At 56.2% G+C, this 115,343-nt stretch carries 106 protein-coding genes, 2 tRNA genes and 1 pseudogene (1 of these 109 running past the window's edge); 65 read left to right on the plus strand and 44 right to left on the minus strand.

Annotated features, from left to right (window positions below):
- Positions 1 to 564: 564 nt before the first annotated feature.
- The 4 genes from HZB34_13150 to HZB34_13165 form a co-directional block, all read right to left on the minus strand.
- The gene (locus HZB34_13150) at positions 565 to 792 is read right to left on the minus strand and encodes a type II toxin-antitoxin system HicA family toxin (GenBank protein ID MBI5316907.1); all 228 of its coding nucleotides are present in this window, start codon (positions 790 to 792) and stop codon (positions 565 to 567) included.
- Positions 785 to 1,009, minus strand: a complete 225-nt coding sequence (locus HZB34_13155; protein ID MBI5316908.1) for a type II toxin-antitoxin system HicB family antitoxin — start codon at positions 1,007 to 1,009, stop codon at positions 785 to 787. The genes HZB34_13150 and HZB34_13155 overlap by 8 nt, the downstream gene beginning before the upstream one ends.
- Positions 1,010 to 1,550: 541 nt before the next feature.
- The gene (locus tag HZB34_13160) at positions 1,551 to 2,090 is read right to left on the minus strand and encodes a hypothetical protein (GenBank protein ID MBI5316909.1); all 540 of its coding nucleotides are present in this window, start codon (positions 2,088 to 2,090) and stop codon (positions 1,551 to 1,553) included.
- Positions 2,091 to 3,023: 933 nt separating this feature from the next.
- The gene (locus HZB34_13165) at positions 3,024 to 3,527 is read right to left on the minus strand and encodes a hypothetical protein (protein ID MBI5316910.1); all 504 of its coding nucleotides are present in this window, start codon (positions 3,525 to 3,527) and stop codon (positions 3,024 to 3,026) included.
- Positions 3,528 to 3,932: 405 nt separating this feature from the next.
- Between HZB34_13165 and HZB34_13170 the strand changes: the two genes are divergently transcribed.
- Positions 3,933 to 5,207: an integrase gene (locus HZB34_13170; GenBank protein ID MBI5316911.1), complete on the plus strand. Its 1,275-nt coding sequence runs from the start codon at positions 3,933 to 3,935 to the stop codon at positions 5,205 to 5,207.
- Positions 5,208 to 5,533: 326 nt separating this feature from the next.
- On the opposite strand, the gene HZB34_13175 is transcribed toward HZB34_13170, so the two are convergent.
- Positions 5,534 to 6,514: a hypothetical protein gene (locus HZB34_13175; protein MBI5316912.1), complete on the minus strand. Its 981-nt coding sequence runs from the start codon at positions 6,512 to 6,514 to the stop codon at positions 5,534 to 5,536.
- Between the two features lie 28 nt (positions 6,515 to 6,542).
- Positions 6,543 to 6,752 (minus strand): excisionase family DNA-binding protein, encoded by a 210-nt coding sequence (locus HZB34_13180; protein ID MBI5316913.1) that lies wholly within the window; start codon positions 6,750 to 6,752, stop codon positions 6,543 to 6,545.
- 103 nt (positions 6,753 to 6,855) lie between these two features.
- Between HZB34_13180 and HZB34_13185 the strand changes: the two genes are divergently transcribed.
- Together HZB34_13185 and HZB34_13190 are read left to right on the plus strand one after the other, a co-directional pair.
- Positions 6,856 to 7,737: a CGNR zinc finger domain-containing protein gene (locus HZB34_13185; GenBank protein MBI5316914.1), complete on the plus strand. Its 882-nt coding sequence runs from the start codon at positions 6,856 to 6,858 to the stop codon at positions 7,735 to 7,737.
- A 32-nt stretch (positions 7,738 to 7,769) separates the two neighbouring features.
- A pseudogene (locus HZB34_13190) lies at positions 7,770 to 8,801 on the plus strand (site-specific integrase).
- Between the two features lie 112 nt (positions 8,802 to 8,913).
- Here the strand turns inward: HZB34_13190 and HZB34_13195 are convergent.
- From HZB34_13195 to HZB34_13215, 5 genes are all read right to left on the minus strand, one after another.
- A tRNA-Arg gene (locus HZB34_13195) sits at positions 8,914 to 8,990 on the minus strand.
- A gap of 96 nt (positions 8,991 to 9,086) precedes the next feature.
- Positions 9,087 to 9,587: a shikimate kinase gene (locus HZB34_13200; GenBank protein MBI5316915.1), complete on the minus strand. Its 501-nt coding sequence runs from the start codon at positions 9,585 to 9,587 to the stop codon at positions 9,087 to 9,089.
- Positions 9,584 to 10,438 (minus strand): shikimate dehydrogenase, encoded by an 855-nt coding sequence (locus tag HZB34_13205; protein MBI5316916.1) that lies wholly within the window; start codon positions 10,436 to 10,438, stop codon positions 9,584 to 9,586. Before HZB34_13205 ends, HZB34_13200 begins: the two co-directional genes overlap by 4 nt.
- A gap of 98 nt (positions 10,439 to 10,536) precedes the next feature.
- Positions 10,537 to 11,292: a 3-oxoacyl-ACP reductase FabG gene (locus tag HZB34_13210; protein MBI5316917.1), complete on the minus strand. Its 756-nt coding sequence runs from the start codon at positions 11,290 to 11,292 to the stop codon at positions 10,537 to 10,539.
- The gene (locus HZB34_13215; protein ID MBI5316918.1) at positions 11,289 to 12,158 is read right to left on the minus strand and encodes a tRNA (adenine-N1)-methyltransferase; all 870 of its coding nucleotides are present in this window, start codon (positions 12,156 to 12,158) and stop codon (positions 11,289 to 11,291) included. Before HZB34_13215 ends, HZB34_13210 begins: the two co-directional genes overlap by 4 nt.
- A 487-nt stretch (positions 12,159 to 12,645) precedes the next feature.
- On the opposite strand from HZB34_13215, the gene HZB34_13220 reads away from it, so the two are divergent.
- The 20 genes from HZB34_13220 (at position 12,646) to HZB34_13315 (ending at position 31,627) form a co-directional block, all read left to right on the plus strand.
- Positions 12,646 to 13,902, plus strand: a complete 1,257-nt coding sequence (locus HZB34_13220; GenBank protein MBI5316919.1) for a sigma-70 family RNA polymerase sigma factor — start codon at positions 12,646 to 12,648, stop codon at positions 13,900 to 13,902.
- 131 nt (positions 13,903 to 14,033) lie between these two features.
- Positions 14,034 to 14,837, plus strand: coding sequence for a lipoyl(octanoyl) transferase LipB (gene lipB, locus HZB34_13225; GenBank protein ID MBI5316920.1), 804 nt, complete (start codon positions 14,034 to 14,036; stop codon positions 14,835 to 14,837).
- Positions 14,838 to 14,852: 15 nt separating this feature from the next.
- Complete coding sequence (locus HZB34_13230) at positions 14,853 to 16,109, plus strand: Glu/Leu/Phe/Val dehydrogenase (GenBank protein MBI5316921.1); 1,257 nt, start codon at positions 14,853 to 14,855, stop codon at positions 16,107 to 16,109.
- A 127-nt stretch (positions 16,110 to 16,236) separates the two neighbouring features.
- On the plus strand, positions 16,237 to 16,530 hold the full coding sequence (locus HZB34_13235) for a hypothetical protein (GenBank protein MBI5316922.1): 294 nt from the start codon (positions 16,237 to 16,239) through the stop codon (positions 16,528 to 16,530).
- A gap of 8 nt (positions 16,531 to 16,538) precedes the next feature.
- Complete coding sequence (locus HZB34_13240) at positions 16,539 to 17,312, plus strand: hypothetical protein (protein MBI5316923.1); 774 nt, start codon at positions 16,539 to 16,541, stop codon at positions 17,310 to 17,312.
- Positions 17,313 to 17,454: 142 nt separating this feature from the next.
- On the plus strand, positions 17,455 to 18,207 hold the full coding sequence (locus HZB34_13245; GenBank protein ID MBI5316924.1) for a YebC/PmpR family DNA-binding transcriptional regulator: 753 nt from the start codon (positions 17,455 to 17,457) through the stop codon (positions 18,205 to 18,207).
- A gap of 100 nt (positions 18,208 to 18,307) precedes the next feature.
- Positions 18,308 to 18,916 carry a Holliday junction branch migration protein RuvA gene (gene ruvA, locus HZB34_13250; GenBank protein MBI5316925.1) on the plus strand — a complete coding sequence of 203 codons (609 nt, stop codon included), beginning with the start codon at positions 18,308 to 18,310 and terminating at the stop codon, positions 18,914 to 18,916.
- 12 nt (positions 18,917 to 18,928) lie between these two features.
- On the plus strand, positions 18,929 to 19,417 hold the full coding sequence (locus HZB34_13255; protein MBI5316926.1) for a hypothetical protein: 489 nt from the start codon (positions 18,929 to 18,931) through the stop codon (positions 19,415 to 19,417).
- 25 nt (positions 19,418 to 19,442) lie between these two features.
- Positions 19,443 to 20,450, plus strand: coding sequence for a Holliday junction branch migration DNA helicase RuvB (gene ruvB, locus HZB34_13260; GenBank protein ID MBI5316927.1), 1,008 nt, complete (start codon positions 19,443 to 19,445; stop codon positions 20,448 to 20,450).
- Between the two features lie 190 nt (positions 20,451 to 20,640).
- Entirely contained in the window at positions 20,641 to 21,717 is a 1,077-nt protein-coding gene (gene pheA, locus HZB34_13265) for a prephenate dehydratase (GenBank protein MBI5316928.1), read from the plus strand.
- Between the two features lie 4 nt (positions 21,718 to 21,721).
- Positions 21,722 to 22,804: a histidinol-phosphate transaminase gene (locus HZB34_13270; protein ID MBI5316929.1), complete on the plus strand. Its 1,083-nt coding sequence runs from the start codon at positions 21,722 to 21,724 to the stop codon at positions 22,802 to 22,804.
- 152 nt (positions 22,805 to 22,956) lie between these two features.
- On the plus strand, positions 22,957 to 23,970 hold the full coding sequence (gene aroF / locus HZB34_13275) for a 3-deoxy-7-phosphoheptulonate synthase (GenBank protein MBI5316930.1): 1,014 nt from the start codon (positions 22,957 to 22,959) through the stop codon (positions 23,968 to 23,970).
- The gene (locus HZB34_13280; protein ID MBI5316931.1) at positions 23,970 to 24,863 is read left to right on the plus strand and encodes a prephenate dehydrogenase; all 894 of its coding nucleotides are present in this window, start codon (positions 23,970 to 23,972) and stop codon (positions 24,861 to 24,863) included. Before aroF ends, HZB34_13280 begins: the two co-directional genes overlap by 1 nt.
- A gap of 11 nt (positions 24,864 to 24,874) precedes the next feature.
- Positions 24,875 to 26,197 (plus strand): 3-phosphoshikimate 1-carboxyvinyltransferase, encoded by a 1,323-nt coding sequence (gene aroA, locus HZB34_13285; protein MBI5316932.1) that lies wholly within the window; start codon positions 24,875 to 24,877, stop codon positions 26,195 to 26,197.
- A 23-nt stretch (positions 26,198 to 26,220) separates the two neighbouring features.
- Positions 26,221 to 26,916 (plus strand): (d)CMP kinase, encoded by a 696-nt coding sequence (locus HZB34_13290; protein MBI5316933.1) that lies wholly within the window; start codon positions 26,221 to 26,223, stop codon positions 26,914 to 26,916.
- Positions 26,913 to 27,569, plus strand: coding sequence for a 1-acyl-sn-glycerol-3-phosphate acyltransferase (locus HZB34_13295; protein ID MBI5316934.1), 657 nt, complete (start codon positions 26,913 to 26,915; stop codon positions 27,567 to 27,569). The genes HZB34_13290 and HZB34_13295 overlap by 4 nt, the downstream gene beginning before the upstream one ends.
- Positions 27,570 to 27,625: 56 nt before the next feature.
- Positions 27,626 to 29,350 carry a 30S ribosomal protein S1 gene (locus tag HZB34_13300; GenBank protein MBI5316935.1) on the plus strand — a complete coding sequence of 575 codons (1,725 nt, stop codon included), beginning with the start codon at positions 27,626 to 27,628 and terminating at the stop codon, positions 29,348 to 29,350.
- A 32-nt stretch (positions 29,351 to 29,382) separates the two neighbouring features.
- A complete protein-coding gene (gene sppA, locus HZB34_13305; protein ID MBI5316936.1) occupies positions 29,383 to 30,279 on the plus strand; it encodes a signal peptide peptidase SppA in 897 nt (298 codons plus the stop codon).
- A 52-nt stretch (positions 30,280 to 30,331) separates the two neighbouring features.
- Complete coding sequence (locus HZB34_13310) at positions 30,332 to 30,613, plus strand: integration host factor subunit beta (GenBank protein ID MBI5316937.1); 282 nt, start codon at positions 30,332 to 30,334, stop codon at positions 30,611 to 30,613.
- A gap of 12 nt (positions 30,614 to 30,625) precedes the next feature.
- Positions 30,626 to 31,627 (plus strand): PCP reductase family protein, encoded by a 1,002-nt coding sequence (locus HZB34_13315; GenBank protein MBI5316938.1) that lies wholly within the window; start codon positions 30,626 to 30,628, stop codon positions 31,625 to 31,627.
- Between the two features lie 164 nt (positions 31,628 to 31,791).
- Here the strand turns inward: HZB34_13315 and HZB34_13320 are convergent, their stop codons facing one another.
- Positions 31,792 to 32,112: a hypothetical protein gene (locus HZB34_13320; protein ID MBI5316939.1), complete on the minus strand. Its 321-nt coding sequence runs from the start codon at positions 32,110 to 32,112 to the stop codon at positions 31,792 to 31,794.
- 200 nt (positions 32,113 to 32,312) lie between these two features.
- Here HZB34_13320 and HZB34_13325 point away from each other — a divergent pair, with 200 nt between their 5' ends.
- The 3 genes from HZB34_13325 (at position 32,313) to HZB34_13335 (ending at position 35,024) form a co-directional block, all read left to right on the plus strand.
- Positions 32,313 to 33,557: a VCBS repeat-containing protein gene (locus HZB34_13325; GenBank protein ID MBI5316940.1), complete on the plus strand. Its 1,245-nt coding sequence runs from the start codon at positions 32,313 to 32,315 to the stop codon at positions 33,555 to 33,557.
- 156 nt (positions 33,558 to 33,713) lie between these two features.
- The gene (locus HZB34_13330; protein ID MBI5316941.1) at positions 33,714 to 33,887 is read left to right on the plus strand and encodes a hypothetical protein; all 174 of its coding nucleotides are present in this window, start codon (positions 33,714 to 33,716) and stop codon (positions 33,885 to 33,887) included.
- Positions 33,888 to 34,100: 213 nt separating this feature from the next.
- Positions 34,101 to 35,024, plus strand: a complete 924-nt coding sequence (locus tag HZB34_13335) for a D-alanyl-D-alanine carboxypeptidase (GenBank protein ID MBI5316942.1) — start codon at positions 34,101 to 34,103, stop codon at positions 35,022 to 35,024.
- A 173-nt stretch (positions 35,025 to 35,197) separates the two neighbouring features.
- Here HZB34_13335 and HZB34_13340 read toward each other — a convergent pair whose 3' ends face one another.
- Positions 35,198 to 35,731: a hypothetical protein gene (locus HZB34_13340; protein ID MBI5316943.1), complete on the minus strand. Its 534-nt coding sequence runs from the start codon at positions 35,729 to 35,731 to the stop codon at positions 35,198 to 35,200.
- A 308-nt stretch (positions 35,732 to 36,039) separates the two neighbouring features.
- Here HZB34_13340 and HZB34_13345 point away from each other — a divergent pair, with 308 nt between their 5' ends.
- From HZB34_13345 to HZB34_13360, 4 genes are all read left to right on the plus strand, one after another.
- Positions 36,040 to 36,189 (plus strand): hypothetical protein, encoded by a 150-nt coding sequence (locus HZB34_13345; GenBank protein ID MBI5316944.1) that lies wholly within the window; start codon positions 36,040 to 36,042, stop codon positions 36,187 to 36,189.
- Between the two features lie 63 nt (positions 36,190 to 36,252).
- Positions 36,253 to 38,502, plus strand: coding sequence for a 4-alpha-glucanotransferase (gene malQ, locus HZB34_13350; GenBank protein ID MBI5316945.1), 2,250 nt, complete (start codon positions 36,253 to 36,255; stop codon positions 38,500 to 38,502).
- A 225-nt stretch (positions 38,503 to 38,727) separates the two neighbouring features.
- The gene (locus HZB34_13355; protein MBI5316946.1) at positions 38,728 to 39,870 is read left to right on the plus strand and encodes a hypothetical protein; all 1,143 of its coding nucleotides are present in this window, start codon (positions 38,728 to 38,730) and stop codon (positions 39,868 to 39,870) included.
- Positions 39,870 to 41,273 carry a sigma-54-dependent Fis family transcriptional regulator gene (locus HZB34_13360; GenBank protein MBI5316947.1) on the plus strand — a complete coding sequence of 468 codons (1,404 nt, stop codon included), beginning with the start codon at positions 39,870 to 39,872 and terminating at the stop codon, positions 41,271 to 41,273. Before HZB34_13355 ends, HZB34_13360 begins: the two co-directional genes overlap by 1 nt.
- 66 nt (positions 41,274 to 41,339) lie before the next feature.
- On the opposite strand, the gene HZB34_13365 is transcribed toward HZB34_13360, so the two are convergent.
- From HZB34_13365 to HZB34_13410, 10 genes are all read right to left on the minus strand, one after another.
- On the minus strand, positions 41,340 to 41,594 hold the full coding sequence (locus HZB34_13365; GenBank protein ID MBI5316948.1) for an Lrp/AsnC ligand binding domain-containing protein: 255 nt from the start codon (positions 41,592 to 41,594) through the stop codon (positions 41,340 to 41,342).
- A 164-nt stretch (positions 41,595 to 41,758) separates the two neighbouring features.
- Entirely contained in the window at positions 41,759 to 43,153 is a 1,395-nt protein-coding gene (locus tag HZB34_13370) for a hypothetical protein (GenBank protein MBI5316949.1), read from the minus strand.
- 133 nt (positions 43,154 to 43,286) lie between these two features.
- Positions 43,287 to 43,532: a hypothetical protein gene (locus tag HZB34_13375; protein ID MBI5316950.1), complete on the minus strand. Its 246-nt coding sequence runs from the start codon at positions 43,530 to 43,532 to the stop codon at positions 43,287 to 43,289.
- A gap of 257 nt (positions 43,533 to 43,789) precedes the next feature.
- Positions 43,790 to 43,866: transfer RNA gene (locus HZB34_13380), tRNA-Arg, on the minus strand.
- 116 nt (positions 43,867 to 43,982) lie between these two features.
- A complete protein-coding gene (locus HZB34_13385; GenBank protein ID MBI5316951.1) occupies positions 43,983 to 44,381 on the minus strand; it encodes a hypothetical protein in 399 nt (132 codons plus the stop codon).
- Positions 44,382 to 44,582: 201 nt separating this feature from the next.
- On the minus strand, positions 44,583 to 44,936 hold the full coding sequence (locus HZB34_13390; protein MBI5316952.1) for a hypothetical protein: 354 nt from the start codon (positions 44,934 to 44,936) through the stop codon (positions 44,583 to 44,585).
- Positions 44,937 to 44,963: 27 nt separating this feature from the next.
- Positions 44,964 to 46,331: a DUF4340 domain-containing protein gene (locus HZB34_13395; protein ID MBI5316953.1), complete on the minus strand. Its 1,368-nt coding sequence runs from the start codon at positions 46,329 to 46,331 to the stop codon at positions 44,964 to 44,966.
- Between the two features lie 4 nt (positions 46,332 to 46,335).
- On the minus strand, positions 46,336 to 47,865 hold the full coding sequence (locus tag HZB34_13400) for a GldG family protein (GenBank protein ID MBI5316954.1): 1,530 nt from the start codon (positions 47,863 to 47,865) through the stop codon (positions 46,336 to 46,338).
- A complete protein-coding gene (locus HZB34_13405) occupies positions 47,856 to 48,623 on the minus strand; it encodes an ABC transporter permease subunit (GenBank protein ID MBI5316955.1) in 768 nt (255 codons plus the stop codon). The genes HZB34_13400 and HZB34_13405 overlap by 10 nt, the downstream gene beginning before the upstream one ends.
- Positions 48,620 to 49,600: an ATP-binding cassette domain-containing protein gene (locus HZB34_13410; protein MBI5316956.1), complete on the minus strand. Its 981-nt coding sequence runs from the start codon at positions 49,598 to 49,600 to the stop codon at positions 48,620 to 48,622. The genes HZB34_13405 and HZB34_13410 overlap by 4 nt, the downstream gene beginning before the upstream one ends.
- 796 nt (positions 49,601 to 50,396) lie before the next feature.
- On the opposite strand from HZB34_13410, the gene HZB34_13415 reads away from it, so the two are divergent.
- On the plus strand, positions 50,397 to 51,239 hold the full coding sequence (locus HZB34_13415) for a septal ring lytic transglycosylase RlpA family protein (protein MBI5316957.1): 843 nt from the start codon (positions 50,397 to 50,399) through the stop codon (positions 51,237 to 51,239).
- Positions 51,240 to 51,365: 126 nt separating this feature from the next.
- Here the strand turns inward: HZB34_13415 and HZB34_13420 are convergent, their stop codons facing one another.
- From HZB34_13420 to HZB34_13435, 4 genes are all read right to left on the minus strand, one after another.
- Positions 51,366 to 51,833, minus strand: coding sequence for a hypothetical protein (locus HZB34_13420; GenBank protein MBI5316958.1), 468 nt, complete (start codon positions 51,831 to 51,833; stop codon positions 51,366 to 51,368).
- 17 nt (positions 51,834 to 51,850) lie between these two features.
- On the minus strand, positions 51,851 to 52,720 hold the full coding sequence (locus tag HZB34_13425; GenBank protein ID MBI5316959.1) for a DMT family transporter: 870 nt from the start codon (positions 52,718 to 52,720) through the stop codon (positions 51,851 to 51,853).
- Positions 52,721 to 52,829: 109 nt separating this feature from the next.
- The gene (locus HZB34_13430; GenBank protein ID MBI5316960.1) at positions 52,830 to 53,066 is read right to left on the minus strand and encodes a hypothetical protein; all 237 of its coding nucleotides are present in this window, start codon (positions 53,064 to 53,066) and stop codon (positions 52,830 to 52,832) included.
- A 32-nt stretch (positions 53,067 to 53,098) separates the two neighbouring features.
- Positions 53,099 to 53,275, minus strand: a complete 177-nt coding sequence (locus HZB34_13435) for a hypothetical protein (GenBank protein ID MBI5316961.1) — start codon at positions 53,273 to 53,275, stop codon at positions 53,099 to 53,101.
- Between the two features lie 123 nt (positions 53,276 to 53,398).
- Here HZB34_13435 and HZB34_13440 point away from each other — a divergent pair, with 123 nt between their 5' ends.
- The 15 genes from HZB34_13440 (at position 53,399) to HZB34_13510 (ending at position 69,754) form a co-directional block, all read left to right on the plus strand.
- On the plus strand, positions 53,399 to 53,707 hold the full coding sequence (locus tag HZB34_13440) for a zinc ribbon domain-containing protein (GenBank protein ID MBI5316962.1): 309 nt from the start codon (positions 53,399 to 53,401) through the stop codon (positions 53,705 to 53,707).
- Between the two features lie 64 nt (positions 53,708 to 53,771).
- Positions 53,772 to 54,593 carry a substrate-binding domain-containing protein gene (locus HZB34_13445; GenBank protein MBI5316963.1) on the plus strand — a complete coding sequence of 274 codons (822 nt, stop codon included), beginning with the start codon at positions 53,772 to 53,774 and terminating at the stop codon, positions 54,591 to 54,593.
- Between the two features lie 31 nt (positions 54,594 to 54,624).
- The gene (locus HZB34_13450; GenBank protein MBI5316964.1) at positions 54,625 to 55,089 is read left to right on the plus strand and encodes an IPT/TIG domain-containing protein; all 465 of its coding nucleotides are present in this window, start codon (positions 54,625 to 54,627) and stop codon (positions 55,087 to 55,089) included.
- Positions 55,090 to 55,263: 174 nt separating this feature from the next.
- Entirely contained in the window at positions 55,264 to 56,682 is a 1,419-nt protein-coding gene (gene accC / locus HZB34_13455; GenBank protein MBI5316965.1) for an acetyl-CoA carboxylase biotin carboxylase subunit, read from the plus strand.
- Positions 56,683 to 56,774: 92 nt separating this feature from the next.
- A complete protein-coding gene (oadA, locus tag HZB34_13460; protein ID MBI5316966.1) occupies positions 56,775 to 58,673 on the plus strand; it encodes a sodium-extruding oxaloacetate decarboxylase subunit alpha in 1,899 nt (632 codons plus the stop codon).
- A gap of 139 nt (positions 58,674 to 58,812) precedes the next feature.
- Positions 58,813 to 59,655, plus strand: a complete 843-nt coding sequence (locus tag HZB34_13465) for an alpha/beta hydrolase (GenBank protein MBI5316967.1) — start codon at positions 58,813 to 58,815, stop codon at positions 59,653 to 59,655.
- A gap of 150 nt (positions 59,656 to 59,805) precedes the next feature.
- Complete coding sequence (gene tpx / locus HZB34_13470; protein ID MBI5316968.1) at positions 59,806 to 60,462, plus strand: thiol peroxidase; 657 nt, start codon at positions 59,806 to 59,808, stop codon at positions 60,460 to 60,462.
- A 96-nt stretch (positions 60,463 to 60,558) separates the two neighbouring features.
- The gene (sthA, locus tag HZB34_13475) at positions 60,559 to 61,962 is read left to right on the plus strand and encodes a Si-specific NAD(P)(+) transhydrogenase (GenBank protein ID MBI5316969.1); all 1,404 of its coding nucleotides are present in this window, start codon (positions 60,559 to 60,561) and stop codon (positions 61,960 to 61,962) included.
- A 174-nt stretch (positions 61,963 to 62,136) separates the two neighbouring features.
- Positions 62,137 to 62,805 carry a thiaminase II gene (tenA, locus tag HZB34_13480; protein MBI5316970.1) on the plus strand — a complete coding sequence of 223 codons (669 nt, stop codon included), beginning with the start codon at positions 62,137 to 62,139 and terminating at the stop codon, positions 62,803 to 62,805.
- 524 nt (positions 62,806 to 63,329) lie between these two features.
- On the plus strand, positions 63,330 to 64,307 hold the full coding sequence (locus HZB34_13485; protein MBI5316971.1) for a hypothetical protein: 978 nt from the start codon (positions 63,330 to 63,332) through the stop codon (positions 64,305 to 64,307).
- A gap of 22 nt (positions 64,308 to 64,329) precedes the next feature.
- Positions 64,330 to 65,118, plus strand: coding sequence for a bifunctional hydroxymethylpyrimidine kinase/phosphomethylpyrimidine kinase (thiD, locus tag HZB34_13490; GenBank protein MBI5316972.1), 789 nt, complete (start codon positions 64,330 to 64,332; stop codon positions 65,116 to 65,118).
- A gap of 215 nt (positions 65,119 to 65,333) precedes the next feature.
- Positions 65,334 to 66,692, plus strand: coding sequence for a hypothetical protein (locus HZB34_13495; GenBank protein ID MBI5316973.1), 1,359 nt, complete (start codon positions 65,334 to 65,336; stop codon positions 66,690 to 66,692).
- Between the two features lie 221 nt (positions 66,693 to 66,913).
- On the plus strand, positions 66,914 to 68,155 hold the full coding sequence (locus HZB34_13500) for a hypothetical protein (protein MBI5316974.1): 1,242 nt from the start codon (positions 66,914 to 66,916) through the stop codon (positions 68,153 to 68,155).
- Complete coding sequence (locus HZB34_13505) at positions 68,152 to 68,934, plus strand: hypothetical protein (protein MBI5316975.1); 783 nt, start codon at positions 68,152 to 68,154, stop codon at positions 68,932 to 68,934. Before HZB34_13500 ends, HZB34_13505 begins: the two co-directional genes overlap by 4 nt.
- Positions 68,935 to 68,980: 46 nt before the next feature.
- Positions 68,981 to 69,754: an alpha/beta fold hydrolase gene (locus tag HZB34_13510; protein MBI5316976.1), complete on the plus strand. Its 774-nt coding sequence runs from the start codon at positions 68,981 to 68,983 to the stop codon at positions 69,752 to 69,754.
- Positions 69,755 to 69,952: 198 nt separating this feature from the next.
- On the opposite strand, the gene HZB34_13515 is transcribed toward HZB34_13510, so the two are convergent.
- The 4 genes from HZB34_13515 to HZB34_13530 form a co-directional block, all read right to left on the minus strand.
- A complete protein-coding gene (locus HZB34_13515) occupies positions 69,953 to 70,798 on the minus strand; it encodes a formylglycine-generating enzyme family protein (GenBank protein MBI5316977.1) in 846 nt (281 codons plus the stop codon).
- Positions 70,799 to 70,991: 193 nt separating this feature from the next.
- Positions 70,992 to 71,651, minus strand: coding sequence for a class I SAM-dependent methyltransferase (locus tag HZB34_13520; GenBank protein MBI5316978.1), 660 nt, complete (start codon positions 71,649 to 71,651; stop codon positions 70,992 to 70,994).
- Positions 71,652 to 71,713: 62 nt separating this feature from the next.
- Positions 71,714 to 72,199, minus strand: a complete 486-nt coding sequence (locus HZB34_13525; protein ID MBI5316979.1) for an MOSC domain-containing protein — start codon at positions 72,197 to 72,199, stop codon at positions 71,714 to 71,716.
- Positions 72,196 to 73,083 carry a 50S ribosomal protein L11 methyltransferase gene (locus tag HZB34_13530; GenBank protein MBI5316980.1) on the minus strand — a complete coding sequence of 296 codons (888 nt, stop codon included), beginning with the start codon at positions 73,081 to 73,083 and terminating at the stop codon, positions 72,196 to 72,198. The genes HZB34_13525 and HZB34_13530 overlap by 4 nt, the downstream gene beginning before the upstream one ends.
- A gap of 256 nt (positions 73,084 to 73,339) precedes the next feature.
- On the opposite strand from HZB34_13530, the gene HZB34_13535 reads away from it, so the two are divergent.
- The gene (locus HZB34_13535) at positions 73,340 to 75,220 is read left to right on the plus strand and encodes a hypothetical protein (GenBank protein ID MBI5316981.1); all 1,881 of its coding nucleotides are present in this window, start codon (positions 73,340 to 73,342) and stop codon (positions 75,218 to 75,220) included.
- Here HZB34_13535 and HZB34_13540 read toward each other — a convergent pair.
- The 3 genes from HZB34_13540 to HZB34_13550 form a co-directional block, all read right to left on the minus strand.
- On the minus strand, positions 75,207 to 75,815 hold the full coding sequence (locus HZB34_13540; protein ID MBI5316982.1) for a hypothetical protein: 609 nt from the start codon (positions 75,813 to 75,815) through the stop codon (positions 75,207 to 75,209). The two genes, HZB34_13535 and HZB34_13540, sit on opposite strands and share 14 nt — an antisense overlap.
- 28 nt (positions 75,816 to 75,843) lie before the next feature.
- Positions 75,844 to 76,296, minus strand: coding sequence for a hypothetical protein (locus HZB34_13545; protein MBI5316983.1), 453 nt, complete (start codon positions 76,294 to 76,296; stop codon positions 75,844 to 75,846).
- A 197-nt stretch (positions 76,297 to 76,493) separates the two neighbouring features.
- Complete coding sequence (locus tag HZB34_13550; GenBank protein MBI5316984.1) at positions 76,494 to 77,981, minus strand: FAD-binding protein; 1,488 nt, start codon at positions 77,979 to 77,981, stop codon at positions 76,494 to 76,496.
- A gap of 239 nt (positions 77,982 to 78,220) precedes the next feature.
- Here HZB34_13550 and HZB34_13555 point away from each other — a divergent pair, with 239 nt between their 5' ends.
- The 12 genes from HZB34_13555 to HZB34_13610 all read left to right on the plus strand — a co-directional run bounded on the left by HZB34_13555 (position 78,221) and on the right by HZB34_13610 (position 95,489).
- The gene (locus tag HZB34_13555; GenBank protein ID MBI5316985.1) at positions 78,221 to 80,422 is read left to right on the plus strand and encodes a sigma 54-interacting transcriptional regulator; all 2,202 of its coding nucleotides are present in this window, start codon (positions 78,221 to 78,223) and stop codon (positions 80,420 to 80,422) included.
- 446 nt (positions 80,423 to 80,868) lie between these two features.
- A complete protein-coding gene (locus HZB34_13560) occupies positions 80,869 to 81,273 on the plus strand; it encodes a hypothetical protein (GenBank protein ID MBI5316986.1) in 405 nt (134 codons plus the stop codon).
- A gap of 105 nt (positions 81,274 to 81,378) precedes the next feature.
- A complete protein-coding gene (locus HZB34_13565; protein ID MBI5316987.1) occupies positions 81,379 to 82,749 on the plus strand; it encodes a hypothetical protein in 1,371 nt (456 codons plus the stop codon).
- 709 nt (positions 82,750 to 83,458) lie between these two features.
- Positions 83,459 to 83,821 carry a hypothetical protein gene (locus HZB34_13570; protein MBI5316988.1) on the plus strand — a complete coding sequence of 121 codons (363 nt, stop codon included), beginning with the start codon at positions 83,459 to 83,461 and terminating at the stop codon, positions 83,819 to 83,821.
- A 344-nt stretch (positions 83,822 to 84,165) separates the two neighbouring features.
- Positions 84,166 to 84,666 carry a hypothetical protein gene (locus HZB34_13575; protein ID MBI5316989.1) on the plus strand — a complete coding sequence of 167 codons (501 nt, stop codon included), beginning with the start codon at positions 84,166 to 84,168 and terminating at the stop codon, positions 84,664 to 84,666.
- Positions 84,667 to 84,683: 17 nt separating this feature from the next.
- On the plus strand, positions 84,684 to 85,322 hold the full coding sequence (locus HZB34_13580) for a hypothetical protein (GenBank protein MBI5316990.1): 639 nt from the start codon (positions 84,684 to 84,686) through the stop codon (positions 85,320 to 85,322).
- A gap of 39 nt (positions 85,323 to 85,361) precedes the next feature.
- Complete coding sequence (locus tag HZB34_13585) at positions 85,362 to 85,517, plus strand: hypothetical protein (protein ID MBI5316991.1); 156 nt, start codon at positions 85,362 to 85,364, stop codon at positions 85,515 to 85,517.
- Between the two features lie 377 nt (positions 85,518 to 85,894).
- Positions 85,895 to 88,939: a hypothetical protein gene (locus HZB34_13590; GenBank protein ID MBI5316992.1), complete on the plus strand. Its 3,045-nt coding sequence runs from the start codon at positions 85,895 to 85,897 to the stop codon at positions 88,937 to 88,939.
- Positions 88,940 to 89,032: 93 nt separating this feature from the next.
- Positions 89,033 to 92,491: an MFS transporter gene (locus HZB34_13595; protein MBI5316993.1), complete on the plus strand. Its 3,459-nt coding sequence runs from the start codon at positions 89,033 to 89,035 to the stop codon at positions 92,489 to 92,491.
- Entirely contained in the window at positions 92,481 to 93,545 is a 1,065-nt protein-coding gene (locus tag HZB34_13600) for an amidohydrolase family protein (GenBank protein MBI5316994.1), read from the plus strand. Before HZB34_13595 ends, HZB34_13600 begins: the two co-directional genes overlap by 11 nt.
- 15 nt (positions 93,546 to 93,560) lie before the next feature.
- Entirely contained in the window at positions 93,561 to 94,058 is a 498-nt protein-coding gene (locus HZB34_13605) for a sigma-70 family RNA polymerase sigma factor (GenBank protein ID MBI5316995.1), read from the plus strand.
- Positions 94,059 to 94,121: 63 nt separating this feature from the next.
- Positions 94,122 to 95,489, plus strand: a complete 1,368-nt coding sequence (locus HZB34_13610) for an anti-sigma factor (GenBank protein ID MBI5316996.1) — start codon at positions 94,122 to 94,124, stop codon at positions 95,487 to 95,489.
- 51 nt (positions 95,490 to 95,540) lie between these two features.
- Here the strand turns inward: HZB34_13610 and HZB34_13615 are convergent, their stop codons facing one another.
- Positions 95,541 to 95,777: a hypothetical protein gene (locus tag HZB34_13615; protein ID MBI5316997.1), complete on the minus strand. Its 237-nt coding sequence runs from the start codon at positions 95,775 to 95,777 to the stop codon at positions 95,541 to 95,543.
- Between the two features lie 277 nt (positions 95,778 to 96,054).
- Here HZB34_13615 and HZB34_13620 point away from each other — a divergent pair, with 277 nt between their 5' ends.
- Complete coding sequence (locus tag HZB34_13620; protein ID MBI5316998.1) at positions 96,055 to 97,230, plus strand: NnrS family protein; 1,176 nt, start codon at positions 96,055 to 96,057, stop codon at positions 97,228 to 97,230.
- A 39-nt stretch (positions 97,231 to 97,269) separates the two neighbouring features.
- Here HZB34_13620 and HZB34_13625 read toward each other — a convergent pair whose 3' ends face one another.
- Together HZB34_13625 and HZB34_13630 are read right to left on the minus strand one after the other, a co-directional pair.
- Positions 97,270 to 98,538 (minus strand): SEL1-like repeat protein, encoded by a 1,269-nt coding sequence (locus tag HZB34_13625; GenBank protein MBI5316999.1) that lies wholly within the window; start codon positions 98,536 to 98,538, stop codon positions 97,270 to 97,272.
- Positions 98,539 to 98,795: 257 nt separating this feature from the next.
- A complete protein-coding gene (locus tag HZB34_13630) occupies positions 98,796 to 99,788 on the minus strand; it encodes a hypothetical protein (protein ID MBI5317000.1) in 993 nt (330 codons plus the stop codon).
- A gap of 144 nt (positions 99,789 to 99,932) precedes the next feature.
- Here HZB34_13630 and HZB34_13635 point away from each other — a divergent pair, with 144 nt between their 5' ends.
- Positions 99,933 to 100,313, plus strand: a complete 381-nt coding sequence (locus HZB34_13635; GenBank protein ID MBI5317001.1) for a DUF3015 family protein — start codon at positions 99,933 to 99,935, stop codon at positions 100,311 to 100,313.
- Between the two features lie 42 nt (positions 100,314 to 100,355).
- Here HZB34_13635 and HZB34_13640 read toward each other — a convergent pair whose 3' ends face one another.
- Positions 100,356 to 104,729 (minus strand): DEAD/DEAH box helicase, encoded by a 4,374-nt coding sequence (locus tag HZB34_13640; GenBank protein ID MBI5317002.1) that lies wholly within the window; start codon positions 104,727 to 104,729, stop codon positions 100,356 to 100,358.
- A gap of 41 nt (positions 104,730 to 104,770) precedes the next feature.
- Positions 104,771 to 106,027 (minus strand): PD40 domain-containing protein, encoded by a 1,257-nt coding sequence (locus HZB34_13645; protein MBI5317003.1) that lies wholly within the window; start codon positions 106,025 to 106,027, stop codon positions 104,771 to 104,773.
- A 143-nt stretch (positions 106,028 to 106,170) separates the two neighbouring features.
- Between HZB34_13645 and HZB34_13650 the strand changes: the two genes are divergently transcribed.
- Positions 106,171 to 107,043: a hypothetical protein gene (locus tag HZB34_13650; protein MBI5317004.1), complete on the plus strand. Its 873-nt coding sequence runs from the start codon at positions 106,171 to 106,173 to the stop codon at positions 107,041 to 107,043.
- A gap of 49 nt (positions 107,044 to 107,092) precedes the next feature.
- Here the strand turns inward: HZB34_13650 and HZB34_13655 are convergent, their stop codons facing one another.
- On the minus strand, positions 107,093 to 108,625 hold the full coding sequence (locus HZB34_13655; protein MBI5317005.1) for a CPBP family intramembrane metalloprotease: 1,533 nt from the start codon (positions 108,623 to 108,625) through the stop codon (positions 107,093 to 107,095).
- Between the two features lie 207 nt (positions 108,626 to 108,832).
- On the opposite strand from HZB34_13655, the gene HZB34_13660 reads away from it, so the two are divergent.
- The gene (locus HZB34_13660; protein ID MBI5317006.1) at positions 108,833 to 110,017 is read left to right on the plus strand and encodes an alanine--glyoxylate aminotransferase family protein; all 1,185 of its coding nucleotides are present in this window, start codon (positions 108,833 to 108,835) and stop codon (positions 110,015 to 110,017) included.
- The gene (locus tag HZB34_13665) at positions 110,014 to 111,228 is read left to right on the plus strand and encodes an amidohydrolase family protein (protein MBI5317007.1); all 1,215 of its coding nucleotides are present in this window, start codon (positions 110,014 to 110,016) and stop codon (positions 111,226 to 111,228) included. The genes HZB34_13660 and HZB34_13665 overlap by 4 nt, the downstream gene beginning before the upstream one ends.
- A gap of 412 nt (positions 111,229 to 111,640) precedes the next feature.
- On the opposite strand, the gene HZB34_13670 is transcribed toward HZB34_13665, so the two are convergent.
- Together HZB34_13670 and HZB34_13675 are read right to left on the minus strand one after the other, a co-directional pair.
- Positions 111,641 to 112,849 carry an MFS transporter gene (locus HZB34_13670; GenBank protein ID MBI5317008.1) on the minus strand — a complete coding sequence of 403 codons (1,209 nt, stop codon included), beginning with the start codon at positions 112,847 to 112,849 and terminating at the stop codon, positions 111,641 to 111,643.
- A gap of 326 nt (positions 112,850 to 113,175) precedes the next feature.
- Positions 113,176 to 113,778, minus strand: a complete 603-nt coding sequence (locus tag HZB34_13675; GenBank protein MBI5317009.1) for a plasmid pRiA4b ORF-3 family protein — start codon at positions 113,776 to 113,778, stop codon at positions 113,176 to 113,178.
- A gap of 61 nt (positions 113,779 to 113,839) precedes the next feature.
- Here HZB34_13675 and HZB34_13680 point away from each other — a divergent pair, with 61 nt between their 5' ends.
- Positions 113,840 to 114,007 carry a hypothetical protein gene (locus HZB34_13680; GenBank protein MBI5317010.1) on the plus strand — a complete coding sequence of 56 codons (168 nt, stop codon included), beginning with the start codon at positions 113,840 to 113,842 and terminating at the stop codon, positions 114,005 to 114,007.
- A gap of 87 nt (positions 114,008 to 114,094) precedes the next feature.
- Here the strand turns inward: HZB34_13680 and HZB34_13685 are convergent, their stop codons facing one another.
- Together HZB34_13685 and HZB34_13690 are read right to left on the minus strand one after the other, a co-directional pair.
- Positions 114,095 to 114,592 (minus strand): hypothetical protein, encoded by a 498-nt coding sequence (locus tag HZB34_13685; GenBank protein MBI5317011.1) that lies wholly within the window; start codon positions 114,590 to 114,592, stop codon positions 114,095 to 114,097.
- Between the two features lie 320 nt (positions 114,593 to 114,912).
- A protein-coding gene (locus HZB34_13690; protein MBI5317012.1) for a hypothetical protein crosses the window boundary here: on the minus strand, positions 114,913 to 115,343 show its 3' portion. 205 nt of this gene lie beyond the right edge of the window; the window shows 431 of its 636 coding nt (coding positions 206–636); its start codon lies off the right edge, out of view; the stop codon is at positions 114,913 to 114,915.

Genomic DNA, 115,343 nt, shown 5'->3' on the forward strand with positions numbered 1-115,343 from the left:
AACCGTTCCCGGCGAGTGGGCTTGCGATACTGTTCAAACGTAACCTCGGCAAATGTCGATTGCTGCATGGGCGCGCCTCCCGTTCAGTGCTGCGCTACCCTTAGCACATCATGAACGGAGAATAAATCAGACCTTCCTTAGCATCGCCGTTACCCCTAGAGGCCATCGTCTCCGCGAAGTACTGCGCCCCTCCTTCCAACGAGGAAAAAGCTTTCCTTCAATACGATCGTGATGGGTTCGGTGAGGCAGGGGAGCTGTGCGCGCGTCAGATACGAATCACTTCTCATCATTGGTGCGCCCGGAGGGACTTGAACCCCCAACCCTCGGATCCGAAGACCCTCCTAGTACTTCTGATACTAAGAGTGAGCAGGAATGACAGACAGTGACGCTACCCCTATGGATAAAGGCGATTAAGTCATTGAGCTTGCGATCAGTGGCGATGGCGGCACATTGGCAATCGTGACCAAAACCGTGACCGAACCGTGACCGAACCGTGACCAAAAGTCGAGGCTCAAAACGTGGATGAGCGTGTCATCTGAACGACAGGATACCCCTTGGGATAGATCAGACCTGCGATTCAAATTCACTGCGTGCAATGCCACTTTGACGGATAATGGATTGGAGGGTACCTAGTCGAATTTCGTGGTGATCAGGGACAGGGACGGTCACGGTTCCAGTAGCGGTCCGGCGCTGCATGACGATGTGGCTGCCGCGACGCCGTACTTCTGCAAACCCATGCTGCGATAAAATCTGGCAGACCTCGCGTCCGGAGAGAACCCGAAGTTTAGCCATGCGTGGCTTCGAAGCGTGTCACAAAGACTTCGGTATGCAGCCGTCGCTGTACTTCTCCGGGGTCCGCGCATTCCAGAAATAATTCGACGGCTTCTTTCAGATGAGCCATCGCTTCTTCCACCGTGGCCCCCTGGCTGGCCACGTCCAATTCCGGGCAGAGAGAAACATACCCGTCGCCTTCTTTCTCCACAACCGCCGTATAGCTATTGGCCGCCATAAGTAAGTCCCCTCCAACCCGTCTATGCCATGGAGAATTATAGCTGAGCTCGCCTCAGAAACATAGCGAGACAAGTCAAACCCCCTCACTCGCCTGAGATCCTCGAACGGGAAGTCTTTCGACACCCCTTGCCCCCAATACGTCCACCTATCTGCCGGCATGGGGCACTAACAAGAAGTTCGCAGTGCACAATGGCCCCCAAACTGTATCATTTGCGAACCATCCGGATTGAGATGCCAAGACCAGGAAGACAAGCGGTTTAGGAAAGCGTTGCCACACCCTACTCCAGCCTACTCTGGCTCATTCAGGCCAATTCCAGCCAAGAGTTACGAAAAAAGCGACTTTGGCTGGAGTGGGTTGGAATGAGCTGGAGTGAGGTGGAGTTGAGCACAAGATGAGCACACTTCTGTTGGTTGGGCCTTCTTCTTCATACTGCTCGCTCCCTCCAGTCTCGAGTTCTCCGCTGGCTGAAACCACTGCATCGTCGCCACTTTGGCCACAATGATGATGTGGTGACTAGGAGGCTGATCTTCTCTCTCACTTAGGGTGGAGACGTTGTAGTAACCATTGGAGGATAATAGCGTGGAGGCGTTGTAGCAACCATTGAAGGAAATGGCTCAGATCTATCACCCTCGCGCCTCGATATCACCGAGGCATTGCTCCACCGAAGGATGTCCACAATCTGATCACTCATGGTTGATTTGAGAAGCGCACCATACCCACCTGGTTCGGCATGGAGGTAAATGGGTATAAACAGATTTCCGAGCGCGATCGACTGGAAATAGTACTGAATATGCAAAACAGACTCAGACACGGCATAGAAGAGATTTGCGTGAGACGCGCTATAGCCAAGGGAAAAGAAACTATGGATCGGCCAAGTATCGCTCAGATGCAAGGTGTTCGCATCCACTCGTTCGACCGACCAGTTTTCCTGAGCCTGCTGTGCCACTCGATCGAGAGGATTGTCTGCCACCGTTGCCCGAATGTAGGTAGCCGAGGAGCAACCGAATGTGCCGAGCAATAGAAGCAAGAGCAGCGATTTCGGGAATGCATATAGGACGGAGAATCTGCTCAGCATCATCACCCTCCGTGGTTGGATCTACAGCACCGTGAGTTGCGGCCGAAAAGTGGTACAAACAACATTTAGTAGGCGTCGAATGGAAACGGGATGAGCTGTTCGCATCATTGCCCGCTCACTGCCCAAGTTGATGGGCCGATTGTTTGGGTCCCTCAAACTTGATCGCGATCCCTTGTACTTTGGTACAAGTGTACGAGTAGACATTGTATATGGGAATAAAGCCGTAGAGGCTGGTCTCTACCGTCACATTCAGAATGGCATCACCACCTCTTTCTAGCAAGGCCTTATCGACCACAGTACCAAAATCAGATCTACCCCAAGGAATGATCGCTAAAGCAAAATGTCGGCAAGATTCTGCCTGTACCGGGCCTAGTTCAGTGAAGCCTCGGCTCTCTCTTAGCAAGGAACCCGGGTCCGCAGTACTTCTTGTTACGAGACCAAGTGTTCCGGAGGAACTACATCCAGCCAGAAACATGACAAAAAGGGCAACAATCCACAGTGGTCGCTGCATAAATTCCCCCCTTCTCAATCTTAGGTAATTATTATTCCTCAGCATTCTTGGTGGCGCATTGTAGAAGGGACACGAACGACCGCACAATAGACCCAAATGGGGGGATAATTTGGATGCATGGCGCAGCAGGATGAAGGGCTGATTTATACAGAAAGACAGGGAGTCAAAAATGGTTCCGCCATTTGCATTGTAACCCATTGACATTATGGAACAATTACTAGTCAAGTAGGCGGGGTCAAAAACAACTCTTTGTTGACCCGAGACTTCAGAGTTTTCCCCTAGACTGATTGAACCTTCGGCAACTGGGCGACGAATGCCGCTCGCAGTGACGGTGGAAGACCGGAATCACCAATCAACGGCTACTATTACAGGCAAAGACCATCCTCTTAATTTGTTTCACGCGAACTCTTAGGCCAACCAGAAGTTCACCTTGGCGATGTAAGCTGTTGGAATTTTGTCCACAACTCAGCCGTACAGATTTCTGTTGCCTCCTTGACCATCGTCTTTAGGATCTCTCCGTCCTTTGCTTTAAGGTCCTCTAACGTCGGATCTCGTTCCCCCCCATCAATCTTTTCAGATACACAAGTGTCGTACCATATCTCTTTAGCATCCTGAAGTGATATCAGCCGTGCGCTCGATTTCAAAATGACATGAAATTTCGACCACGAAGTGGATCGAAGTCCCCATTGAGCAGTGCGAACCTCAAGAAGCAACCCTTGTGAAAAACGACGCCTCAGATCCTCTGGTTCGCTCCATGATCCATCAAACTCATTCGGGCGAACGTCCTTCAGATCATATTCTTTGAACACGCGTCGAGTAAGATCTTGTGCAATCGTTCGATTGGGATTCTCCAGATGATAGAGCCCAGCCAAGTCATCATGGAAACCTTGCTTCACTGAACTAAGGAGACCCATACTGAGACCCGCCATTACCTCCTCTCCTCTTGTGACATAGTAAAAATAGGGAGGGGCGTCATGCACAGAATAGAATGGGACACTCTTCAGCAACGAACGGTTTTCAGCCGTTAGCTGTATCGAATCTTTCGCGCAACCGGCAAGCCCTCCACTCACACAAATGAGAACCAGTAGCATCCTTGACCACATCCGAACCCCCCTATAGTAATTACTGTTGATGGATTTGGCATGATTGATTAGGTGCTCAATCATTTGTTTTTGGACCCTCAGGAAAGGATACCTTGAGCCACCCAAAATATCGAGGGTGCGAATTGAGTCATCTAAAATCTTACCCAGCTGGCCCTCGTTGCGACATCTATGTTTCTTACCCTCCGGCCCGCATCCTGCGGCGCCAGGGAGGGCACCATGGAGCGGAGTGGGATGGGACAGCACTCGAAGCGCGAGTACCTGGAGTCGATTTATGTGCGGTATCGGCAGAGTCGCCGAACTGAGAAGCAGCGGATTCTCGACGAATTCATGCGGGTCTGTGGCTACCACCGCAAGTACGCGATTGGGCTGCTCAACCGACCCTTGCCTGTTCCGAGGCCGCGGCGGCGGGGGCGGCGCGCGCCGCACTACTCGGAGGCCGTCATTGATGTGCTGGCGCAGCTCTGGGCCGCGTCCGGCTATTTGTGTGCGGTGCGCCTGAAGGCGGCGCTGCCGCAGTGGCTGCCCTGGCTGCGCCAGCGCATCCCGCTGACCTCGGCACAGGAGCGGCAGCTGCTGGCCATTAGCCCACGGCAGGTGGAACGCCGCCTCCACACACGGAAGCAGCGGCTGAAGCGGACCCTCTATGGAACGACACGGCCGGGCGCGTTGCTCAAGCACATGATCCCGATCAAGACGGACCATTGGGATGTGACCCGCCCCGGCTATCTCGAAATTGATCTGGTCTCGCATTCCGGGGCGACTGCGGCCGGGGAATTTCTTTATACCCTGGACTGTGTCGATATTCAGACCGGGTGGGTGGAGCGCCAGGCGGTCAGGGGCAAAGGCCAACAGGGCATTGTGCAGGCGTTGACCATCATCGAACGCCACCTGCCCTTTGCGCTGCGGGGGATGGATTCCGACAACGGTAGTGAGTTCATCAATGATCAGGTATGGGCCTTTTGTCAGCGCCGGAGCCGGCCCGTGCAGTTTACGCGCTCCCGGCCCTATAAGAAGGACGACAACGCCCACATTGAGCAGAAGAACTGGACCCATGTGCGGAAACTCGTTGGCTGGGAGCGGTACGACAGCCCCGCGGCCCTCGCGGCGCTCAATGCCCTGTATCGTGATCTCCGGCTGTTTCAGAATCTGTTTCAACCGTCGATGAAACTGCTGCGGAAGGTGCGGCTCGGCTCACGACTCATTCGCCGCTATGCGGCGCCGCAGACGCCGTGGGCACGGGTCCTCGCCAGCCCGGAGGCCGATGCCGCGAAGGTGACGGACCTGCAGCGCCTCCTGGCTCGGACCGATCCCTTCGTCTTGTCGGCCCGGATCGATGTGCAGCTGGAGCAGCTGTGGGCCTTGGCGAGGCGAGCCCGCCAGCCGCGGGCCTCCGTGCCGACGAAGCCTCGGCCACGGACCGTGACCCCGTGGCGGGGCTGGACGTTCAGCGCCAAGGTCAAGCAGGACCGACAGGAGCAGCGACAGCAGGTCGCCGTGCGCCGGTAAGATTTGGTCATGACGCAACGACTCCCCAGTGGGTAAGATTTTTAGATGGCTCGACAGGGGGTGGCCTTAGAGAGATCTCGGCAGGATTGTGGACACCCCTTTCCTGCTGCTTTGACCAGCTGAATCAAGTGAAATTCTGCATGCTATGTGCTTCTCCTCAAGAAACCTAACAGGGGGAGCCTCACGACACCCCCTTACCCCCAAGATGCGCCCGCGTATCCGCCGGCGAACGGAGATTCAATCCCGCTGCGGTGGCTTCCTCCGGGCTGGCAATCGCGCCAGCATCACTGAAGAGGCTGGCACGGTTGCAGGCCCTTCGCGCGCGACTAGGATTTGGCCTCCTGCCCCGGAGTGGGTGGGGGCAGGGGTCTTGAGCTGTATCTGATCCAGTGAGAAGAGGGATCTGCGAAGCCTGACATCCATCCGAATGTACCTCCGCCTCCCATCCATTGATTGAGGGTGCTGTACTCCCCAACCCGACGGAGCATTTCCTGGAACAGGAGCCCGAACATCCGTGCCTCCACGTCTGGAGCCTGTGGTCTCACCACAAGCTGGAACCGTTCAGTCGGGACCGTGATCCCTAGGGAACTGAAATAGCGATGCTCTCCAAACTCGCGGGGGAGGTTATCCAGATCCTTGGAGACATATTTGGAGAGATACCGAGCAAGTTTGACCGGCGAACTCCCTGACCGTGGGCCTCTCACGTTGACCTGGCCTTGTCCATTGCCCACGATCTTGTACCAGCAGCGACGAAGAAGGCGCACATCCTGGAAACCTCGCACGGCGAGGTGTGGATGAATGGCCCCACGCTGTTGACACTCCAGCACCGCCACGAAGGGCATCGGGTACCCGGCGCGCGTGAGCATCCGGCGGAGTCGGTCCAAGTCTCGAAGGACTCGATCACGGTTCGCCACATTGTCACGGTAGGTGAGCGTGACAAGATGATCCGCGCTGATCGTAATGCACTTTCTTCTGATCTCTCCCGTGGCTCTCGCTCGCGCCCGTTGCTCATTGTGTGCTCGATTGCGTGATCTCCCCTTGCACCCTTTCTTCCCAGGTCGGGGATCAGACAGGCCCCACGAAGCCTCGACCCACTGTGTTCCAAAGTCATGAATCTTAATCGTCCACGCGGACCCGATCGCCCGGAGTGCGGAGCAGTGAGACTGAGAGTGATCGTCGAGAAATGTCCTCTTGTCAAGTTTAGGGGCTGCCGGGGGCCCGGCAGCCGTGCGCGGCTGGCTGGCGCCAGCCAGCGCATCGGCACAGCACGGGTGGCCCTTTCCCTGCAAGTGTTGAACGTGGTCCATCGTGGCGTCTTCTCTCGGAACCGTTCGCTTACGGCACTACGTCTCCGGGGTCGACGGCATCCCGCCATCCATCACGAATAAGGCGGTCGACCACCTCAATGGGAATCCGCACCGATCGCCCGATCTTCACATACGGGATGCGTCGTAACAGGATATCGCGCCGCCATGTCGAGACCTTGCGACCAGTGCGTGCAGCAGCCTCAAATACGGTGAGTAACTGGTGACTGTTCTTCTGCATCGCTCTCCCTCGCTGTTGATGATTGACATTCAAAGCCCGCTTACCTCATGATGACACTCTAGTAACTAGCAATAGGCAATTCAAGGTTACATATCGGTTACCCATGATGTCTCACTTCCCCACACAAGCTTCCCTCTGGTGGCGCAGTAGCATCCGCATTGAGGGGACTCGTCTTGTCCCCGTACCACCCTTTGTTCCGTACAATCCCTTTGACTCGTACTTTCCCATTGAAACCTCGACCCGCGAGCAACGGTCGCTGCCCTATCTCTTGCTCGACGTGGATTATGAGGACATCCAGGCGGTCGCACGCTTCTGTGAGCGGTTCGGGGTTCTCGGGAATTTTCAGAATGTCGGCTGGGCACAGTGGGCGGCGGAATCCGGGCTCGTCTATCCATTACTGGCCACAGGACCGTCGTCCCAGCATGCAAAGGAGGTCGTCAAGCAGACAAATCTCTATCGGGCAAGTGCAGGAGCACGACCGAATCAGACGCTCTGTACGCCGATGACACTGGATGATTTCCGCCACGCCCGCTGGGACCTGGCCGAGGCAATCGAGTTGGCACAACAAGCGAGCGGTCAGCCGCCCGTGCGCCCGCTGAACCCTGAAGACGACGCGGGCGTCAGGCACCTGTCGCTGAAGGAGATCCGCCGGCGCGCGTCGTTCGCCATGGCTGCAAGGCTGTCGATGATCCGGCCTCGCCCGATATGGGACGTGTTAAAGGATCAGTGGGTCACTACTTGGGACGTCGGGACGCTGGAAGCGGCGATGTATCTCATGCTGCTGTTCGATATCCAGGGACGTGGGCAGATCCTTACGTGCCCCCGCTGTCGCAAAGTCTTCGTGGCGGACCGTGCTCGCACGCAGTTTTGTTCCAACCCCTGTCAGAATGCGGCAAAGGTGCAACGGTTCCGGGCCCGTCAGGCGCAGCGCGAGCGAGCCAGTAACACCACGCACAACCCGGTGAAAAAACACCGCAAGGACTGAACGATTGTTTCATCGAGAGAGGAGACGAGTAGATGGCACGCAAAGGAGGTACTGATCGAGGCATCACCCAACGAAAGGGTCGCAAGGGCTGGTGGGTCCGTATCTATGTCCACGGGAGAGAGCGATGGTACCGCTGTGATGCCAAATCACAGGCCAAAGCCCTCTATGGCCGATTGAAAGCTGACATTCGGGAAGGGACGTTCTTCCCAGAGAAATTTGCGCCACGGAAGGACATCACGCTTCGGGCGTGGATTCTCCGTTGTCTCGAAGGGTCCACAAATCTGAACATTGAGGGTGAACGGCGGTATGGTCGTCGGTGGTCGCTGCTGCTAGGGAAGCGAATGCTGGCCGATGTCTCACGGGAAGACATCCGGCAGGTTCAGGCTAAAATGCGGGCCAAACTCAAACCGCGTCCCAAGAATGCTTCTAAAGATTTTCAACCCAAGCGGCGGTGGAGCGATGCGACGATCAACCGACATTTTGCGTTTCTCCGTCATGTGCTGATGCTGGCAGTTAAAGACGGGAAGCTGACTCAGAATCCGGTCTCTGGGTTGAAGTTCTTCCCCGAAGTGAAGCGAACGAGGTTTTTGTCCGGCGAGGAGCTTGCCCAGCTCCGAGGGGTGATGCAACAGAGCGACTGGAAGTTAGTCGCCTTTGCGATTGAGACGGGTCTGAGGCGAGGAGAACAATTTAGTTTGCGATGGGATCAGGTTGACCTAGAAAACGGTGTCCTCACTCTTCCATTGCCCAAGGGAGGAAAAACCCGGCATGTGCCCTTGAGCAAGGAAGCCCAGGTGATATTGAGGTCATTTGACTCGTTTCTGCGGTCGGCGTGGGTCTTCCCAGGGTTAAAGAACGTCTCTCAGCCAATGGACAGCCGTGCGTTCCTTCGCCGGTCGTTTGAGCCTGGCTTACGGAAGGCGGGAATTGTTGGGGCTTGCTGGCATTCGCTACGCCATACCGCCGCGAGCCGAAGAGTCATGGCCGGAGTGGATTTAGTCTCCGTGAAAGAGATTCTTGGTCATCGTGATATCCAAACAACCCTTCGGTATAGCCATCTCGCGCCAGGGCACCTTCGGGACGCTGTGAACCGAGGAAGTCTCTCTGGAACCGTGACCAAAACCGTGACCAATCTGGTGGGGAAACGGGAAGAGAAGAGGCAACCTGTTGATTATATGGTGCGCCCGGAGGGACTTGAACCCCCAACCCTCGGATCCGAAGTCCGATGCTCTATCCAATTGAGCTACGGGCGCACGTGGCTATTTCAAACACTTCGAATGAGATCCTGTCAAGGAGGAGGCGAGGGCACAGCCTCGTGTTGACATGGCAGAGACCATGATCGAGCCTGCTCACACCAGCGTGAGTAACGTTTCAATCAGCTGATTGATTGATTGATCGTCGGTCTCGATCCTATGGTCGGCCGCCGCTTGATATTTCGGCGTCCGTTCCCGCAACACCTCCTGAATTTCATCGACGAACGACTTGGTCCCGGTCAACGACGGACGCTGATTGTTACCGCCGATTCGTTTCGCGATCGTCTCGACGGAGGCTGTCAGCCAAAACACGGTGCCATTCTTCTTCAAGGCCTCGACATTCTGCGTGCGAAGTATGGCTCCACCGCCGGTGTCGATCACAAGCCGGTCACGGCTGGCGAGTTCTCTGCAGATATCGGACTCCAGATCGCGAAAATACTCCCATCCCTCTTGAGTCACGATCTCCGGAATCGTGCGCTTTGCACGTTTAACAATCTCTGTATCGGTGGACACAAGCTCTCGTCCCAATCGCGCAGCAAGCAGTCTGCCCACCGTACTCTTGCCGGTCCCCCGATAGCCAATCAGCACGATATTCATGAGAAACGGGATTCCAGGACAGAGCGCATGACATCGGCTGGAGCAGCCTGATTAGTCCAGAGTTCGAACTGGGCCGCAGCTTGATGAAAGAACATCTCGAGCCCTGGAATGGTCCGGCAGCCTGCTGCCTTGGCATCTTTCAGCAACTGGGTGTCCCGAGGGTTGTAGACAATATCCATGACCGTTAGTCCTGCATGAAGTAATGTCGCCGGCACAGAGGTATCATGCACTTTGGGCCACATACCCATCGGCGTACAATGGATCAGCACGTGAGTATCCGGCAGAACCTTTCGCAATGTCCTCTCATCAAGAGGCAATTCCTGCACGATCATCCCTGTGTTCGACTGGAGGTCTCGTGCCAAGGCTGTGCGTTCCTGGGCATCGATTCCAAGGATGGTCAAACGATCGATCCCAGCCTCTGCTCCAAGCGCGAATGCAATCGCTCGGGCAGCGCCTCCTGACCCCAGCATGGTAACTTGACGCTCTTTCAAGGCAACCGCGCCTTCACGAAGCGCCCGCAACGCGCCGGTCGCATCGGTGTTATACCCTGTGAGGGTTCCTTCCGTAGCAACAATGGTATTGATCGCGCCGATATGACGCGCGGTCGGCTCGACTATGTCAAGAAACGGAACGGCTGCCATCTTATGGGGGATGGTCACGCTGGCGCCGCGAAAGTTGCCTAAGGCGCGAAGACCCTTGACCGCATCCTCGATCGCTTCCACCCGGAACGCGAGATACACAAAGTTCAGCCCGAGCTTCTGGAACGCGGCATTGTGAATGGCGGGTGAGAGCGAATGCTCGACTGGATTGCCGATTACACCACAAAGCTGAGTGTGCGCGTTGATTTCCATGGGTTAAAAGATTGTGACTGCTGTTTCGTCTTTAGCTCAACTCACAATGTACCCATCGCCGCGAGTGGGGCCTTCACTATTTCCCAAGAGGCATCTACTCACGAGATGGTCATCCCTCCATCGATAGAAAAGGTTCCGCCTGTGACCCAGGCTGCCTCGTCGGAGGCCAGATAGAGGACCATACTGGCCACCTCTTCTGGTTTCCCGGCTCGGCGGATAGGATAGTGAGAGAGAATGGGATCCAGTTGTTCAGGGTTGCTCATCAGCGGAGCGGCCATCGGCGTATCGATGAGCCCTGGATTCACCACATTACAGCGAATGCCCTCCTTAGCGTAGTCGACCGCAAGGGCTCTGGTCATAGCATCGAGCGCCCCCTTAGAGGCTGCATAGACCGGCAATGTGGGAAGCCCAATCAGACTCGCGACAGAGGAGATATTGACGATGGCTCCCTTCCCCTGCTTCAACATCTGTGGTAGGACAGCCCTCGTCATGCGGAATACTCCGCTCAAGTTGACGTCGAGGACATGCGCCCAGGTCGCATCATCGATCTCGTGGAGTCGCCTCCCAAAGTCCCCTACCCCGGCATTGTTGACGAGGATGTCGAGCCGTCCAAACTGCTGCACCGCCTGACGTACCGTTTCCTGGACATGGGATTCATCTGTCACCGAACCGACAACGGCGAACACCTTGCCCTGCTCCTTCAGAATGTCGCTCACGACCCGGTACAGCTCATCTTGCCGTCTCCCTGTGATCACGACCGATGCCCCCTCACGTGCAAAAGCTTTCGCAATCGCCTCACCGATACCGGCGTTGCCGCCTGTGACGACCGCAACCTTTCCACTTAACCGATTCATCCTACGTGATCCTCTCGTTCTTCGTATGCATCAGTGGCCCCACCGACAGACTCAACAGTTTGAGCCGCGGGCCACAGGCCAGATTCGATTTTCCTAGCCACTGTGATAAATCCTGAATGCGCGACCATGCGATGATCAGGCCGTATACTGCGCCCCCGAATCGACCAGGTCCTCAGCAACGTTTCAAATGTTTCAACCATACCGAAGACCGTCGCTCGCTCAAGGGCCTCCACCGTCTGCACCACTTGAGGAACAGTAGGAACAAAACTCAAATACATGCCGCCGGAACGAAGGACCTGTGCAGCATGCGGTACCACCTGCCAGGGTTCGGGAAGATCTAGGACGAGACGATCGAAGGGCAGACCATCATCGAGCAAGCTGATCCCCTCGTACGCGTTCCGGCGAAGCGGGAGGAGATTCGGCACCGGGCCCATGTATCGTTCAATATTCATCATCGCCGTTCTCGCGAAATCCTCACGGGCTTCATAAGTCACCACCAGGCCCCTTGGCCCAACGGCACGCAAGAGGGCCATCGTCAACGCGCCGGAGCCTGTCCCCGCCTCGAATACGCGCGCACCAGGATAGACATCCGCCCACATAGGAATGAGCGCAAGATCCTTCGGATACAACACCTGCGCGCCACGCGGCATCTTCAGTACATAGTCGCCGAACGTAGGCCTAAGCGCTAACATCGTCTTGTTGCCGGAGAGTGTGACTAAAGAACCATCGGGCTTTCCGATGAGGTCGTCGTGAGAAATTTTGTGACCGCTCAGCTGGTAAAGATCTCCAGCCTTCAGGGTCAGGGCATACTGCCGCCCTTTCTTGTCGACTAAGTGGATACGTTCGCCTGACTGGAAATGCGACATCGGGAATCTATTCTAGAAGTGCTGTGCCAGGTTTTCAACAAGGCAAGTCACCAGGTGGCAGACTAGGATCGCCCGATAATTCGAATGAAAGGCTACCTGTATGCCACTTCCCTCGTATCTTAGACGACACTACGTCGCGTGCCGGGACAGAAGAGTTGAGCCAAAAGTAGATGTGGCGATTGGGCCAGTCGCCTTATGGCCACCCTACACACCTGTAGCAAGATCGCCTCACTGCCTCTCACATATCCTCATTAGAGAGCTTTAATAGTGTCGCCTTTTCCTCGTGATTGCGATCTGTCGTTCTCATGAGCGATCCAGCATAGGACTTGCTACGTAGAGAGATAGCAGAGGAACCATGGAGAAGGGAGTCTACAATGAATCGTTTGGCGAATCGCTGTCTCTCATAGACTAGAGCAGGAGCACGCAAGCCCCTTGAAATCGCAACCACGTGAAGTCAAACATCGGTTGCCAGAGGAGGGATGACGATATGAAAAAGAATCTGTTCTCAAACACTGATCCGGAAGAGTCGCTTACGCTGGCGAAGGACGTTGATGCGGACGACCCCGAAGCGAGCGATCTGTTGGAAGCGATCAGCCGAGGTTCATCCGAAGAAGACCAGCCCGAGGAGACGTCAAAAACAGAGACTCGCACCGTTGCGAGCGGCGGCCCGTTCTTGCTGGAGTCACTCTATTTTCGTTCCTTCGGCGAACGCGCCCTCTTGACCAGAGAAGAAGAAGTCGCGCTAGCGAAGAAGATCGATGACGGAACGAGTACCATTCGAAAAACGTTACGCCAAGTCATACAAGTCTTCTCAAAGCTCAAGCATTCGGACTCCGTGCGCGAGGCCCGGCGCACACTCCAGATGGTCAGAGGCTTGAGCGGATTTTCAGCTACCGCGATCGACAAGGCCGAGAAGAGTCTCACCGACATGATCGAGCAGGGAACCGGGCAGCAGAAGCTTCCGGCTTCCATCGCCAAGCAGCTCAAGGAAGGATTGGTCGCCCTCCATTCTGCTCGCATCATACTCGAACGGGCAAAGGATGAATTGGTGCGCTGCAACCTCCGCCTCGTCGTGGACGTCGCAAAGCATTACACGGGCCGCGGGCTGACGTTGCTCGATCTCGTGCAAGAAGGAAATATCGGACTCATGAAAGCGGCAGAGCGCTATCAATACCGCAAAGGATTCAAATTCAGCACCTATGCGACCTGGTGGATCCGCCAAGGCATCACGCGCGCTCTGGCGGATCAATCCCGGACCATCCGCATTCCAGTCCACCAGACAGAAGCCTCACATCGCATCCTCCGCGTGACCAGACGACTGGGGCAACAGCTGGGCCGGCCGGCTCGACTCGAAGAGATCGCGCGGGTACTACGGATGAGACCGGAGCGGCTCCGCGAAACCATGCAGGCCTTCCAGGAGCCAGTCGCCCTTGAGAAGCCGGTGGGTGACGGAAATACGGAATTTGGGGAACTGCTCCCCGATCTGCAAGCAGTCCAACCCGATGCCCATGTGCATCGGACGGAACTGTCGAACCAGCTTGAACGTATACTCGGCATGCTTACGCCCCGAGAGCAAACTGTCATCCGGCTGCGCTTCGGTGTCGGCCACGATCAGCCCCGCACACTGGAGCAAGTAGGGCAGAGCCTCTCGGTGACGCGGGAACGAATTCGCCAGATCGAAGCAAAAGCGTTGAAGAAACTGAAGACCCCCCAGGTGAAGGAAATGTTTGCCGCCATCCGGTAAACCACTCGCTTGTAAAGCAGAAAGAGGCGGGGACGATCCTCGTCTCTTGTCCGTTCTACGACTTTCACCCAGAGACGACTTGTGCGACAATGCGGGCGATTCGACCAGACGAGGCCCCATTTGGTATTTGCATGAGCCTCCTTGATGGACCAACCCCAAGTCCTGACTTCCCGGGACAGGGGACCGACCCTATTCCGCTACCACCTCGAACAGGCACGCTCGTCCGCTTTTCACAACCGATCCCCTATGACGAAGCATGGGCCATTCAGAAAAAACTGCAGGAAGAACGGATTGCGGAAAGGCAAGGGGATGTGTTGTTGCTGCTTGAGCACTCACCGGTCTTTACCCTGGGCCGTATGACACAACCGGCACATTGGAGCCTCGGGGGTGAAGTCCTGCGCCGGACAGGCGCCACCGTCCAGTCCGTCGATCGGGGCGGCTCGATTACCTACCATGGACCCGGGCAGGTCCTGGGCTATCCGATCCTGAAGCTGTCACACTATTGCTCAGGGCCGAAGCAGTATGTGTGGAAGTTGGAGGAGGTGTTGATCCATACCCTCTTGCGATGGGGGATTGAGGGCTATCGTCTGGAGAAGAAACCTGGCGTCTGGGTTCGCCGGAATCACACTGATGCGAAAATTGCGGCGATCGGAGTCCGGATCGATCACGGGGTCACGATTCATGGATTTGCCCTGAATGTCGATCTGGATCTATCCCCTTTTTCCTATATCATGCCCTGCGGACTGTCACAATGCCCTGTCACGTCCATGGCTGAGGTCCGGCAATCCATGCTGCCGCCCTCAGTCGTTGCACAACAGATTGCTGAGGAATTCGCCCGAATATTCGACATTCGATGGGAAAGTCTCTTGCCCGACATCATGGGACAGGGGCATGACGGCCATGGTCATACATCGGCAGTCCCGCTAGACACCTGACCAAAGGAACACAGGATGCACGAACTTGATACAGCAACCTTCCGTCTGGCGGTTGCACAATTCGATCAAGCGGCCGAGGCCATGGAGCTTGATCATAATTTGCGAGAACGGCTGAAACTTCCGCAACGGTCGCTGATGGTCAGTGTCCCGGTCCGGATGGATGACGGCCGGGTGGAGGTCTATACAGGCTATCGCGTCCAGCACGATTCTTCCCGGGGCCCCTCAAAAGGCGGCATTCGTTACCATCCGGATGTCAATCTTGGAGAGGTCGCGGCTCTTGCCATGTGGATGACCTGGAAATGCGCACTCGCCGACCTGCCCTACGGCGGAGCCAAAGGGGGTATTGCAATTGACCCCAAAAAATTGTCACGAGCGGAACTACAACGATTGACCAGACGCTATGCAGCAGAGATCTTCCCGTTGATTGGACCAGACAAGGACGTCCCCGCCCCGGATGTCGGGACAGACGCCCAGGTCATGGCCTGGATCATGGATACATACAGCCAGCAAGTGGGATTTGCTGTGCCGGGCGTCGTCACGGGTAAGCCCCTATCGATTGGAGGAAGCCTCGGGCGTGAGGAGGCCACCGGCCGTGGAGTCGTCTATGTCACCATAGAAGCACTTCAACACCTCAAGCTCGACATTCGAAACAGCACTGTGGCAATTCAGGGATTCGGCAACGTCGGGTTCCATACAGCCCGTATCATGCAGGAATATGGGGCCCGTGTGATCGCAGTGAGCGACGTGAACGGAGGCATCCACAATTCGAACGGGTTGAACATCTCGGAGCTCTTCACACGCTACAAAACCGGGGGCCAGTCCCTCCATGACACCAGGCTGGGGGAGTGGCTTTCCAACGACGAATTGCTCCAACTCGACTGCACCGTCCTGGTCCCTGCCGCCCTCTCCGAGCAGATCACCGAACGCAATGCCGCGAAACTGCGCTGCAGAATCCTCGCTGAAGGAGCGAACGGCCCCACGACACTGGAGGCGGATCGCATTCTACAGGACCACGGAGTCTTTATTATTCCGGACATCCTGGCCAACTCAGGCGGCGTGATCGTGTCGTACTTCGAATGGGTGCAGGATCTGCAGCGTTTTTTCTGGAAAGCGACAGATATTCAAGCTCGCCTGCAGGATATTCTCACCTCCGCCTTCCATCGGACATTGCAATTCTCTGTCTCCAAGAACACCTCTATGCGCATGGCTGCCTTGATGAGTGGGATTGACAAAGTCGCTCAAGCTCACCTCCATCGTGGACTCTATCCGTGAGTTCCCCATACGCATGATTGAAGGAGAATGCAGGGGCTTGGCCCCCTCACTCTTGCAGTCCTCTTACTGGATGCGCTAGGGTGGCCCGGCTATAGCCGAGTCGGAAGGGATGAAAGAGGCCTTCGGGATGGATCGAGACGTCGTGTTGTCCCTTTGGGAAGCCCACAAGAAGGAGCGATGGCCGCAAGTGGGAAACCTGCACGAGGGACCGCTGATGACCCTCGATACAGTGATCAGCGGGTGCGTGGTGTATTTCCTCGATAGCCCTGAAGGCCTTGACGCCCAGCGGATCGGGATCCTCGAAGATTGTGTCGCCGATCTGGATAATCTGACCGACGAACTTGAAGAAGGCTGTCGGCCATACTTTCAACGGCTCCGGCACCTCGGAGCCCTCCTCATCCCCACCCAACACACCAGCTAGAGTTTCCCTTGAAACGGCGGCCACTTGCATCGTGGGTGGAACTTCAAGTCCCGCGTGGGTGGCTATCGATCGTCCTGGTTGGTCTCTGCATGATGCTTCTCATCAACACAGCTCCACTCTATGCCCAGCCAGGCGAAGGCTCACCCGCTCACGGGCACGATCATCATGGGACAAGCGTGAGTGGATGGGAAGGTTCAACCCAGGGCGTGGCCTATTCGGAGTTTAACCATCATCTCGTTGGAATATTGGTTCTGATCATCGGCCTGAGCGAGCTGCGCCAGGCGCTGGCAACGCCGTTCTGGGCTTGGACTAGGTTTCTTCTGCCGGGAGCTCTGCTCACCACAAGCTTGTACCTCTTCATCTGGAGTGACCATGAAGCTTGGCCCATCGGCTCGCTCAGTTTCATGGAAACGTTCTTCGGCAGTGACTCGGAGATTTTTCAGCATAAGAGTTACGCGATCTTGTCGTTGATGGTGGGAGTGATCGAGCTGTTCCGTCGACTTGGAACCATTGGTCATACGGTGTGGGTCACACCCCTGCCGTTGTTTGCCGTCATCGGAGGATTGATGTTGTTCGGCCACTCACACGGTCTCCATCCCTCGGCTGCTCGAATCGCCTTGGACCATACGATTATGGGCACGATGTCGGTGACGGCGGGGTCGTGTAAATTACTGTCCGATTGGTTCCGCGCCTCGACTCACAAGGGTTCTTCTCGATGGGAGTTACTCTGGGCCCTGTTGATTCTGTTCATCGGAGTACAGCTGTTGCAGTATTCAGAGTAATTTACCCTGCCGCGGTACGGCTTCCGGCATAATTGACAGCCTTCCAAACCCTGTGCTACGAGTACGAACTCTCAGCGAATGAAATAATGAAATGGTGTTTGAGAGTAGTCGGATTCCCTGAGTCCCGCTACATGGAGTAGGTATGGGTGGACATAGCCATTGGGCAACGGTCAAACGGCACAAGGGGGCCCAAGACGCCAAGCGCGGAAAGATCTTCACACGAATTATCCGCGAGGTGGCAATTGCGGCTCGCTCGGGCGCCGATCCAGATGGTAATCCGCGGCTCCGGTTGGCTATCTCGAAGGCAAAAGAAGCCAACATGCCCGGCGATACGCTGAAAAAAGCCATTCAGCGAGGCACGGGAGAATTGCCCGGCTTGGTGTATGAAGAATTCACTCTGGAAGCTTATGGGCCCGGAGGAACCGGTATATTGATGGAAATTACCAGTGACAACCGCAATCGCACCGTTGCCGAGCTACGAAACCTCCTCACGAAAAATCACGGCAATATGGCAGAAGCGGGCGCCGTCTCCTGGCAGTTTCATAAAAAGGGGCTGCTCACGGTTGAGAAGCACAGCGTCGACGAAGATACCCTCTTGTCTCTTGTCCTTGATGCAGGAGCGGAGGACGTGAAGGTGGGAGAGAAGAGCTTTGAAATCCTCACAGATCCGCACTACTTTGAGCAGGTCAAGAAAGCCCTCGGGGATGCCAAGATCAATACTACGCTTGCGGATGTAACATTTGTTCCTCAGAACACCATCAGACTAGAGGAAAAGTCAGCCGAACAAATGCTCAAGTTGATGGAGGTCTTGGACGAACATGATGATGTACAGAAAGTTCATGCGAACTTCGATATTTCCGATGAGGTGATGGAGAAAGTAGCCGCCGCTGGATGAACGACAGCGGTAGCTGCTCAGGCGTTGAGGCTGAAGGTCGGAGTTCAGAATGCTTCAGCCTTCAACCTGAACACCTTCAGCCTATGTTGCCTCTTAGAGTATGATCGCTTTATTGACAGGCCGATTGGCCTTCAAGGCACCGACTCATCTGGTCCTCGACGTTCAGGGGGTCGGCTACGAAGTGTTTATTCCTCTCAGTTCCTACTATGGGTTACCGAATCTTAGCGAGAATACCTCGCTGAGCGTCCACACCCATGTCCGGGAAGACGCCATTCAACTCTTCGGATTTCTCACGTCGCAAGAGAAAGAGGCTTTTGTGCTGCTGACCAGCGTGTCCGGGGTCGGACCCAAATTGGCGCTCAGCGTACTGTCGGCTCTTCCAGTGTCCGATCTGGTGTCGGCGATTCAGTCAGAAAATGTCGAAAAGCTGACGACGGTTCCAGGGATCGGGAACAAGTCGGCAAGCCGACTCGTGTTGGAGCTCAAGGACAAAGTGGGAAAGCTCCATCCCAGCCTCTTGTCTGCAAATGATTCACCCGGGCAGGGACAAGACGTGACCTTCGACGACGCGTTGTCGGCGCTCGTGAATTTGGGTTATCGCCCACAAGATGCCAAAGATGCGCTCAAACAGGTGAAGAAGTTCAATCCCGCATCCATTGTGCTTAAAGATATGATTCGTGAGTCTCTGAAAGAGTTGGCAAAGAGATAAGAAGAGAGCGACATGATGACCAGAGTGATTCAGCTGACAGCTCGGATGTTCTTGCCCATCGGGCTGGTGGTGTTCTTCTTGGGGCTATGGAACTTACCCGGGCAAGCCGAAGAGCCGAATGAGCCCAAAAGCATTCGCAAGACGTGTGGTACATGTCCTGAAGGCTACGCTACCACCGGCGTGACAGAGGCTAAAGAGATCTGCAAGGACGGCGACCCCACCCTTGTTCAGTGTGTCCCGCTAGGAGCGAATCTTCTGTCCGTCTGCGGATCATGCCCCGACGGTTATCGTGAAATCGGCAATTCAAATGTGCCGGCTCGCTGTGGAAATCGGGAGGGAGGGCGTCTCACCCAATGTCAGTTGGAGAAGCTGGAACTGAACCTTCCGGATCCGACCCAAGGAGGAAAGATATGCCCGCCGGACTGCGGGGGTACAGCAACACCCGGGCAAGGCGCCTTGCCGCCTCCCCCCAAGTACCTTCCAACACCGGAGAAGAAATAAGACCACCGAGAGAGAGTCCGCTACGATGGTTGAGCGAGTCGTCGGTACGCAGATCACGGACGAAGAGAGAAGTGTCGAGGCTGTGCTGCGTCCGCAGACCCTGGAAGAGTATGTTGGCCAGGAGCGGATGAAAGAATCCCTTCGGATCTGTATCGAGGCGGCTAAGCAGCGGGAGGAAGCGCTCGATCACACAATTTTTTACGGCCCCCCTGGGTTGGGGAAGACGACCATCGCCCACATCATTGCTCGCGAGATGGGGACCGCACTCCGCTCAACCTCTGGGCTCGTGTTGGCCCATGCGGGCGACTTAGCCGCCATCCTGACGAACCTCCAAGAGCACGATGTTCTGTTCATCGACGAGATTCACCGTCTCCCTGCCGCTGTTGAGGAAGCGCTTTATCCGGCGATGGAGGACTACCAGCTTGATCTCGTGATCGGCCAGGGGCCTGCTGCCAGGACGGTGAAATTAGATCTCCCCCGATTTACGCTCGTCGGGGCCACCACGAGGGCCGGTGCCCTGACCTCTCCCCTTCGTGACCGATTTGGGCTTGTTCACCGCCTGGACTTTTATTCTCCGATGGAGTTGCAGACGATTGTGACACGCTCGGCTGGAGTCCTCGGGATCCCGATCGATTCCGAGGGAGCGAGCGAGATTGCCGGTCGCGCTCGCGGAACCCCACGCATCGTGAACCGGCTGATCAAACGGGTACGCGACTATGCCCAGATCAAGGCGGCGGGACGAATTACCCAGACTGTGGCCCAGGACGCATTGACATGGCTGGGCGTTGATACGGGGGGGTTCGATGAGATGGATCGTCAGATTCTTCTCACCATCATTGACAAGTTTGCTGGAGGACCGGTCGGGGTGGAATCCCTGGCTGCTGCGGTCCAGGAGGATAAGGGCACGCTCGAAGATGTCCATGAGCCCTATCTGATTCAGGCCGGCTTTCTCGAACGAACCGGCCGTGGCCGCCAAGCCACGAAGCGCGCCTACGACCATTTTAAGAAGCCGATCTCCCCTCTTTTCTCGTGATAAGCCTGGCCGCTGTTACGTCCTCCTAATCGAGACGTGAACAGCCGGGACCATTCTGCAAGCCCATGAAACGTTGAAGGTCTCCTTGCATTGCCAGGAATGGTTCCTGTATCATTTATGACTTGGCCTGCTCCCTTCCAGCGTAAGGAGGGAAGCCCATATCCATGGGTGGGAAGAGGGGGAATTAGTTGTGTCCGGGGACTTCTCCAACTACCGGAAAGAAATCGATCGCATCGATGATGAGATCTTGCGCCTGTTGAATGAGCGGTCCAAGAGTGTCATCGAAATCGGCAAGATCAAGAAACAGAAAGATTCGGGTGCCAATCTCCATACCCCGGCGCGGGAGGCGGCGATCATCGAGCGCCTCGTGCGACAGAACTCCGGACCATTTCCATCCGAGGCCATTCGGCCAGTCTATCGAGAAATCATGTCCGCCTCCCTCTCGCTCGAAGGCCCTCAGAAGGTTGCCTATCTGGGCCCTAGGGCTACGTTTACGCACATGGCCTGTGTGCAAAAATTCGGGTCGTCCGCTCAATATATTCCGGCCAATAGCATCAGAGAGGTATTCAGTGAAGTCGAACGAGGGCGCGTCAATTTTGGAGTAGTCCCGATCGAGAATACGACAGAAGGTGTGGTGACCCACACGCTTGATATGTTCATTGATTCCGAGCTTCTGATCTATGGCGAGGTACTCCAAGAAGTCTCCCATCACTTGATGTCGAAATCCGGCGTGATGGGAGATGTGAAAACCATCCACTCTCATCCCCAAGCCATTGCCCAATGTCGCAACTGGCTGGAAACCAACCTGCCCGATGTGCCCTGGTCGGAAGTGGCGAGCACCGCACGTGCCGCAGAGCTGTGCGTGGAAAATCCCGCTGTTGCCGCTATTGCCTCAGAGTTGGCGGCCCAGTTGTACGGCTTGAAGGTCATTAAGTCCCGCATCGAAGATAATTTGAACAACATGACCCGCTTCCTGGTCCTGTCTCAGAAACCGCCCGAGCGTACGGGAAAGGATAAGACCTCCTTGATGCTCTCAGTGAAAGATAAAGTCGGCGCCCTGTATGATCTACTCAGGCCTTTTGCCTCTCATGGCCTGAGCCTGACCAAGATCGAATCGCGCCCTTCCAGACGAAAAGCCTGGGAGTACATCTTCTTCGTTGATGTCGAAGGACACATCCAGGAAGACCGGGTCAAGAAAGCCGTCGATGAAATCGTTGGCCGCTGCCTGTTTATGAAAGTCCTCGGATCCTATCCAGCCCACAGTTGATGTCATGGCACTGAACGTCCATCCAGATATTGCCTCACTGAGTCCCTACGTTCCCGGGAAACCGATTGAGGAGCTGCAACGGGAACTGGGCCTCACACGCGTCATTAAACTGGCCTCTAACGAGAACCCCTTGGGCTCATCTCCGAAGGCCCTCACGGCGTTACGTGAGGGGAGCTCGGCCCTGCATCGCTACCCAGACGGCGGTGCATTCCGCCTGCGTGAAGCCCTGGCAAATCATTGGAAGGTGACACTGGATCACGTCATTCTCGGGAATGGATCGGATGAAATCTTGGGCCTGCTCGCCCGCACGTTTTTGGCCCCGGGAGACGAAGCGGTCATGGCCGATCAGACCTTCGTCATCTATAAGATGGAAGTCACGGCAGCCCACGGAAAGCCTGTCGTCGTCCCATTGAAGCAGTGGAGACACGACCTTCAGGCAATGGCGGCCGCTGTCACCGACCGAACAAGGCTCTTGTTCCTCTGTAACCCCAATAATCCAACCGGCACGATGGTGACAGCCGATGAAGTCGAACTGCTGCTCTCGCGCGTGCCTGCCCATGTGGTCGTGGTGTTCGACGAAGCCTATTTTGAATATGTCAGGAGCCAGCAGTTTCCGGACTCCATGGCGTATGTGAGACTGGGACGGAATGTGATTGTGCTGCGGACTTTTTCGAAGATCTACGGCCTCGCTGGATTGCGAATCGGGTACGGTGTCGCGACAGCGGAGATCATTAGTTTCTTGAATCGAGTGCGCCCTCCCTTCAACGCCAATAGCCTCGCGCAGCGCGCCGCGCGCGCCGCCCTCGGTGACGAGGAACATGTGGCCCGGAGCCGGGCGGTGAATGAAGCAGGGATGAGGCAGATGGTCAATGGATTGTCCTCGCTTGGGTTTACCCCAATCCCAAGCGAAGCGAATTTTGTCTATGTTGACGTCGGACGTGACGGCCGGGCGGTATTTGAGGCCCTGCTGAGGGAAGGCATCATCATTCGTCACATTGATGGGCCTATGGTTCGAGTGACCATTGGCCTCGAGGAAGAAAACAGGGAATTCTTGGCTGCACTCAAGCGGGTGATCCACTCGCATTGAGTGCCTAGTAATCACGCAGGATGCTCAAAAAGGCTGTTCAGCAAGGCCGCAGCGAGCGAAGAGGCGAGGCGTACGCTTCGGTACGTTGAGCCTCTGAGCGAAGCGAGAACGATGCTGGCGGACTTTTTCAGCATCCTGCTAGTGAGGGCAACATGATTATCGTACTAAAACCAGAGGCAAGCGAACGGGAAGTCGACCATATTATCGATCGACTGCGTGAACTGGGGCTGAAGTCGCAACTGTCGACTGGTCAGGAGCGGACGATCATCGGGGTTGTCGGCGACGATCGGATACTGCACAACCAACCCCTCACGGCCATGCCGGGTGTTGAAAGCGTGTTGCCGATTCTCGCGCCCTGGAAACTTGTCAGCCGAGAGTTTAAGCGTGAAGGCACGGTTATCGATGTCAGCGGCAGGAAGGTGGGGGGCAGCAAACTGATCATCATGGCGGGACCCTGCGCGGTAGAACGGCTCGAAGTCACGGTCGGCATCGCTCACGAAGTCAAGGCGGCCGGAGCGAGTATTTTGCGCGGCGGCGCCTACAAGCCTCGGACCTCGCCCTATTCCTTTCAGGGGTTGGGACGTGAAGGATTGGATTATCTGGTTGAGGCCAGAAAACAAACCGGGTTGCCGGTGGTCAGCGAGATTCTAGATACCCGTGATATCGAGCTGTTTCTCGAAAAAGCCGACATAATCCAGATTGGCGCCCGCAACATGCAGAATTTTGAGCTCCTCAAGGAGGTTGGGGCCTACGACAAGCCGGTGCTCTTGAAGCGGGGGCTTTCGGCGACGATCAAAGAATTTCTCCTGTCGGCAGAATACATCATGTCCCGAGGGAATCCGAACGTCATACTGTGTGAACGGGGGATCAGGACCTTCGAAACGCAATATCGCAATACACTCGATCTCGCTGCTGTTCCTACCTTGAAAGAACTCTCGCATTTGCCCGTCATCGTCGACCCCAGCCATGCCACAGGGAAATGGAATCTGGTGGCGCCGATGTCGAAAGCTGCAGTGGCCGCGGGAGCAGATGGCATCCTGATCGAAGTCCATTCGAACCCGGAATGTGCGCTGTGCGACGGTGAAGAATCCATAAAGCCGAGTCAGTTCAAGGAACTGATGCGGGACATGGGAAAGATTGCCGTCGCAGTCGGTCGTGAACTGTAATGGCGCTGCATTTCACCCAAGTCGCAATCATCGGAGTGGGGCTGATCGGTGGATCGCTCGGCATGATACTTCGTCGAAAGGGGTTGGCGGCAAATGTCATCGGGGTCGGGAGGAGTGTCGGGAACTTGAAAACAGCGGTCGAACTTGGCGCGATCGATCGTTTCGTGCGCGCTGCCAAAGATGGAGTGGAGAATGCCGACCTAGTCGTGTTGGCCACACCGGTTGACACCTATGATCGCCACCTGACTGAGTGGGCATCATGCCTAAAAAAAGGCGCCATTGTGACCGACGTCGGAAGCGTAAAGGGTCGGCTGGTCGAACAGGCTGAACGGGCCATGCCGGAGGGGGTCCATTTTGTCGGAGCCCATCCCATTGCCGGCAAGGAAAAGACCGGCGTGGCGGCCGGATCTGATCAGCTCTTTGTCGGTGCACGCTGCATCATCACTCCGACGGACCGGACGGACCCCCAGGCGCTTGAACGGGTCCGCACGATGTGGGAGGAAACCGGCTCCGTGGTGCTCACAATGGATGCCCATCTGCATGACAAAATTCTCGGAGCGGTGAGCCATTTGCCTCATGTGGTGGCCTTTGCCTTGATCAATGCCCTCGCTGAAATTCGCGACCGACAAATTCCCGCACTCGATCTGGCGGGCCACTCGGGCGGCGGGTTGCGGGACACGACCAGGATTGCCGCGAGCTCCCCAGAAATGTGGCGCGATATTTTCCTCTGGAACCGAGACAATTTGGTCACGTTCATTGAGGCCTATGAACGTTCGTTGAGCCAATTGAAACAGTTCATTCGAGTCGGTGATGTCACAGGTATCGAGAAAGAACTTGAGCGGGCCAAGCAGGAAAGAGAAAAATTCTCTGTGCGACCTGCTCCGTCTGCATAGCACCTATCTATATGGCAACTTTGACTGTCACGCCAGGCCGACCATTACGGGGAACGATTTCTGTCCCGGGCGATAAGTCGATCACCCATCGTGCCATCATCATGACAGCCTTGGCGAACGGGGTCAGTTCGGTTGCGGGTTATTGTCGAGGCGAAGACTGTCTCAATACGATGCGCGCATTCCAGACTCTCGGAGTACGTATCGATGAATCGGCCGAGGAGCTACGTGTCTACGGCAAGGGACTCTGGGGCTTGACCGAGCCGAGTGGGCCGATTGATTGCGGAAACTCGGGAACGGGCATTCGACTCTTGACCGGCCTGCTCGCAGGACAGGATTTTTTTACGGTACTGACCGGCGACGAATCGATTCGTCGCCGACCAATGGGGCGGATCGTCAAGCCCTTGCGGGAAATGGGAGCTACCATCGCCGGACGCAAGGGCGGTGAACTCGCCCCCTTAGCGGTAACGGGAAGTCGTCTCCGCGCAATCAACTACACCTCGCCGGTGGCGAGCGCGCAGATCAAGTCAGCATTGTTACTCGCAGCCTTGTTCGCCGAAGGAACGACCCGTGTGACGGAGCCGCGTCTCTCGCGTGACCATACGGAACGGTTGTTCCAGTCTTTTGGTATTGCCCTTCGACGGGAAGGGCCGACCCTGCTGATTGACGGACAGCCGTCGGTTGGGTGGAGTGCGGCACCACGATTGGTTGTACCGGGTGACTTCTCTGCCGCCGCATTCTTTATCGTCGGCGCGACGATCATTCCCGGCTCGGACGTGACGATTCAACAGGTGGGAGTCAACCCGACCAGAACCGGCCTATTGGACGTGCTGACGAGGATGGGCGCAGACATTCAATTGCTCAATCAACGGGAAGAGGCAGGAGAGCCGGTTGCCGACATCCGAGTGAGGTCTGCGAGGCTGCGCGGAGTGGCAGTCAGGCCGGACTCGATTCCACAGACGATCGATGAATTTCCCATCCTCTGTGTCGCGGCCGCAGTCGCAGAGGGCCAAACGGTCGTCTCAGGGGCCGAAGAATTGCGGGTCAAAGAGAGCGATAGGATAGCGACAATGTCGGCAGAACTGCGCGCAATGGGGGCGCAGATCACGGAGAATCCCGACGGGATGGTTGTGCGAGGACTTGGCACGACAGAAGATAACGGTCGGCTGCAGGGTGCCCATGGCCGTAGCCATGGGGACCACCGGGTGGCGATGTCATTGGCCATCGCGGGTTTGACCGCGCCCACGCCAACCCTGATTGACGAGACGGACTGTATCGAAACATCATTTCCGACATTTCATCACACACTCCTGGAATTATTGACTGAACGCCGCTGAGGGCTATAATACGAGGCCATGACGTGGGTTATGTTGCTGAGGACAAGCAAGCGAGCCGCCTGATTATCGCGATCGATGGTCCAGCCGGTGTCGGCAAGAGTACGGTGGCCCGGTTATTGGCTTCTCGGTTGGGCTATCTGTATCTCGACACCGGCGCCCTCTACCGGGCGGTGGCGTGGGCTGTTCTTGAATCTGGCCGGGACCCTACGGATGCCGAGGCGGTCGCCGCTCTGTTACCCACCCTCTCGCTCCAGGTGCAGTTCCATCACGGAACCGCAACGGTATTGGTCAACGGCAAGGACGTGAGTGGTGGCCTACGAACGCCTGCGGTGTCGGCCACTGCGTCGGTAGTCTCGGCCATTCCAGCGGTTCGGGCCTGGCTGCTGCCCATCCAGCAACAAATCGGACAAGACGGGGCGGTAGTGGCTGAGGGACGGGACATGGGAACGAACGTGTTCCCCGCGGCAGACGTGAAGTTTTTCCTTGAAGCGGATCCGACTGTCAGGGCTCAACGCAGACATCGGGAACTCGTTGCAGCGGGACATTCCAAGGCTCTTGAAGAGACGACAGCCGACTTGGCGGGACGGGATACCAGAGATCGTTCCCGCTCAACCGCCCCGTTAGTTCCCGCTGAAGATGCCCGGTTCATCGACACCTCGATATTGTCCGTCGCGGAGGTCGTGGACCAGATGATGGCTGTGATTGCGGCCAGGTTGTGAGTTCGGTCCTCTATGGGATCCTGTGGATCCTTTCCAGGACCATCGGCTGGCTCTGTTTTCACTATCGAGTCGTTGGTTCAGTGCCCCGCACCGGTGGGTTCATCGTTGCGGCGAACCACGCCAGCTACCTGGATATTCCGCTCCTAGGTTGTGGGATGCGGCGGCGGGCCTGGTATTTGGGGCGCAGTGATCTTTTTCCGATACCGGGCATGAACCAGATTCTGCAGTGGCTGGGGTGGATTCCACTGCGGACCGGTCGATTGGACCGTGATGCATTTGGTAAAGCAGTGACGCTGATCAAGGAAGGAAAGGTCGTGGTGATCTTTCCGGAGGGCACACGCAGCCAGGACGGTCGATTACAACGTCCCAAACCCGGGATCGGTGTGATTGTTGCCCAAACCGGTTGCCCCGTGGTGCCGGCCTATTTGAAGGGCACATATGATGCTTTACCAACGGGAGCCAAGTGGCCGCGCTTCCGTCCTGTGACCGTTCTCTACGGAGATCCCCTGACGTTTCCCCGGAGTGGGGAATCAGGAGAGTCTAGGCAGTTTTATCAGGAGGTGAGCCGCACCGTGATGGATCGTATCGCCTCCTTAGGTGCCGTGGAATCACCGACCCAGCAGTCCAGTGCCGACATTCGCAACGCTGAGTGAATGCCGGTGTATAACTATCAGCACCCGACTCCGGTCGGAAGAGTAGGATTCATATCATGAGTACGGCTTCGCCATCGAGTGATCAGCAATTAGATCGAGCAGCCTTAGCAGCCCTGTACGAGGAGACCTTCAAAAACCTCGAAGAGGGCACCATTACTGAAGGCCGCGTTGTCGCCGTGACCAAAGACAAAGTGGTCGTCGACATCGGCTACAAGTCCGAAGGCATGATTCCGAACGATCAGTTCTCCGCCGAGGAGCTTCAGAACATCAAGGTGGACGATCGGTTTCAAGTCTATATCGAGGAGTGTGAAGACGCGGACGGCAACTTGGTTCTGTCCAAGGAAAAAGCCGACAAGATGAAGATTTGGGAAGAGCTGGAAAAGCTCTTCAATGACGGGAAAAGCATCGACGGCAAGATCGTCGCGCGAATCAAAGGCGGCATGATGGTGGACATCGGCGTCAAGGCGTTTCTACCTGGCTCACAGATCGACCTTCATCCGGTGCGAGATCTTGACGGGCTGGTCGGGCGCACGTTTCCGCTCAAGATCATCAAGATCAATCATCGGCGCGGCAACGTCGTGGTATCCAGACGCGTGCTCTTGGAAGAGACGAGGGATTCGAAACGCAAGACGACCCTCTCCACGTTGAAGGAAGGGCAATTGATTCAAGGCGTGGTGAAGAACATTACGGATTACGGGGCCTTCATCGACCTCGGCGGTATCGACGGACTCCTCCACATCACGGACATGTCCTGGGGCCGTGTCGGCCATCCGTCAGAAATGTTCAACATAGGCGACAAGGTGGAAGTGAGCGTGCTCAAATACGATCGAGAGACTGGACGCATTTCGCTCGGCTTGAAACAAAAGAGCGCCGACCCCTGGACCGGCGTAGCCACTAAGTATGCGATTGGCACCCGTGTCCGAGGTCGTGTCGTGAGCCTGACCGACTACGGGGCATTCATCGAGCTCGAGCCCGGTGTCGAAGGACTCGTGCATGTCTCCGTCATGTCATGGACGCACGAGGTGCGCCACCCGTCACGCGTCGTATCTATCGGGGATCAGGTCGAAGCGGCAGTACTGAATGTGGATACAGCCAGCAGGAAGATTTCGCTCGGCATGAAACAGACTGCGCCAAACCCTTGGGATATGGTTGAAGGGAAGTACGCCATCGGCACGCGCATCGAAGGAAAAGTGAAGAGTCTTACTGACTTTGGCGCGTTCGTTGGACTCGAAGAGGGCATCGACGGATTGATCCACATTTCCGACATGTCTTGGACCAAGCACATCAAGCATCCCTCCGAACTCTTCAAGAAGGGGCAGAAGGTAGAAGCTGTAGTCTTACGGATCGATAAGGAAAAGGAACGGCTCTCGCTCGGCTATAAGCAACTCAAGAGCGATCCATGGGACGACGAGATTCCGAGCCGGTTTACTGTTGGGGATGTGGCAGTGGGGAAGGTGAGCAAGGTCGCCGACTTCGGCATTTTCGTCGAGTTGGAAGGGGGAGTCGAAGGGTTGATTCACATCAGCGAGGCCGGTCTCGACCAACAGGCTAAGCTCGAAGAGAAATTCAAGCTGATGGATGAGGTGACGGCCAAGATCATCAAGGTCGATCGTGAAGAACGGAAGATCGCACTCAGCCTACGCGACCATGAACTGGATACCGATCGCCGTAAGGTGGATGAATTTCATGCCACGCAAGGTGCGTTGGACCAAAGCTTGGGTCGTGCCGCGAAGCAGAACCGGAAGCCACGTCAAGGCGAGGACGATAACGAGGTGCGATGATGCACCATATCTCGGTGTAGGCAAGCAGAACCATGAGTGATGAAACGATCGAAAGACCGGCCAAGCGAGGGATCCTGCGCAGAGTATTCTGGGCACTCGGCATCGGGCTGGGTTTACTGTTTCTGATGAACCTATTTTTCCCCGACCTCGACATGTCGATGGAGGACCGGGTTGGATTGATTCGTATCGAAGGTGTGATTGTGGATGCGCAATCCACCATCGGCGAATTAAAGCGTTTTGCCGACAATCCCTCCATTAAAGCCATTGTATTGCGAATCGACAGTCCGGGAGGTGGGGTCGTCCCGTCCCAAGAAATACATGATGCAGTCCGGCGGGTTCGGAACAAGAGCAACAAGACAGTGATCGCATCGATGGGTACGGTGGCGGCCTCAGGAGGATACTATATTGCCGTCGCGACCGATCGGATCATGGCCAATTCAGGGACATTGACGGGGAGCATCGGCGTGATCATGGAAATGGCGAACGTTGAAGGACTGCTCCAGAAGATCGGGGTCGAAGGTGTGGTGATTAAAAGTGGGCGCTTCAAGGATGTGGGGTCGCCACTCCGGAAGATGGGCGATGAAGAGCGTGAGCTGCTCCAATCCGTCATGGATGATGTCCATAGACAGTTCATCGAGGCAGTGGCGGAAGGACGGGGACTCGACGTGGCGGCTGTGCAGGCTTTGGCGGACGGTCGAATCTTCACGGGCCGTCAAGCCAAAGCCTCTAAGCTGGTGGACGAACTCGGCGATCTCCAAGCGGCAATCCAGCTTGCGGCAGATGTCGCCGGCATCGAAGGTGAGCCGAAAGTCATTGAGCCACGCCGGCGATTTTCAATAAGAGAGTTGATCGAATCACGATTGTCCGGGCTCTTTCCGAAGCTGGACTTTTACTCCGGGGTCAGCCTTAAATATCTTCTGGCATTCTAGCGCGATCAGATCGACGGATAGGCCGATTCATCATCACGAAGGGGGATCCAACATGACGAAGGCCCAAATCATCGAGCGCGTATCGGAACAGGTCACAACTTTGACGAAACGGCAGGCGGAAGTTGTCGTCAATACGATATTCGACTGTGTGCGAGATTCATTGAAGAACGGCGATAAGACAGAAATTCGAGGGTTCGGAAGTTTCCGGTTAAGGGCTCGCCGCATGAAAGAAGGACGGAATCCTAAGACCGGAGCCACGGTGGCGGTCCCTGCCAAGAAAGTTCCTTTTTTCAAGGCCGGCAAGGAATTGAAAGAACTCCTGAACCAGTCATAACAGGACGCTCGCATGAACGCACCAGAACCCCATGACGCGGTCGGGATCGATATCCGCTGGACGGATGAGGCCTCCACCCGTCTAGAACGGGCACCGCTGTTCTTGCGGGGAATGGTTCGTCGTCTAGCCGAGAAAAAGGCCCGCGAACTTGGCTGCCCAGAGATTACGGGAGAGCTACTCGATCAGTTCAAAAACCAAATGATGGGAGGGATGGGTGGAGAGTCCGGCATCGCGGAAGCAGCGGCTGTGATGGCGGAAGGCCGGTTGCCTTGGACCGCTGCCGCGAAAGAACGGTTGAGCGGCGTTCCTGAGTTCATGCGAGGTATGATCAAGCAGATTGCTGAAGAAGTCGCCAAGAAAGATGGCCACCTGGAAGTCAATATCGACCTTTTTACAAAGGTCGAGGCCATGGGGGATATCCGTGAAGCGGCGGCGGCTTCTCTTCCATGGACGGAGGGGGCCTTGGCAAGATTGCAGGACAAATTGAAGCAATCGCCTCCGATCGCAGCCGAGTTTGTGACCGATATGCTCAAGCGGGATACCGAAGACTTGGCGCGAGAAAAAGGGATCGCCCAAATTGACGAGCAGGTTCTGGTACAGCTATGGGATGAACCTCAAGAACGTGTGACGTGGGCGGATGAAGCATGGAAACGGTTGCAGACATCGCCGGATTTCGTGCGGAGTGGCATCCGGAAAGCCGCTGAGCGGCGAGCCCGAAAACTGGGGCTCAAGGAAATCGACTCCGACCATCTGACCACATTTCGCAATCAGGCGATGATGAAGGCCGTGAAACGGATCCGTTCGTTCGGATACAACGAACTGACGTTTGAGGCCTTCGATACAGCGCTAGAGCAAACCAAGCGCCTACAAGGGAATGAGCAGGCGGAAAAACGGCTCCAGGAAATTCGTGGGCATTTTGCCGATCCTGATACGAAGAAGCCGGAGGGTGGCACACTCGGCGCCGATCTGATGGACCGCTTCCGCAGGTACCTGAAAGGAGAAGGAACTCTCTAGAACGAATCCCGCGACTCGCCATAGCTGTGCTCCCAGCAGGTCTTCCCGTCCACGATCTCAATCTGAACACATCGGGTCTTTCAGACGCCTCACGGCTGATCCTTATCGATTAGCTGACGAATCGTGATGAGGGTGAGGCCGTTTGTAGGCGGCCTCTGTTACGATCAGTGGACAGCCGTCTCTTGCGGCCAGAATTTGTGTCGGATTTGAGGAAGTGGCTCGTTATCCAAATTCGGGATGTCGTAGAGACAGCGATCAATCGTCGCTACCTCCTCTTCTGTCAGGTCCAAGGTGATCCTCTTCTTCCAAAACTGATCGAGCGTAAAATAATCACCCGACTGGGGCTTTTCAGCCAAGAGTGCTTTCATCTTCTCGAAGCCTGCCGTGTCTACCCCAGGGACCCGACCGTTATTGCGGTCGTGACACCAATGCAGTATCTCGGCAATTCCATACATCGATAGCTCAATCTTCACTGTCTTGCTCATAGATTCCTCCTTCTCCAGGTGCTTATTGTACCCCAACCATTGCCCCATTTACAAAGGGGTTGCTGGGCGGGCCAGGACCTGGCACACCACGGTTTGGTGGACAACGTTGCGCAGCCCGATTGATTGCCAGGAGAAAGCGCCGATCTGTATACTGGGGACTTTCGTTTTGGCGAGAACGCCCGAGTTAGAGGCATGCGCCCATGTGGACGAATCACCACGCCGTTGGTTTCCTTCTTGAAAAGTGGTGGGCGATCAAGGAACCTGCTTGCTCTACCAGGTCTCGCGCGTGGGATCTTGCGGCCGCGGCGGCAAGCTTCTTACTGCTGTTGGCAAGTGGTTGCACCAAACAAGATCCCTACGTTCCACCAGATCTTTTCTACTACTTTGCCAGTTACAAAGTCGGTAAGAATCCAACGACCGTCACTCCCACTGACGTGAATCAGGACGGTTTCACCGATCTGGTGACCACCAACATGGGCAGCAATACCCTTTCGATTCTCTTAGGCAATGGGGACGGCACCTTTGGCGAGCAGGTCGAATTGAGTGTGTGTAGGGAGCCTCGCTCGCTGGCGCTAGGGCTGTTCAATTCCGATCCTTTTCCCGATGTAGTCTTGGCCTGTTCAGGAGCTGACGAAGTTGCCATACTGTTCGGCCGAGCAGATGGAAAGTTTCAAGAGGGGACGCGCTATCCCGTTCATAGGACCCCCATCGCAATTGCGATCGACGACCTGAACGGCGACCAGGCGCTGGATTTCGTTGTTGCGTTGCGCAACGACAAGATCAAAGTCTTCTTGGGGACCGGTACCGGTGAATTCACCCATGGGGCGCAGTACGAATATGGCGATACACCCACATCGGTAGCGATGGCTGACTTGGATGGCGATGGGAAGGTCGATTTAGCCGTCACAAACGGGGGCCCGATGTCGAATGCGGTCTCAATCTGGATGGGGAATGGCAACGGCACCTTTCGCCCTCCCACAGACTACCGGACAGGGAAGCGTCCCCTCGGAGTCAGTTTCGCCGACTTCAATCATGACCGGATCCGCGATCTCCTTGTGATCAACGGCGTGAAGGACAGTTTTACAACTTTCCTGGGAATAGGGAATGGAACCTTCCAGCCAGGGCACGATTCCGGCGCCGACGTGGGGCCGAATTTTGGACTTGCCCGCGACTTCAATGGCGACCGGCGCACCGATGTGGCTATCGTCAACCTTCAGTCGAGCGATCTCTCCATTCTCTTCGGCCGTGACGATGGGACATTCGAATACCCACCGAGAAACTATAAGACAAAACCAGGCCCCTTCGCCCTTGCGTCGTTTCGCGTCACAACGAAGGATACTGAAGAACCTGGACTCGTGACGGCGGACAACGGCAATGAAAGCGTTTCCATCTTTCTCCATCGGGGGTTGAAAGCGTCATCTGCCTCCATCGCGCCTGCTCCATGATTGTGATCCGACCTCTGACGCGAGACGGATCTGAACCAATGGGCAGTCTTCTTGACAGCCTATCAACCCTCGGCTAGAGTGGCCGAGAATTGGGTTTCCGAGCCTTTTGGCGCTCTGTTTGGAGACATTGTGAGATCCTTTCGATGGTGGTTTGCTATGGGCGCTCTGCTCACCCTCTCTGTGCTTATGGTACAAGGGGGCGTACGAGACCTGCTCGACGGGCCCCCACTCGGCAGTGGGGCCAGTGCGTATCTCTCGTTCGGCACCACAATTTTTGGCGGAGGGTTGTTGGCAGGCTGCTTGGCATTGGTGATGAATCGACTTAGGTAGGCACCTCAATGCACTGTTTGAAATGTAAGGGCTTTATGATGGTGGAGCGTCACTATACGCTGGTAAACCGGAGACTGTATGCCCGTTGTTTGAATTGCGGGTTCTGGATCGACCTTGCCGATTTGCTCCGCTTCTTCCATAAGGTGATCGACAGCGGGTTTCGGGGCGGGAAGGTGAGGGAATCTTATACCCTATGAGTCGGAGAAAGGCTTCATGATGACAACAGCCCACGTCAAAGCCCATCGGCCACCACTGCTTGCCTACGTTGTTGGAGTGTTCGTCGGTTTCCTGTTGATCGGTGCCGAGACCGTCATTCCTTCCATCGCTACTGCAAAGAGCGTAGGAGCTCAGCCTGCGCAGGTCCGAACGGCATTCGCTCCAAACCAGTTTCCTCCATGGCGAGTTGCGCCAGCCCATGGCATTCTTCTCAAAGAACTCAATAGTGGGCGTGTGCTGTATGAACACGATGCGGGAAAGCGAATGTCCCCGGCCAGTCTCACGAAAATCATGTCAGCGCTGGTCATTCTGGAAAGGGGACAGCTCGATGATCTCGTCACGATTAGTCCCAGTGCCGCACGGGCTCACAAGACGCATTTACGCATGAAGGCAGGGCAGGTCTTTAGGCTGGACGATCTGCTGAAGGCCATGTTGATCATGTCAGCGAATGATGCTTGCCTGGCAGCCGTAGAGCATGTCGGCGGCGACGAAGCACAGTTCGTAGCGCTCATGAACGACAAGGCAGAGGCCCTAGGCTTGGCTGATACACATTTCAGCAATGGCTGCGGGTTCGATAACCCGGACCACTACTCGACGGCTGAAGACCTTGCCGCGTTGAGTGTTATTGCCCTCGATCAGCCGATCTTCCGGCAGTTGGTCCGTGAAGAACGCGCGATCATCACACCGATCAGCGGCCACCGGGCCTACGTGCTGCACAACACCAACCGGTTATTAGGCCGCATCCCCGGCGTGGAAGGCGTCAAGACCGGATTTACATCGAAAGCGGGGCGGTGTCTTATCGCCAAGGTCTCTCAAAACGGCAACGATCTTCTGCTGGTCATTCTTAACTCCAAGCGTCGCTGGAACACCGCGACAAATCTCATTACCTATGGGCTGCAAGCAGCCGGCTTGCCGCACTGAACTGAACTCTTCTGTTTGATAAGTCGACAGCCTAGTAGCCAAAGGCGCGAATGTCCTCTGATGCGATCGGCAAAGATAGCCAGGCGTGTATCGGCTTGTAGGAGAGAAAAGAAAGCTGAAAAGTGATCGAAATTGACAGACATGTGTTCGGGTAGGATACCCAGCCCACATCGCTATCGGAGCAGAGAAAACTCGATGTTGATGTCTTTCCCCAAATAGTTGATGACGAACCCCTGCTTATCGTAAGCCAGTATTGCACCCATCACGTTTTCGTCTCCGTACTCTTCTTTGCCCAGCAGCTTCCGGATGTCATCAGGGCTTTCGCTGTTCAACACGTTGCGAAAGATGCCGCGAGTCTTATAGGAAAATCGATTGTTGATAAAGATCAGGTCGACCTTGCCGTCCTGGATGCGCACGCCAGCCATAGGACCGGTCGGTTTGCGTTGGTCGAGCAAAAAAATAAACAAGGCTTCCTGTTCCACTTTGACTCCGGGAATCTTTTCATTCACCAGCGTATCCAGGGCTTTGGCTTCGGAGTCTCCCAGTTTCACTCCAAACAGTGAAATCTCAGGACTCTTCAAAGCCTTGGGATCCATCACATCGTTTTTGCTCAATTCATAGGGTTCGCCATACCCCGGAGACACCCCTACGCCGACTCCCGTCGTCACGATGCAGACTAACGTAACGACTCGCAGTACATCCTTCATCGACTCATCCTTATCCGTAGATGCCGAGAGATTTTATGGTACGCGAAGTTTATCGGCGAAATTGGTAGGGCCAACGCAGCTTCGGGCATTTTATCGAACAGCCTGAGAACTTGCAAGGAACGGCTGAACCCATCATCGAGATCCATCCTCCCGCTGTTACTCAGGGTTCAACGAGTTGCGACGCGTCATTTTCCGCTCACATCTATGGAGCGGTCACGGGAAATTCTTCCATCTCCCCCATATTCCGAATGCGACTTTCGCAAGCGAAATTTGAACCGGGATATCACATTCATCGCAGCGACTGTATCATGTCCTTTCGAAACGTGGCGCCATCGGGCAACGCCCTTCGTGTTGTGGAGACGGGTGGCAGTATTCCGTACCATGAGGGTCTCGATCGGCAATGCAAGAACGGAACGGACACAGTGGTGAATCCGTTGAATAAGAAAACGGCATGCTGAATTCATCTTTAAGAACAATGGGATAGCTTGACATGCCCGTAGTCTTCACGCAGACTGCGGTTCATGCAGGACCAGACGGAGCAGACACTCCTTGCCACACTCGCTGAACGTGCCGGCATTGCACATGACTATCACGATATAGCCGGAACTCTTCACGTTACGTCCGATGACACCCGCCGCGCCATTCTGACTGCCATGGGATTTACCGTTGATTCAGCCGCATCCCTGACACAGGCATTGCAGGAATGGGATGAAGCACCCTGGCAACGTCCCTGCGAGCCGGTGCGGATCCTCCATGACGATGAGACGGAACCTTCTCTGTTCTGTTATCTCGCACTTGAGGAAGGAAAAGAACAGTCTGTTGCGGTGGAGTGGCAAGTCCACGACGAAACGAATGTCTTGGTGCAGGAAGGGAGCACAGGACCCGGTCTTTCTGCTGTCGAGGTCCGTCTTCTCAACGGTCGACGGCATGTGCGTGTTGAAATACCTGCCCCCCGTGGTCTCTCGCTTGGGTATTATAATTTGACCCTGCGGGCCGAGGGCTTGGTCGGAGGGCCCGTGGGAACGATGCGTGTCATCGTGGCGCCACGCCACTGCTATGTCCCCCCATGGCTCGAAGCAAACCAACGGTTGTGGGGACTGGCCTTGCAGCTCTATTCGTTGTCCTCAGATCGAGATTGGGGATGCGGCGACTTCAGCGATCTCGGGCGGATTGTGGAATGGGCCGGAAAGGAACTCGGCGCCGGAGTCATCGGGCTCAATCCTCTTCATGCGCTCCGGAACACCAAACCCTATCATATCAGCCCCTATGCGCCCAACAGCCGACTGTATCTCAATGAACTCTATATCGATCTCGAGCAGCTGCCGGAATTCTATGGGTCTGAGGAGGTGCGGCACGAGCTGCTTGCTCCCGAGTTTCAAGCCAACCTGCAGGCGCTACGAGAAAGCCGTCTGGTGGACTACGACACCATTGCGACCACGAAACGTACGATGCTTGAGTTGGCCTACCGCTCATTCCTTACAGAGGCCTATGGCGGTGAAGAGCCGAATCTCCGACCAAAAACTTCGCGAGCCTTGCTTCTAGAGAAGTTCATCCAGTCGGAAGGCCTACCGCTTGAGCTCTATGCCGCCTTCCAGACGTTGGAGGAAGAACGCCGACTGATTCAATCCAAGTCAGCCACCTGGTATGAATGGCCTGAACCTTTTCTGACGCCTGGCCAGCCGGTTCGTGAATATGCGGAGCGGCACCGGAAACGCATTCGCTTTTTTCAATACATTCAATGGGTGGCGAGCGAGCAGTTGAATGAGATTCGACAGACAGCCGAGAAGCTGGGGATGCCGATCGGGCTGTATCACGATCTGGCGCTTGGCGCTGATCGCAATGGGGCCGAGGCCTGGATCTATCAAGCCGTCCTGGCGCTCGGAGCCGACTGCGGCGCCCCTCCAGACCCCTTTGCGCCAGAGGGGCAGAATTGGGGCTTACCTCCGATGAATCCTCGCGCCCTCCGCGCCAGCGGCTATGAACTGCTCATTCAACTGCTGCGCAACAATTTCCGATCGGGGGGAGCCATCCGGTTGGATCATGTGATGTCGTTCTGCCGCCTCTTCTGGATTCCGCGTGGGAAGCCCGCATCCGAAGGTACGTATGTGCATTATCCCTTTGAAGACATGTTGGCCATCCTCTCACTGGAGAGTGTTCGATCCAGGACCCTCGTTATCGGAGAAGACCTCGGCACAGTTCCTGATTGGATTAGAGCGCAGCTGGCACAAGCACGAGTGCTGTCCTACCGTGTATTCTACTTCGAGCGCGCCGCGGATGGCGCAATGAAATCACCCAGTGACTATCCCGCACAATCGCTCGCTGTCGCCACGACGCACGACCTGCCGACGCTCACTGGGTTTTGGTCCGGCGAGGATTTGCAAATACGGGCGAGGTTGAGCGATTTTGCAGATGGCGCGGCACACCACCATGCATGGGAAGAGCGCCAGCGAGACAAGAGAGCCATCCTCAGTGCGCTTCAGCGGGAAAGTCTCCTGCCAAACGGCGTGACTCAGGACTTAGCCACCGCGCCTGCCATGACGAACGATCTTTGCCGAGCCATTCATACCTACCTGGCTCGCACGCCATCTTGTATCGTGTTGGCAAGTCTCGAAGACGGCTTGGGCGAATTATCACAAACCAATCTTCCTGGGACGGTCGACAGTCACCCAAACTGGACCCGCAAGTATTCAATTCCCGTGGATGAGATTATGTGTGATGAACGCCTCCGGCGGCTTGGGTCTGTCTTGTGTTCAGCCCGCCAGCTCAGGTAAGACCGTCTAGCGGCTGGTGGAAAGCACGTGATGGAGGAAGGGTTTCACGCCGGGAAGTCGAGGTCTTCTGAACTTCGAACCGGAACGTCACATGTCAACCCCGAGCTTCGGATCACACCCGTTACGCACATGTCCGGTTTCATGCGTCATGGACCAGGGCGTTGACGGAATGGTTCGGCAGTCTACCGGCCTTCTCTTCATCTTATGTTAAAGCAAAATCGCATTGTGCTGGCGATTGCAGGGGCTGTGTTTCTGGCGATCGTCGTTCTCGAAATGGTCGCCCCGGCGAACATCGTCGCCGCGTACGGCCTTGTATTACCAATTCTTCTGGTGGCAACGGTACGTAGCCGCAGCCTGATGCTGCTGACGGTCGTAGCCTGTATCGTGGCGACCTACATCGGGCTGGTGCAACCAACTAAGCCAGGACGTTTTCAAGCAGCCGTCATAAACCGCAGTGTGGTTGCAGGAGTGCTCTTGGTCGTAGCCTATATCGGCATGACTTGGGAAGAGCGCAAGGCGAGAGAGGAGGCCGCGCGTGTGGCGCTCGCCCGAGAAAGGGAAAATCTCCTGAAGGCTAATACACAGCTGGTCAATGCGAAGGACCAGTTGAATCGGTCGGAACGCTTAGCCGCAGTGGGACAATTGGTGGCATCGGTGGCGCACGAGGTCGGCACACCGCTGCACTCAATAGCCTGGCACCTCCAGGCGCTGGCTGAAGAACCGGGCATCACGCCTGAGATGAAGAAGCGGGTGACAGTGATCGATGAACAGCTCACCCGCGTGGTTCGGATCATTCAGGATTTACTATCCTCAACCAGGCAGCGCCAGCCTAAACCGACCTGGTTACCAGCGGAACAGATGATCAGCCCGGCAACTGTGCTCATGGAGCCAGCCTTCCATGCAAAAGAGATTACCTTGACACTTGAGATTCCTAATGACCTCCCGCTCGTCTGGGCTGATGCGGAAAAGATGCATCAAGTATTCGTGAACATTTTGGCCAATTCCTTAGCCGCCACCCAGCCTCACGGGATGGTGAGCATCATTGTTGGAGCCCGTGCCGCCTCTCCTGACGAACTCGACCGCGGCCTCCGGGTAACTGAGACGATGTCATCCCTGGTCGTCACAATCGAGGTGCGAGATACAGGATGCGGCATGCCGGAAGCTGATGTGCAGAAAGCGTTCGAACCATTCTTTACGACGAAGGCTATTGGCACCGGCACCGGGTTAGGACTATTCTTAAGCCGCGAAACAGTCGTGGCCCATGGGGGCAGTCTACTCCTTGAAAGCCAAACTGGCCGCGGCACAACCGTTACCGTAACCTTGCCTGGCTTGATGGCCGAGTCGACGCGCGTGACAGAAAGGGTTTGATGCAACCAGCGAATATCCTCGTAGCCGATGACGATGCAGTAGCGAGGGATCTCTTGGTTGAGGCTCTAAAGAAGGAAGGCTATGCCGTTGAAGCCTTTGCCAGCGGAGAGGAGATCATCGCTCGTGGACGCCAGGGGCAAGTGGATCTTGTTCTGACTGATATTCGAATGGGTGCAGTCGATGGGCTTACGGTCCTGCGCGAGTTTAAACGGATGAGCCCTGACACGGCCGTCGTGGTCCTGACATCGTTCGGCTCTCTTGAAGGCGCGATCCAAGCGATCAAGCAAGGAGCCTATGACTATCTCGCCAAGCCGTTTAAGAAAGAGGATATTACACTCGTGGTGAAGCGGAGCCTCGATCACTGCCGCCTCGTTCGAGAAAATATCCGGATTCGTGAAGAGTTAAAAACCAAAGACGAATGGTCGCCGCTGGTGGGAAGCAGTCCCGCTATGCTCGAAGTTTACACGCTGGTCGCCCGAGTAACCGAGAGCAAGAGCACAGTCCTCCTGCAAGGGGAAAGCGGGACCGGCAAGGAGCTCATCGCCAGGGCGATCCATGCGAACGGGCCTCGTCGGGACAAGCCGTTCATTCCGGTGAATTGTGGGGCATTGCCAGATACTCTGTTGGAATCGGAAATGTTCGGGTATGAGAAGGGCGCCTTTACCGGCGCGGTGGGAAGCAAAGTCGGCCTCTTTGAATCTGCGAACGGGGGCACGTTGTTTCTCGATGAAATCGGTGAGTTGGGGCAAGCCGTGCAAGTCAAGCTGCTGAGGGTCATGCAAGATCACGAAATCCGCCGCGTCGGCGGCACAACATCGACGAAGATTGATGTCCGGATTATTGCCGCGACAAATCGGGATCTCGAGCAACTCGTCAAGGAAGGGAAGTATCGGGACGACTTGTTCTATCGCCTCAATGTCGTACGCATCACCTTGCCGCCGCTTGTAGAACGGCGGGAAGACATTCCCATGTTGGTCCATCACTTCTTGGAGAAGTACGCGACGGGAACGGCGCATGCGGTGCGCGGAGTGCTGCCGGAAACGATGAAGTTGTTGACGCAATACCGATGGCCCGGCAATGTGCGCGAATTGGAAAATGCCATTGAACGGGCCGTCTCGTTAGGTCACGGCCCCTTCCTCACGCCGGACGACCTGCCGGCACAGCTGCGTCGGCCTGAGTACCTGTCGAAAGAGACAGCAGAGGCGATTGGCCCAGGCGACGAGGGATGTTTGTCGCTTGAGGAGGTTGAGAAACGTCACCTCGTCCGCGTTTTGAAGGAAACCAAGGGAAACAAAGTCAGAGCCGCGAAGATTCTCGGTATTGACCGGCGCACACTCTATCGGATGGCTGAGCGGTTTGGATTGGATCTTGGGGATGATGCCGACAGTGGAGAGATAGAGTAAGAGCTTGTGAACCTTCCGACCGGACTTATAGACCGCCTTTTCTGTCATAGAGCGCATTCACACGGATCACTTACCGGTACCGGCCTTCAATCGATAGACAAGATGGGTGTCCGTCTGCGAGACACCGTCAATCTCATGAATCCGGCTCAGAACCAGCCGGGTGAGTGCATCCTGGTCCGATACTTCGGCGATCACAATAATATCAGGCTTGCCCCAGCAGGGGTCGATGGTCGTAAGCTGTTTGATTCCGGACAGGGCTCGAACGACATCACTTGTACGTCCCGGCAGTACATTGATGAGCACGTAGGCCCGATCTGATATGACTCTCCCTCCGTCAACTGGGGTGTGAATCGTACTAGGCACGGCAGAAACGCCTGGATCAGGGCCAGCGTGGCGGATGCCTGTTACGTGCGGCAATGCGGAGGAACGTACAGGTGGGGCAGGAAGCGTGCCGACAGCGGGCTTAGATTTCTTCATAGATCACCTCATTTCGGAGCGACAAGTACATCGATGACAAATGATTTGCTCACGCTCGCGAGACTCGCTTCGAGACCTCGGGGGTTTCCGATACGCCCATCGGGGTCATACACAAAGCACAGGAGCGTGGTGCAGCGACCGTGAGACCGATAGCGTTCTGCGTCAATCTGAAGTTGGTCGCTAAGGTCTTTGGCATTGAGGCCCGGACGCGTTTTCTTGACGATCACCGCAAGTCGGCCGTCGTTCAACAAGAGTGCCGTGCGCGGGGTTCCGCTTGAGTAGCTCGGAGTCCATTCATCCGTGTCAATGTTGTCAAATTGAATTCGTAGGAGTGCGTGCAGCAGATCTTGCGCATCACACTCATCTTCTACACTTAACGTGGCTCGATATTCTCCGCGCAGGCGCAACTGCCGTGCGACGGAATGGAACCGAGAACAAAACATTTTCACAAGTTCCGCTGGATCCGATCCGGCCTTTGGAAACTGGAGAACAGGCTCCTGGTATGAGGAAGGGTCCATAGGCAACGAGGATCGCGGCTGCATATGCGGTGGAATGGAAACCGGTTCCTGCGTCTGGTGTTCTGTCCTGGCGGAGGGAAATGAATGCATGACGGACTCCTGTTCTTGTCGTAGCAACTGTGGTGGATGTATCGTTTGTGATGAAATGGCCTGCTCGGCCTGGGGAGCTTGTGGAGGCCTGTCCGTGGATACAGGAACGAGCCGAGCCACCGGGTGCGCTGGGGTATCGGAGGCCGGCGGCGCCGGCGAAGCCGCTACGGTTGGCATTGGTTCAGGCGGAGGGCTGGACAGGCTCGGAGGCTCGGGCTCTCTTGAAGGGACTGTTCTTGTCTGATTGGGCTGCGGTTGATTTGGTATTGCCACAGCTGATGCCAGATCGAGATTCGTGGTCATGGCGACGGACATGACCACGGGCGGCGGCGTGATCGGTGCAGTTTGCATCATGGTCATCTGGACCGTCGGAATCGCCGGCGGCACTAAAGTCAACAGAGGGCTGGCGGGTATCGGTGAGGTCGGGACTGTTGATGAGGCTTGGGCAAGCGGCGGCTCCCCGTGAAGATCACGCTTCTTCTGCTCAAGCCTAGCAATGAGATTCTTGATGAGTGCAATGCTCTGCTGTGTTTCCTCAGGGCTATCCATGAGGAGTTTGTGGTGCCGATGTTCTTGGAATTCAGAAGATTTCTCACCAAACGTTCGACGGATACACTCACGGAACTGTAACTCTGTTCTGGCTCTGGCCGCGTCTAGGTAGGGAAAACCTTCTCGGCTAAGGTCTTCCACCTGTGCGAGAAATTCCTGAAGGTTTGCGACACCACGGGCGAGTTCTTCTATCGTGGCGGATTTGGCCCGCAAACGGGACTGTTCTGATGTTTTCGCTCGTGCCATGAAGTCTGGGAAAAGTCTAGCCCAGGCTCCACAACGTGGCAAGAAAACATGGGAAAGTGAACAGAGGCTCCGGACGCCTGTGAAACTAGATCACTGGATTGCCGGCTATCCAAGGAACTGGCAGTGATGCAGACTAGGCTGCGAGACCTGGGATGACATCGCCCTCTTCTTGGATCCCAATACGGTCTTGGCCAGACGCCCGCCCGGTTGAGACAACTGCAGCCCTCCCCTGTCTGAGCCGATTTCGCTCCATGACGGGATCAAAGACATGTCCGCAGTTCAGACAGCGCCAGCCGGTCAGCCACATATCTTCGGAACTCTCCAGCAGATCCATGAAGTGATCTTTCGCCATACAGCCCTGACAACGCATGCAGGTCATAATGCCCTCCTTCTGTGTTCCACTAGCCAGAAGAATAAACGATTACTCCCGCGTTGGTTAGACCCCAAAAGAGTTACCTCAAATGAAGGGGGCGTCGCGCGGCCCTGATTATTTACAACGGCTTGTTGCGCAATGGCTGAGCCATCCACAGCCAGACAGGCGTGCAGAGCCCTGAAGATACGACGTTACCAGGGGATCTGTTTGGTTGAGTATGGCGTGGAATGGATGTGGAATCGTCCGTATGAGGGAAGTTGGTTTGGTGCCCCCGATACGAATTGAACGTACGACAAACGGTTTAGGAAACCGCTGCTCTATCCAACTGAGCTACGGGGGCATGGTGTGAATCTATCGCACTTACCGGAGGATTGGAAGGAGAGATTGGGGTGACCACCCTGTCAGCTTCGTTGTTCGCATGGAGTACTCTGGCCCCTATCTGTTCAGCCAACCTTCCTAGGGCGAGGTCTTATGCCCGGGCGCTGATACTCCTCCATCAACATCAGACCATTTCTTCCCGTTCACCTCTGCCCATACTTCATGGACGATTCGTTGCTCGAAGCCATACCATGCGGGCTTGCCGAGTAGTTCCTTAAGGAATTTGATGTCCGCATCCGTCAGAGTCTTCGGACGTGGTCTCATCGCGAGCACTTCGCTGGCTGCAGCAAGTTCTCTTGGCGAAGGGCGGACACGTTGCGAGCCCTGAGGCGGTTCCCCTTGCCGTGACGATTGACTCGACTGCGTTTTGTATATCTGGGTCAGTGCCACCCCTTCAGTACTCGAAGTTGCTTGCGTCGGTATCACATGAATCATGGTGACCAAGAGCACAAACCCCAACGATACGGGCAGCATCATCTGCTCCACCTCACTTCCAGTAATGATACTCGGGAAGATCGAGCGACTGGGTGACAACTCCATGTTGATCAGGAGATAGAATATAGCAAGGTGCGCCGAGACGGGCAACGGGACGAGGTGTCATGATAGTTCGCAACGACAAAGGCGGAGTATTCACAAGCAGGTTGGGATGTCGGAATGTGTGTAACGTGCCGGGTGAGATTAGCCGTACCAACGAACGGCTTGTGTGGCGCTCGACTTGCCGGCGGAGTCATCGTAAGCAAGGAGAGTCGCTGCGAGCACGGCATGGACCAGTTGGATCAAGGTTTCAACGGAGAATGGCTTCTGGAGAAACGGTGCTTGATCCGTGCCGATTCGATAGGCTTTGCGGTCCTGTGCCGACAGGCTCGACATCAGGGTCACGCGGAACGTTCTCTTCATAGCCAGGGTCCGTTGGATGACTTCATGACCATGGACTCGTGGATACGGATTTCCGGTTGAGGTCCTGTGAAAGCCAGGAGGACGCAGCATCAGATCGGTCAACAGCAGGTCGATCGGCTTCTGGCTGGTAGCCATGATCTTTAAGAATTCAGCTGTCTTTGCTTAGAGGGCCTTCTCCGTTTTCGCACTCAGAAGTTCGCTCTTTTTGGGAATCTGTGTGAGCAGATCCGCGCGAATCTGAAATATCCCCGAGATCCGCTGCCCCATGGCATAGGCCAATCCGTCGGCATGGCTCCCAATCGAAAGTCTCCCTCTGCTCTTCCCATCCCTCCCTGTAGCGATAAACTCCGCAGTCGGGGTCACGAGCCCGTAGGGGGCCAATGGCCCAGCCTGCTTGCTCACCCGATCCTCAGCCGGGACATTCGCGACACGGCTGACAAACAAGTCGGTCGCCTGTTGGTCCAATTTTTCAGCAGGCCGATCTTCGAGGACCCACTCGTTTTGTTGATTGATCAGCACATATTGTTCGGTCGGGGTCTTCACGGAAAGGATGGCGATGTCCGTGTAATCGATGCCGAGCAGCCGTTTGTCCTGGAAAACAAATAATTCCTTGGTCAGGTCCTTGATCACAGCGGCATTGACACGATAGAGGGGGCCATCGGGTCTCGTTTCCGCGATGGCCATGCCGCTATCTTCATCCGGCTTGTACAGCCTGACCGTCTGATCGCCATCGGCCGTATGAATCGCGACTTTCACCTTCGGCATGGCCAGTCTTTTGGCTAAGGCATCGCGTTCAGGTCCTGGGTCGATGATACCGAGAGCCTTGAGGTCTTCGAGCCTGAAAAGCAGGGTCCGTACCTCTGTTTGATCGGCTTCGGCTTCGATGGGGTAGCGAAGCTTCCATTTGCTCTTGGGTTTTTCCTGTCCCTTATAGAGCACAATTTCTGTGGTCGGATAGGTCAGACGGATCCGTTCGACCTCCCCCTGTAACATATGCAAGATGTCCTTACGCCGGAAGGTCATCAACGTCTTGTTCACGAAGTCTTTCGGGGCCAAAGTGGTAAGCAAAACCTTGTGATCCGTTTCACGAAGGACATAGAGTGTGGAAGAGAGAGGGCCACTATCCCCAATCAAGAAGGTCTCCCGTGCGGCGCCGGCTATGACGGTGACTTTCGTCACCGGGTTGTCGAGTCCAAAGGGAGTCAGATTGGCCGGGTGGTCCTCGACGACGCGGGTCACGGTACCTGTGGCCAAAGCCCGAATCAGATTCTGTACCTCCCGCTGATCAGCTTCTGTGGTGAGAGGCGCGGTCAATACCCAGCCCTGCTGTGGCATTCGAACGAAGACGAGTTCGTACTGATCCGTCTTGATGGTGAGTCCGGAGAGGGTCTCCTGGTCAAAGAGCAGCACCTTCTTGTCGGCTGTGTCTTGTCGCTCTTGCGATTCTTTCTCTGGAAATTCAACGATATAGAGGTACAGGCCGAGCCCGGCCAGTACAAGCACCATGATGAGTGTAGGCCAATAACGCATGGAGTTATAGACGCCGGCGTCGGCGCCAAACCATGACGCCGGAGAACAACATAGTGGCCGGCAGGAGGATCACTTGGAGATAGAGCAGTGCTCGTTCCTGTAAGGGATTAGGGGTAAATGGTTGGAGCGCAGAATCCCTTGGGACGATCGCCATGATGTTTCGTTCTTCAGCCAACCAAGCAGCAGTGTGGAGAAAAAAGTCGCTGTTCCCTGGAAAGTTCACGAAGGCATTGGTCGCAAATATGGAATTGCCAATGGCCACGATCGCAGGCCGGGACTTGCCTTCCTCCTGTGCGGCTTTCGGTGTAAGGGCCGCGGCCATTGGCAGGGGACCTTTTATATCCTCCTGTTCATTGAGGGTCACGACACGGCCTTTCAAGTCAGTTTCTGCCCAGCTATTCGGCGACGTTCTGGCGAGCGGCACGAAATCCCATGCGTTGCCGGCCTGTTCATCGAAAGTAATATGTCGGGCGAGGGGAAACAGCACAGCGGCGGAGAGGTCCTGCGTAATTTCATGCTCTGTGAACGTACGGACCAGCAGAGATGTCAGATCTCCCTGGGCTAATCGATCTTGGAGGTCGACGAGTGCCCCGGGGCCGAGTCCGAGGCCCCATCGTTTCAGCAGGGGATTCAGGTCGGCCTGCGTATCCGGGTCGATGAGCAGGAGGAGATGGCCGCCCTTTTCCACATAGCCGTGAATCCGTTCCTGTTCCTCGGGAGTCACGGGGCGACGGGGCCCAGCCACGACGAGGATCGCTGTCTGATCCGGCACAGCTTCCTCTTTGAGCAAGCTGACCGTGCCGACGTCGTAGCCCTGTCTAATCAGGATCTCTCTGGCTGCTGACAGTCCGGTCCTCTCGCGATCGTCTAGACTCGGTTCCCCATGCCCTTCGAGAAACAACACCCGTTTCTTGCTGTCTTGAGACACACGGATCAACGCCCCTGTGAGTTCTGTCTCCGATGGAGATGTGACGCGAACGGTGCGACCGGCGCTTTCAAAAATAGCCGTGTCTGTCCGCGAAATGCCGTAGTTTTGAGCGACTTTTGGCTGGCGCTCCGGATCGACAAACGACACGGAGATCTTCGGGCTCGCTTGCCGATAGCTATCGAGTCTCTCCTTATACGATTGGTATCCGGGATCTTTTTCTCTGGTAAAGACGGTGATGTTCACCTCGCGCGCGAGACTTCTCAACACGCGATGCGTTTGCGGCGCGAGGGAAAAGTTCTGGTTCTCCGACAGATCCCAACGAATGGAATGTCGGGCTGCGAGAAAATTCACGATTGCAAGAATGCCGATGAAGAGGAGGATCATCAGCAGACTGTTTGCGCCCATACGTGTAGAACGACGGGAGGAAAAAGCTTTCAGGCTCATGAAATGGACGAAAAAAAAGACGATCAGACACAGAAGCGCCGATCCTTCCAGGAGGCTGACCAACCAGAGTTTCTCCGGAAGGAGGCTATAACTGACCGCCCCAGCCACCGCCAGAACCACTCCGATCACACCAAGGGGAATCGTTTTGAGGTTCATTTCCACCGTGCCGAGTCCACAACCCGGTGGGATAAAAAGAGCATCAATATCAATGCGCTAAAAAAATACACGAGGTCTTTTGTGTCAATCAGCCCGCGCACCAAGTGGTCATAATGGTCCATGAATGACAGGTACGAGACGGCTTGCCCGATGGTTGTATCCCCAAGCAGTGAGCCAAGGCCGGCAAGGAGCCAGAGAACGAGCAATAGCCCGATACTGACAAAGGCCGCGACGATCTGGTTTTCTGTCAGTGCCGAGGCCAGCACGCCGACGGAGAGAAAGAGGGCCCCGAGCAGGATCAATCCAAGATAGCCGGTCAGCACGGGATACCAATCGAAATCGCTGAACAGGGCCAGCGTAAGCGGCATGAGGCCGGTCAACCCGAGTAAGCCCAGAAACACGAGGAATACACCCATAAACTTGCCGACCACGATCTCGTTGATACGGATCGGAGAGGTCAGCAAGAATTCAAAGGTGCGGAGTTTGCGTTCTTCGGCGAACAACCTCATCGTCAAGATCGGCAGGATAATCAGAAGGATAAATCTGGTGCTGGCAAAGAGATTCCTGAACACCAGATCGTTCAGATTGAGTTGGGCGCTTCCCTGCATCTGCACCAACTGAATCGCCTGGGATCCGGCAAAAACGACGTAGAGATAGGCCAGCAGTCCTACGGTCAGGAGAAACACGGACCCGACGGCATACACCACGGGCGAGACAAAATACGAACGCAGCTCTTTTGCGATAATCGCTTGGACTGGTGTCATACTGACCGGCTTGCCGGTTCTGCTGAAGCAACGACTGTGTCCGGTGCGAAGCCTTCCTCATGTCTGGTCAATTGGAGGAACACGTCTTCCAACGTCATGGAAATCGCTTTCAGTTCAAGCAGACCCCATCCGCTGGCGACAGCCAGACGGGCCACTTCTTCCCGCACGTCCCGGCCAAGTTCGCATTCCAACAGATAGGTGCCGGGGGCGTCACTCGCGAAGACATTCTGGACCCCCTGCACCGCCTTCAAGCTGCCAATCGTGTCAGCTGCCGGAGATTTGACTGTGAGCGAAATCTTCTCAGACTGTCGCAGACGCGCCGAGAGCTGCTCAGGGGTGTCTTCGGCCACGATGCGCCCACCGCTGATAATCACGACGCGCTGGCACACGGCGGTCGCTTCCGGAAGAATGTGGGTGCTCAGGATGACGGAATGGGATCCAGCCAGGTTCTTGATCAACTCCCGGATCTCAATAATCTGTTTCGGGTCGAGGCCGACCGTCGGTTCATCCAGGATCAAAATCGGAGGATCGTGCAGCAGAGCCTGAGCGAGGCCGACACGTTGGCGGTATCCGCGCGACAGATTCCCGATGAGCCGCTGTTGCACCGTGCCGAGACCGAGCCGCTCGATTTCACGCTGCATGGACGAGGTGAGGATTTTTCCGCTTAAACCGCGAAGGCGGCCGACAAACTGAAGATACTCCGTGACCGTCAATTCCAGGTAGACCGGCGGAGTCTCCGGCAGGTAGCCAATCCGGCGTTTCACCTCCATTGGGTGGTCCGCACAGTCGAAGCCCGCTACCCGCGCAATGCCCTCGGTGGCCGGCATAAAGCAGGTCAGGATACGCATAGTGGTAGTCTTACCAGCCCCGTTCGGGCCCAGGAATGCCAACACCTCGCCCTTGGCAACGGAGAAACTCACACGATCGAGGGCGGTATGTTGTCCATACCGCTTCGTGATCTTTTGAACTTCAATCATCTGTGGTGATTGGATCGATTCTGTTGGGGAGTACTGCCTGGTAGGCTTGCGGTCGCACCCTACCAGGCAACTGAGCGGCATCTTACTCAGTCGTATCGAGGCAGTCAATATCGCGCTCGCCTGGAGCTTTACAGGTTTTTTCAGCCCCGATAGAGTCCGCTCGCGCGTGGACAGGCCGATCGGAGAGGGATCGAATGACCAGGAGACATCGGGCCTGGATGGCGCTATTCGCTCTGTCTACATTGATGGTATTGCCCGCGTTCTCGTCTGACTGCGAGGCAACCGACAGACGGACCTATGCCTAAGTAAGATGATATGATTGCGAGATTGCTCCTGAGTCCGCAGTAGGCTGTTGAGAGACTCGGGTTATAGGACTGTTTCAGACACGGTGCCTCAAATCGTCCTCATCGAACGAATCCCGGGGTTGACTGCTACTAGTACTTTCTTCTATAAAGGCTCCCAAGCAAGATACTGAAAATGTCCGTGAGCAGTAGTGGGGAGGTACGGCTGGTGTGTTTCAGCGCCCTGCGGCCCACGTTCATTCTAAGCAGGACGTGCATAGGATCACGACGTACGAGCAGAACATTTTTCACCGGCACGCCTAGGGTGCCAACGACAAAATTTGTCCGTTCATTTTCGTGCAGTTTTTATCAATATATTTTTTTCTCCTTCATCCCAACGTAGGGACTAGGGATACGCTCTCGGTATTGTTGGACTAACAGTTGAGCCGTACTCTGGGGGAACACAGGACAGTGACCTGTGTACTGTTAGTTCAACCAGAAATAAGAGGTGCTTGATGCTCAGTCATTCTCTCGGAGGCAGCCGGCAGCTGCTATGGGTACTGAGTCTCGGTCTGGGATTGCTCCTGAGCGCCTGTTCATGGGTTCCTAAGGGGGCGTCTCAATTGGATGTGGGGATTGAGGATCGCGGGGTTGCATCCTGGTATGGCGAGTCATTTCATGGCAAGCAGGCGGCCAACGGCGAACTGTTCGACATGAAGGCATTGACCGCGGCCCATAGGACCCTCCCCCTCGGCAGCGTAGTGCGGGTTGTCAATCTGAAGAACGGAAAGCACGCCCATGTGAAAATCACTGACCGAGGTCCCTATGTCAAAAACAGGATCCTCGATCTTTCTCGTGGCGCAGCGGCTCAGTTAGGGATGATGGAAGGGGGCCTTTCCGTCGTACGGGTTCAGCTGGTTGGGGAGCGGCGGCCAGCTGCGCTACTCTCTTCTAAGGCCATGGAAACGGCATCCCTCGCCGTTATTCTCGGAAATCGAGCCCCATCTTGGGGTACAGAGACATCCCTCTCAGATTGGGAAAAACCTGCTTCCCAGCTGGTCAATCCCCTTCGGCCACCTCCCGGCGATATCTGGATCCAGCAACGGGCCAGACGTTTGATTAGCCTGCAGGCGCCAGATAACGCAGACCATGCAGAAATAACGACCGCCGTTGTTACAGGGCTGCCTCAACCAATCAGCCTAGTCGCCGTATGTTCATTTTTTGAACGGTCGTGCCTATTCCGTGAGCGGCTGACCGCCTCACCGTCTTGCGATCTAGTATCTGGCCTGACGCGCTATGCACCACGCCGCGATGTGACTCAACCTTTCCAAGGCAAGCGTCATTCCTATCTCGTGTGAGGGCTGAAGCCTAACCAGATACAAGGCGCAACTCACCAGAAACAAAAGACAATCTCGAACGGCCCCGCGAAGCGTCGGCTCAAGCAGACCACCAACTGGTGGACACCGGCGTTATCCTGCTAGTTGCTACACCCAATCAGTGGGTGCCTTAGTCGGCTGTTCAGTCACCTGCCCGGCAAGCGAGTCACGAATCGTCCGACTCACCTCATCGATCGCTCCCGCCTCCGAAACCGGAACGATCCAGGCATCTGCCGGCTCCAGTTCAATACGATAGTGTCTCTTCCCAGTGGAGAACCATTCGATGTACGGATGAGGCACAAGGTTCGGGTGAGGGTCGAACGAAATCAAGTTCACATCCCCAATCTGCGGATTTTCCATATCACCAAGCAGCTGTCCGGCCAAATCCTCGTCCTCAAACCGGCGATTCCGAAACTGAATGACCTGCCCCGCGATATCGGCCTTGAAATTTCCCCGCAAATACATATCAACAGGACCGATCACCGCAAACACGATCCGCCCCACGATCGTACCGTCAACACGATTATCCAGAAACCCCTCCTGCACCCAGCGTCCATTGCCAAATTTTTGTGCCATCTGACTCCTATAACGAGTTACGCCGGCTGGATCGTGCCAACCGACGGGGAGGACGACTGGGAGCCGCTTCCGAAAGCCCCCACCAATACCGCCAATAAAATAAGGCCGCTCCCAATCCATCCTTGAAGGTCCAATGTTTCTCCCAGAAAATACCAAGAAAGGCCAGCTGCATAGGCCGGTTCTGACGCAAAGATCAACGCGACCTGTTGCGCTGGAACAATCCGCTGCACCCACATCTGAACGGCAAAAGCCCCCGTTGCAAGTCCTCCGGTCACCCCGAGCCCGACAAGCAACAGCGATGTCGGCGCAAAGGCTTGAGCCGGTGCCTGTTCGACCAGGAGAGCGGGACACAATAGGACGACCATCGCCATCATTTGCCAGGCAAACAAGGATGGTGCGTCGACCGCGCGTGTAAACCGTTCGAGACAGGCAATATGAGCGGCAAATGCGATCGCGCAGACGAGCGTCAAGAGGTCCCCTAGATTCGCTGATGCGCTGGGCTTCACCAGCAGCCAGAGTCCCACAGTTGCGATGCCAATGGCGACCCAGACACGACGGTCGAATCGTCGCAGAATCAACGGCACGATGACAACATAGAGCGCCGTAATGAAGGCGGAGTTCGATGCCGTGGTGTAGTTGAGGCCGATCGTTTGGAAGACATAGCCAAGAATCAGCCAACCGGTGGCGATCGCGCTCGCCCGCAACAGAGCCGGGTCGCGGTGCAAGTGAAATCTCAAGAGCAGATACCCTCCCCCGACCAGCAATGCTCCTAAGAGAAATCTGAGAAACAGAAACGAGAATGGCGGGATTTGCTCCAACACCGCCTTGGTAGCGGGGAATGTCGCGCCCCAGATGAATGTTGTCAGTAAGAGTGCGAGTCGTGGCATGGAATCGAAGCAGTGCTGAGTTTTGAGTTATGAGTTCTGAGTATTCAGGTGAACCCGAAGCAACCGAACTGACTGCAACTCAGCACTCAGAACCCAGAACTTTGCCTGTTTAGGCTTTGCACAAGGCACATCGGCGTTGTTCGGTCGTCCCAGCTTGTTCCATTGCTGCGAGCGCTCGCTCCTTATCCGGGTAATCGAACCACCCGCCTTCCCAGAAATCGGTTGAGGAACCGATCGACGTAGAGGGCACCTCGGAACAACGCTCGTTATGGAGCGTGACTCGATCGATCGAACGCGCGATGTGAATCCAATAGGTCATGAGGGACCAGCCAGGGGTGAACCGCAAGGGGTGCTCCTTACCCTTTACCCCTTACCGGCTTAAGGCAGGAGCTGCCACTCATCCTTTTCAATGAAGACCTTTACGCCCGTCTCAAGCTTTTTGATATCGTCCTTGTCAAAGAGCCGCATATACCGCTCAATCCGGTCCGGATCGTCGATCCGCTCTTCCTGCATCATTCCACCGACACTCTTATACTTCCGAATCAACAGAGACATCGAAATCCTCCTCTTAAACCACTAGAAGTCCTACCAGCAAGGTAGGTACAATAAGGCAAATCTCAACAGCCGGTCAAGAGCGCCTTCTTGTGCTGTGCTTGGCCTCGCATAAGGAGAGAAGCCATGCCGATCTATGAATACAGTTGCAACCAATGCGGGAAGCATTTCGACGCCACCCAATCCGTGCATGCCAGGGCTGAAGATACCCTGTGCCCACACTGTCACGCCCAGAGCGCCACACGGTTACTGTCGGCATGCACAACGCAAGTGAAAGGGACTCACAAGACCGGCTTCGCTGAAATGAAAGCCTACAGCATGTTAGACGAACGGATGGACAAATTCGCCAAACTCCCGCCGCTGATGGGCAAACGTGCGGCACCACCTGCCGCGCCCCCTGCTGACCCTACGACTGGCGGCCCAACGGACAAGTGAACCAGCTGTAGCCTGTAATTACGAGTCCTTCGTTCCCTGCCCACCAGAACCCCATGGAGATTACATGGTGGCGAGACTCTTATTCTCCTTAAGCCTGAGCCTCCTGTGTACCTTCGGGATGGGGTTGGTCACCCGAGCGGAAATCGCCGGGAACCTCACCATCGCTGGCAATGGGCCGGAGCTGTCAACGATCGAATCCCTCGCCCACGCGTTTGAAAAGGCCAACCCCCGGGCCTACCTTGATATCGTCTGGGACGGCAATTCGAGGCCAGTTCAGATGGTAAAATCTGGCCAGGCCCACATCGCCGTCACCGGAACTGAGGAGCCAGGCTTCTCCGCAATACCTATCGCGTGGGATGGCATCGGAGTCCTCGTACATCTCTCCAATTTTACGAAAGAAGTCACGAAGCAACAGGTGGCCGACATTTTCTCTGGAAAAACCAAGCTGTGGTCAGAACTTGGAGGCCCTGAGACGAAAATCTTGGTCATCGATCGGCCTCGAAACCAAAATCTCCGAGATGCCTTTGAGTCCCAGCTCGGTATATCCGGCAGGATCACAGGGGCTGCCAAGACTGTCGGTTCCGATGAACAGGTCGTCAAGACTGTCGTGGGAACACTACCGCCTCTCTCTGCGGTCGCCTACCTTTCCTTGAGCCAGGGATTGTCTGTCGTCTCAAGCGGAGTCGCCGTCAGACTTTTACCCATCGACAAGGTCGAGCCGGAGGTCCCTACCGTCAAAGACGGTCGTTATCCGCTCCGACGTCCCGTCCTTTTCCTATCCAAAAAAGGGCCGAATCCCCTGGCAGAAGCATTCATCCAGTTCGTTCTATCCCCTGCCGGTCAACAGCTCATTACCGAGACGTATGTTTCGATCAATGAGAAATAATCCTACGTCATTGTTCTTGAAGGAGGTGCCTATGCAAAAGAGGAAAGCGTTGTGGTTGATGTCACTGGGATTCTTTATAGTGTCGGCGTCGGCGTCGCCCATCGCCGTCTCTTACGCAGAGGAGCCAGGCGCCATGGTTGACGGCGCAGGATTCACTCTCTACGGTACAGAATCGATCAAGGGGTTCGATGCCGGAAAAGTCGAACGAGACCCTGTCTGCGATCAGAGTAAGCGCCCGCGAATCTCCAAAGTCGAACCGGATGAAGCCAGGCCTGGGGATAAAGTTGTCATCACGGGCGAGAATTTTGGCACAAAGGAGTGTTTTCATGCAGTGACCTTCAGTTCGGCCTCAAATAAGTCTGTGGAATTCAAGTTTATGAGCGACTCGGCGATTGAAGCAACGGTACCGGATGCAAAAGCGGGGATGTCGTTCGTGATTATCGTCGCAGGCGGCGGAAGCGCCCAGTCAAAACCGGTCTTGATCAAGTCCAAGTAGGCTCGATCAAGCAAGGCCCTGAGCCAGCGGCAACCGTGCCAATAGCCCCCGAAAATTGGCCTGTTTTCTCCCGACGTCCCTCGACAGGACTCCTGATCCTATGCTAGGTTACGCCCTCATTTTTGCCTGATATTTCATAAGAGTCTCACAGGATCTGAAGAGACAGGGACCGGTATGTTTAAGAAAATTCTGGTCGCCAATCGCGGCGAAATCGCCATGCGGATTATCCGCGCCTGCCGCGAACTCAACATCGCTACCGCAGCCATCTACTCCGAAGCCGACTCGACCGGGATCTACGTCAAAAAAGCGGACGAGGCCTACATGGTTGGCCCGGGACCGGTCAAAGGTTTCCTGGATAGCCAACAGATCGTCGACCTGGCACAACGGATTGGCGCCGATGCCATCCATCCAGGCTATGGTTTTCTTTCAGAAAATTCACAATTTGCACAACTGTGCCACACCTCCGGTGTGACCTTCATTGGCCCATCACCCCAGGCCATCGACTTGATGGGAAGTAAGATCAAGGCCCGCGAGCTGGCCAGGCGGATCGGGGTTCCAATCGTCCCTGGGACCGAAGGCGGCATCACTGACATAACGGACGCTCTATCCTTCGCAAGGGACACCGGCTATCCCATCATGATTAAAGCCAGCGCAGGCGGCGGAGGACGCGGCCTCCGAGTCGTACGGTCTGATACGGAGCTTCGTGAGAACATGGCGGTTGCCTCACGGGAGGCCCAAGCTGCCTTCGGCAATGGAACAGTCTTTCTTGAAAAGTATATCGAGCGACCGCATCACATCGAATTTCAGATCCTGGCCGACCGGCACGGGAACATCATCCATTTGGGTGAGCGCGATTGCTCGATTCAGCGCCGGCATCAGAAACTCATCGAAATTGCTCCATCCTTGATTCTCACCCCGCGTCTGCGTGCCGAAATGGGTGAGTCGGCCATCGCCGTCGCCGAGGCTATCGAGTATGACAATGCCGGCACCGTCGAGTTTCTCCTCGATCAGGACAGCCGCTATTACTTCATGGAGATGAACCCTCGCCTGCAGGTGGAACATACCGTGACCGAGCAGATCACGGCGATCGATATCGTGCGCCATCAGATTACCATCGCAGCCGGCATCCCTCTGGAGATCTCGCAACAGGAGGTCACGCTCCAAGGCCATGCGATCCAGTGCCGCATCAACGCAGAAGACCCCAAAAACAACTTTCGTCCCTGCACCGGTACGGTCACAGCCTATCTCTCGCCTGGCGGGATCGGCGTACGTATCGATGGAGCAGTCTACAAGGACTACACGGTGCCACCGTACTATGACGGCCTCTTGGCTAAACTCACCGTGCGCGGCAGGACGTGGGAAGAAACTGTCAGCCGCATGAGACGATCGCTCGAAGAATATGTCTTGCGTGGGGTGAAGACCACGATCCCTTTTATGATGGAGATCATGCAGGACCATGACTTCATGGCAGGACATTTCGACACGTCCTATCTGGAGACGCACCCTGACCTGTTCAACTACCACGACTTTGAGCAGCCGGAGGATCTGGTGCTGGCGCTCTCTGCGGCCATTGCCGCCTACGAAGGGCTGTAAATAACACCAATGATCAATTGTGAATGTTCAATGATGAATTCTCCGGATTGATTGAACATTGAGCATTCAACATTCCAAATTATCGTAATCGAATGACTGCAAAACCGAAGAAAAAGGCCAGTAAAAAACAGCCGTCACTGCAGATTGAGCCGGCGCCTGGCAAACCCATCCTGATCACCGACGTCGCCTTGCGCGACGGCCATCAGTCGCTCTTGGCTACACGCATGCGCACGGAGGACATGCTGCCCATCGCCCAAAAACTCGACGCTGTCGGCTATTGGTCGCTCGAAGTTTGGGGTGGCGCCACTTTCGACACCTGCCTCCGTTTCCTCAAAGAAGATCCCTGGGAACGGCTCCGTGCGCTACGGGCCGCCATGCCCAATACCAAGCTCCAAATGCTGCTCCGCGGTCAGAACCTGGTCGGATATCGGCACTATGCCGACGATGTGCTGGAACGATTCATCGAACGGTCCGCGGCGAATGGCATTGATGTCTTTCGTATCTTCGATGCATTGAACGATGTCCGCAATGTCGAACGGGCTATGCGAGAGGTAAAGGCCTGTGGCAAACATGTCGAAGCCGCCATCAGCTATACCGTCAGCCCCGTCCACAGTGTCGACCGTTTTGTCGACATGGCGAAACAGCTTGAAGATTTGGGAACCGACACGCTCTGTATTAAAGACATGGCCGGGCTCTTGTCGCCGCTCGACGCCTATCACCTTATCCGCCGAATCAAAGCAGCGGTCACGGTCCCGCTCCATTTGCATTCACACTACACCTCGGGAATGGCCTCGATGACCTCCCTCATGGCAATTTTGGGCGGTCTGGACATGCTGGATACATCCATCTCGCCCTTGGCCGGCGGCACCTCGCACCCCTCAACAGAAACACTGGTGGCCTCGCTGCGCAACAGCCCATACGATACGGGGCTTGATCTCGCGTCGTTCCTCCCGATCACCGAATACTTCCGCACTGTCAGACGCAAGTATCGGCAGTTCGAAAGCGAGTTTACCGGGGTCGATGCAGAGATCCTTACCTCGCAGATTCCCGGCGGTATGCTCTCGAATCTCGCCGCGCAATTGACTGAACAGAATGCGCTCGACCGGATGAAAGAAGTCCTGGACGAAGTGCCGCGCGTCAGAAAGGAGATGGGTTATCCCCCTCTCGTCACTCCTACCAGTCAGATCGTCGGAACCCAAGCCACGCTCAACGTCCTGACGGGCGAACGATACAAAGTCATCACCACGGAGACCAAAAACTACTTCCTCGGACTCTACGGACGGGCGCCGGGGCCCCTCGATCACGACATCATGGCCCGCGCAATCGGGGACGACCAGCCGATCAAGACGCGGCCCGCCGACCGCTTGGAGCCGGAGCTCGAGGCCACGAGAAAAGATCTCCCCGCCTCAGCCGCCACGGTGGAGGATCAGCTATCGTTCACCCTCTTCCCCACGATCGCGCGCGACTTCTTTGAGGCGCGCGAGAAGGGAGACCTGACGCTGGAGCCTCTCGAGAGCTTCTCCTCCAGTGGATCGGCTGCGGCCACCGAACTTCATCTTGCCCCGGCCGAATTCAACGTCACAGTCCATGGAGAAACCTACCATGTCCAGGTGTCAGGTTCCGGACGAAAGGTCGACGGACGCAAACCCTATTACATCCGGGTCAACGACAAACTCGAAGAAGTCTCGCTGGAGCCGATCCAGGAAATCCTGGCCGGCGTGCCGGAAGCCCCCGACGCCGGAAGCGGCGCCAAACCGAAACGGCCCAAGCCGTCCAAACCGGGAGACGTCGCTCCCCCGATGCCCGGTCGCGTCGTCAAAGTGCTCGTCATGGTCAAGGCTGTGGTCAAGGCCGGCGACCCCCTCCTGATCATCGAAGCCATGAAGATGGAAAGCCAGGTCCCAGCGCCGATCGACGGAACAGTCTCGGCGATCCTGGTCGCCGAGGGCGACAACGTGAAGACGGATGAGACAGTCATCCAGCTGGAGTAGATCGATAGTCCATCGCGACTCCGGTCCAGTCAAAAGACAGCGGTGCCTTCCGTTGCTCGCCGCCGCAGTGGTATGCCTTGTCATGACCGCCTGCTCCTCTCCACCATCGATTCCAACACAGTTTGACGCCATTGAGCGCATGCCTGTCCAAACCGTCCTCGTCCACAACCAGAGGATCGCCTATCTGGATGTCGGCGAAGGACCGCCGGTCATCTTGATCCACGGATTCGGGGGATCGATGTGGCAATGGGAATATCAGCAACATGCACTATCGCAACATTTCCGCGTCCTCACCCTCGATTTGCCCGGGTCCGGGCTCTCCGATAAACCTGAGATCGACTACAGACCGGATCAGATGTTGGAATACTTTGTCGGATTTATGGATGCCGTGAAGATCCCGCATGCCACGTTAGTCGGCAACTCCATGGGCGCCGGATTGGCTATCGGTATGGCACTGGCGCATCCGACACGAGTCGACAAACTTGTCCTGATCGACGGGTTGCCACAACAGGTCATGAAGAAACTCACCAGCCCATCAGTCCGGCGGGCCTTAGAAACCAGTGCGCCATCCTGGCTCGTCTCATTCGGCAATTTGCTGTTCGGCGGACTGATGACCGAGTCCGTCTTGAAAGAGATCGTGCATGACCCGACTCTCCTCACACCGGCGGTCATCGATCGATCCAACCGAAACCGTCAGCGCCCGGGACTCATCAAACCCATCCTGTCCGCCAGAGAAAACCTTCCGTTATGGGAGTCGGGATTTGCCAGGCGCATCGAAGAAATTATTCATCCTACGCTGGTGATCTGGGGAGAAGAAGATCGGGTATTCCCCATCGCCGTGGGCAAAGAACTTCACCAGACCATCAAGGGGTCACGATTCGTCAGCATATCTGGAGCAGGACACATCCCGCAGTGGGAACGACCCAATGTAGTCAACCAGGAGCTCATCGCATTTATTGAACCCTCCCCTCTCGTGCAATAACCCTGCGTGATGTTATTCTCTTATGCTATAAAAGCAGATCCGCGAGGTGCTTCTATGCTGAACCGTGTGCTGAATTCCGCTCACAAGACAAGCGCAAGCCAACTTATGTCAGATAAGAATGGTCACAGTCACTTCAACAAGGAGGGCAAAATGAGGGCAGTATATCGAACGGTCATTGGCGCCGCACTCTGCATGACGCTCGGGTTCACCGGATGCGGAAGCACCGGCAGCACCAGTTTTCTCTACAAGGATATGACAATCGCTGGCGGTAGCGCCATAGCTGGTGAAGGCCAAAAAGTCCTCTACAAGGGAAGCCCCCTGGTGCTTTCGGGAACCGGCATTAAAGTCGGCGATCCCCTTCGAGAGGTGCAACTGACACAGACAGACCTCTCGCCGATCGGCATCACCGACACAAAGGGCAAGGGCAAGGTCAGGATCATCAGCGTCGTGCCGTCGCTCGACACCCCGGTGTGCGAACAGCAGACCCACTATTTGAGCGAGAAGAACAAGGGTCTCGACAAGATGGTTGAATTGGTAACCGTGAGCGTCGACACCCCCTTCGCGCAAAAACGCTTCGCGCAGGAAGCCCGCATCAACAACGTGACTTTTCTCTCGGACTATAAGGATGCTGAATTCGGAAAGGCCTACGGACTGTTTATCAAGGGCCCCCACATCCTGGCTCGTACAGTCATGGTGGTCGATGCCAACAATACCGTGCGATATCTGCAAGTTACCCCCGAACTGGCCCAACTGCCGGACATGGATAAAGCCTTCGCTGTCGCCAAGTCATTGATCAACCAAAGCTAGGTAGAACAACTCGGGCTGAGGTTGAGGCTAAGGAAAGGAGCCGCATACTTCTCCTTAACCTTAGCCTTAACCTCAGCCTTCCTTTAGAATGGAAAGATGGCCCATTACGATCTTCTTGTCATAGGGACCGGGCCCGCCGGCCAGAAGGCTGCGGTTCAGGCGGCCAAGCTCGGCAAAAAAGTCGGCATCATCGAGCGCAAAGAAGTCGTCGGCGGTGTCAGTACCAACACCGGCACCATCCCCAGCAAAGCCCTCCGCGAAGCGGTTCTCTATCTCGCAGGATTTCGCCAGCGCACCCTGTACGGAGCCGAATATCGACTGAAAAAGACGATCACGATCGAAGATCTCGCCTTTCGTGCCAACCACGTCATCAAGAATGAGATTGAAATCGTGCAGAATCAGATGGCGCGTAACGGCATCGATCTGATCTATGGGGAAGCCAGCTTCATCGACCCCCATCGGATCAATATTCAACGGGCCGGCACAACCACAGAACACCGCGCGCACGTGATCGTCATTGCCGTTGGAACGAAACCGGCTCGGCCGGCTGATATTCCCTTCGACAAGGATACCATCATCGATACAGACGGGTTACTCACGCTCAAACACCTTCCAACATCGATGGTCATAGTCGGCGGCGGCGTGATCGGTACAGAATACGCGTCGATCCTGGCCATGATAGGCGTGCCGGTTATTCTGATCGACAAGCGACCGCGCTTGCTGGAATTTGTCGACGCCGAGATTATTGCCGCTCTGCAAAAACAGATGACCGCGATCGGCGTGACGATTTACCATGAAGAAGAAGTGGTCGCGATCCGAAAAAATACCGATGGCCAGGTGACGGTCTCGCTGACGCACACACCACCGATCAGCACTTCAACGCTCATGTACGCGATCGGCCGCGTCGGCGCAACGAAACGCTTAAACCTTGATGCTGTCGGCCTTACACCTGACACACGAGGCCGCCTGGTCGTAAACGACCATTTCCAAACAGCAATTCCCCATATCTACGCTGTCGGCGACGTGATCGGCTTTCCGGCCTTGGCCTCGACATCCATGCAGCAAGGACGCCATGCCTCCTGCCATGCCTTTGGCCACCCCGACCACACCGACACGGACCTCCTCCCCTACGGCATCTATGCTATTCCGGAAATCTCGATGGTGGGGCGGACCGAAGAAGAGCTGACCAAGGCAGAGGTCCCCTATGGGGTCGGCATCGCACACTATCGAGAAATCGCTCGAGGACAGCTCATCGGCGATGAGACCGGGATGGTGAAGCTGCTTTTCCATCGCCACAGCCGAGCGCTTCTGGGTGTCCATGCCATGGGTGAAGGGGCTACAGAGCTTATTCACATAGGGCAAGCCGTCATGGCGTTCCAGGGAAGGATCGACTACTTCATCGATACCATCTTCAATTACCCGACATTGGCAGAATGCTACCGGGTCGCTGCGCTCGACGGCATCAATCGTTTGCCGAGGCCCTGGATACCGCATCGGTGAAATTCGTGAAGCATCATTCGTGAATCGCATCTCGTTCGTCGCGCTAAATTCGCGAGACATGCGAGAAGAGCGAGACTGGTCGGAAGTGTCATCTTCGCGAGGCGAGCCTGGCGTGCACGTTTAGCCTGTCTCGCTCACAACTTACGAACGACGTTCACTTAAGAGAGAGGTCACATGTCCTTCTCAAATCATTTGAGGCAACTCGACAAGCCGATATGGAACAAACAGCTCACCCATCCGTTCGTCGTGGCCTTGGGCAAGGGAACCTTGCCGGAACGCAAATTCAAGTACTACATTCTGCAGGACGCGCGGTTCCTCGGTGAGCTATCCCGTGTCTTCGCTGCCGGAGCGCTCAGAGCGCCGGACTCCGATTCCGCTCTCCGTTTCGCCAAACTCGCCGAAGAAACCATCACCGTGGAGCGGAGCCTACACGAGAATTACGGGAAGCGCTGGAGGATGACCGCGAAGGAGATGGCATCCGTGCCCATGGCGCCGATAAACTATGCCTACACCAGGCACATGCTCACCATCGCCCACACAGGCTCGGCAGCGGAGATCACCGTCGTCGCTCTCCCCTGTGCCTGGATCTACTGTGTTGTTGGGCAGCATCTGTTGAAACAGGGTCCGCCAAGGAACAATCATCCGTATCGGGACTGGCTCATGCTCTATGCCTCACCGGAGTTTGCCGAGGTACAGCGCTGGATGAGAAAGAAGGTGGACCAGTGGGCCAAGTCGGCGGGCAAGGAAGAAAAGCGGCGGATGGAAGACGCGTTTGTGATCAGTTCACGGTATGAGTGGATGTTTTGGGAGATGGCGTGGAACGAGGAAACCTGGCCTGTGTGAACTGACGGGTCCTGTCGCTGACCAGCCCGTCCGGTCCGGCCGCCTCACCAACTCGGCGGCGCGCACAAACGTGGCGCTCTTTATTCATCACGCCGTGCGCCCTCTTACCCCGCCCGGTGTAGGAAGGAGAGGGTAGCCCGTTAGTCTCCTTTGCTCGCGCAACGCGCGGTCTCGGAAGACCCTCGTTGGACGCGCGCAGTTGGAGACCAATCGGGCCACCCTTGAACAGAAGATGAAAGCTAAGATGGAGGGCGCCCAGGTCAAAGCCACCCGTCAAGTCACGACGGGCCAGATTGGGGGGAGATAAAAATCGGAGAGACGTGGGTGGGAGCCCCTGTGCTCGCAGGACGCGCACGATGGGGCACCCCACCCACAGCCCCTAGTGAGTTCATAGCCACCCGGATGAGAGAAAAATGGGAAGTCCTATGTTGCTAAGCCCGCCTTGCTGGACAGGCTCTGTCCGCTGGGTATAATGTGCGCTAGCGTTGAAGTTGCCTCTTGTCTCAAAGGATAATTCCCTAGCTATGACTCGCCTCTTAAGCACGATCATACTTGCTATCGCTGCCCTCTGGGCAGTTCCGGTTCATGCGGCGTCGCAATATGAAGAGAGTTTGAAGCAATTGGCGGAGGGAGTGATCGCCGACACTGTGAAAGCGGGGAAGGGGCAGCTGGCGCTGATGGACTTTACCGACGCCAAGGGCGCAGTCACGCCGATCGGGAAATTTTTGGCGGAGGAGTTGGGCACGCAGATCTTAGTCACAGGAGAACTCAAGGTCGTCGAGCGCGCTATGGTGGGGTCGACGTTGAAGAAGTTCCATGTCACCCAGTTCGAACCGGCTCAGGCTAAAGCGGTCAACCAGGCAGCCAAAGCAGTGAATGCCGATGTATTTGCAACCGGTTCCTATCTGGAATCACCGGACGGCCTTCGGGTGACGGTCAAGCTACTGAACCCCAGCACGCTGCATTCACTGGGTGCCACGCGCAGCACAATTCCGAAAGCCGGCCCTCTGGCGGAACTGATCAAGGAGGCGCACAAGCCCCCTGTCGTGAAGGTGGACCTTGCTGCCAAACCGGCGCCACCGCCCGGTCTTGGGTCTCACAGCAACGAATATTACCAGTTGGTCGTGACGGCCTTGCACAGGCGGGAGAAACAGATCTCGGCCGATCTCACCATTGAGAACAAATCCTCGCGCGACATCAAAGCACTCTGTCAGCTGCAAGATACCCTGCTCGAAGATGACCATGGCGGACAGTGGAAGTTGGAGGTTGAGAACAACCGCGAAGGCCTCTGCGTGCGCGGCATCGAGATCCCTCGACGAGGAAAGGGCCGGGCAGTGCTGACCTTCTCGGCCTCGGCCGACGAACCAGGAGACCAAGTTACCTTTCGTTATCACGAGAAGTCGCCACGACCGGATGCCCTGTTCTCCATCGAGGGCCTCAAGGCTGAATCAGCCGGAACCCCTCCAGCAACAGTCGACACCTCAGCGCCACCGTCCAATTGATAGGCCTATGAGCACACAGCCGATCAAACAGGTCTTGACGATCGCCGGTTCTGATTCCGGTGGGGGCGCGGGGATTCAAGCCGATATCAAATCCATGTCGGCAAATGGTGTGTTTGCCATGTCGGTGGTTACCGCTGTCACGGCGCAGAATACGGAAGAAGTGACCGACGTCTTTGAGCTGCCGACCTCGATCGTCGCAGCGCAAATCGACGCTGTGTTCGACGACTTCGATGTCGCAGCGGTCAAGACCGGTATGTTGTCCTCTGCCGCCATCGTCGAAACCGTGGCCAGAATGCTGAAGCCACAGAATGTGACGAACCTTGTCGTCGATCCGGTGATGATCTCGAAGAGCGGCCATCTGTTGCTCAAGCCGGATGCCATCAACGTCATCAAGGGGCAGCTTTTTCCCTTAGCGCTCCTCGTCACGCCGAACATCCACGAGGCCCAGCAACTATCCGGCATTGAAATCAAGACCCTCGCGGATGCCCGTCGCGCTGCCAAAATTATTCACGGATTCGGTTGTAAGCATGTGTTGATCAAGGGAGGCCATTTGCCGACAGATCGCGCCACTGATCTGCTCTATGACGGTCGATTCTTCAATGTGTTCAAAGGGGAATTCATCGATACCCCCCACACGCATGGCACTGGCTGTACCTTCGCCTCGGCAATCGCGGCCCATCTCGCACAAGGCAAATCTGTGAACGATGCAACCCAGGCAGCCAAGACTTATCTTACCGAAGCGATTCGCCATAGCCTGGCGATCGGTCATGGGACCGGTCCAACGAATCATTTCTACTTTTTGCAAGCCTAGCGGGACGCTGAAAAATCCTGCCAGCGGCGTTCTCGCATCGCTCAGATCCTCAACGTACCCCAAGGGTACGCCTCGGACCTTCACTCGCTGCGGCCTTGCTGGCCGGCTTTTTGAGCATCCCGCAAGAGCATTTCGCCTGGAATACCGCATGCGCGGATTATCAAAATTCTCGCATCTCAACATCGCTTTCAGTATCCTGCCAGAAAGAGGATTCCATGGTTCGACTCACCTGCCGTCCACTGGCTTTTCTGATTTCTGGATTTAGCTGGCTCCTGCTTTCTTCCCTTGTGGGATTGGGGATCCTGCTTGGATTGGTCCATGGCACCGCGCTACCCACATGGTTGCGGTTGGTCCATGTACATGCCACCCTCATCGGCGGCATCCTGCAACTCGTGATTGGTGGGCTGCTGGCTTCCCTCTCGACCAACCCCCAGATCGGCCGACCCCTCTCACCCTCTCATCCCGGGCTGTTCATCGCTCTGAATGTCGCCACAGTGGGGCTGCTCGTCGGGTTGGGATTGGGCAATATGATGGTTGTCGGGGCGGCTGGAATGATCGTGATTGGCGCGGTCGCCTCCATCGCCAGGGTCGCTTGGCAGTATGGGTCGCAAAGTCTCACCCAACCGGCCGATACTCCCTGGTTGTATCGATTCTCTCTCGTCGCGTTACTCGCCGGATTGGTGATCGGCGTCTCCATGGCCTTTCGACTCATACAGGAATACTACGCCCATGCGAGACTTCTTCACCTCCATGTCACTCTGATGGGTTTCATCGTAATGGCGATGATCGGCGCCACGCAACAGTTCTTGCCGATCATCCTCCATACCACGCTCTACAGTCCACGACTTGCCCGTCTTGTGTCGGTAGTCCTCCCAGCCGGCTTCATCATATTAGTCGGTGGGTTTGTGACCTCCTCCCTCTACCTTGAGCTCGCGATCGGGGGGCTGCTCATCCTCGGCATCGGCCTCTATGCCTACAACCTGCTGCGTACTTGGATGGATTCGGGCCATCCCGGAAATGCCGCCTCCGACCACCTCCTGATCGCGACGTTCTTTCTGGTTCTTATGATGATCATGGGCGTCCTCGTCGGAGCTAACTATTCCCATCAATCGCCGACACTGCCCTTTGGATCCTTACAACTTGCAGCCTATACCCATATGGCCTTGATCGGGTTCATCTTACAGACTGTCTTTGCAGCCGTTTCCCACGGCATCCCTGAGCTACTGGTGACTGACCGAATCACGAGCCGGAAAGAACAGGGTCCCTATCATGCTCAACTTGTGGTCATCATGAACCGATGGCGAGCCGTTCAACTGACTGGGTTGAGCTTGGGGACGATGGGCTTCGGCCTGCTCGCCGCAATGGCCTGGAATTTCCCGCTTGGTTCCCTCTCCCTTCAGATCGCGACTTGGGTCACAGTCGGATTGCTCCTGAGCAGTCTCACCCTCTTTGCTGTCAAACTCACCTGGGCCTTGGGAGTTTATCCTTCCGATAGGTCCGCCTCCTCCCTCGCAGAAGAAGAGGCCTTCCATCAACCTTTCAAGCGCGCGGTAGGCATGACCAACAAGCGCTGATGTCGCGTAGCACAAATAGTCTTTCCTCCCCTGCCACCAGCCGGTACAGCCCGTATCCTCCCCCCTTCACTTGATCAACACTTTCGACTCCGGCCTCTCTGTGCAAGCCCCCGTCTTCTTTCATGAAACTCCCGGTCCGATGAGACCAGCCTGTTTCTTGCTTTACTTATTGAGGATGTAAGGTACAGGCCGTTTCGCGAGCCTCAACAGGAGGGGAATCCATGAACGACCAGATTTCACAGATGGTTCCGGACCCTTGGCAGAGCCTCTTCCACCTCCTGACCCTTCCGCTCTCGTGGATTCCTGACATGCAACAGGCGTTGATGGGCTTCATACTATCCTCGGCAACCGGCTGGCTAGCCGGCATCTATTACCTCCTGCTCCTGTTCCCGGCACTCCTGTGGATCGGCGCTGTCTGGTGCACACACCTGACGCTCTATACCTTGCCGTTTCGTTCAGGCCGAATCGAATTACTCAAGACGCTGCTTCTCGCCTGGTGGGACATGGCGTTTTGCATGTGGATGTATTGGGTCGGACTCGCCCGGTTCGTGATGGTGGTGTTCGGCTGGCTCTTCACACTAGGCCGCCTGGCCCTCAAGCTCTTCGCCGAAACGATGAAACAGCTCGTCATTCTCCCGTTCAAGATGACGGGCCAGATGACACAGAGTTACTTTCAACCCGGTGTACCCTGGATTGCATTTGTCTTACTGATCTTCTGGTGTCTGCTGGAATCAACGATTTTCACCTACACGCTCATGCCGACGATCACTGAAGTCCTGGCAGGCATCACAGGATCGGAGGCTTCGGTCATGACCGGCACGATTCTCTATCTGTTTTTGTCATTGCTCATCATGGGCAGCTTCGCCTGTATTCAAGTCTTGGCCGACGCAATCAAGAACCATGAGTATCGCTACCTTGCGCAGGTACTGCTTGTCGAAGTCTTTGTCATGGTATTCGAAGTGATGTTCCTGTACCGCGAACTGGTCGATGCGATCACACCCTGGATTGCCCAGCAAACCGGCGAGCAGTTCAGGCTCGGTATCGGATTCACGCTGTCTCTTGCAACATTCAGCTGGGTGGGCGTCCGCGGCATGACCTGGTTTCTCTTCGGCCAGTACGGCACACCCCCCTTGCTCTCGTTCATCTCACGCCGCCCGATGTATCAAATGACGCCCGAGGACGAAACGAACCAACTCAAGGGCACTGCGCCGGTGGTGTGGTGGCGCACACCATTGGATGATTTCAAGCGGGAAGTCGGATGGCTGCACGACAAGGCTTCTGAGCTGATGGAGTACCTCATGTTGCCGGTGCTGCATGTCGTAGCGGCCTTCTTGAACTTCGCCATGATTCTCGTCACCGGCAAGCCGGTCTTTTCCATCCCGTTCAAAAGCCTCAAGGAGGTCGTCGAAGCGCGTGAACTTCTACCGGCCATCCGGTGGGAGACAAAGAAGGTGCCATCATGAAGAGGAAGCCCGCTGCAATTATCCTCAGCGCTCTGGCAGCGATCGTTCTCCTGGGAGCTTTGGCTGGTTGTACCGGAGAACCAGCCGAGCTGCGCAAACCGAAGTCCACCCTCTTCATCGGCGTAGATGCCAGTGGTTCATTCCGGAGTTCTGGCCATTATGAAAACGCTCTGGCGTTCCTGGCCCATTATATCTATGGGCATATCAACGAGCTCGGCGACCTGGAAAAGCCGCAGGCCATGTTTGTGGCGAGCATGGGTGGGAAGAGCATGCGTGAGCCGAAAAGCTTTCATCCAATCCATGAATTCGAAGGGAAAGAGATATCTCAAATCGAGGCCGAACTGAAAAAATGGTTTCCCCCTACCGACATTGTCACGGACTTCAATCCATTCTTTCATGAAGTTGCGCGTATTACGAAGGAACGGAATCTGGTTCTTATGCCGGTCAACATCGTCATCATTACGGACGGGATCCCTGATTCATCGGCCAGCGGCACCAAAGCCGGCGCGCAGAAACTGTACGAGAGGATCGATCTGAAGCCGTTGGAGTATCTCTCGCGCAACGTCACGCTGCGCTTGGCCTACGTCAGCCCGAAAGTCGGCGAACAATGGAGGACCCACGTGCCTCGTCAACGAGTCCGGCTCTGGACGGTGGACGCAGACGTGATGAAAGGCTGGAAGAATCAGTTGCAGCAGGGGGCTGATATCCGTGAGCAAGCGAGGTTCTGGCGCTGGTTGAGGGACAACGTGGATTTCCGCATCCGGGCAAACAAGGGCTAGGCTCTTCCGCTCCCACCTACTGCCCGACTCTGCTACAATCCCCGCCGTGGAAGAACAGATCGTTTTCAACGACTCGTGTAACTATCGCGTCTCCGCAATTCTGACGGCTCCCGACAGCGGGGCAGACCGTATCGTAGTCCTTTGTCATGGGTTTCTTTCCGGCAAGAACAGTACGACGAATAAGATCTTGACCCGCATGCTGACAGAACGAGGCATTGCCACGTTCCGCTTCGACTTCTTCGGACATGGGGACAGTGACGGACCCTTCGAAGAGATCACGACGACTCTGGCCATACAGCAAACCGAAGCAGCTCTGGATCTCGTGACCGCCAGAGGATATGGCAGAATCGGGCTCGTTGGCTCAAGCTTTGGAGGGCTCGTTGCCATCCTCACAGCGGCCAGGCGTAGCGATATCGCCTGCCTGGCCCTCAAATGTCCCGTGGTGGATTTTGCGGAAGAACTTCGCCTGACACTCGGATCGGATGAGCTGCCGAGGTGGCAAAGCACAGATACGATTCCCAACATCATGGGAGGACCGGATCGAGTCCGTTTGCGGTATGACTTTTACGAAGACTCCCTCCGGCAAATCGCCTACGGGCCGGCTGAGCAAATCACCGTACCGACATTGATCGTTCAAGGCGAGCAGGATGAATGTGTCCCCCTCCATCAAAGCCGGCGCTTGCATGAGGCCCTAAAGGGCCCGAAGAGGCTGATTCTCCTGCCGGACGCCGATCATCAATTCACTCGAGGAGAAGACTTTCACCAGATGACCACAGCGATCAACGATTGGCTCGTAACCCATCTCACAACAACGGCCTAACGGCAGCTGAAACTTCCGCTTTGATGAAGAGAGTTTTGGGGTTCAGCGTGCAAGAGAGATATGGAATCCCCGTAGGCTGATCAAAACGGTCATCCAACGAGGCCGCAGCCGATGGCCACACCGCAGGCGTACCCTCAGGGGTACGTTGAGGATGTGGCCGAGGTGAGAACGAAGTTGGTGGCCGTTTTCATCAGCCTGCTATGATTTGGCGCAGCGGAAGCCCGTATAGCTGTTGCGCGTCTCAGGTGGGAGCTTGAATCGCCCATAGGTGAGGAGATATTTGGGCAGATCGGACCAAGACCCACCGCGGAGTACTTTGAATTGCCCCTGTTCAGGTCCTTGTGGATTTCGCTCAGGCGAGACTTCGTAGTAGTTCACGGCGTACCAATCCTGCACCCACTCCCAGACATTCCCGGCCATGTGCAAGAGTCCGTACGGACTCTTGCCCTGCTCATAAGATTGCACCGGCATCAAGACCTGGCTGTAACTGAATCGCGCTCCCAAGGCGAAATTCGCCAGGTCCTTGCTGGGGAATTGATCCCCCCAGGGATACAATCGTCCTTCCGTTCCCCTGGCCGACTTCTCCCATTCCGCTTCTGTCGGAAGCCGTTTCCCCTTCCACTGACAATAGGCATCAGCCTCAGACCAGTCTACGCCTATCACCGGACGATCATGAGACTGCGACAGATCGACGCTGTTCCATTGCCATGGCGCGGGACGTTGTGTCGCAAGAAGAAACTCCGCGTACTGCGCCGTCGCCACCTCGTAGAGATCCATGGAAAATCGATCCAACCACACCCGATGCACCGGACGTTCATCCTCCAAGGCCCGCACCCCATCCGATCCCATTGCAAACTGACCGGCTGGAATCTCGACCATCGGAGTCTCAGGTGGCACCGCCTGTTCCACCGGTCTAGTTTTTCTCAGACGTTCAAGCTGGGCTTGGGCAAAGTCATTACTTATAGATAGGCCGATCAAGAGTGGGATAAGGAAAGAGATTCCGAGCAAGAATCGCATGGTGCAATAGCATACATAAGCAAACACCGCTCCGCGAGAGCCATGCAAGTCGGTGTTGAGAAACAAGAGGAGCTGCCGTGGAAATGGGCCGGATGGTCAAAACGATCATCCAACAAGGCCGCAGCCGATGGCCACACCGCAGGCGTACCCTCTGGGGTACGTTGAGGATGTGGCCGAGGTGAGAACGCCGTTGGGGATCGTTTTCACCATCCGGCCTTGCTCAATGGATGATGCCGCTGACAACCCAATGCCGATCATCCACCACATCGATAACCAATCGGCTCAAATTCATCTCTGCCAGCTGCGCTGCTACTTCATCTTGAGTGAACGATGCCAACAGGGAATTGTAAAAGTCGCGCCGCAATATCTCTGATTCCTGCGCCGCATAACGTTCCACGATGGCCTGCGCCTCCTCGTGCGAATCCGGCCTGAGTAGATCCATCACGAGCACGGGAGAGTCTCGCTTCACCAGCTGCCGAAGCCGATACCAGAACTGCAAGGGATTTGGTACATGATGCAAGAGACTGTTGGAGACTACGGCATCGACCGGTTCGACCAACGAAACGTTCTGAAAGCGTTCGCAGCGGAGGCTTATCCGATCAGCCAGGCCCGCCTGTTTCACCGCCTCGGTTGCGAGCGCAATCATCGGCCCAGACGCATCGACAGCGATGATGCAACAAGCGGGAAGCGCCCGTGCGAACCGGACGGGGATATCGCCAGGGCCACACCCAAGGTCGAGGATATGGCCCCCGGTGAACTCCGGAAAATGTTCCCGAAAGCGATCGACGAATCCCTGATTCTCTGTTTCGAAATCCGCCCCTGCATAGGCGAGCGCCTGGTCAGGGTCATCCATCAGCTCAGGCTCAAGTACTCTCTTCATTATCGTCGTTCGTATCTCGTATCTCGTCGCTCGTGGTTCGCAAGGTTCTTACGAGATACGCTTCACGTTTCCACCGCCACTGCGTCTCCCGGTCTCACCATGCCCTCACGCAGAACCTTCGCATACAGTCGACTCCATCCCGGATTCTTCTTTTGAGAGACGCGCTTGTAGTCTCTGTCCAGGAACCACTGGGCATTTTTGTCACAGGGAGAGGTATAACTCATGATCTCGATCTGCACTTCCGGCCCAATCTTGAGCTGGTCTCCCGGTTTCAGTTTCTCCCACTCAAGCCCGGCGAGCGTCAGGTTTTCTCCGGAAGAGCCGGCTTCGATCGAGTGGCCCTCGTCCTGCAGCCGCTCGATCAGCTCTTGAGAATAGAGACAGACCGCGCGATCTGGTCCGCCATGTACCTTCAAATTCTGTTGCCGATCACCCTCGACTCCTGTTTTAGAAACCATGGCCTCCAGCAACGGACGTTTCGGGACTCCTCCATCAGACACATTGATCTGGTATACGTGGGGATAGGGGGGTCGGCCAGTTTCGGTCATGCGTCTATTCCTTCGCAGGGTTCGACCATCAAGAGTTCCAACGCCACCCAGCCTTCCTGTTCACGCCGTCGGGACGTCATAGCGCCGACCCGGGAGAACGCCCCAATAATCTCATCCTCTTGATCGAGCAAGATGCCGGACAGCAAGAGCCTCGCACCATGACTTACGTACCGCCCCAGTTCATCGCATGACAGCAACAGGGTCTGGCAATCGAGATTGGCGAGAATCAGGTCCGGTCGCAATGTGCCTTGCGGATCAATTGTTCCCAACGTTCCGCACCGAAAATCGAGACCATCTCCAAACACGTTTTGAGCGGCATAGTCTTTTGCACATTCCACGGCGACGGGGTCACAATCCACTCCGAGGGCCGAGTCAGCTCCAAGCCGCAATGCGACCATCGCCAGAATACCGCTCCCCGCGCCCACATCCAACACGAACTCGCCGCCGTGAATGAGATCCTCGAGCCACTCCAAGAGCATTCTTGTCGTCGCATGGTGTCCTGTGCCGAACGCCTGCTTCGGATCGAGCACGATCTCGATGTCCTGACCCTGTAACGTTACTGCCTCCCAACTTGGCCTGATCACAATCCGGCGACCGATCCGAATCGGCCTGACCGATTGAGCCCACTGGCGATTCCAATCTTGATCGGGCAATTCCACAACGCCAATGTCGCGTTCGATCGAGGCATCGGGATCGAGTCCCCACAAAGTCCTGGTCAGACGAGCCTGTGCCTCCAGGCTCCACTGCAGTTTCGGCCAATAGAGATGGATCACACCGTTCTCCTCCCATCCGCCTTGGACTCCGGAGTCAGACAGCCTGCTGATCAGCTCCGCCGCATCGACGGCGGTACGAATCTGCACATCGATCCATCCCTCTGATTTCATGATGGGCTAAGAGTCTGCTGAAAACATTCTAGGTGAACCAAAGTTTCCTTTTTCAGCACGTTTACGATAACAATAGCAATGGGGCGCCACACAGGATGCTCAAAAAGGATGTCCAGCAAGGCCGCAGCGAGCGAAGAGGCGAGGCGTACGCTTCGGTACGTTGAGCCTCTGAGCGATACGAGAACGCCGCTGGCGGACTTTTTCAGCATCCTGCCGGAGTTGACGCACTCTCCCCCTTCCCAGTAAGGTCGGCCCTATGGCCCAGAAACAGCCCCCCACGCTGGTTTCGAAAACCAGCTCCCTGACACGCCTGGTCGAGAAGCTCGACCGCATGATTGCCCTGGGCACTGCTTCGAGTTCTAAAATCACCCGCTGGCGTCTCATCATCTTCATCGTCGGAGCGATCTGCACGGTCGCCCTCTATAAAGTGGAATGGTATCAGGCAGGCAATGGAACCCTCGCCGTCTTCGTCGCTCTGTTCATGATCGTAGCCGCTTATCATAACAGGCTCGAAAGTCGTCTGCACCGGCTTCGGCTCTGGAAACAGATCAAGCTCGCGCACCTCGCACGCCTCAGTCTGGATTGGGATCATATTCCCTCTCGTTCATCTCACGCTCCTGACCAACATCCCTATGCTAAAGACTTAGACCTGGTTGGCCCCCATTCGCTCCTCCATTTGCTCGACACCACCGTATCCTCCCATGGACAGGGGCGGCTGGCCTCGTGGCTCCTTGAACAGCCTCCCGGACCTGACCAGTGGCTCCTACGCCGGCGCCTCGTGCAGGAACTTGTTCCAAGATCCCTCTTTCGCGATCGGCTGGGACTCGAAGCACAGCTCATTGGCGAACAGGAGATCAACGGTCGACGGCTGGAAGCTGTCATGCAACATACCGTGGGATTCCCCCGTCTCACAGCAGTCTTGGCTATTCAAACGCTGCTCGCTGCCACCACAATCACACTCGGGTTTGGTGCGCTGCTCAATTGGCTACCAGGTTATTGGATGTGGTCTTTCGCGGCCTACGCCCTCATCTATTTCATGACTGATCAAGGCGAGGAGTTATTGGAACATGCGGTGGGCGTGCACTTTGAATTGGAGAAACTGGGAGCCGTACTCGGGTTTGTCGAACGACACGTCAGGCATCGCCACACGGCGCTCGCAGACTTGTGGGCACCGTTGCTCGTACCAGGTGTGAATCCTCCCCAGCTTGTCCGTCAAGCTGCTCGAACCCTGCATGCGATCAGTGTCAAGGCCCATCCGGTGATCCATCTGCTCGTCAACGCTCTCTGCCCCTGGGATCTATGGTTCACCTATCGACTCCAACAGATTCAAGGTCACGTGGCTGCCCACCTGCCGACCTGGCTGGATCGCCTTGCCGAAGTCGAGGCAGCCTCGGCACTCGCCACGTTTGCAGCACTCCATCCTTCCTATCGCTGGCCTGACCCACTGACCCCCGATCCCCAGCGTAACGGAAGCCAGGCGAGGATTGTTGCCACAGGTCTCGCTCATCCGCTGATTCCTGAGAGACAACGAGTCTCGAACGATCTCGCCCTCGAAACGCTGGGAACCATTGTCCTGGTGACCGGATCCAACATGTCTGGCAAGAGCACTTTTTTACGAACCCTTGGCATCAATCTGTGCCTCGCCCAAGCGGGCGCCCCTGTCTGCGCCGGTCTTTTCGAATGGGGCTGGGTTCGCCTTGCCACCTGTATCCGCGTGGATGACTCACTCGAAGCGGGTCTGTCTTTCTTTTATGCCGAAGTGAAACGGTTGAAAGGCCTGCTCGACCAGACCACTGATCGATCCAGCACACCGGTACTCTTCCTGATCGATGAAATCTTCAAAGGGACCAACAATCGTGAGCGGCTGATCGGGAGCCGTTCCTACATTTCCGCCCTCTCAGAAGGCCATGGATTCGGGTTGGTAAGCACCCACGATCTGGAATTGACTGATCTCGACAAGACAGTGCCCCGATTGCGAAACGTCCACTTCCAGGAAACAGTGGTGGCAGGAGCGCTCCACTTCGACTACAAGCTCAGACCTGGCCCCTGTCCCACAACCAACGCCCTGCGGATTATGGAAATGGAGGGTTTGCCGGTGCCCAAAGCAGAGACTGGCGGGCAGGCTATCGATCCCTGAGCGCGAGCGCGCCCCGATAGAAGAGATACATCCCGCCCATCTGGATCACGTGATAGAGGTCATTGTGATTGAAGTCATGATGAAGCGCGATTTCGTTGACCTGAACAGTCGCAGCCAAGAAACTCACCAGCACTCCTCCCACCAGCCAGGGCGCACTCATGGCTCTACTGGTGACCCCCGCATACAGCTGTAACGCCATGATGCCAAGATTTGTGAAGGCGTAGTCATAGATGGCAAAGCGAAAGTCATCATGAGTCGCCATCCAAATGGCATAGAGAGTCAGTTGAGCATAGGGACTCAGCATCGCGAACCGACGCATCGATGGCCTGATGCAGGCATTGAGGGTGCCCGTCAGCCAAAAGAAGCTCGCCAACCCGACGGCATAGACGGTAAGCATCCATAATTCCTGAAGGACAGTTTGACTGAAAAGCATCGCGAAGCCATGATAAGTCCCACCGGCGAGCGAGGCTAATCCAAAGCAAGCAAACCCGGCAGCCCAAGAACAGATACTCGCCTGCCCAACCTTCTTCCCCGCTCTCCATAGCCGCCATGCGAGGACGCCACACAACGCGACAAGCACATAGTCTGTCGCCATCGTGGTTGGTTCAGTAAGAGACATGTAGTCAGGAAGGCCGAGAAGACTGTGTGCGTCTGCCTCTGTGGTACTGACCAAAGGCGATGATGAAGGCCGCCAAGACCCAATGGAAAAGGATCGGAATCGTCCCGCCGAACCAACGGGCTTCTGGATTGAGATTCATATGGATGATATAGCGAAGGACCATTCCAGCCAAATAGGCATAGCCGAACCAGAGCACCGTTCGACCGAACAGAGGCTTCGCCTGAACAAAGTAGCCATGCCCTCGCGTAAAGTCCCAACAGACCTTTGTAAAGATCGCAATGATGAGCAGCTGCGTCGGAAGCAACAGGGGATAGGCCATTAAGCCGGAATACCACTCTTCCATCGGCGGAAGCCACGTGACATGAAGAAAAGCAACCAAGGCCTGGCCAAGCACGCGGCAGCAGAAGGCGAACAGAAGCATCCACAACAACCAAACCAATCGGCGTGATGGTTTCATCCTAGCAGGCTGCGGAAATACTCAGTTTGTACATAAAACGCGGGTGGAATCGTACCTATGGCGTTGATGTCAAAATAGTCGCAGGATGCTCAAGCTGGTTTGTTTTGTTTATCTGGTTCATTTGGTCTGTCTGATTTGACCAAACAAACGAGACAAACCAAATAACGGTCTTCTTCTGCTGGTGGACTTTTTCAGCATCATGCTAAGGGATCGGCAAACATGGTCCTGTAATGCCGATACCAGTCGCTCTGGAATCGTTCGTGAGGATCGTACTGCCGCTTGAACCGAAGAAACTCTGAAAACTGCGGATAGCAGGCTTCGACTTGCGCGCGAGTCGCCCACTTGTGATAGGTCAAAAAGTAGCTTCCGCCCCGCTTCCTCGCCAAATCGATCAGCCGGCGAAACGATGCCGCTGCCCGCTCGATGCCCTCCGCTGTGTGGGACACGTGAAGATTCAAGACGGTGCAGGCCCATGGTTCTCTCGCCCAGGCGAGAAACGATTCGTCGTCCCGTTCGATCAGGCGAATCGTGCCGTAGATCGCTTCGACCTTGTGTGTTCGGAAATCCTCCCGCATGTCCGCAAAGAAAGACGCCAGTTCCTTCCGTGGCACATAGAGCTCCGAAATCATTTCCGACCCAGGGACTCCAGCCTTCATCTTGCTGTCGAGCGATCGGTGATAGCCTTCCGGATAATAACTCGCTTGATGCGTATCGGACCAATAGATCTGTCCATTCGTCGTCATATACTCGCTAGAATAGACCTCGAACGCTTTCGTCTTATCCGCATGGGCTAAATAGAGCAGACGCAGCCATTGCTCCTCGGAGATTTCCCGCTGCTGACCCGGAATCGGTGTGGCAAGATCGACCGGCTTGTAGCAAGAAAAGATGCCACGCCTGAGGAAGTCCTCGGAGGCAGGATCGAGGGCAAACTGGCAATCCCCATAGAGAAATCCCTCTGCAATCCGCTGCTCGAACCGTTGCATCACGTCATCCACCTGGACCAACTCGACGACGCGTTGAAGTTTCTGCCGTGGCGACAGCCGAAGCGTGACCGATGACACAATCCCGAAAAGACCATACCCGCCGATCGCTAATCTAAACAGATCGGGGTTCTGCGACCGGCTGCACGTCAGCAGCTTTCCATCGGCCGAAACGAGCCTGAAAGACTCGATATCTCCAATGAAGGGCTTGAGCCTCAACCCTCGCCCGTGGATATTGGCCGACAGACTTCCACCGATGCTCAGCCGATCTGCGCCAGTCTGCTTCTGGACAATGCCCCACTGCTTGGAGGCGCCCGCCTGCATGGTAAGAGAGGCTTGAATCAACTCAGGCCATTGCATGCCAGCTTCGACCTCGACCAAGCCGGAGCCAGAATCGAAATTCAGCACTCGGTTGAACAGCCGCATATCCAGATGGAGCGTATCCGTACCGAACTGTTGGGCTCCCATCGCATGGCGGCCACCGGCCACCGACAGGCCACGCCCCTCTCGCACCCCACGTTCTATCGTCCTCTGAATGTCCTGAACCGATCGGACAGAAATCACCTCGCGGACAGTCGTCGGATTCAATCCCGAGTGCACATCGTTGAGAAGAGTGCCGGACGGACGCGCGCCCAACTGAGCGCAACCCCATGGCATTAGCGCCGCTGCGCCTGCTAGTTTGAGGAAGGTTCTTCTGTTGATCATCGTGATCCTCGTATGAGAGACATGAGACCAGCCTATCAACTCCCAAGTCGCTGTCAACTCTGAAGCTATTTTTGTTTGGGTGCTCGCGGCCTCCAACTCCTCCTTGGCTTCGGTCAAGCTTCGGAAGATCCATCGGTCCTTCCTAGTGAGGCCTGACCTTTCCCATCTTTTTATTCCGTTCCCGCTATGCTAAGACTCTGCGCAGGATTCGGGCGCATTCACCTTGCTTGAGAGGCGCCATGACCATCCAACCTTGGATTACCTGCCTGCAAAGCGGAATTCTCATCCGCCATCTCGAAGCTCGCTACCCTGAACAGGCGTCGAAAGTCGATCTCAAACGGGTGATGGGGGCAGCCGATTCGTTCCAGGAAATTCAGGATGCCCGTGCGTTCTTGACCGATGCAAGCAATTGGATCCCCACTTCAGTCTTTCGCGAATTGATCAAGGCCTGTGAGGTGGCGTCAGGCAAGAAAGACTTCACCTATCAAGCCGCTCTGGCCTACTACGAAACTGTCAAGACACAGACCCCGACACTGATCGAAACGATTGCGATCCTCCTCAACGACGTGGAATCGGTCTTTCGGTCTGTCGGCAACTGGGCCTCGGCCTATACGAACTATCTCCAACTTCAATCATTCGTCTGTCCTGATGAAACACAGACCTTGCACATTCTGTCTCGCAACTTGCCGCCGGTCGATCCCGGACTTGGAAACATGCGTCTCGTGCAGGGCAATCTCGAAGGCACTGCGAAACTGGATCCCTCTGTCGACACTGCCACCTGCGAAGAAGCTTACTCACAACTCCGATTAGAAACCCTGGTCAATGAGTTCGGCGACGCTTATGACATGACCACGAAGAACGATCGGTTCACTGTGGCCCGCAGATCGACGGGCGATGTCGTGATCACGGGGCGAACGATTCGTCTCGTTCATACACTGATCCCCATCAAAACCGATGGTATTCCGGCTCCGCATGGTTCCGACGAACAACTTGTCGCCACACTTGAGGGGCCGAACCACCTCTCGGTCTGGACGTTTGAAGAGCCGGCCAGAAAATCCACGACACACATTTCCACGCAGGCCGATCACTGCACCGCGATCCTCATCGAACGCGGCGGTATCCTCTCGAGAGGATCACTGAATACCACGATCAAGGCCGGCTCGATCTACAACGCGCCTTATACCCATTATCGCCTGCGTTGGACGAATCACCCTCCACACGCAAACAACACCGCTGCTGCAGGCCGCTCGCAATTCTTGACGGATCGGCGTGCCTTCGCGCATCAGCTCTTTACGCATTTGAAAAACCTACAGGCCACGCATCGACATATGCTCACCATGTTCCTCCGCAATGTGGAACTGGCGCAGGAAAACATCCAACTGAAGCAGGAGCTGTCTGCGCAACAAGAAACCGGCGGTATCATCGGCAAGAGCGCTCTACTTCTAGATCTTCTTTCTCTGATCAGAACCATTGCCCCCTCGGATACAACGGTGCTGGTGACTGGAGAAACAGGAACAGGGAAGGAACTCGCCGCCCGTTTGATCCATCAACTCAGCCGACGCAAGGACCGTCGCTTTGTCGCCGTAAATTGTGGCGCACTGCCGGAAACGCTCTTGGAAAGCGAGCTGTTCGGTCACGAGAAAGGTTCGTTCACCGGCGCGATAGCCCAGAAGAAAGGGAAATTCGAGCTCGCGGAGGGGGGCACACTGTTCCTAGACGAAATCGGGGATATATCGCCCGCGGTGCAGGTGAAATTGTTGAGAGTGCTTCAAGAACGTGAATTTCAGCGCGTCGGAGGAACCAGCGATCTACGAGCGAACATTAGGCTGATCGCCGCCACCAATCGGGACCTCCTGGCGATGATGGAGCAGAACCAGTTTCGGCAGGACCTGTTCTATCGATTGAATGTCATTCAGCTCTATGTCCCGGCCTTACGGGAACGTCCGGAGGATATTGCCGAACTCGTCCAGCATTTCGCCCAGCAATTTGCCGAGAAAACCGGAAAATCCATCGCAGGCTTGACCCCGGATGCACTGAAGCTCTGCCTGGCCTACAAATGGCCCGGCAACATCCGTGAGTTGGAAAATGTCATGGAGCGCGCCGTGACGTTGGCGCAGGAAGGCAAGAAATGGATTACTCCCGACCTGCTCCCGAACAATCTACGTTCGGCAACGGAATCAGCACCTTCGCTCGATCTTGCTGAGTTGGTGGACCGTGTTGACTGGAGTGCGCTGCTTCAAACACTGGAAACGCGAGGATCGCTTACCGGGCTCTTGAACTACCTCGAATGGACCATCACGCGCCGCGCCGTCGCCGAATACGGCGGCAACAAGAGCCGCGCCGCGAAGGTCCTCGGACGCACCTACCGCTGGTTGCGCAAGCTCGAAAGCGAGATGACCGACCGCAAGCCGCCGACTACACGGTCGACGCCAGGCTCCTGACGGATCCTGATCTCGAGAAACCTTGTTCATCAAGTGCTCCTGTTACGCCGCTGCCTCCAAGACACATCCCACGAATCATTCTCTGCTCGCGCGTGCAAAGATTCTATTTCCACATCGCACGTTCGTGAGAGGGGTTTGGAAGTCGATTCGCCTTCATTGCGCACGACCGTTCAGGCCCTATGAATCGCTGTTCATAGTCCGGGCGTGATATTTCTCCGCTACTCCTCTCGCCCCTGATCCTTTCCCTTAAATTTCTCAGAAATTCTGAGGTCGGTGAGTTTCCGCCACAGGGCATGATTTATGCCCATGATGGTTGGTGTGCGATCAATCAATTGGGGAATTTGGATGTGGAGAGATTAATTACCAACGCAACGCTCGAGACAGCACAACCGGATACCCAAGGAGTTGTGCTGATCAAGAGCAGGAGGTGAATGATGAGACTGCTCATGGCACTGCTACTCATGGCAACTGCAGCACAAGGGTGTTCGATTTATAAGGCCGCGACTGCCCCACCGTCAGTTCCGGTGGACCGTGTAAAGGCAGGCAGTACGCGCTTCGAGGTGATGTCAGTATTTGGTACGCCAAAGATCAGCGACGTGGCTCAGTCGAATGAGCGAACCGATGTGTACGAATTCATCGATGGGAATCCCGATGCCGCAAAGTTAAGAATCATTCCGTATATCGGCGCAGATTTGGTCACGGCAGGCCTTGCTGAATTGCTCTTGTGGCCGCTGGAGCTTGCCACAATGCAAGGAGCAGAGGGCAGGGCAGTCGTGACATATGACCAGGAGAATAGAGCGAAGACGGTGCTGGTTACAAAAAAAGACGGGTCACCTTGGCGATCTAAGTAGAAGGCAGCGAGAGAGACCTCGGCAGGGTTCGATATTTCTAGGGTTGATGAGCCGGCGGCGGTTATTGGGTCAGCTCACTGTTCGTATCAATCGGAGTGTAGCGGCGTGAACATGAAGATCCACAACCTGATCATTCTGGGTCTCTCCTTCCTGCTCCTCATCGGAGAATGGGGTTGCGCACACCACGCCATCGCTCCATCTCCACTACCAGAATCCATGCAACAGCAGCTTGGCAAGATTGGGGTGGTGGTCAGATCGACGGGGGGGCAAAAGACTCTTAGTACTCCTGAAGCTGGACGACTGAGTAATATTAGGAGAGGTGCTGGTGTTGGCGCTGCGATGGAGGCAGGGGTCGGTGCTCAGGGCGGCGTGATTGCCCTTCCCGCATTCGCTGTCCTTGGTCTCCTAGGAGGGACTATCTATGGCGCGATGGCCTCAGAGCCTTGGGAAGAGCAGGATGCTAGCTTCCGAACCATTGTCACCGAACTGAATCTGAATCGAACACTCCCTGAGCGCGTCGCGGCTTTTTCTCGATTGCATGGCTACGAGATCGCGCACCTGAGCACAGGTACGCCGGAGCAGCCTCAGGAACCGTCTCGCTATGCCGCAGCCAGGAGAGACGGTATCGATACGGTGCTGGAGATTCAGGACCTGACGATCAGTCTGAATCCCGCTGAGTATCTGGTGAATCCGGCACGTAGGCTGATTCTCTCGGTACGCGCGCAACTCATCCGAACGGCAGATGCGACAGTCCTAGATGATCGTATTGTGACAGACAAACTCGGACCGGCGCTGGGGCTCAACGAATGGACTGCGGACCATGCCGTACGGTTTCGCCAGGAAGCGAAGCAGGCTTCAGACCGCCTAGCCGAGCAACTCGTCACGGAGTATTTCATGGTGTACCCATTTTACGAACGAGTGACTTCCGAGTTTTTCATGGCAGTACATCTGAAAGGACTTCGCCCGCTGTATCCTGGAGAGAGACCAGAATTTCCGGCCAGTCAAGTAATCAACGAGAAGGACATTTCCCGGCCCATTCCGAATGAATTTCGCATCATGGCGCAAAGGGCCGACGCACTCCAGCCGGTCCTGAGTTGGGAACCGTTCTCCGGCCCCCGCGTCACCTATGAGCTGAAGGTTTGGCGGTCTGGAAGATTGGGCCCTGATGTTCTTGTCTACAGCCGAACCAACATAGAAAAAGCCTCCCACAAGCTAGAGATAACGCTTGAACCATCTTCGCTGTATTACTGGTCTGTGCGCGCGCATTTTGTAGAGCAGGGAAAAGATCGGATCACGGAATGGAGCAGACGCTCGGTGAAGCCCAGCCTTATGGCTAAAATCATGACTTCAGGAATAGCGGCTCTTATGCCAGATCCGGTAGACGAAGGCTTTTATGTGTTCATCACTCCGCCACCGCGTTCCCAAAATCCTAAGCCGGCTGCTTCCCAATCACGATGGTTCCCCTGGGAAAACTAGCCGTTGTCATCACCAGATAGCGAGCAACAGGAGCAATCCACGAGATGAGGGGAGAAAACAGTTCCAGCAACCGTCCCTGTTATGGGCGCGAACAGCGTGTCACCTTCAACGGTGCGTGTCCTGTCGTTGTTTCATTCCTGTTGGAGTCTTCGTATGGATGGCACGGGTTATGCTGTCATCTGGTTAAAGGAACTGCGGAGCCGCGAGAAATGGATGCGAGGCGAGCACAACATCAGGCTGAAGCACTGCATACCAGACCTACGCACCGCCAGCGATAGAGCAGTTGACGTCGTTCCACGATACAGAAACCAGGAGGGTATTGCGGCCCCCCCTCGTTTCGAGGACAGGCCACACACAGAGAAGAAATCACCATGAGACTCAATGGTGCATCGAGGGTGGATCGAATCGCATTCAGTACGTATTGGATTCGAGCCACCTCTTACCGCATGAAAGAGAACAACCGTTCCTGTTTTTTAGGTCCGTGAGCGAATATGCCTCACGCGGAGCAAACGTAGGGAGCAGAGGGAGCTAGTGCAACTAGTGCCCAAAGAATTTCAGTGTGATGTTGCTGGCATCCCTAAGAGGTCATAGCAGCCCCAGGGGGTAGGCCCCATCAGTAGAATCATGCCCCGATGGAGAGCCAGCAGTTCTCGGTGAAGAACAATGATCAGGGAATTCGAGACTGAATATTTCAATACAGGAGGTAGCTATGAATCGATCACTATGGGTTATCGCCGCCTTGGCCATTTTTATAGGTGGGTGCAGTTCATCTGGCACGCTAGGTATCGTGACAAAGAGCACTGCTGACCCCGCTTCCTTGCTAAGAACGGGGCGGGCTTTCACAGAGCTTGGCCCGGTTAAAGCAGAAGTTTGCCGTCACTTTGTTCTTGCGATCATTCCCTGGGGAAAATCTGATTTTGGTGCTGCAGTCGATAAGGCCTTGGTAGAAAGAGGTGGGGATGCGCTCCTAAATGTGACCGTGGAAACTAGCCTCTACGGCTTTATTCCCGTTTACAATGTCTACTCATTCACCTGTACCACCGTACAAGGGATCGCGGTCAAGTTTGAGTGATCGCAAAAGACTCGAACCAAACGTGGGAAGCCCAGGAAATGTCCATGAACTGTGCTCGAAGAAGCGAAGGAACGGGGTTAGGCATGAGTATTGACTTAATAGCACTAATTTGATGAACACAACTTGGCAACCATGAGACTTGAATCATGTATGGACGTGCTCCGCTTTTCTCCAGATACCTGAAGCGTGTAGCCTGTGTCGCAATTGCGGCGACCCTCGTATCATGCGCCTCAACGACCGGGACAAAAACCACTCTTACATCCGCTGACCTTTCGAAGATCACAAAAGCGGGTATCCTCGTCGAATCCAAACACCCCTTCTCGGTTCGTGTTGCCCGAGAGCAGATGACAAATACGGGGGCTGTTCTCTTTGGCTTGATTGGCGCTGCTGTGGAGGCGGGATATAAGTTTTCAAAAGACTCCGGTTATGAGGAAGAGATTGGTCGCGTTCTTGGCGACTTCGATTCGGTGAAAGACAGCGCTGCAGCGTTTCGCGAAAAGTTTCTAGCAGGAAAAGTATTCCCTATTGTCGAGGTCGTTCAGACGGATAATGCCCGTGGCCTGAGAGAGCAGGGATTCGACGCCGTGTTCAAAGAAACGATCGAAGAATGGGGATTACGACTGTGCTCGGGAGAGGAAAACGTGCAAGTGGGGTTTGACATACATGCGCAGCTTGTCTCGCTCCAGAATGATAGGACAATTTGGGAACGTGATGAGTTGTTTGTCGAAGGCCCCTGTCGTCCCTTGAGCGATTTTCGGAGCGATCGAGAATTGCTTCGTTCGAGCCTTAAGCGAGCAACCGAGACCTTAGCGGGAAGAATCGCGAACGAAATTTCTTTTCCATAAATACAGAGGAGGATCTCATGAATACACACTGGCATAAGCTTGTAATCCTAGCACTTTTCTTGTCTATCGCTGTGTCTGGATGCGCGCTAACGGACGCTCACGTGAATCCTGGGTTTACGCCGGAGTCTGGGAAGAGAAGTCCATTAAGTACAATACACTCGCTCGCAATCTCAATTCAGGTCGAGGATCACCGGAACCCAGGCGAGCAGGACAGAGTCGGTGATAAGAAAAATGGCTTCGGTACAGTGACAGCAAAAGTGCTATCGGACAAGGTACCGACAACCATTCTTTACGACGCTCTGAAGGCTGAGTTTGAGAACAATGCGCACAAGATTGTTCAGACAGAAGATCGTAAGGCTGATGCACTGATCAAGATCGGGCTTAAGAGGTATTGGAGTGACCTCGCCATCCACTTCTTCGATATTGAGATGACAGGGAAGTTGGATGCCGATATTACGATCTTGAACGGGATCGATCAAAACCAGTTGGCGTCCAAGCCGCTCAACAGTACATTTCGTGAGAGTCGACAGATTGCTCTCGAGGGGGCCTTCGAAAGCGTCTTAAATGGAGCTCTTTTCGAGTTTATACGAAGCTTTTCTCGTGATCCCAACGTCTTGGATGCCCTAAGAACAGTCGCTTTCCAGAAAGAAAAATGATGACAGTTGCCAGTTCGTTGCCCTCCAAGGTTCAATAGCTTGGGGAGAAAAACGGGGAGAAAAGAGCCGGCCCGTGATGCGCCGCTCACCCGCTCCTCTTCCGCCACTCCCTCGGCGGCACCGGAGTTGCTGCCGGAAGTCTATGCCGCCGGGCAGTATGTGGATGAAGTTCGCACACATCGCGTCGCCCACTAAGGGGTCGCCGCCTGATTCCATTTACACACCTATTGACCAGCCCTCAAAAAACTGACTTAAATCCTCCCAACGGTCTCGCATTTCTCAGTCAACTATGCACCGGCTCTCTATACGTGAAGATACAAGCGTTCAGATGAAATCTCCTCTGTGCGATCTTTCAGTCAAGCACCCCGTGAACAAGTCTGCTCTACCATGAACCGCCGTTCATAGTTTCTCATCCTTCCGTGTGCCGCTGATCTGCGTCGAAAATATGGCGCGCATTCCAGACTGTCATATTTCCTCGAAAATCTCATATTGACGTCGTCGCATGCCCGTCCCGCACCTGCGGCACTCTCTTTGCTGATCATCAGAGCATCACTAGTCAGGAGGTGGCTTATATGAATACATGTCTTACTCAGCGGATCGCGCTATTGGCTGCTTCATTGTTGTTCTCAGCACAAACAGCCATCGCCACCATTGTCGACCAGTCGGAGCCGCCCAGTGACATTCAACGTCATTGCATCGGACTCTTGTGGTGTACAGAACGGTCTGTAGAGGGAACGTCGGTCGATGGCCTGTTATGGCTCTATTCGGCTGAGGAGCGAGGCAGTTACTCCCGACTGGCTGTACGGCCGCTATATTCCATGGAAGAAGATCCGACGCGCAATCTGCTGCGACGGAGTATTCTCTGGCCATTGGGGACCTATGAACGTCGAGGAGACCAGGCCTGGGCCCATGTCTTTCCTCTCTATTGGCATTCTGAAGAGCCAGGCCAGGAATGGAGCTTCACTGTTCCGTTCTATCTGAAATCGGTCCAGGGAGACAGCGCATGGCATCACCTCTTTCCCTTGTTCAGTCGCCATGTCATCGGCGACTACTACACAAGCAACTTTGTGCTTGGTCCATTCTTGATCACGACAAGCGACAGCCGCACTGACTTAACTCAATGGGATCTGATCTTCCCCTTGTTCCACTATCGGCGGGATCTCAATTCGTCAAACAGCTGGCTGTTCCCGCTCTATTGGTCAGGCGAGGACCCGTCGAAGGGTGAAGCCTATCGCTATATCCTGCCGCTCTACGGCTCTTCTGATGATCCATCCCAACACTACCATTTCCTTTTCCCGTTCTATGGCTATGCCGACAACACCTCGGCCCAGGTCAAGCGGCTCGCCATACTCGGCTTGCCTCCAGCGAAAGGATTTTCCACAATACCTTCCGTAGCGCTCTTCGAACACGTGACGACGGCCGACGAGACGAGTCATCGGATATTTCCGCTTTACAGCTACGTCTCAGGTACGGATGGCAGCAGCACTTTCGACGCGCTCCTCCTCTACCGTCATCAGGCTGCGTCATTCAACACCATCGATCGTTTCTTTCCCTTGTATCGATACGAAGGCAATGCTGATAGCCAATCCCATGAATTTAATTTGTTGGGTTATCGCGAAGCCTCATGGTTTCACTATCAGGACGACCCGGACGGGACTCAACACCGGCTCCTAGGCACATACAACTACGACGACAGCCGGGATGGATCTGTTCAGCTCTCCGCGCTCGGCTATCGACGCTTATCCCTCTATCTCCACCGGAGCCAGGACGATCTGACCGAAGATCGGCTCGTTCCCTTGTACGACTACTTCCGGGACGGGAACAACGGAACTCTCTCTCTCATCGGCATGTCCGACATCGCTTTGTATCGGCAGGAATCGAGCCCGTCTCTGTTCCAACATCGCCTGTTTCCGCTTTATCGATACCGGCACGATCTCGTGAAGGACGAGACCCAGTTTGACGCCCTGCTCCTGTATCGCCATCTCACGACTCCGCTCCAAGTGGCCGACCGGCTGCTCCCCTTCTGGGACTACACTGGAACAACTGCCAAGACAGACTGGCAGTTCAGTTTCCTGGGAACAGGGGCCGTGGCGCTGTATCGCCACGACGGCAACGACGCGCGCACGTTGGATCACCTGTTCCCTCTCTATGGTTATCGCAGGGAGCAAGACGGCGGAACTCGACTCAGCTTGTTGGGGCTACCGCCATTCGGCCCGCTGGCTGGCTGGTCTCTCTATGAACATAACGACTCTTCATCCCAAGTGAGCGACCGCTTCTTCCCTCTCTACCATTACCGAAAGGACACAATACAGCAGGCATCAGCATTCGACATACTGGGAATAGGGTCCGCTTCCCTCATTCACCACGAGACAACTCCGACTAGCGTAACGAATCGACTCTTCCCGCTTTATCGATATGCTTACGATGAACAGGCCGAGCAGACCACGATCAATCTACTTGGAATCGAACCGGTAAGCCTCTTCCGATCTCAAAGCGGACATTCACAGAGCGCTAACCATATCTTCCCACTCTACGATTACGAACGAACAGGCGAGACTCGCCGCCTTTCGGCCATCGGACTCCCTAGGATCGGCGGCATACCTGCCTTGTCTATCTATGCACACGAGACGACCCCAAACGCGGTGCATGATCGGCTGTTTCCGCTCTACAGCTACCGGGCCGACGACGTAACCGACAGCACCTCATTTTCCGCACTCTGGATGTTCTGGCGCACAACGTCACCGACCATAAGCCAAACCAGTCTCTTTCCCATCGCGAGCATGGCGACGGATAAGACCACGGGTGAAACTACGTGGTCGTTTATCGGCCTCGAACCGGCTATTCCGATAAGTTGGGTTCGCCATACCTGGACATCCGAGGGCAGTAGTGGGTTCTTCTTCCCGCTCTATGACTACCGGAGCAATGAAAGCCAATCAGTCCTGTCGATCGGAGGAGTCTCGCAACTGGCTATCTATCGTCAAGAAGAGACTCCTAGTTACCGCAGCCATCGACTCTTTCCCATCTATAGCTACCAACATGACCTCGCCGAAGACGTGGCACAAACGAGAATCCTACTGGTTTACGAACATGAGCAGTCCCCCATTCACTCCGCTGATCGCCTGTTCCCGCTGTGGCAATACGAGCGCCGGGATGACCAGAGCGAGACGAGGCTGACTGCGTTAGGTTTCGGGAGCTTGTCCCTCTATGAACATCACACTACACCAACCGGCACCACCGACCGGTTCTTCCCGCTCTACGAATACGTGTCGAACCGCGACAGGGACGAAACGGAATTTTCGCTACTCTGGCCGCTCGCGGATTACAAGAGCCGGCAGGGCACGGTCACGTCTGCAAGCCTGTTGTGGTGGTTGGCGTCCTACGAGCACCCCGATGCCGACCATTCCAGCTTTCACCTGTTCGGCGGGTCTAAAATGGCCATGGTTCGCCGCACGAGAACGCCGCAGGAGTCAGTCTTTGAGCTCAACCCGGTAATTCCTCTGTACCGGTACCGGCACGCAACAGACGGGAACTCGTCATGGGACATCTTTGGCGGGGTCTTGGGAATGGACACAACACCGAAAGGAACAAGAGTGAAGGTCCTCTTCGTCTCACTCTGACCATTCTTCATTGATTGTTTCTTGTTCAGTGTGGCAAGAGGAAGTATTTGCCTGGCATCTCAAACACTGGCACACTGCACCCTCATCACCTCTATGCAGGGGGACCCTATTCAGCAGGAGACATCCGTCAGCACCGCCTCGTCACCCCACCCGCTCCGCGGACTCTTGATCGCCCAGTTCTTCGGCGCGTTCAACGACAACGCCTGGAAGCTCATGGTGGCCTTGCTGGCCATCCGGCAAGCAACCGCGCACATGGCGCCGGGCCCTGAGCTGGAAGCGGTAACCCAGGCGCAAACCACTCTTGCCTTCGTCGTCTTTACCTTGCCGCTAGTCTTACTGTCGTTGATCGGCGGCACCTTGGCCGATCGATTGAGCAAACGCACAGTCATCATCTCGATGAAAATCCTCGAGGTAGTCCTCATGGGCGCCGGTACGGTTGCGCTTTGGCTGAATACCGCCGGCGGCATGCTGCCGTTGATCGTCTTATGCGGGATGGGTGTGCACAGCGCGCTGTTCAGTCCGTCGAAGTACGGCATTCTCCCCGAGTTGATCCCGCATGAACGTCTGGCCGCCGCGAATGGCCTGCTGGAAGTGTGGACATTCGCCGCTATTCTGACCGGCACAGCAGCCGGAGGATTTCTCTTGCAGAGCGCCGGAGACCAGACCTGGATAGCACCCCTCGCCTTGGCCGTCCTGTCGATAGCAGGCCTGGTTGCAGCCTTTGGCGTCCCCCACGTCTCGCCCGCCCGTACATCCGGCGGTGTCGGTTCGACGGTCCGCGGCGCCTGGTCCGCCATTCGCTCAGAGCCTCTGCTCCGATTTGCCATCGCAGGAGGAATCTTCTTCTGGATGATCGCAAGCCTCTTTGCCCAGAACGTGCTGGTCTATGCCAAAGCCGTCCTGCAGCTCTCGGATGCGATGTCGGGGCTCCCGCTCACATTGTTGTCCGTCGGCATCGGCGTGGGGGCCATGCTGGTCGGTCGGCTGTCTCAAAACAGAATCGAGTACGGACTGATTCCATTGGGGGCCGTCGGTGTGTTCATCGCCCTGTCCTTGATCAGCGCGATAACACCACCATTGATCGGAACGTTTCTGTTGATGGGACTTCTCGGCGTCTCCAGCGCCTTCATCTTCGTGCCGCTGAATGCCATTCTTCAATGGCGATCCCCGCCCGATCGGTGCGGCGCCGTCATCTCGTTCTTCAATACCTGTGTCTTCATCGGAATTCTCTTGGGCTCGCTTGCCGGAGGCTCGCTCGCCAATATCGGTCTCTCGACGAGCAGCATTTTTCTCGCCACTGCGGGAATCACCATCGGAGGCACCCTGTGGGCCCTCTGGATCTTGCCCGATGCGTTCCTCCGTCTGCTGCTCGTCATCTTGACGAACACGCTCTATCGCATCCGCATTGTCGGCCAGCAGCACGTTCCCCAGTCCGGGGGAGCACTGCTCGTCCCAAACCATATGTCGTTCGTCGATGGCTTCTTACTTATGGCCAGCGTCGATCGGCCCATTCGGTTCGTGGTGGATGCCGCTTATGCGACACACCCCCTGTTCAAATGGGTGATGACCATCATGAAAGTCATCCCGATTACTTCCGCAGGCGACACCCGCATGATCCTCCGGGCGCTACGCAGCGCAGGGCAGGCTCTCGATGACGGTGAGATCGTCTGCATCTTCCCCGAAGGACAGATCACCCGTACCGGCACGTTGTTGCCGTTCCGTCGTGGCTTCGAACGGATTGTAAAGGGGCGGCAGGTACCGATCATCCCCGTGCACTTGGATCGTCTGTGGGGCAGCATCTTCAGTTTCGAGGGCGGGCGTTTTTTTACGAAATGGCCCGATCGCATTCCCTATCCATTGACGGTTTCCTTCGGCGCGCCGCTGCCAGCGGATACGCCGGCACACAAGCTCCGCGACGCGGTCTGCGCACTCGGAGAGGCGGCCTGGCTCCTTCGAAAATCCCATCGCCGCCCCCTGCACCGGGAGTTCATCCATGCCATGAGGCGGCATCCCTTCCACTTCGCGATGGCCGACCAGAACCGCCCCCATGTGTCGTCGCTCCAAGCCCTTGTTGGTTCCGTCGTACTTGCAAGAGTGCTTCGGCCTCATTGGGAAAACCAGCGTCATGTCGGCATCCTGCTTCCGCCGACCGTCGCCGGCGCATTAGTCAACGTGGCTGCGCCTCTCTGCGGAAAAGCCAGCGTGAATCTCAACTACACAGTCGGTAAGTCCGGCCTCGAAGCAGCCGTGCAGATAGCCGGCCTTCGCACGATCGTCACCAGCCGCCTCTTTGTCGAAAAAGCCAAGTTAGAGTTGCCGGAAGGACCGTCGATTATTTGGCTGGAGGACATTGCCCGTACCATCGGCACAGGACAGAAACTCCTCGCAAGCCTCTTCGCCCTCTGCGCCCCTGCGCGACTGATCGAACTGGCGTGTGGACAGGACACCCCACTGACAATGGACGACCTGGCCACCATTATCTTCAGCAGCGGCAGTACGGGTGAACCAAAGGGCGTGATGCTCTCTCACTTCAACATCGACGCCAATGCGCAGGGGGCCAACCAGACCCTCCATCTCTACAGAAACGAGCGAGTGCTTGGTATCCTTCCATTTTTCCACTCATTCGGTTATCTCGTCTTCTGGTTGGCCATGTACAAGAACGTGGGCATGGTCTTTCATCCCTCTCCCCTCGACGTCGCCGCCATCGGAGAACTTGTCCGCCGCTACCGCGTCACGTTCCTCGTGACAACACCGACGTTTCTTCAACTCTATTTGCGGCGCTGTACCCCGGAACAATTCAGCTCGCTGCGGGTGGTCCTTACCGGCGCTGAGAAGCTGCAGCCGAGGCTCGCGCAGGCCTTTGAAGATCGGTTCGGCGTCGGACCGATTGAGGGTTATGGTGTCACAGAATGTGCTCCCGTCATCGCCGTTAATTGTCCGGACTTCCGTGCCGCCGGTTACTTCCAGCCTGCCTCGCGGAGGGGGACTGTCGGTCAACCCCTGCCCGGTGTTTCTGTACAAATCGTCGACCCGGACAGTTTCACCCCATTGCCGCCCGACACACCTGGGATGTTACTGGTCAGAGGTCCCAACGTGATGAAGGGATACCTGGGCCGTGAGGATCTGACGACCAACGTCATGCGCGACGGTTGGTATATGACAGGCGATATCGCGAAGTTGGATGAAGACGGGTTCCTGACGATCACCGACCGGCTCTCGCGCTTCTCGAAGATCGGCGGTGAAATGGTCCCACACGGTCGCGTGGAAGAGGCATTGCATCAGGCTGCCGCTAGCGAGCTACAAGTCTTCGCCGTCACCGGCCTTCCGGACGAGAAGAAAGGCGAGCGCCTGGCGGTATTACATACGCTGGATGAAAACCGTATCCCTGACATCCTTGATCAACTCGCCGTTAATGGACTCCCCAACCTCTTCATTCCGTCCCGCGCCAACTTCGTCAAGGTCGAGGCCTTACCGGTACTGGGAACCGGCAAGATGGACCTGCGTGGCCTTAAACGAATTGCGATGGAGCGACTGCGTTCGCGTGAAGCGTGAAGCGTATCTCGTGAAGCGCGACGCGATGAATGGACAAATGGATTCTGAGCCATCACGCTTCACGAATGACGCTTCACGAGCTACGGCTGAGAAAACCCTGATCGACTGCCATGTCCACCTTGCTGCACTGCCTGATGGCGACAATGGCTGCTACATCTCACCGAAGATGCTCAAGAATCCGCTGTTTCGTTTCTTGCTGTGGAAACACCAGCTCGCTCCGGACAAGCCGCGCGAGGCCAACCAGAAATACCTCGATGACCTGCTCGGAGAACTCCGGGCTTCTCGCCATGTCCAGAAAGCCGTACTGCTCGGTATGGATGGCGTCTACGACCAGAACGGGGAACTCAATCAGGTACACACCGATTTCCTGATCAGCAATGACTACGTGCTGAAAACCGCAAGGGCCTACCCCGATGAATTCCTTGCTGGTGTCTCGATCAATCCGCAGCGACGGGACGCGGTCGAGGAAGTCCATCGTTGCGCCGATGCCGGAGCCACCTTGGTGAAGGTCCTCCCAAACGCGCAACAGTTCAACCCAGCCGATAGACGCTACAAAATGTTCTACCGAGCGCTCGCCGAACGGAAACTGCCGTTCCTGAGTCACGTCGGCTACGAGTTCAGCCTGATTGGAAAAGATCAGTCCGTCGGCGATCCAGATCGGCTCAAGCTGGCGCTCGAGGAAGGCACCACTGTCATTGCCGCGCATGCCTGCAGCTACGGCCTGATGCTCTATGAAAAATTCATCCCAACATTTCACGAGTTCGCCAAGCGCTACCCCAACTTCTACGCCGATATTTCCGCACTGACGCTGCCCAATCGTATGCGCATGCTGCTCCACCTCCGCCGCTATCCGGAAATTCATGAGCGCCTCCTCTTCGGTACCGACTATCCCTTGTCTGTCTTTCACCTGGCTGCCTGGGGTCGCGTCGCGCTCAGCACACTCCGCGACATCCTTCAAACCAAGAATCGTTTTGACAGGCAAGTGTCGATTTGTCGAGAGTTGGGACTCAGCTTTCGATCGTTGGACGACATTATGGTCCGGCCCAAGCTTTAATGTTCCTGTGACACTATGGACAGAGACCAGACACTCGCAAGCCTCAGAGAAAGGATTCTCGCCTTTGCGACATTACGTGTATCGAAGACACAAGCCGAAGATCTGGCTCAAGAGGTGCTGGTGGTCCTCTATGAGAAGTATGGGCGCGTGACAGAGATGAGCGAGCTAGTTCCCCTGGCCTTCCAAGTCCTGCGGTTCAAGATGCTGGACGCCCATCGCAAGTCGCTCAGACGGGGCGAGTATAACCAGGAGTCGGTTGAGAATCTCCCGCTCGCCGATCCCGGCGATGACCCAGCAACGCAACTCGACCAAAAACAGCGAGTAGACCGGTTGCTGGCCGCCATGGCTCAGCTCGGCGAACGTTGCCGCGAGCTGTTCAAGTGGAAGTTGGAAGGGAACAGCTTTCCGGAAATCCAGAAGCTGATGGGGCAAACTTCGATCAATACGATCTACACGTGGGACCTGCGCTGTCGGAAACAGTTACTCAGCCTCATGGGTGGTTCATGGGAATGACCTGGCAGTATCTGAATCCTATCGCCTCACCCCTTACCCCTTACCCCTTACGGGGCGGCGAACATGTCTGAACACGACCTAGAAAAACTGCTAGGTGGGTTCGCAGCCGATACGCTGACACCGGAAGAGAAGCAGACGCTCTATCGCGCCGCACTGCAAGACCAACAGCTGTTCAATGCGCTGGCCGATGAGCAGGCCTTGAAAGAGTTGCTCTCGAATCCGGACGTACGTCGCAGGCTCCTCGCGTCATTAGAGCAGCAGAGGGTTTCAGCCGCTGGTAGTTCACTTTCATGGCTGGATTGGCTGCGGCGTCCAGCAGGCCTCGCCTTCGCCGGCGGCCTCACGGCGGCTGCCATCGCAGTGGTGTTGGGAGTCAGAATTTATCAGGACAGTCTTCAGCAAGCCGCGCAATCGGTCGAAACCGAAGTAGCCAAGCCGGCGGCCCCCCTACTTCCAGCGCCTCCAGTCTCTCAACCTCCATCACCTCAACATGCTGAACCGGAGATAAAAACCAAGGAGGCAGCGGGACCATCAAAGGACATGGGAAAGAAGGACGGACTGCTCGATAGGACGACCAAGCGAGAACAGCTTGTACCTCCGGCACAGCAAGAACAGAGGGTGTCAGATGGCCCCCACGACCGTATCGCACAGCAGACCGGGCAAGAGGGACTCGATAAGAAAGCCAACGCGCCCGTGTCTGTGCTCAGCAAGTCCGCAGAGGAAGTGACCTCGACGGCAGGTCAAAAACTCGCAGCACGTTCTACCCAACCAGCAACGATGGCAGAGTCTCTACGGATGGAGGCGCCGGCAATCAGTGCCCGTGCGCTGTTCTATACAGCACAGGCGGTACGGCGGAATACGGGCAGGATGGCTCAAGAAAGTGAACGAGCCATGAAACCCCTGGCCGAGTCGGCACAGCAAGCGAACCGACTTGAACGAAAACCGGAAGGCCTTTCCAGGCCTCTAGGGCTCCGCTACGGTTTTGTTGTTCGTGAAGCAGATGGGCAGGAGCGAGAGGTGGACATCGTCACCACGTCAAAAGTGATAGAGCCGATATTCCTCACCCTGGAGGCCAACCAAGACGCCTATCTGCAAATCTGGAGGACGGTCGGTTCCTCAACGATGCAATTGGAATGGCCCGAGAAAGAAACCGGCGAGACCTCTCTGAAGTTACCTGTCGGTCAACGACAATACATTGCGCTACCTACAGAGATTGGATCCTACACCCTCATGGTCCGTCTTTCTCGAGTCCCGTTCGGCCCCACCACGAGGCAAGAAGCCTCCTCGTTCGATCGGCCCTCTCCCACTCAACTCCAAGAGGCAATCACCTTAAGTAACCAAACCGGCTCACAGGAACGCGCCACCTACGTCGTCAATCAGAATCCATCCACAGGCGCTCACGTCACGGTCGAAATCACCTTCAGCCGATAGATGCAGCGCCTGAAGATAAGGCTGAGGTCAGGTCAACCCTAACCTCTTCAGTTACTCTCCACAGGCCTTATCCTTCCGCTCCTCTAACGCGGCGATGGTTTGTTTTCGAGCGGCCATCGACTCCGCTTTCTCGTCTGCAGGGGCGCGACTGTTTTGGTCTAGTGCCTCTGCATAGAGACGCGCGGCCTCGACGCAATCAGCCGAGGGCGGTTTGGTCGAATCGCAGGCCGCAACCAGGAATGTGCAAGCAAGAGCAGCGGTCATTAGTCCGACAAAACGTGTGGTCATTGTGCACATCCTCCAATGTTAGACACCCATCTCTATTGAGCACCCCGACCGGCATATTACGCAAAACTGGCCGGCAAATTCCACTGTGATTGTCTTGTCGGCGCCACGCTGTGACACAATATCCACAGTTCCTGATAGGCATGGCTCCCTTGAGGGTCGCGATCTGCTTACCCCTTGGGAGTCCCACAACCGCGCAGATCTCTGTCGACATTCTACTGAATCAGCAGCGATAATCTTTCATGTTCGTGAACCGCATGATGAGAACCCTCACGTACCGATGTCGTTAGAACAACCCAGCTTTCAGGAGCCTGCGTTCCTGTCGTACGGATTTCGCCCGTTCTTTCTCTGCACGGCACTGTTCGCCGGCCTAGTAATCCCCATCTGGGCACTCATTCTGACGGGAACAGGCGAGGTCAAATTCCTCTATGCCGCACGCGATTGGCATGCGCATGAGATGCTGTTCGGTTTTCTACCAGCTGCGATCACTGGCTTCCTTCTGACGGCTATTCCGAATTGGACCGAACAGCCTCCATTGCGAGGAGTACCCCTGTTATTGTTGGTGGTTCTGTGGTTGTCAGGACGCCTGGCGATCACCATACCCTGGCCTGCCCCTCTCATCGCCGCCGTCATAGATGCCACATTTCTGGTCGTACTCGCGGCCTTTGTCTGGCGAGAAATTTCAGCCGGGAAAGCCTGGGATCGTACGCCGATCGGTGTCATCATCAGTCTCTATGCAGGCGCAAACATTCTATTTCACCTGCTGGCCCTACGCGGCGCAGAGACGGATCTTCCCGAACGGATGCCGCTTGCACTGATGATGATGTTGCTGGCGCTCATCGGCGGGCGCATCATCCCTACCTTCACCAACGACCACCTGGCCCGGCAGGGTCTACCGGAACAGGCTGCATCCTTTTCCCGTTTCGATGGCCTGTCGCTGGTGCTTCAGGCCATAGGCGCTATTGCCTGGACCGCTCAGCCACAGGCCATGGAAACCGCCTGGATATTGGTGGCAGCAGGTCTTCTCCACGCAATTCGTCTCTCGCGCTGGCGCGCCTGGACAGCGTGGCGTGAGCCTCTCGTGCTGATCCTGCACCTGGGTTATGGATGGCTCGCACTGTCGCTCGTGCTATTGGGGGGATCGATTCTCGGGTGGGGGTTGCAGCCCGCCGATGCCGTTCACGCCCTCACGACCGGCGCAATGGGAGCGATGACCTTAGCAGTTATGACTCGCGCCAGTTTAGGCCACACAGGACGTCCTCTGCACGCTGGCCCTATGACAGCCGTGATATACGTCCTGGTCAACCTGGGTGCCCTTCTTCGAGTGTTTGGGCCGGCCATAGGACTCCCGACGAATCTCATGCTTGGCATGGCGGCAACAGCTTGGGGCGGTGCCTATCTTCTGTTTGCCGCCCTATACGGCCCACTCCTTATTCGCCCCAGCATCGATGAATGATTCCCTGACCTACAGCGTTCGCCGCGGGACCCCCGTCGGCTAGAACAATATCAGCTGGGCCTGCGCCCATACATTCCCTTTGGCTGCGGCTTTCTCGTACCAGACTCGCGCCATCCTCTGGTCCTGCGGGACACCCAGCCCGTTTGCATACAGCTGCCCCAACTGAGCTTGCGCCCACGAGTTGCCTTGGCCGGCAGCTTTCTCGTACCAGCTCCGAGCCGTCGTATAATCTTGCGGGACACCCCGCCCGTTGGCATACAGTTGCCCAAGGTTGTACTGCGCCTGTGCAATACCCTGGCCTGCAGCCTTCTCCCACCACTGCCTCGCCTTCTGATAGTCCTGTGGCATACCCCGCCCGTCAGAGGACATCTGCCCGAGTCGGTTCTGCGCCCATCCGTTGCCCTGGGCAGCGGCCTTCTCGTACCAGCCCAGTGCGATCGCGTAATCTTGCGGGACGCCCCGCCGCCCCTGGTCATATAGCTGTCCAAGCTGATTCTGTGCCGACGCGTTGCCCTGGGCGCCCCGCATCTTCAGTTGTTCCAGATCTACGGATGAAATATTGTCCTCTGAGGAAGCAGGGGAATGCCCGGGGGCCTGGGCCATCAGTCGTTGCATAGTTTCAAGACGGCCTGAGCGCTCCTGTTGAGTCTCTGCCTTGGGCAGAGAACTGGGCACTGCCTCTTTTACATGCGGCTGGACAGGTCTGCTGGAAGGACCATCCTGCACGATTGCAGCCTGGCGAATTTGTTCTTCTACCTCGGATGGGAACGGTTCATTCTGCGGCAATGTCGCAGCTTCAACCGGTTGAGCCGGTTTGTACGAGACAATCACCTTGGAGGATTTCGTAAAGGTGAATACGATGATCCCGGCAAATAGCAGGGCTATTGCCAATATGCCCATCCGAACGGGAGTGAAGAACTCATTTCCGTCAAATATCGCACCGGCAGGGCTCTGGGAATCTTTTTTCGCTCGACGTCGATTCGCATGGAATTCCCGTTTCTCATGTCGCTCGGGATTGGAAAAAAAGGATGTCTCGCAGGACGGGCAGGTCACAGCCCCGCCAGACTGCACGCCCCAGTTACGGTTGGCCTGCAGCCATGCATCATACTGTTGTTTCAATTCAGGGGTGCCGAGCGTCTCGAAGGCCTTGTTGATTTCCCCGCTTTTTTTCTCCGCCTTTGCGAGAAGCTTGGGCTTATGGTGAAAGCGGTCCGGATGCCACACTTCCAACAGAAGTCGATAGGCCTGCTTGATCTCTTCAGGAGTCGCTGACTCCTCAATTTCCAGAATGTCGTAATAGGTCTCCATCGGAGACGTTCCTTACAATAGACAGGGCTACACCCACGAGGCCCAGCCGAAGAGGGACGGAATCAAGGATTCATTGATCTGGATATATTAACCTATGATCTACTCAAACTGGAAGGATATCGATGGCAAGAAGTATAACCCACACAGCCCTTTCGAAGGCCCCCTTCCCCTCTGCCGCTGAAACGACAACGACGAGGTGTGGAATACCCACGCCTCGTCGTACACTTGACGCCAGCCCGAAAGCTGACGCGGTTGCTCTAACTATGAATGGAAAGTGAGAATGACGTCTGACTCACTGCCTGATACGCAAAAGCAACACTGCTGCTCGGGGGAGCCGAGGCCCGCACCTCGTTTGCAGGCCGATTATGATCCTGCTCCCTCTCGCCTCGCAGTTCCTTCACCAAATCCTCGCGCAGCTTCGTGAAGAAGTCCGGCAGATACTTGTGGACTTTGTGGGACTCGACTCTCGTGTCTTTCAGCGCATCCAAGACCTGCTCCACGAGAGACTTCGTTCGCGACGCATCCTGCGCCGGCGCGACGAGACGGGTCGCCGCGCCTGATGCCGGAGCCGCTGCGTCAGTCGATTGTTGGGTGGGCGCCGTGGTACCGGTAGACGGTTGCGGGATCACCGCAGCCGTCGAAGGCGCTCCACCCGGGGTAGCTGGGTTAGACGTAGTGGCAGGTGTCTGGGATTGTTGGCCAGCCGGCAGCGTTGGTTGACCGGTCACCTCCGAGACAATCCTCGCGGCGAGAGCCGTTACGGACCGTTCCACATCTACATTGAGGTCCAAACCTGAGAGAGAAGACAATCTTCCGAACCGCTCGGCCAGCTTCGCCGTCTTGGCGAGGGCCGCGTCATCCTGCCCATTCAAATATTTTTCGAAGATGTTCGCGACCCTTCTGAACAACTTCGTCAGATCCTTAACCTCTTGTTCGTTCAGATCACCTTGCACCGCCACGCCAAACTCCTGTTTCAACGATAACTCGGCATACTTTGCTTGAACATCTACCCTCTTGCCATCGCCTTCGATGTGGGACTTGTAGTTCACCGCGCGGAAGTCTGATTCAAGATCCGCGGAGAGGGTAATCGTGTCCCCTTCTGTCGTCGTCACACTCAGACGGCCTGTGAAGTCGTTGGAAACCGCGACTCCGCTAACCTTGGTATCCAGTCGCTGGGTCCCCGCCCCGGTTGCAGAAGAAAGGTTAAAAAACTGCTGCGGGTCGATTTTGGTCAGAGCTTGGACTGGCATGGGGCATCTCCCGGTTATTTCAGGCCTATCCAGACAGCTTCCCTATCGGCACAGATCCGACTGAACTTTAGTTGGCTTGTGATATAGTGGAGTTCGTCAACGATGAAGAGAGCCGTTCCCTTCCACACCAAAGGAGGCACCTACATGAAACAGGTCGCTGTTTGGGCCATCGTGCCGCTGCTCATGCTGGTCGGGTCAGGCTGCACGCTCAAAAGCACGGTCAAACAGACCACGGATACTACCTCCAACGTCACTGGCACGACCTCCGGTCGCACCTGGTTCAATGAAGACGGCATGTTGAATCCAGAACATAAACTCACTGCCTTTGCCACTTTCAATCAGGAGAATGTGGAACAAGACCTGGCGCGTGGACAGGGGGAATATGTGACATCGCTCGGTACCCTCATGGGACTGCCGAATGACCGGCAACCAGCCTTTCGCGCGAAAGCGCAGGGAGCATTCCTGACTCTCATGACGTCCGATCAACAAGCTCGACTTCAACAGTTGAGAATGCTGGCTCACTAGCCCGGACTATTCATAGCGGTTCGTGGTGGAGTCGCACCTTGCTCACAACTCACGAACGACAAACGACACCTGTTTGTCTACTCTGTCCGCAGCCTCTCGTCCCAAAACGGTTCGCACCACAGCTCCGTCACGAATAACCACGAAGTTCGATGGCACCGCCGGCACACGCGGGCCCGGCAAGATGATCCCCACGAGATTTAACGGATCGCAGGCGGACAGTTTGATGTCGTGAGAGGCTGGGCCTAACTCGCTTCGCTTTCTCACCGCCCGCAGCGATTCAACCGCTTCCGGCAATGCAAACTGCTCCCCGGTAAAGCTACCGACAAACCGCCCCCCTCGGACCTCGCCTTGCAGCTCCATTCTTCGATACTGCACCAGCAGGTCGCGCCACGAAGCCACCAGCGTCTCACGGACGAGGAGATCACGGAACGCGACGCCATAGCGGCGCAGCAGTTGGCGGGCAATGCGCTCATTCAAGCTGATAGCCGACAGCTGACAGCCATGAGCGTGCCGGAGCAGCGACCACCGCCCTGTTGCATGACGTGGTCGGCGTGCACGTTCTCGTCCTTCCGCCCGCCGACGATGTGGATCCATGAGCGCGCGCAAGTTGTCAAAACCATCTGACGTGGCCAATCCTGCCGCCACCAGTTCCCACAGTCCCTCTTCTACTTCAGTCGCAAGATGGTTGGTCATCCGTGCCAGGTCAGCGAAGAAGCTGGCGCCTTGCTCGGCGAGCACGCGGCGGAGATCCTGTGCTACCCCACTCAGGCCAGCAAAAGGTTCCGGCCCGATGCGCGCATTCTTATCCCGCGTCACCTCGAGCAACCATTCGCTCTCTTCCCGCGGGAAAACACTGATTGGTGCGATGCTGGTCGGCACGATACGCTTGACTCGGTGTTCTTCGGGCTGACCGAGCCGTGGGTGCGGCGCCAACCGGCCCCAGCTCACAGCTCCACTGAGACAGAGATGATCCAACAACTCCGGTTCATACTTGGCCATTCTGGCTCGCAACAGTTGCGAGTCCCAGCTCGACGCCGCTGCCTCAAATCCGGCCAGCAACCTAATCACTTCGAGCAAGCCTGCTTCTCCATGTTGACGCGATCCGGACGACACATGTTGCCACTGACATAAGTACCTCATGAACTCGGCTGCGGTCACCGGCTCGACTTCTTTTCGTAGCCTGCCGATGGTCAAGCGATGAATGCGCGCCAGCAGCCGACGGTGGCAAAACTCAAGCCCGTGAGGCGCGAGGGGTAAGGGGTGAGGGGGCGATGACCGAAACTTGCCGCGGAGAACTTGCCCTGAAGCTTCGAGGCGGACCATAGCGCTGTTCACCTCATCGGCTGAAAGATGAAGCCGTTGGGCCAACTCAGCTACCGTGGTTGGACCGATGCTTTCCATCCAGCCAAGCACGATGGCATCGGTGACGGCTTCATCACCTGATACAAACATCGATTCCACCTTGGACTGATACTCCGCCGCAACCCACCCTCTTACTTCCTGCGCCTCACCCCTTACCCCTAACCCCTTACCGCCACCCCCCTCACCCCTCACGGTGAGTTCTACAGCGCGTCCCTCTTCCATCAAGCACGACAAATGAATCGCCCAGTCCTTGACCTCCTCGACCGGCAACCACCACAACGTCAGCAAGGCGTCGTGCAATTCATCCGGATCGCGCACGACGGGCCAGGACTCCCGTTGGACCTCCTCGATCGCTGCTTGATCCAACGCTCCAACCTCGCCTGCCAGCTGAGTCGGAAGCGTGCGCCGCATCTCTACCGCACGCGCCCGCCGTTCTTCCAGTGGCGCATCGTCGAGAAACGCATAGGGGTTGGCGTTCAAGATCTCGTGCGAGAATGGAGATGGCAGCGGTGTATCGACTGCCACGCAGCTGATGGCCCCCGCTTCAATCCGCTTGAGAAGCTCGGTCAATCCATCGAGATCCATCGCCTCGGTGAAACAATCCCGCAAGGTCTCGTTCACGAGCGGATGATCCGGGATCTGGCGAGTCCGTTCGCCGACTATATTGTCCTGACAGGCCATCGCGTCAGGGAAGACTGCGCCAAGAAGATCCTCCGCCTTCATCCGTTGAATCTGCGGGGGAACCTTTTTCCCATGAGAGAACCGCAGCAACAGCAGGGCGCGACTGATATTCCAGCGCCAGCGTGTCATAAACATCGGCGCCTGAAGCACGGCGGGAAGCAAGACCTCCCGAAGCGTCCGGCTATTCAGGAACCCGAACACCGCCTCGAGCGGGAAGCTGTGCTTCTCGCCGAGCGAGATCACGATCCCGTTGTCGGTCGCTGCCGCTTGTAATTCGAAATCGAAGGTCACGCAGAACCGCTTCCGCAAGGCAAGGCCCCAGGCCCGGTTGATCCTGCTCCCGAAGGGCGTATGCAAGACCAGCTGCATCCCGCCACTTTCATCGAAAAACCGCTCCGCGATGATCGTCTCTTGCGTCGGCACGGTTCCTAAGACCGCCGTTCCCGCGGCGATGTAGGCGGCAGCTTGTTCCGCACCACGTTGATCCAACCCGCAGCTGTTCTTCAGCCAGCTGATCGCTGAGAGCTGATGGCTGATGGCCGAATCGGAGGAAGCGAGTCTGTTTGCGATCTCCTGTCGCAACGATGAGACTTCCCCCGACAGTTCAGCCGTTCGCGACGGCGCTTCGCCACGCCAGAAGGGTATGTTGGGTGGCGCTCCATACGCGTCTTCCACCCGCACCTTGCCCATCTCGACGCCCTTGATCCGCCAGGAGGTATTCCCCAGCAACATGATGTCGCCTGCCAAACTCTCTACCGCAAAGTCTTCGTCGACCGATCCCACGACCGTCCCATCAGGTTCCGCGACCACGGCATAGTTTGCCGTTTCCGGGATGGCCCCGCCGGATGTGATCGCCGCCAGCCGCGCCCCTCGTCGGCCTTTGATACGGTGATTGATCCGATCATGAAACAGATGGGCGAGACCTCGCCCGCGATTAGTCGCGATGCCATCCGCCAACATCCGCAGCACCTGATCGAACTCCGAACGTGCCAATGCCCTGTAGGGATCAGCCCGCCGGCAGAGATCGAACAGGTCGTCTTCCTGCCAGGTCTGTGTCGACGCTGCCGCCACCAGCTGCTGTGCCAGAATATCGAGCGGAGCCAGCGGCACGGCAATGCGATCCAACACTCCCGCCCGAATCGCTCGCATCAGCGCCGCACATTCGAGCAAGTCATCCCTCGTCATCGCAAAGAGACGGCCCTTGGGAATGGCCCTGATCCAGTGACCGGCCCGGCCGACCCGTTGCAGACAGGTCGCAATCGCACGCGGCGAACCGATCTGACAGACGAGATCCACCGTGCCGATATCGATGCCGAGTTCCAGCGAGGCTGTCGCAACCACAACACGCGTCTTGCCGCTCTTGAGCCGTTCTTCAGCCGACAGGCGAATCTGACGAGAGAGGCTGCCATGATGCGCCGCCACGACATCGGCGCCTAAGTCTTGTAGCCGTTCCTCCAGAGAGTGCGACACTCGCTCTGCCAGGCGCCTCGTGTTGACGAACACCAGGGTCGAGCGGTGTTGCCGGACCAGATCGGCGACACGATCGTAGACATCGGCCCAAATCGCGTTCGTGGCCACGGCACTCAGTTCATCCTTCGGGACCTCCACGGCAAGATCCATCTCACGCCTGTGGCCTATGTCGATAATCTGACAAGGACTCGTGAGGCGTGAGGGGTCAGGGGTCAGGGGTGTGACCAGGGACGTCTGAGCCTGCTGTCGATTTCCTACTAGAAACCGTGCGACGGCTTCGATTGGCCGTTGCGTTGCGGAGAGCCCAATGCGTTGAGGTTTGATGAGTGTGAATGCCTCCAGTCGCTCCAACGAGAGGGCTAGATGGGCGCCACGTTTGTTCGACACAACAGCGTGAATTTCATCGACGATAACGGTCCGGACTGTCTGCAGCAAGCGACGGCTTTTCTCTGCCGTCAATAAAATGAATAGCGATTCTGGCGTCGTGACCAGGATATGGGGTGGCCGCTTGAGCATCTGCTGGCGCTCCGCCATCGGCGTGTCGCCGGTACGGACCAGCACACGGAGTTCCGGCATCAAGAGCCCGGCAGATAAGGCTGCGTGACCGATTTCAGCTAGTGGTTGCTGCAGGTTTTTCTGTATGTCGTTGCTGAGCGCTTTCAGTGGCGAGACGTAGAGCACTTGCGTCTGGTCATCAAGCTCACGCGCGAGGGCTTGCTTGAAGAGGTGATCGATGCAGGAGAGAAAGGCCGCGAAGGTCTTGCCGGAACCAGTCGGTGCAGCAATCAGAACATCGGCGCCAGACTGAATGGCCGGCCAAGCCCGGGTCTGGACATCGGTCGGGTGGCCAATATGTGATTCGAACCACTCGGAGATCAGAGGGTGGAAATGGGAGAGAGGCATGGCACGTGATCGTACCACGCCGCCGGGGGAAGCTCTACGGGCTAGGGAAGTGCGCGGACGTAGATATGAGCCCCCGATCCACTAACTAGATTGGTTGCCTGAGAGAAGAAGGCGACAAATCTACCGTCGCTGTTCATCGACGGCGTATCACTTATTCCGCCAGCTCCCTCGATATTCGTATTAGTGTTGTCTTGTGACGCTAAGGAACTCAGTCCAAGCTGACGATCACGGACGTAGATCTGTTGCCCACCTAGCACCACCGGATCAGGAGCCAACAGGTTCGTCGCAACCGATACAAAGGCCACGTACCGCCCGTCCCCACTGATCGACGGACCACTGCTGATACCATCGCCAGGAATGGACGCCCCCGTATTATCCACCGACACCAGACTTGTCACACCTGTCTGCCGATCCCGCACATAGATCTGCTGCCCGGCTGGCACTGCTGGAGCAGGAGCCAACAAATTCGTCGCCTGAGACACAAACGCAACATACCGCCCGTCCCCACTGATCGACGGACCACTGCTGATACCATCGCCAGGAATGGACGCCCCCGTATTATCCACCGATACCAGACTTGTCACACCTGTCTGCCGATCCCGCACATAGATCTGCTGCCCGGCTGGCACTGCTGGAGCAGGCGCCAACAAATTCGTCGCCTGGGACACAAACGCAACATACCGCCTATCGGCACTGATGGCTGGATCGCTACTGGCTGCGCCCCCTTCGTTCACTACTGCGGTATCGTTGTCACGCGAGATCACTTCGATTTGATTTGTTTGTCGATTATGCACATAGATTTGCGTGCCACCGACGCCTGGCACGAAGTTAGACGATGACGAAGCGAAAGCGACCAGGCTTCCATCTCCGCTGATGGATGGGCTCGAACTGGCACCGCTCCCAGCCACGCCGTTGCTGTTGACCGACGCACGATCCGTCCTCGGATGGACAGCAAACAACACTGAACCATTCGCAGTTTGACCCGTGCTGTCCGTCACTATGAAATCCGCAGTTGAATTTCCGGCTACCGTGGGGGTGCCGCTCACGACACCCGTGGTTGCATTGAGGGACAAGCCGACCGGCAATGCGCCGCCAAACAGAGTCCAGCTGAACGGAGCCGTTCCACCTGTAGTCGCGAGTGTCGAAGTGTAGGCATTGTCGACCACACCGAAATCCGCTGAGGTCGTCGACACCGCAAAGGCTGAAGAACTGCCCCCGCCTCCGCCCCCACCGCCTGGGCAGCCTGCGAGTCCGAATCCGAGGGCAATGATCAACAACATAGACGCAATGGATTTCATGCAGATCACTCTCTTACGAATTCCTCTGTGAAGCATTCCTCACCCGACTTGTGTCATTATGATAACCTCGCATGAAATAATTGCATATAAGTAGTTGATTTTATGCTGCAACGGGACCTCACCCAACAATGACCTCCAACACGATGAATCCGATCATCATTCTCGGTTCCGGCTATACAGGGAGACACCTCGCCAGTGCGTTGGTCACTACATCACACCCCTTTTTCGCCACAAGCCGCAATCCGGACAAGAACCTGCCTCATGTACCGGCTGACAGTCGCATGAGATTCGATTTGGGAGACCCTTCGACCTGGCCGAACATTCCTGTCGGCGCTGATCTCATCTGGTGTTTTCCAGCCGCCGTGCTCAAACAGGTGCAGGACCTCGCGCGCAAGCTCGACGGGCCACCTCGACGCATCGTGGTACTAGGGAGCACGTCCTCCTATGACGTTGGTCACTCACAAGAGTACCCGCCGCCCTGGATCGACGAGACAGCCCCCATCGATCTGAGCAAACCGCGTGTGCAGGGAGAAGAGTTCCTACGGAAGGACTTCGGAGCGATTGTGCTGCGCGTGGCAGGCATCTACGGCCCAGGTCGCAACCCAGTTGATTGGGTCAGACAAGGTCGAGTCGGTCCATCGCGGAAGTATGTCAATCTGATCCATGTCGAAGACTTGGCCGCCATCTGTCTGCTTGCGCTGGAGAAAGGGAAACCCGGCGAGACCTATAACGTCAGCGACGGCCAACCCCATACCTGGAATGACATCTGCGCAACCGCGCAGCAGCGCTGGGATGTAACTACCACGGCAGTCAACCAAGATCCCTCACCAGGAAAACGAATCAGCAACGCTAAACTTCGCTCAGAGCTAGGTTACGTTCTAAGATATCCAGACTTATACGAGACTGTAGCATTGATCGAATCAACGGACAGAGTGGAGGCACAGGATGGTCAAAATGGCTTTCAGCAAGGCCCGAGGCGAGAGGGAACCGGAGGCGTACCCTCAGGGGTACGTTGAGGATTCCCTTGAGCGGAGAACGAAGCTGAAAGACATTTTCACCATCCTGTTAGCGGAGGATGGCCATGACGGCCAGACACACCAGTAAGTTGTTGATTGCGTGGGCCAGAATCCCCGGCAGAAGGCTTCCGGTCTTTTCGTAGATCCATGCCCAAAGCAGGCCACTCCAACAGACACTCAGTAATCCTACCAATCCATAGCCATGGGCTACGCCGAAAATGACGGCGCTGATCAGCGCCGCAGGCAGAAAACTGAACTTGCGGCGGAGAATGGCAAACAGCAATCCACGAAATGCCAGCTCTTCGAATAGCGGCGCAAAGACCACGTATTCGATTAAACTTATGGCCGTCATGGAGGGCGAAGCCCAGACGAGGTCTGCGTCAAACCATTCGGCCCAGTGACTCGTCAGGTGGAAAGGCTCCAACAACCGTTCCATCACCCATCCCCCCCACAACCCGGCCGCCACCACTGCCGACACAGCAGCAACCAGACGGCCGGCATTGGCCCATCCGATTTCCAGCCCGAATCCATCGTCGAAGGTCATACCGGATGGCCGGAGGAGATAACGATAGGCCAAGAAGAGCAGCGGCGCATTCGTAAGCGGAATGGCCAACGCCCGGAATGGAACATTGTCGGGGGGCGCAACGATCGTAAACAGTCCCGTGAGCACCACACCGATTGCCCCTCCGCGCAACAGGACTGCCGCTCCGATACGGCCAGGCCACGGAGGCGGCACGCCCGGTTCATGCAACCGGATGAAACTGGAAGGCTCATTCCTCCGGATCCAGAGCAGCAGACACACGACCGTGCCGGTCGCCATCGCGACGAGATCAACGAGCGTCAAGCGATGTGACCAGAGGAACTGGCGGTCGACACGTTCAGCCGCCTGTTCCTGAATCCTGGTTGCAAGCTCGGTGTCATTGGCACGATGTGCCAGGCGTTCGGCCAGACGATCATAGAACCAGCCGGCAGGCAACGTCTCTGCCACCTCTGCTTGCAGCAAGACATATTGCTCCGGATCCTGAACCGGCCCTTCGCCGTAGGCTGCCATCACCAGATTGGCAAACTGGGGAAGCGGGTCTTCCGCCTTGGCCCACTCATGGGCTGAGAGGATCGCCTGCGAGACATGACCGGCTTCGGCTTGGAGAATCGCCAACTGTAGAGGCACCAAGGGGTCCTCAGAAATCTCTGACAGTTCTCGATACCATTCAATCTCATGTGCCAGTTCCGTGTCACTGTCGTCTGAGGTCCAAGAAAAAAGCAGCTGTTCCCACCGGGGCGCACGCTTGAGCCCTTCCTGCATATCCATGGTTCGACTGACCATCAGATTGAGCGCTTGCTCAGGTGACTCAACCTGATCCAGCTTGGACGCCGATGCCGACAGCCAGAGGATCGATGCCAGAGCGACCACGAGGAAAAGAGCGGACATTAGTGTGATTGTGGGCGAGAAGCGCACGGAATAGACCCCGACCGCAGGCGGCACGTTTGCCGCTTGCCACCAGGACTTGGACTGCGGCGGCTCGTTGAGAGGCACAGAGGCCGATTCCATCATCGATTGGACTATAACACGCTGTTTTTCCACCTCGAAACCCCTCGGAGTGTGAGGCAACGAAAGAGTGTGGTTGTAATACACGTGGCTGAAAGTCCCCACACTCCGCTATACTAATCCCTCGTTCGTGAGGCATGAGCAAGCCAGGCCTACGCAATAGGCGCGAGGCGCGAACATCAAATTTTCCAGCCTGTCGCGCTTGGCTCGCAAGTCACGCGCGTCTCGCATTCTTGGAGTATTATGGCCGGCAAAAACTTTATTCCTCCGCACAGACTACTCCTTGGCCCCGGGCCAAGCATGGTGCATGCGCGAGTCCTGCGCGCGCTCTCAACTCCCCTGCTCGGCCATTTAGACCCGGCCTTTCTTGCAATCATGGACGAGATCCAAGCCCTGTTGCGCTTCGTCTTTCAGACGAAAAACCGTTTCACCATCGCAGTCTCCGGCACCGGCTCAGCCGGCATGGAAGCCTCGATCGTGAATATCGTTGAGCCGGGCGATGCGGTCATCGTCGGGGTCAACGGCGTATTCGGGACGAGGTGGGCCTCCATCGTCGAACGGTGCGGCGGAAAAGCGATTCGGGTGGAAGCCCCGTGGGGACAGACCATAGAGCCGGAGGCCATTGAACTGGCGTTGCGCCAATCAGGCCCGGTGAAGGCCGTGGCAATCGTGCAAGCCGAGACTTCGACCGGCGTCTGGCAACCGCTCGAGCCGATCTCCCAACTCTGCCGTAAACATGGCGCTCTCTTCCTCGTCGATGCCGTCACTTCTCTTGGAGGCATACCGGTCGACATCGATCACCACAACATCGATGTTTGCTACAGCGCCACGCAAAAATGTCTCAGCTGCCCGCCCGGTTTGTCTCCCTTCACCCTGAGCGATCGTGCGTTGGCTGCCATTAAAGCTCGACGGACCCCCTGCCAGAGTTGGTACCTGGATATGGCCTTGCTCGCGGACTACTGGGCTGAGGGAACCAGGGCCTATCACCACACAGCGCCGATCTCCATGCTCTACGCTCTACGGGAAGCCTTGCGAATCGTTGAAGAAGAGGGTTTGCCTGGCCGCTTCGTTCGCCATCAGCGCAACAGTGAAGCTTTGATCGCCGGCTTGACCGAACTCGGGCTTCCTCCCCTTCCCCCGATAGGACATCGGCTGCCAACCCTGACCTGTGTCACGATTCCTCCTCATATTCCTGAATCTGAATTGCGGGCGAATCTGCTCTCAACCTATGGCATTGAAATAGGCGGCGGGCTCGGCCCACTCAAGGGTAAGGTCTGGCGCATCGGCTTGATGGGTGAATCATCGACCGAGGCTCACGTCTTGACCTTGCTCAATGCGTTGGAAACATTGTTTATACGCGGCGGCTGGCTTTCCACTCCGGGTATTGCGCTCCAGGCTGCCTCACGGATCTATAGCAGCGGGATATGATGAAGTCCTTGACCATTCGCTCAGTTCGCGTCGTCGACGGGACCGGTCGGACGATCGACCGGGCCACGGTCGTCATTCGCGGCGACAGGATTGCCGCGGTCGGACCGGATCGAGACCTTTCTCTCCCACGGGGAACGACCAAGATCGATGGCCGAGGACTCACCCTCTTACCGGGCTTGATCGACTGTCACGTGCATCTCTGCCTGGGAGCCGAACCGGATGTCGTCGACGCAATCACCAAAGAAACGTCCTCTTTCACCTTGCTCAAGTCGAGCAGGGCTGCGCGACAGACCTTGGAGGCAGGCTTCACGACGGTGCGCGACGTAGGATCCCGAGACCACTCGATTTTTACGTTGCAAGAGGCGATCGGCAGGGGTCTCGTTCCCGGACCTCGTATTGTTGCGGCAGGCTTGGCGATTTGCATGGTCGGCGGCCACGCGCGATTTATCGGCCAAGAAGTGGAAGGAGTCCAACAAGTACGAGCTGTCGTGCGAGCGCAGATCGCCGCCGGGGCTTCTGTCATCAAAGTAATTGCATCTGGTGGCGTCCTGACACCAGGCACCTCGCCGGATCAGGCGCAAATGACGGTGGAAGAACTTCAGGCTGCTGTGGAAGAAGCACAACGAGCCGGACGAAAAGTTGCCGCCCATGCCCATGGATCCTCGGGGATGAAAAATGCTGTCCGTGCAGGAGTGCACTCGATCGAGCATGCCACCCTTATGGACCAGGAGGCCGCGGCCATGATGAAAGAGCAGGGTGTCTTCATGGTGCCGACCCTCTCTGCTCTCGCCACCACCGCCGCCTGCCGACCAGGGTGCGGTGTGCCGGAAAGCGCTTTGGACAAGGCCAAGGCGATGACGAAACGTCATACCGTGAGCTTTAAGAACGCCCTGCGGGATGGTATCCAGATTGCGATGGGGACGGACGCCGGAACGCCCTTTAATTTTCACGGTGAGAACGCTCAGGAACTCGAGCGGATGGTCGCCTTCGGGATGAGCCCGATGCAGGCAATTCTCGCATCAACCTCAGCTGCCGCACGTTTGATCGGGATTCAGGACCAGGTGGGAACCATCGAGAAGGGGAAACTGGCAGACCTACTGTTGTTCGAAGGCAATCCGCTCCGGAGTATCGCGCAGCTCCGTGATCGCAGCAGGATCGTCGGGGTCATGCAGGCGGGAGAGTTTGTCGCGGGGCCGCTTTCAAGAACGTGAAACGTTACATCTATTCATCGGTACTTAACCCACATTATTCATGAAGCTTCTGCTGCAAGCGCGGATACGCGGCTGCGACAAGCAGTCTCGCCGTTCAGCCCTTCGACATACTGCACGAGTATGCCTCAGGGCTTCACGACTCCGAGTGCCCGTCTCGCTTCGCGTCTGCGCGCTTTCGCGACGAACCTTCATGAATAATGTGGGTTTATCGGACAGACAAGGCCAGATGAATTCGGGCCTCGAAGGGCCGCTCCCGGCCAGCAGGCGCCAAGCGGATTCAGCCGAGATGGCCAAGAGGATCAACGGACTGTCGGCGCAATAGAGTAGCAGCATGAAAAATAGGGTAGACCGTACCGGCTAAATCGTATGAACGAAGCGCTTGTTCACAGGCCATTGCCTCGCGAGGGTCCTTTCAGAAAGCGGAACCTAAAGCACGCGAAGATTTTTTGCCCCACGCCAGACCCACGAGCGAAACCGCGCAAAAAGCGGCGCCGACATAGAAGGTGAACGATGCCCCAAGGTGATCCCAGAGCAAGCCAGCCAACACGCTCGCCAGTAGCATCGCCAGTCCACTGACCAGGTTAAAAAATCCATATGCCGTGCCGCGCAGATCGGGCGGTGCGGTATTGGCAATCATGGCTGCGAACAAACCCTGCGTCATGCCCATGTGGATGCCCCATAGCGCGACGCCTGCCAATACGACACCCCAATGCCCGCTTGTCGCCAACACTAGATCGGCCGCGATCAACACGATGAAGCCAAGCGCCAACAGCTTGGTATGGCTCATTCGGTCGGAGAGCTTGCCAAAGGGATACGCCGATAGCGCATAGACCAAGTTCATGGCGACCATCACCAGCGGCACTAAGGCAAGTGATATGCCGCTCTGCTGAGCACGCAGCACCAGAAACGCCTCGCTGAACCGAGCCAGGGTGAACACCGCACCGACGCCTACCACCCACCAATACGAGCGGCCAAGGCGTTTGATGTTTTCCCGCCGAAGCGGATTGACGCGCTGACCCCCCTGATGATGTTCTGGCTCACGTAGGCCGAACACCAACAGCGCGACTGCCATCAAGCCGGGAATCACCGCCACCCAGAACACCGCGCGGAAATCGTTGGCCCAGAGCAGCATGACGCCAACGGCCAACAGTGGTCCGATAAAGGCCCCAACGGTATCGAGGGACTGGCGCAAGCCGAACGCGGCACCGCGCAAGTGTGCCGGCACAATGTCCGCGACCAAGGCATCGCGCGGCGCACCTCTTATCCCTTTGCCAATCCGATCCAGCACTCGAGCGGTCAGCACGACGCCCGTCATGGAGGCTGCGGCGAAGAGCGGTTTGCTGAGCGCGCCGATGGTATAGCCAAGTACGGCCAAGCCCTTGCGCTTGCCCAGATAATCGCTGATGGTGCCTGAAAACACCTTGACGATTAGAGCCGTGGATTCACCCAGCCCTTCCACCAAGCCGACTGCTAAAGCGCTAGCGCCAAGGATGGTGACCATGAACAGCGGCAGCAGGCTGTGAATCATCTCCGAAGAAATGTCCATGAGCATACTGACAAAGCCGAGTACCCATACTCCTGCCGGAATTTGTCGAAGAGTGCTCCTTGGAGATGTGGTCATTGTCGATTGGATTTCTGGTAAATCACATAGCGCGGAATTCACATTGTAGTAATCGGCCCCGTCAATAGGCGCGATTGAGGTACGCACGCGATAATTCGCTCGATTATGCACCACCGCAGCGGACAGTTGTGGACTGCCGCAAGGGGTCGGATTCCGATGGGCGAAGAACGACCAAGTCCGGAAGTTCAGCGCCCAGAATCGCACCGCCGTAAAGCGGTCCTCAGCCCTGTCGCATTAACACTGGAGTTACGCTGCGAAGCTCCGAAGTTTGCCAGGCTTCGGCAGTTTCAACTCCTTGTTCGCCAGCACCGTCGCCTCGCGAGCCATCATGGCCCGAATGCGCGCTTCCAGCGAGCGGTAGGGTTCGAGAACCTGACCGTAGACGTCCTGAATCGCTCGGGATCGAAACCACTGCCGACCCAGGTTCGCGTGCGCTCGAACTCCTCATGCTGCGGGTCGAACAGAATCTCCAGCAACTCTGAATAGCCATGAGGACCGCCGCAATCCTCAGGTGGGCACGCTCGCTCTCCGCCGGTGCAACGAGGATACTTGACGCCCTTCGTCCGCGGAACAATTGCCTCAAGTCGGACGTCGTGCTCCCAGCCGTCGCCGAAATCGTACTCGTACATGCCGGTAGCGCCTGCCTCGGGAAAGAACTCCAAGATGGTGTGCTCCCAGTCCGGCAGCACCGAATCCTCACCAACGGGCAAGTCGGGGTCAGGGATCCCGAGCTCGACAGCCCTCGCCTGCGATCGCGGGAAACGAAAGACGTGGAGATGGCGGTCGTCCCACCCCATGGCGTCCTGAATAGCTACATGCAGATCCCAGAGACTGTAGCTGGCAGGGACCTCGACTTCACGCCACACCTGGGGCGCGATGTCGTGTAGCGTAATGCGGAAGCGGAACACCTGCCTGCCGCTCACCACCATCACTCACCCCACAGTCTGGCGAACAATGTTTAGGCGGATCCATAGAAGAACCGGATCTGCCATGTTCTATCCGCGTAACACACCTTCAATGATCGTGAACAATATCCCACACTCGACAGTGGTGCAAATGGCGGCTTTTCAATTCGGTGATCGACCGGTTTGGGTCGGATACCGATGGTCGAAGAACGGCCAAGTGCGGAAGTTCGGCGCCGAGATCGTGCCGCCATAAAGCGGTCCTCAGCCCTGTCGCATTAACGTTCCAGTTCACGCGGCGACGAAGCCAGTCGCGTGGAACCGGTTGTTGGCTGGCAGCTCGTCATACAGGGTACCTCCAAAGAACCGATGGGCGATGCCGCTCGTAAATCCAGACACGACGAAACCTATGCGGGGTCTCGTTAATTAGCGGGAGCATAACGTGATCAGCATGCCATCCGAAATCATCGCCAAACACCGGCACGTCCCCCACCAACCAGTTCTCGTTGTCGTAGTACAGCAATAGCTCAATTGGAGTTCCTGCCGTCTCATAGTGTTTGGCGAGCTTGGTGCGGAGCATTTCACGTTCAGGGAGCTTCACATCGTAGTCGCACATCGAAACTTGCTGAGGGGCAATGCGCATAGCCTTTAGCTTGAGCCTTTGCATCCCTTGGTCAAGTAGACGACCAAGCTCGAAGTAGAGCGGCTCGTCGTTCAAGAGGCATCGAATGTCCGGCTCCCCCTGCGGCCGCGACTCTACAGATGCCAGATCAATGGGAAGCGATGCAGTTCGTACGAACTCCAGGAACACTGCCCGTTCGTGCTCACTCTTTGATGTCACCGTTCGGATCCCGCCAGCCAACAATGTTTAGACGGATCCGCGTAAGAGCTGGACCCGACCATTTCTGTCCGTATAACACGCCCCTACTGTTCGTGAAGAATATGCCATGCTCGTTGCCGTTTCAATGAGTTGCGACGGTAGGACCATTTATCACGGATTCTTATGCGGATCGGCGTAAGCCCCCCTTCTGATAGCGGTCGGTCGTGTACTTCTGCTCTGGGTCGAAAGCGGCCATCGCCTCGGTGACCGGCACGGAAACGGATGGTTCCGCAGGGCTATTCGCGGCAGGTGAAAACACGCCGGCGTTGCGCCACCGGCGTTCAGTCTTCCACGCCCACGCCGATCACGATGAGCACCGCATAGTCCTGCTTCGTGCAGCCCGCGACCGGAGGCATCGCTCCACCTGGCGCAACTGGAAACGCCGTCTTCTGCGCGTTGGCCGGTGAGCACGACCCACCAACCGCCGCCGGTGTATAGCGCGCGGAGCGGCAGGCCAGATGCGTCACGTCATAGAGCGTCGCGCCTTTATCGAGCTCCCAGCGCCTGTCGCCATTCCTGTCGGCGGGATGAATGGTCAACACAGCCGTCACGTCGCGGTTACCCGTGACCATGTATTTGCCGGGAGGGAGCGGAAAGGTCGGCTGCTCCATAATCAAGCCGTGTTCTTCCAGCCACCAGTCCGTGCCATCAAATTTCCAGCGCGCCGGGGCGACGCCACCAGCATCCTTCAACCGTTTATAGCTGTTCAGCT

The organism is Nitrospirota bacterium, assembly GCA_016219645.1.
Classification (GTDB): domain Bacteria; phylum Nitrospirota; class Nitrospiria; order Nitrospirales; family Nitrospiraceae; genus Palsa-1315.

What these genes read in the sequence shown, in the direction of transcription:
- HZB34_13150 (MBI5316907.1), bottom strand. Translation starts at nt 792, where the DNA reads ATGGCTAAACTTCGGGTTCTCTCCGGACGCGAGGTCTGCCAGATTTTA.
- HZB34_13155 (MBI5316908.1), bottom strand. Translation starts at nt 1,009, where the DNA reads ATGGCGGCCAATAGCTATACGGCGGTTGTGGAGAAAGAAGGCGACGGG.
- HZB34_13160 (MBI5316909.1), bottom strand. Translation starts at nt 2,090, where the DNA reads ATGATGCTGAGCAGATTCTCCGTCCTATATGCATTCCCGAAATCGCTG.
- HZB34_13165 (MBI5316910.1), bottom strand. Translation starts at nt 3,527, where the DNA reads ATGGCGGGTCTCAGTATGGGTCTCCTTAGTTCAGTGAAGCAAGGTTTC.
- HZB34_13170 (MBI5316911.1), top strand. Translation starts at nt 3,933, where the DNA reads ATGGGACAGCACTCGAAGCGCGAGTACCTGGAGTCGATTTATGTGCGG.
- HZB34_13175 (MBI5316912.1), bottom strand. Translation starts at nt 6,514, where the DNA reads ATGGACCACGTTCAACACTTGCAGGGAAAGGGCCACCCGTGCTGTGCC.
- HZB34_13180 (MBI5316913.1), bottom strand. Translation starts at nt 6,752, where the DNA reads ATGCAGAAGAACAGTCACCAGTTACTCACCGTATTTGAGGCTGCTGCA.
- HZB34_13185 (MBI5316914.1), top strand. Translation starts at nt 6,856, where the DNA reads ATGATGTCTCACTTCCCCACACAAGCTTCCCTCTGGTGGCGCAGTAGC.
- HZB34_13200 (MBI5316915.1), bottom strand. Translation starts at nt 9,587, where the DNA reads ATGAATATCGTGCTGATTGGCTATCGGGGGACCGGCAAGAGTACGGTG.
- HZB34_13205 (MBI5316916.1), bottom strand. Translation starts at nt 10,438, where the DNA reads ATGGAAATCAACGCGCACACTCAGCTTTGTGGTGTAATCGGCAATCCA.
- HZB34_13210 (MBI5316917.1), bottom strand. Translation starts at nt 11,292, where the DNA reads ATGAATCGGTTAAGTGGAAAGGTTGCGGTCGTCACAGGCGGCAACGCC.
- HZB34_13215 (MBI5316918.1), bottom strand. Translation starts at nt 12,158, where the DNA reads ATGTCGCATTTCCAGTCAGGCGAACGTATCCACTTAGTCGACAAGAAA.
- HZB34_13220 (MBI5316919.1), top strand. Translation starts at nt 12,646, where the DNA reads ATGAAAAAGAATCTGTTCTCAAACACTGATCCGGAAGAGTCGCTTACG.
- lipB (MBI5316920.1), top strand. Translation starts at nt 14,034, where the DNA reads ATGAGCCTCCTTGATGGACCAACCCCAAGTCCTGACTTCCCGGGACAG.
- HZB34_13230 (MBI5316921.1), top strand. Translation starts at nt 14,853, where the DNA reads ATGCACGAACTTGATACAGCAACCTTCCGTCTGGCGGTTGCACAATTC.
- HZB34_13235 (MBI5316922.1), top strand. Translation starts at nt 16,237, where the DNA reads ATGGATCGAGACGTCGTGTTGTCCCTTTGGGAAGCCCACAAGAAGGAG.
- HZB34_13245 (MBI5316924.1), top strand. Translation starts at nt 17,455, where the DNA reads ATGGGTGGACATAGCCATTGGGCAACGGTCAAACGGCACAAGGGGGCC.
- ruvA (MBI5316925.1), top strand. Translation starts at nt 18,308, where the DNA reads ATGATCGCTTTATTGACAGGCCGATTGGCCTTCAAGGCACCGACTCAT.
- HZB34_13255 (MBI5316926.1), top strand. Translation starts at nt 18,929, where the DNA reads ATGATGACCAGAGTGATTCAGCTGACAGCTCGGATGTTCTTGCCCATC.
- ruvB (MBI5316927.1), top strand. Translation starts at nt 19,443, where the DNA reads ATGGTTGAGCGAGTCGTCGGTACGCAGATCACGGACGAAGAGAGAAGT.
- HZB34_13270 (MBI5316929.1), top strand. Translation starts at nt 21,722, where the DNA reads ATGGCACTGAACGTCCATCCAGATATTGCCTCACTGAGTCCCTACGTT.
- aroF (MBI5316930.1), top strand. Translation starts at nt 22,957, where the DNA reads ATGATTATCGTACTAAAACCAGAGGCAAGCGAACGGGAAGTCGACCAT.
- HZB34_13280 (MBI5316931.1), top strand. Translation starts at nt 23,970, where the DNA reads ATGGCGCTGCATTTCACCCAAGTCGCAATCATCGGAGTGGGGCTGATC.
- aroA (MBI5316932.1), top strand. Translation starts at nt 24,875, where the DNA reads ATGGCAACTTTGACTGTCACGCCAGGCCGACCATTACGGGGAACGATT.
- HZB34_13300 (MBI5316935.1), top strand. Translation starts at nt 27,626, where the DNA reads ATGAGTACGGCTTCGCCATCGAGTGATCAGCAATTAGATCGAGCAGCC.
- sppA (MBI5316936.1), top strand. Translation starts at nt 29,383, where the DNA reads ATGAGTGATGAAACGATCGAAAGACCGGCCAAGCGAGGGATCCTGCGC.
- HZB34_13310 (MBI5316937.1), top strand. Translation starts at nt 30,332, where the DNA reads ATGACGAAGGCCCAAATCATCGAGCGCGTATCGGAACAGGTCACAACT.
- HZB34_13315 (MBI5316938.1), top strand. Translation starts at nt 30,626, where the DNA reads ATGAACGCACCAGAACCCCATGACGCGGTCGGGATCGATATCCGCTGG.
- HZB34_13320 (MBI5316939.1), bottom strand. Translation starts at nt 32,112, where the DNA reads ATGAGCAAGACAGTGAAGATTGAGCTATCGATGTATGGAATTGCCGAG.
- HZB34_13325 (MBI5316940.1), top strand. Translation starts at nt 32,313, where the DNA reads ATGTGGACGAATCACCACGCCGTTGGTTTCCTTCTTGAAAAGTGGTGG.
- HZB34_13330 (MBI5316941.1), top strand. Translation starts at nt 33,714, where the DNA reads ATGGGCGCTCTGCTCACCCTCTCTGTGCTTATGGTACAAGGGGGCGTA.
- HZB34_13335 (MBI5316942.1), top strand. Translation starts at nt 34,101, where the DNA reads ATGATGACAACAGCCCACGTCAAAGCCCATCGGCCACCACTGCTTGCC.
- HZB34_13340 (MBI5316943.1), bottom strand. Translation starts at nt 35,731, where the DNA reads ATGAAGGATGTACTGCGAGTCGTTACGTTAGTCTGCATCGTGACGACG.
- HZB34_13345 (MBI5316944.1), top strand. Translation starts at nt 36,040, where the DNA reads ATGTCCTTTCGAAACGTGGCGCCATCGGGCAACGCCCTTCGTGTTGTG.
- malQ (MBI5316945.1), top strand. Translation starts at nt 36,253, where the DNA reads ATGCAGGACCAGACGGAGCAGACACTCCTTGCCACACTCGCTGAACGT.
- HZB34_13360 (MBI5316947.1), top strand. Translation starts at nt 39,870, where the DNA reads ATGCAACCAGCGAATATCCTCGTAGCCGATGACGATGCAGTAGCGAGG.
- HZB34_13370 (MBI5316949.1), bottom strand. Translation starts at nt 43,153, where the DNA reads ATGGCACGAGCGAAAACATCAGAACAGTCCCGTTTGCGGGCCAAATCC.
- HZB34_13375 (MBI5316950.1), bottom strand. Translation starts at nt 43,532, where the DNA reads ATGACCTGCATGCGTTGTCAGGGCTGTATGGCGAAAGATCACTTCATG.
- HZB34_13385 (MBI5316951.1), bottom strand. Translation starts at nt 44,381, where the DNA reads ATGATGCTGCCCGTATCGTTGGGGTTTGTGCTCTTGGTCACCATGATT.
- HZB34_13390 (MBI5316952.1), bottom strand. Translation starts at nt 44,936, where the DNA reads ATGGCTACCAGCCAGAAGCCGATCGACCTGCTGTTGACCGATCTGATG.
- HZB34_13395 (MBI5316953.1), bottom strand. Translation starts at nt 46,331, where the DNA reads ATGCGTTATTGGCCTACACTCATCATGGTGCTTGTACTGGCCGGGCTC.
- HZB34_13405 (MBI5316955.1), bottom strand. Translation starts at nt 48,623, where the DNA reads ATGACACCAGTCCAAGCGATTATCGCAAAAGAGCTGCGTTCGTATTTT.
- HZB34_13410 (MBI5316956.1), bottom strand. Translation starts at nt 49,600, where the DNA reads ATGATTGAAGTTCAAAAGATCACGAAGCGGTATGGACAACATACCGCC.
- HZB34_13415 (MBI5316957.1), top strand. Translation starts at nt 50,397, where the DNA reads ATGCTCAGTCATTCTCTCGGAGGCAGCCGGCAGCTGCTATGGGTACTG.
- HZB34_13420 (MBI5316958.1), bottom strand. Translation starts at nt 51,833, where the DNA reads ATGGCACAAAAATTTGGCAATGGACGCTGGGTGCAGGAGGGGTTTCTG.
- HZB34_13425 (MBI5316959.1), bottom strand. Translation starts at nt 52,720, where the DNA reads ATGCCACGACTCGCACTCTTACTGACAACATTCATCTGGGGCGCGACA.
- HZB34_13435 (MBI5316961.1), bottom strand. Translation starts at nt 53,275, where the DNA reads ATGTCTCTGTTGATTCGGAAGTATAAGAGTGTCGGTGGAATGATGCAG.
- HZB34_13440 (MBI5316962.1), top strand. Translation starts at nt 53,399, where the DNA reads ATGCCGATCTATGAATACAGTTGCAACCAATGCGGGAAGCATTTCGAC.
- HZB34_13445 (MBI5316963.1), top strand. Translation starts at nt 53,772, where the DNA reads ATGGTGGCGAGACTCTTATTCTCCTTAAGCCTGAGCCTCCTGTGTACC.
- HZB34_13450 (MBI5316964.1), top strand. Translation starts at nt 54,625, where the DNA reads ATGCAAAAGAGGAAAGCGTTGTGGTTGATGTCACTGGGATTCTTTATA.
- accC (MBI5316965.1), top strand. Translation starts at nt 55,264, where the DNA reads ATGTTTAAGAAAATTCTGGTCGCCAATCGCGGCGAAATCGCCATGCGG.
- oadA (MBI5316966.1), top strand. Translation starts at nt 56,775, where the DNA reads ATGACTGCAAAACCGAAGAAAAAGGCCAGTAAAAAACAGCCGTCACTG.
- HZB34_13465 (MBI5316967.1), top strand. Translation starts at nt 58,813, where the DNA reads ATGCCTGTCCAAACCGTCCTCGTCCACAACCAGAGGATCGCCTATCTG.
- tpx (MBI5316968.1), top strand. Translation starts at nt 59,806, where the DNA reads ATGAGGGCAGTATATCGAACGGTCATTGGCGCCGCACTCTGCATGACG.
- sthA (MBI5316969.1), top strand. Translation starts at nt 60,559, where the DNA reads ATGGCCCATTACGATCTTCTTGTCATAGGGACCGGGCCCGCCGGCCAG.
- tenA (MBI5316970.1), top strand. Translation starts at nt 62,137, where the DNA reads ATGTCCTTCTCAAATCATTTGAGGCAACTCGACAAGCCGATATGGAAC.
- HZB34_13485 (MBI5316971.1), top strand. Translation starts at nt 63,330, where the DNA reads ATGACTCGCCTCTTAAGCACGATCATACTTGCTATCGCTGCCCTCTGG.
- HZB34_13495 (MBI5316973.1), top strand. Translation starts at nt 65,334, where the DNA reads ATGGTTCGACTCACCTGCCGTCCACTGGCTTTTCTGATTTCTGGATTT.
- HZB34_13500 (MBI5316974.1), top strand. Translation starts at nt 66,914, where the DNA reads ATGAACGACCAGATTTCACAGATGGTTCCGGACCCTTGGCAGAGCCTC.
- HZB34_13505 (MBI5316975.1), top strand. Translation starts at nt 68,152, where the DNA reads ATGAAGAGGAAGCCCGCTGCAATTATCCTCAGCGCTCTGGCAGCGATC.
- HZB34_13520 (MBI5316978.1), bottom strand. Translation starts at nt 71,651, where the DNA reads ATGAAGAGAGTACTTGAGCCTGAGCTGATGGATGACCCTGACCAGGCG.
- HZB34_13525 (MBI5316979.1), bottom strand. Translation starts at nt 72,199, where the DNA reads ATGACCGAAACTGGCCGACCCCCCTATCCCCACGTATACCAGATCAAT.
- HZB34_13530 (MBI5316980.1), bottom strand. Translation starts at nt 73,083, where the DNA reads ATGAAATCAGAGGGATGGATCGATGTGCAGATTCGTACCGCCGTCGAT.
- HZB34_13535 (MBI5316981.1), top strand. Translation starts at nt 73,340, where the DNA reads ATGGCCCAGAAACAGCCCCCCACGCTGGTTTCGAAAACCAGCTCCCTG.
- HZB34_13540 (MBI5316982.1), bottom strand. Translation starts at nt 75,815, where the DNA reads ATGGCGACAGACTATGTGCTTGTCGCGTTGTGTGGCGTCCTCGCATGG.
- HZB34_13545 (MBI5316983.1), bottom strand. Translation starts at nt 76,296, where the DNA reads ATGAAACCATCACGCCGATTGGTTTGGTTGTTGTGGATGCTTCTGTTC.
- HZB34_13550 (MBI5316984.1), bottom strand. Translation starts at nt 77,981, where the DNA reads ATGATCAACAGAAGAACCTTCCTCAAACTAGCAGGCGCAGCGGCGCTA.
- HZB34_13555 (MBI5316985.1), top strand. Translation starts at nt 78,221, where the DNA reads ATGACCATCCAACCTTGGATTACCTGCCTGCAAAGCGGAATTCTCATC.
- HZB34_13560 (MBI5316986.1), top strand. Translation starts at nt 80,869, where the DNA reads ATGGCACTGCTACTCATGGCAACTGCAGCACAAGGGTGTTCGATTTAT.
- HZB34_13570 (MBI5316988.1), top strand. Translation starts at nt 83,459, where the DNA reads ATGAATCGATCACTATGGGTTATCGCCGCCTTGGCCATTTTTATAGGT.
- HZB34_13575 (MBI5316989.1), top strand. Translation starts at nt 84,166, where the DNA reads ATGACAAATACGGGGGCTGTTCTCTTTGGCTTGATTGGCGCTGCTGTG.
- HZB34_13580 (MBI5316990.1), top strand. Translation starts at nt 84,684, where the DNA reads ATGAATACACACTGGCATAAGCTTGTAATCCTAGCACTTTTCTTGTCT.
- HZB34_13590 (MBI5316992.1), top strand. Translation starts at nt 85,895, where the DNA reads ATGAATACATGTCTTACTCAGCGGATCGCGCTATTGGCTGCTTCATTG.
- HZB34_13595 (MBI5316993.1), top strand. Translation starts at nt 89,033, where the DNA reads ATGCAGGGGGACCCTATTCAGCAGGAGACATCCGTCAGCACCGCCTCG.
- HZB34_13605 (MBI5316995.1), top strand. Translation starts at nt 93,561, where the DNA reads ATGGACAGAGACCAGACACTCGCAAGCCTCAGAGAAAGGATTCTCGCC.
- HZB34_13610 (MBI5316996.1), top strand. Translation starts at nt 94,122, where the DNA reads ATGTCTGAACACGACCTAGAAAAACTGCTAGGTGGGTTCGCAGCCGAT.
- HZB34_13615 (MBI5316997.1), bottom strand. Translation starts at nt 95,777, where the DNA reads ATGACCACACGTTTTGTCGGACTAATGACCGCTGCTCTTGCTTGCACA.
- HZB34_13620 (MBI5316998.1), top strand. Translation starts at nt 96,055, where the DNA reads ATGTCGTTAGAACAACCCAGCTTTCAGGAGCCTGCGTTCCTGTCGTAC.
- HZB34_13625 (MBI5316999.1), bottom strand. Translation starts at nt 98,538, where the DNA reads ATGGAGACCTATTACGACATTCTGGAAATTGAGGAGTCAGCGACTCCT.
- HZB34_13630 (MBI5317000.1), bottom strand. Translation starts at nt 99,788, where the DNA reads ATGCCAGTCCAAGCTCTGACCAAAATCGACCCGCAGCAGTTTTTTAAC.
- HZB34_13635 (MBI5317001.1), top strand. Translation starts at nt 99,933, where the DNA reads ATGAAACAGGTCGCTGTTTGGGCCATCGTGCCGCTGCTCATGCTGGTC.
- HZB34_13640 (MBI5317002.1), bottom strand. Translation starts at nt 104,729, where the DNA reads ATGCCTCTCTCCCATTTCCACCCTCTGATCTCCGAGTGGTTCGAATCA.
- HZB34_13645 (MBI5317003.1), bottom strand. Translation starts at nt 106,027, where the DNA reads ATGAAATCCATTGCGTCTATGTTGTTGATCATTGCCCTCGGATTCGGA.
- HZB34_13650 (MBI5317004.1), top strand. Translation starts at nt 106,171, where the DNA reads ATGAATCCGATCATCATTCTCGGTTCCGGCTATACAGGGAGACACCTC.
- HZB34_13660 (MBI5317006.1), top strand. Translation starts at nt 108,833, where the DNA reads ATGGCCGGCAAAAACTTTATTCCTCCGCACAGACTACTCCTTGGCCCC.
- HZB34_13665 (MBI5317007.1), top strand. Translation starts at nt 110,014, where the DNA reads ATGATGAAGTCCTTGACCATTCGCTCAGTTCGCGTCGTCGACGGGACC.
- HZB34_13670 (MBI5317008.1), bottom strand. Translation starts at nt 112,849, where the DNA reads ATGACCACATCTCCAAGGAGCACTCTTCGACAAATTCCGGCAGGAGTA.
- HZB34_13675 (MBI5317009.1), bottom strand. Translation starts at nt 113,778, where the DNA reads ATGGTGGTGAGCGGCAGGCAGGTGTTCCGCTTCCGCATTACGCTACAC.
- HZB34_13680 (MBI5317010.1), top strand. Translation starts at nt 113,840, where the DNA reads ATGTTCTATCCGCGTAACACACCTTCAATGATCGTGAACAATATCCCA.